The organism is Streptomyces doebereineriae, from assembly GCF_031845645.1.
GTDB lineage: Bacteria > Actinomycetota > Actinomycetes > Streptomycetales > Streptomycetaceae > Streptomyces > Streptomyces canus.
In genome coordinates, this window is the sequence record NZ_JAVREZ010000008.1 from 111,823 (window position 1) to 225,549 (window position 113,727).

At 70.7% G+C, this 113,727-nt stretch carries 100 protein-coding genes, 2 tRNA genes, 2 pseudogenes and 1 riboswitch (2 of these 105 cut by a window edge); of the genes and pseudogenes, 45 read left to right on the top strand and 59 right to left on the bottom strand.

Annotated features, from left to right (window positions below):
* Nucleotides 1–322: the 3' portion of a hypothetical protein gene (locus RNB18_RS23725; RefSeq protein ID WP_311716120.1), read on the top strand. 47 nt of this gene lie to the left of the window's left edge; 322 of the gene's 369 nt are visible here — the last part of the coding sequence; the start codon falls outside the window, past its left edge; the stop codon is at nt 320–322.
* Here RNB18_RS23725 and RNB18_RS23730 read toward each other — a convergent pair.
* The 12 genes from RNB18_RS23730 to RNB18_RS23785 all read right to left on the bottom strand — a co-directional run bounded on the left by RNB18_RS23730 (nt 301) and on the right by RNB18_RS23785 (nt 12,390).
* Nucleotides 301–1,443, bottom strand: coding sequence for an LLM class flavin-dependent oxidoreductase (locus RNB18_RS23730; RefSeq protein ID WP_311716121.1), 1,143 nt, complete (start codon nt 1,441–1,443; stop codon nt 301–303). The two genes, RNB18_RS23725 and RNB18_RS23730, sit on opposite strands and share 22 nt — an antisense overlap.
* Complete coding sequence (locus RNB18_RS23735; RefSeq protein ID WP_311716122.1) at nt 1,436–2,509, bottom strand: LLM class flavin-dependent oxidoreductase; 1,074 nt, start codon at nt 2,507–2,509, stop codon at nt 1,436–1,438. Before RNB18_RS23735 ends, RNB18_RS23730 begins: the two co-directional genes overlap by 8 nt.
* The gene (locus tag RNB18_RS23740) at nt 2,506–3,882 is read right to left on the bottom strand and encodes an NtaA/DmoA family FMN-dependent monooxygenase (RefSeq protein ID WP_311716123.1); all 1,377 of its coding nucleotides are present in this window, start codon (nt 3,880–3,882) and stop codon (nt 2,506–2,508) included. The genes RNB18_RS23735 and RNB18_RS23740 overlap by 4 nt, the downstream gene beginning before the upstream one ends.
* A 35-nt stretch (nt 3,883–3,917) precedes the next feature.
* A complete protein-coding gene (locus RNB18_RS23745; protein WP_311716124.1) occupies nt 3,918–5,126 on the bottom strand; it encodes an LLM class flavin-dependent oxidoreductase in 1,209 nt (402 codons plus the stop codon).
* A gap of 82 nt (nt 5,127–5,208) precedes the next feature.
* Nucleotides 5,209–5,355: a putative leader peptide gene (locus tag RNB18_RS23750; RefSeq protein WP_311716125.1), complete on the bottom strand. Its 147-nt coding sequence runs from the start codon at nt 5,353–5,355 to the stop codon at nt 5,209–5,211.
* A complete protein-coding gene (locus tag RNB18_RS23755; RefSeq protein WP_311716126.1) occupies nt 5,352–6,107 on the bottom strand; it encodes a GNAT family N-acetyltransferase in 756 nt (251 codons plus the stop codon). Before RNB18_RS23755 ends, RNB18_RS23750 begins: the two co-directional genes overlap by 4 nt.
* A 40-nt stretch (nt 6,108–6,147) precedes the next feature.
* A complete protein-coding gene (locus RNB18_RS23760) occupies nt 6,148–7,170 on the bottom strand; it encodes a transporter substrate-binding domain-containing protein (RefSeq protein WP_311716127.1) in 1,023 nt (340 codons plus the stop codon).
* 52 nt (nt 7,171–7,222) lie between these two features.
* Nucleotides 7,223–8,002, bottom strand: coding sequence for an amino acid ABC transporter ATP-binding protein (locus RNB18_RS23765; RefSeq protein WP_311716128.1), 780 nt, complete (start codon nt 8,000–8,002; stop codon nt 7,223–7,225).
* Complete coding sequence (locus RNB18_RS23770) at nt 7,999–8,982, bottom strand: amino acid ABC transporter permease (RefSeq protein ID WP_311716129.1); 984 nt, start codon at nt 8,980–8,982, stop codon at nt 7,999–8,001. The genes RNB18_RS23765 and RNB18_RS23770 overlap by 4 nt, the downstream gene beginning before the upstream one ends.
* A 335-nt stretch (nt 8,983–9,317) precedes the next feature.
* A riboswitch (SAM riboswitch) is annotated at nt 9,318–9,427 on the bottom strand.
* A gap of 65 nt (nt 9,428–9,492) precedes the next feature.
* Nucleotides 9,493–10,359 (bottom strand): glutathione S-transferase C-terminal domain-containing protein, encoded by an 867-nt coding sequence (locus RNB18_RS23775; RefSeq protein ID WP_311716130.1) that lies wholly within the window; start codon nt 10,357–10,359, stop codon nt 9,493–9,495.
* Between the two features lie 53 nt (nt 10,360–10,412).
* The gene (locus RNB18_RS23780) at nt 10,413–10,535 is read right to left on the bottom strand and encodes a putative leader peptide (RefSeq protein WP_311716131.1); all 123 of its coding nucleotides are present in this window, start codon (nt 10,533–10,535) and stop codon (nt 10,413–10,415) included.
* A 142-nt stretch (nt 10,536–10,677) separates the two neighbouring features.
* A complete protein-coding gene (locus tag RNB18_RS23785; RefSeq protein ID WP_311716132.1) occupies nt 10,678–12,390 on the bottom strand; it encodes an IlvD/Edd family dehydratase in 1,713 nt (570 codons plus the stop codon).
* Between the two features lie 50 nt (nt 12,391–12,440).
* Between RNB18_RS23785 and RNB18_RS23790 the strand changes: the two genes are divergently transcribed.
* The 11 genes from RNB18_RS23790 (at nt 12,441) to RNB18_RS23840 (ending at nt 23,804) form a co-directional block, all read left to right on the top strand.
* Entirely contained in the window at nt 12,441–13,256 is an 816-nt protein-coding gene (locus tag RNB18_RS23790) for an IclR family transcriptional regulator (RefSeq protein WP_311716133.1), read from the top strand.
* Nucleotides 13,257–13,273: 17 nt separating this feature from the next.
* Nucleotides 13,274–14,290 (top strand): zinc-dependent alcohol dehydrogenase, encoded by a 1,017-nt coding sequence (locus tag RNB18_RS23795; protein ID WP_311716393.1) that lies wholly within the window; start codon nt 13,274–13,276, stop codon nt 14,288–14,290.
* 135 nt (nt 14,291–14,425) lie between these two features.
* Entirely contained in the window at nt 14,426–15,025 is a 600-nt protein-coding gene (locus RNB18_RS23800) for an acyltransferase (protein WP_311716134.1), read from the top strand.
* 256 nt (nt 15,026–15,281) lie between these two features.
* Nucleotides 15,282–16,442 (top strand): hypothetical protein, encoded by a 1,161-nt coding sequence (locus tag RNB18_RS23805; protein ID WP_311716135.1) that lies wholly within the window; start codon nt 15,282–15,284, stop codon nt 16,440–16,442.
* The gene (locus tag RNB18_RS23810) at nt 16,439–17,209 is read left to right on the top strand and encodes a WecB/TagA/CpsF family glycosyltransferase (RefSeq protein WP_311716136.1); all 771 of its coding nucleotides are present in this window, start codon (nt 16,439–16,441) and stop codon (nt 17,207–17,209) included. Before RNB18_RS23805 ends, RNB18_RS23810 begins: the two co-directional genes overlap by 4 nt.
* Nucleotides 17,209–18,468, top strand: a complete 1,260-nt coding sequence (locus RNB18_RS23815; protein WP_311716137.1) for a nucleotide sugar dehydrogenase — start codon at nt 17,209–17,211, stop codon at nt 18,466–18,468. The genes RNB18_RS23810 and RNB18_RS23815 overlap by 1 nt, the downstream gene beginning before the upstream one ends.
* A gap of 3 nt (nt 18,469–18,471) precedes the next feature.
* The gene (gene wecB / locus RNB18_RS23820) at nt 18,472–19,587 is read left to right on the top strand and encodes a non-hydrolyzing UDP-N-acetylglucosamine 2-epimerase (protein ID WP_311716138.1); all 1,116 of its coding nucleotides are present in this window, start codon (nt 18,472–18,474) and stop codon (nt 19,585–19,587) included.
* A gap of 51 nt (nt 19,588–19,638) precedes the next feature.
* The gene (locus RNB18_RS23825) at nt 19,639–20,490 is read left to right on the top strand and encodes a YveK family protein (protein ID WP_311716139.1); all 852 of its coding nucleotides are present in this window, start codon (nt 19,639–19,641) and stop codon (nt 20,488–20,490) included.
* Nucleotides 20,453–21,949, top strand: coding sequence for an oligosaccharide flippase family protein (locus tag RNB18_RS23830; protein ID WP_311716140.1), 1,497 nt, complete (start codon nt 20,453–20,455; stop codon nt 21,947–21,949). The genes RNB18_RS23825 and RNB18_RS23830 overlap by 38 nt, the downstream gene beginning before the upstream one ends.
* Complete coding sequence (locus RNB18_RS23835) at nt 21,946–23,001, top strand: hypothetical protein (protein WP_311716141.1); 1,056 nt, start codon at nt 21,946–21,948, stop codon at nt 22,999–23,001. Before RNB18_RS23830 ends, RNB18_RS23835 begins: the two co-directional genes overlap by 4 nt.
* Nucleotides 23,002–23,012: 11 nt before the next feature.
* Entirely contained in the window at nt 23,013–23,804 is a 792-nt protein-coding gene (locus RNB18_RS23840; protein ID WP_311716142.1) for a glycosyltransferase family 2 protein, read from the top strand.
* On the opposite strand, the gene RNB18_RS23845 is transcribed toward RNB18_RS23840, so the two are convergent.
* Both RNB18_RS23845 and RNB18_RS23850 read right to left on the bottom strand, forming a co-directional pair.
* A complete protein-coding gene (locus RNB18_RS23845; RefSeq protein WP_311716143.1) occupies nt 23,797–24,678 on the bottom strand; it encodes a glycosyltransferase family 2 protein in 882 nt (293 codons plus the stop codon). The genes RNB18_RS23840 and RNB18_RS23845 overlap by 8 nt on opposite strands.
* Entirely contained in the window at nt 24,675–26,693 is a 2,019-nt protein-coding gene (locus RNB18_RS23850) for an O-antigen ligase family protein (protein ID WP_311716144.1), read from the bottom strand. The genes RNB18_RS23845 and RNB18_RS23850 overlap by 4 nt, the downstream gene beginning before the upstream one ends.
* A gap of 71 nt (nt 26,694–26,764) precedes the next feature.
* On the opposite strand from RNB18_RS23850, the gene RNB18_RS23855 reads away from it, so the two are divergent.
* Nucleotides 26,765–27,427 (top strand): hypothetical protein, encoded by a 663-nt coding sequence (locus RNB18_RS23855; RefSeq protein ID WP_311716145.1) that lies wholly within the window; start codon nt 26,765–26,767, stop codon nt 27,425–27,427.
* A gap of 17 nt (nt 27,428–27,444) precedes the next feature.
* Here RNB18_RS23855 and RNB18_RS23860 read toward each other — a convergent pair whose 3' ends face one another.
* The 8 genes from RNB18_RS23860 to RNB18_RS23895 all read right to left on the bottom strand — a co-directional run bounded on the left by RNB18_RS23860 (nt 27,445) and on the right by RNB18_RS23895 (nt 38,716).
* Nucleotides 27,445–28,491, bottom strand: a complete 1,047-nt coding sequence (locus RNB18_RS23860) for a glycosyltransferase family 2 protein (protein WP_311716146.1) — start codon at nt 28,489–28,491, stop codon at nt 27,445–27,447.
* A 67-nt stretch (nt 28,492–28,558) separates the two neighbouring features.
* Complete coding sequence (locus tag RNB18_RS23865) at nt 28,559–32,158, bottom strand: DUF4082 domain-containing protein (RefSeq protein WP_311716147.1); 3,600 nt, start codon at nt 32,156–32,158, stop codon at nt 28,559–28,561.
* 71 nt (nt 32,159–32,229) lie between these two features.
* Nucleotides 32,230–33,348: a DegT/DnrJ/EryC1/StrS family aminotransferase gene (locus tag RNB18_RS23870; RefSeq protein ID WP_311716148.1), complete on the bottom strand. Its 1,119-nt coding sequence runs from the start codon at nt 33,346–33,348 to the stop codon at nt 32,230–32,232.
* Nucleotides 33,345–34,034, bottom strand: a complete 690-nt coding sequence (locus tag RNB18_RS23875) for an acetyltransferase (RefSeq protein WP_311716149.1) — start codon at nt 34,032–34,034, stop codon at nt 33,345–33,347. The genes RNB18_RS23870 and RNB18_RS23875 overlap by 4 nt, the downstream gene beginning before the upstream one ends.
* Nucleotides 34,031–35,170, bottom strand: a complete 1,140-nt coding sequence (locus RNB18_RS23880) for a DegT/DnrJ/EryC1/StrS family aminotransferase (protein WP_311716150.1) — start codon at nt 35,168–35,170, stop codon at nt 34,031–34,033. Before RNB18_RS23880 ends, RNB18_RS23875 begins: the two co-directional genes overlap by 4 nt.
* Nucleotides 35,167–36,153, bottom strand: coding sequence for an NAD-dependent epimerase/dehydratase family protein (locus RNB18_RS23885; RefSeq protein WP_311716151.1), 987 nt, complete (start codon nt 36,151–36,153; stop codon nt 35,167–35,169). Before RNB18_RS23885 ends, RNB18_RS23880 begins: the two co-directional genes overlap by 4 nt.
* 44 nt (nt 36,154–36,197) lie before the next feature.
* Nucleotides 36,198–37,253: a Gfo/Idh/MocA family protein gene (locus RNB18_RS23890; RefSeq protein WP_311716152.1), complete on the bottom strand. Its 1,056-nt coding sequence runs from the start codon at nt 37,251–37,253 to the stop codon at nt 36,198–36,200.
* A 23-nt stretch (nt 37,254–37,276) separates the two neighbouring features.
* Complete coding sequence (locus tag RNB18_RS23895; protein ID WP_311716153.1) at nt 37,277–38,716, bottom strand: sugar transferase; 1,440 nt, start codon at nt 38,714–38,716, stop codon at nt 37,277–37,279.
* Nucleotides 38,717–38,964: 248 nt separating this feature from the next.
* Here RNB18_RS23895 and RNB18_RS23900 point away from each other — a divergent pair, with 248 nt between their 5' ends.
* From RNB18_RS23900 to RNB18_RS23910, 3 genes are read left to right on the top strand one after another with little or no spacing between them, the layout of a single operon-like run.
* Entirely contained in the window at nt 38,965–39,816 is an 852-nt protein-coding gene (locus RNB18_RS23900) for a glycosyltransferase (protein ID WP_311716154.1), read from the top strand.
* A 27-nt stretch (nt 39,817–39,843) separates the two neighbouring features.
* A complete protein-coding gene (locus RNB18_RS23905; RefSeq protein ID WP_311716155.1) occupies nt 39,844–41,187 on the top strand; it encodes an MFS transporter in 1,344 nt (447 codons plus the stop codon).
* Nucleotides 41,188–41,245: 58 nt separating this feature from the next.
* A complete protein-coding gene (locus RNB18_RS23910; RefSeq protein WP_311716156.1) occupies nt 41,246–42,268 on the top strand; it encodes a TolB-like translocation protein in 1,023 nt (340 codons plus the stop codon).
* Between the two features lie 10 nt (nt 42,269–42,278).
* Here the strand turns inward: RNB18_RS23910 and RNB18_RS23915 are convergent, their stop codons facing one another.
* Nucleotides 42,279–44,096 (bottom strand): ABC transporter ATP-binding protein, encoded by a 1,818-nt coding sequence (locus tag RNB18_RS23915; RefSeq protein WP_311716157.1) that lies wholly within the window; start codon nt 44,094–44,096, stop codon nt 42,279–42,281.
* 168 nt (nt 44,097–44,264) lie between these two features.
* Here RNB18_RS23915 and RNB18_RS23920 point away from each other — a divergent pair, with 168 nt between their 5' ends.
* A complete protein-coding gene (locus RNB18_RS23920; protein WP_311716158.1) occupies nt 44,265–47,225 on the top strand; it encodes a GH59 galactosidase in 2,961 nt (986 codons plus the stop codon).
* A gap of 224 nt (nt 47,226–47,449) precedes the next feature.
* Nucleotides 47,450–49,213, top strand: a complete 1,764-nt coding sequence (locus RNB18_RS23925) for an APC family permease (protein ID WP_311716159.1) — start codon at nt 47,450–47,452, stop codon at nt 49,211–49,213.
* Here RNB18_RS23925 and RNB18_RS23930 read toward each other — a convergent pair.
* The 6 genes from RNB18_RS23930 to RNB18_RS23955 form a co-directional block, all read right to left on the bottom strand.
* A complete protein-coding gene (locus RNB18_RS23930) occupies nt 49,197–50,864 on the bottom strand; it encodes a hypothetical protein (protein ID WP_311716160.1) in 1,668 nt (555 codons plus the stop codon). The genes RNB18_RS23925 and RNB18_RS23930 overlap by 17 nt on opposite strands.
* Nucleotides 50,861–51,889 (bottom strand): hypothetical protein, encoded by a 1,029-nt coding sequence (locus RNB18_RS23935; protein ID WP_311716161.1) that lies wholly within the window; start codon nt 51,887–51,889, stop codon nt 50,861–50,863. The genes RNB18_RS23930 and RNB18_RS23935 overlap by 4 nt, the downstream gene beginning before the upstream one ends.
* A gap of 5 nt (nt 51,890–51,894) precedes the next feature.
* On the bottom strand, nt 51,895–52,251 hold the full coding sequence (locus RNB18_RS23940; RefSeq protein ID WP_311716162.1) for a hypothetical protein: 357 nt from the start codon (nt 52,249–52,251) through the stop codon (nt 51,895–51,897).
* Between the two features lie 231 nt (nt 52,252–52,482).
* A complete protein-coding gene (locus RNB18_RS23945) occupies nt 52,483–54,768 on the bottom strand; it encodes a protein kinase domain-containing protein (protein WP_311716163.1) in 2,286 nt (761 codons plus the stop codon).
* A gap of 422 nt (nt 54,769–55,190) precedes the next feature.
* Nucleotides 55,191–55,264, bottom strand: a tRNA-Pro gene (locus tag RNB18_RS23950).
* Between the two features lie 81 nt (nt 55,265–55,345).
* On the bottom strand, nt 55,346–56,773 hold the full coding sequence (locus tag RNB18_RS23955) for an MFS transporter (RefSeq protein WP_311716164.1): 1,428 nt from the start codon (nt 56,771–56,773) through the stop codon (nt 55,346–55,348).
* A 175-nt stretch (nt 56,774–56,948) separates the two neighbouring features.
* Between RNB18_RS23955 and RNB18_RS23960 the strand changes: the two genes are divergently transcribed.
* Nucleotides 56,949–57,527, top strand: coding sequence for a TetR/AcrR family transcriptional regulator (locus RNB18_RS23960; protein ID WP_311716165.1), 579 nt, complete (start codon nt 56,949–56,951; stop codon nt 57,525–57,527).
* Between the two features lie 17 nt (nt 57,528–57,544).
* Here the strand turns inward: RNB18_RS23960 and RNB18_RS23965 are convergent, their stop codons facing one another.
* From RNB18_RS23965 to RNB18_RS53755, 8 genes and pseudogenes are all read right to left on the bottom strand, one after another.
* Entirely contained in the window at nt 57,545–58,870 is a 1,326-nt protein-coding gene (locus RNB18_RS23965) for an MFS transporter (RefSeq protein ID WP_311716166.1), read from the bottom strand.
* Between the two features lie 116 nt (nt 58,871–58,986).
* Nucleotides 58,987–59,937: a catechol 2,3-dioxygenase gene (locus tag RNB18_RS23970; RefSeq protein WP_311716167.1), complete on the bottom strand. Its 951-nt coding sequence runs from the start codon at nt 59,935–59,937 to the stop codon at nt 58,987–58,989.
* Nucleotides 59,937–61,019, bottom strand: a complete 1,083-nt coding sequence (locus RNB18_RS23975; RefSeq protein ID WP_394817656.1) for a 4-oxalomesaconate tautomerase — start codon at nt 61,017–61,019, stop codon at nt 59,937–59,939. Before RNB18_RS23975 ends, RNB18_RS23970 begins: the two co-directional genes overlap by 1 nt.
* Nucleotides 61,016–61,720, bottom strand: coding sequence for a 4-carboxy-4-hydroxy-2-oxoadipate aldolase/oxaloacetate decarboxylase (locus RNB18_RS23980; protein WP_311716168.1), 705 nt, complete (start codon nt 61,718–61,720; stop codon nt 61,016–61,018). The genes RNB18_RS23975 and RNB18_RS23980 overlap by 4 nt, the downstream gene beginning before the upstream one ends.
* Complete coding sequence (locus RNB18_RS23985; RefSeq protein WP_311716169.1) at nt 61,717–62,466, bottom strand: PIG-L deacetylase family protein; 750 nt, start codon at nt 62,464–62,466, stop codon at nt 61,717–61,719. Before RNB18_RS23985 ends, RNB18_RS23980 begins: the two co-directional genes overlap by 4 nt.
* A gap of 48 nt (nt 62,467–62,514) precedes the next feature.
* A complete protein-coding gene (locus RNB18_RS23990) occupies nt 62,515–63,165 on the bottom strand; it encodes a GntR family transcriptional regulator (protein WP_069761104.1) in 651 nt (216 codons plus the stop codon).
* Between the two features lie 55 nt (nt 63,166–63,220).
* Nucleotides 63,221–63,361: a hypothetical protein gene (locus RNB18_RS23995; protein ID WP_311716170.1), complete on the bottom strand. Its 141-nt coding sequence runs from the start codon at nt 63,359–63,361 to the stop codon at nt 63,221–63,223.
* A gap of 109 nt (nt 63,362–63,470) precedes the next feature.
* Nucleotides 63,471–63,533 (bottom strand): annotated as a pseudogene (locus RNB18_RS53755) (hypothetical protein); the annotation flags it as partial.
* A 94-nt stretch (nt 63,534–63,627) separates the two neighbouring features.
* Between RNB18_RS53755 and RNB18_RS24000 the strand changes: the two are divergent.
* From RNB18_RS24000 to RNB18_RS24010, 3 genes are all read left to right on the top strand, one after another.
* Nucleotides 63,628–64,671 (top strand): zinc-dependent alcohol dehydrogenase, encoded by a 1,044-nt coding sequence (locus RNB18_RS24000; protein WP_311716171.1) that lies wholly within the window; start codon nt 63,628–63,630, stop codon nt 64,669–64,671.
* Nucleotides 64,672–64,739: 68 nt separating this feature from the next.
* On the top strand, nt 64,740–65,927 hold the full coding sequence (locus tag RNB18_RS24005; RefSeq protein ID WP_311716172.1) for a sensor histidine kinase: 1,188 nt from the start codon (nt 64,740–64,742) through the stop codon (nt 65,925–65,927).
* Between the two features lie 76 nt (nt 65,928–66,003).
* Nucleotides 66,004–67,482: an MFS transporter gene (locus tag RNB18_RS24010; protein ID WP_311716173.1), complete on the top strand. Its 1,479-nt coding sequence runs from the start codon at nt 66,004–66,006 to the stop codon at nt 67,480–67,482.
* A 704-nt stretch (nt 67,483–68,186) separates the two neighbouring features.
* Here RNB18_RS24010 and RNB18_RS24015 read toward each other — a convergent pair.
* Entirely contained in the window at nt 68,187–68,699 is a 513-nt protein-coding gene (locus tag RNB18_RS24015; protein WP_311716395.1) for a hypothetical protein, read from the bottom strand.
* 123 nt (nt 68,700–68,822) lie between these two features.
* Here RNB18_RS24015 and RNB18_RS24020 point away from each other — a divergent pair, with 123 nt between their 5' ends.
* Nucleotides 68,823–69,167, top strand: a complete 345-nt coding sequence (locus tag RNB18_RS24020) for a cupin domain-containing protein (RefSeq protein ID WP_311716174.1) — start codon at nt 68,823–68,825, stop codon at nt 69,165–69,167.
* Here the strand turns inward: RNB18_RS24020 and RNB18_RS24025 are convergent.
* Nucleotides 69,157–70,161 carry a LacI family DNA-binding transcriptional regulator gene (locus RNB18_RS24025; protein ID WP_311716175.1) on the bottom strand — a complete coding sequence of 335 codons (1,005 nt, stop codon included), beginning with the start codon at nt 70,159–70,161 and terminating at the stop codon, nt 69,157–69,159. The genes RNB18_RS24020 and RNB18_RS24025 overlap by 11 nt on opposite strands.
* Nucleotides 70,162–70,275: 114 nt before the next feature.
* Here RNB18_RS24025 and RNB18_RS24030 point away from each other — a divergent pair, with 114 nt between their 5' ends.
* From RNB18_RS24030 to RNB18_RS24040, 3 genes are read left to right on the top strand one after another with little or no spacing between them, the layout of a single operon-like run.
* Nucleotides 70,276–71,430, top strand: a complete 1,155-nt coding sequence (locus RNB18_RS24030; protein WP_311716176.1) for a Gfo/Idh/MocA family protein — start codon at nt 70,276–70,278, stop codon at nt 71,428–71,430.
* Nucleotides 71,427–72,419 (top strand): Gfo/Idh/MocA family oxidoreductase, encoded by a 993-nt coding sequence (locus tag RNB18_RS24035; RefSeq protein WP_311716177.1) that lies wholly within the window; start codon nt 71,427–71,429, stop codon nt 72,417–72,419. The genes RNB18_RS24030 and RNB18_RS24035 overlap by 4 nt, the downstream gene beginning before the upstream one ends.
* Nucleotides 72,420–72,427: 8 nt before the next feature.
* A complete protein-coding gene (locus RNB18_RS24040; RefSeq protein ID WP_311716178.1) occupies nt 72,428–73,477 on the top strand; it encodes a Gfo/Idh/MocA family protein in 1,050 nt (349 codons plus the stop codon).
* Here RNB18_RS24040 and RNB18_RS24045 read toward each other — a convergent pair.
* The gene (locus RNB18_RS24045; protein WP_311716179.1) at nt 73,474–74,493 is read right to left on the bottom strand and encodes a LacI family DNA-binding transcriptional regulator; all 1,020 of its coding nucleotides are present in this window, start codon (nt 74,491–74,493) and stop codon (nt 73,474–73,476) included. The two genes, RNB18_RS24040 and RNB18_RS24045, sit on opposite strands and share 4 nt — an antisense overlap.
* Before the next feature lie 107 nt (nt 74,494–74,600).
* Between RNB18_RS24045 and RNB18_RS24050 the strand changes: the two genes are divergently transcribed.
* The 4 genes from RNB18_RS24050 (at nt 74,601) to RNB18_RS24065 (ending at nt 78,744) form a co-directional block, all read left to right on the top strand.
* Nucleotides 74,601–75,767: a phytanoyl-CoA dioxygenase family protein gene (locus RNB18_RS24050; RefSeq protein WP_311716180.1), complete on the top strand. Its 1,167-nt coding sequence runs from the start codon at nt 74,601–74,603 to the stop codon at nt 75,765–75,767.
* 37 nt (nt 75,768–75,804) lie between these two features.
* The gene (locus tag RNB18_RS24055; RefSeq protein WP_266511042.1) at nt 75,805–76,581 is read left to right on the top strand and encodes an SDR family oxidoreductase; all 777 of its coding nucleotides are present in this window, start codon (nt 75,805–75,807) and stop codon (nt 76,579–76,581) included.
* A 58-nt stretch (nt 76,582–76,639) separates the two neighbouring features.
* A complete protein-coding gene (locus tag RNB18_RS24060) occupies nt 76,640–77,644 on the top strand; it encodes a Gfo/Idh/MocA family protein (RefSeq protein WP_311716181.1) in 1,005 nt (334 codons plus the stop codon).
* Between the two features lie 98 nt (nt 77,645–77,742).
* Nucleotides 77,743–78,744, top strand: a complete 1,002-nt coding sequence (locus tag RNB18_RS24065) for a Gfo/Idh/MocA family protein (protein ID WP_311716182.1) — start codon at nt 77,743–77,745, stop codon at nt 78,742–78,744.
* Here RNB18_RS24065 and RNB18_RS24070 read toward each other — a convergent pair.
* The 6 genes from RNB18_RS24070 to RNB18_RS24095 form a co-directional block, all read right to left on the bottom strand.
* Nucleotides 78,741–79,697, bottom strand: a complete 957-nt coding sequence (locus RNB18_RS24070; protein ID WP_311716183.1) for a hypothetical protein — start codon at nt 79,695–79,697, stop codon at nt 78,741–78,743. The two genes, RNB18_RS24065 and RNB18_RS24070, sit on opposite strands and share 4 nt — an antisense overlap.
* A 132-nt stretch (nt 79,698–79,829) precedes the next feature.
* Nucleotides 79,830–80,849 carry a Gfo/Idh/MocA family protein gene (locus RNB18_RS24075; RefSeq protein ID WP_311716184.1) on the bottom strand — a complete coding sequence of 340 codons (1,020 nt, stop codon included), beginning with the start codon at nt 80,847–80,849 and terminating at the stop codon, nt 79,830–79,832.
* A gap of 10 nt (nt 80,850–80,859) precedes the next feature.
* A complete protein-coding gene (locus RNB18_RS24080; RefSeq protein WP_311716185.1) occupies nt 80,860–81,762 on the bottom strand; it encodes a sugar phosphate isomerase/epimerase family protein in 903 nt (300 codons plus the stop codon).
* A gap of 1 nt (nt 81,763) precedes the next feature.
* Nucleotides 81,764–82,681: an ATP-binding cassette domain-containing protein gene (locus RNB18_RS24085; protein ID WP_311716186.1), complete on the bottom strand. Its 918-nt coding sequence runs from the start codon at nt 82,679–82,681 to the stop codon at nt 81,764–81,766.
* 7 nt (nt 82,682–82,688) lie between these two features.
* Nucleotides 82,689–83,768 (bottom strand): ABC transporter permease, encoded by a 1,080-nt coding sequence (locus RNB18_RS24090; RefSeq protein WP_311716187.1) that lies wholly within the window; start codon nt 83,766–83,768, stop codon nt 82,689–82,691.
* Nucleotides 83,768–84,787: a sugar ABC transporter substrate-binding protein gene (locus RNB18_RS24095; RefSeq protein ID WP_057610284.1), complete on the bottom strand. Its 1,020-nt coding sequence runs from the start codon at nt 84,785–84,787 to the stop codon at nt 83,768–83,770. Before RNB18_RS24095 ends, RNB18_RS24090 begins: the two co-directional genes overlap by 1 nt.
* 294 nt (nt 84,788–85,081) lie before the next feature.
* Between RNB18_RS24095 and iolC the strand changes: the two genes are divergently transcribed.
* The 3 genes from iolC to RNB18_RS24110 all read left to right on the top strand — a co-directional run bounded on the left by iolC (nt 85,082) and on the right by RNB18_RS24110 (nt 88,972).
* Complete coding sequence (gene iolC, locus RNB18_RS24100) at nt 85,082–86,059, top strand: 5-dehydro-2-deoxygluconokinase (protein ID WP_311716188.1); 978 nt, start codon at nt 85,082–85,084, stop codon at nt 86,057–86,059.
* A 217-nt stretch (nt 86,060–86,276) separates the two neighbouring features.
* Nucleotides 86,277–88,151, top strand: a complete 1,875-nt coding sequence (gene iolD / locus RNB18_RS24105) for a 3D-(3,5/4)-trihydroxycyclohexane-1,2-dione acylhydrolase (decyclizing) (protein WP_311716189.1) — start codon at nt 86,277–86,279, stop codon at nt 88,149–88,151.
* Nucleotides 88,152–88,186: 35 nt separating this feature from the next.
* Entirely contained in the window at nt 88,187–88,972 is a 786-nt protein-coding gene (locus tag RNB18_RS24110) for a GntR family transcriptional regulator (protein WP_311716190.1), read from the top strand.
* A gap of 18 nt (nt 88,973–88,990) precedes the next feature.
* Here the strand turns inward: RNB18_RS24110 and RNB18_RS24115 are convergent, their stop codons facing one another.
* Together RNB18_RS24115 and RNB18_RS24120 are read right to left on the bottom strand one after the other, a co-directional pair.
* Nucleotides 88,991–89,974: an aldo/keto reductase gene (locus RNB18_RS24115; RefSeq protein WP_311716191.1), complete on the bottom strand. Its 984-nt coding sequence runs from the start codon at nt 89,972–89,974 to the stop codon at nt 88,991–88,993.
* An 87-nt stretch (nt 89,975–90,061) separates the two neighbouring features.
* Nucleotides 90,062–90,724, bottom strand: a complete 663-nt coding sequence (locus tag RNB18_RS24120) for an NUDIX domain-containing protein (RefSeq protein ID WP_311716192.1) — start codon at nt 90,722–90,724, stop codon at nt 90,062–90,064.
* 133 nt (nt 90,725–90,857) lie between these two features.
* Here RNB18_RS24120 and RNB18_RS24125 point away from each other — a divergent pair, with 133 nt between their 5' ends.
* A complete protein-coding gene (locus RNB18_RS24125; RefSeq protein WP_311716193.1) occupies nt 90,858–92,918 on the top strand; it encodes an acyltransferase in 2,061 nt (686 codons plus the stop codon).
* A 178-nt stretch (nt 92,919–93,096) separates the two neighbouring features.
* Here RNB18_RS24125 and RNB18_RS24130 read toward each other — a convergent pair whose 3' ends face one another.
* The 8 genes from RNB18_RS24130 to RNB18_RS24165 all read right to left on the bottom strand — a co-directional run bounded on the left by RNB18_RS24130 (nt 93,097) and on the right by RNB18_RS24165 (nt 102,215).
* The gene (locus RNB18_RS24130) at nt 93,097–93,603 is read right to left on the bottom strand and encodes a MarR family winged helix-turn-helix transcriptional regulator (RefSeq protein ID WP_311716194.1); all 507 of its coding nucleotides are present in this window, start codon (nt 93,601–93,603) and stop codon (nt 93,097–93,099) included.
* A gap of 96 nt (nt 93,604–93,699) precedes the next feature.
* Nucleotides 93,700–94,539: a pectate lyase gene (locus RNB18_RS24135; protein WP_394817663.1), complete on the bottom strand. Its 840-nt coding sequence runs from the start codon at nt 94,537–94,539 to the stop codon at nt 93,700–93,702.
* 323 nt (nt 94,540–94,862) lie between these two features.
* Complete coding sequence (locus RNB18_RS24140; protein ID WP_311716196.1) at nt 94,863–95,018, bottom strand: hypothetical protein; 156 nt, start codon at nt 95,016–95,018, stop codon at nt 94,863–94,865.
* A gap of 88 nt (nt 95,019–95,106) precedes the next feature.
* Nucleotides 95,107–96,447, bottom strand: a complete 1,341-nt coding sequence (locus RNB18_RS24145; RefSeq protein WP_311716197.1) for a right-handed parallel beta-helix repeat-containing protein — start codon at nt 96,445–96,447, stop codon at nt 95,107–95,109.
* Nucleotides 96,448–96,461: 14 nt separating this feature from the next.
* The gene (locus tag RNB18_RS24150; RefSeq protein ID WP_311716198.1) at nt 96,462–97,508 is read right to left on the bottom strand and encodes a glycosyl hydrolase 53 family protein; all 1,047 of its coding nucleotides are present in this window, start codon (nt 97,506–97,508) and stop codon (nt 96,462–96,464) included.
* Between the two features lie 470 nt (nt 97,509–97,978).
* Nucleotides 97,979–99,691: a glycerol-3-phosphate dehydrogenase/oxidase gene (locus RNB18_RS24155; RefSeq protein ID WP_311716199.1), complete on the bottom strand. Its 1,713-nt coding sequence runs from the start codon at nt 99,689–99,691 to the stop codon at nt 97,979–97,981.
* Between the two features lie 82 nt (nt 99,692–99,773).
* Nucleotides 99,774–101,291 carry a glycerol kinase GlpK gene (glpK, locus tag RNB18_RS24160; protein WP_311716200.1) on the bottom strand — a complete coding sequence of 506 codons (1,518 nt, stop codon included), beginning with the start codon at nt 101,289–101,291 and terminating at the stop codon, nt 99,774–99,776.
* A 75-nt stretch (nt 101,292–101,366) separates the two neighbouring features.
* Complete coding sequence (locus RNB18_RS24165; RefSeq protein ID WP_311716201.1) at nt 101,367–102,215, bottom strand: MIP/aquaporin family protein; 849 nt, start codon at nt 102,213–102,215, stop codon at nt 101,367–101,369.
* A gap of 735 nt (nt 102,216–102,950) precedes the next feature.
* Between RNB18_RS24165 and dhaK the strand changes: the two genes are divergently transcribed.
* Both dhaK and RNB18_RS24175 read left to right on the top strand, forming a co-directional pair.
* The gene (gene dhaK, locus RNB18_RS24170) at nt 102,951–103,955 is read left to right on the top strand and encodes a dihydroxyacetone kinase subunit DhaK (protein ID WP_311716202.1); all 1,005 of its coding nucleotides are present in this window, start codon (nt 102,951–102,953) and stop codon (nt 103,953–103,955) included.
* Nucleotides 103,956–103,959: 4 nt separating this feature from the next.
* Nucleotides 103,960–104,250: pseudogene (locus RNB18_RS24175) on the top strand (DAK2 domain-containing protein); the annotation flags it as partial.
* 630 nt (nt 104,251–104,880) lie between these two features.
* Here the strand turns inward: RNB18_RS24175 and RNB18_RS24180 are convergent.
* Nucleotides 104,881–104,954: transfer RNA gene (locus RNB18_RS24180), tRNA-Pro, on the bottom strand.
* Between the two features lie 100 nt (nt 104,955–105,054).
* Between RNB18_RS24180 and RNB18_RS24185 the strand changes: the two genes are divergently transcribed.
* The 3 genes from RNB18_RS24185 (at nt 105,055) to RNB18_RS24195 (ending at nt 108,570) form a co-directional block, all read left to right on the top strand.
* On the top strand, nt 105,055–105,573 hold the full coding sequence (locus RNB18_RS24185) for a DUF309 domain-containing protein (RefSeq protein WP_311716203.1): 519 nt from the start codon (nt 105,055–105,057) through the stop codon (nt 105,571–105,573).
* Between the two features lie 61 nt (nt 105,574–105,634).
* The gene (cobF, locus tag RNB18_RS24190) at nt 105,635–106,408 is read left to right on the top strand and encodes a precorrin-6A synthase (deacetylating) (protein ID WP_311716204.1); all 774 of its coding nucleotides are present in this window, start codon (nt 105,635–105,637) and stop codon (nt 106,406–106,408) included.
* A 53-nt stretch (nt 106,409–106,461) separates the two neighbouring features.
* Nucleotides 106,462–108,570, top strand: coding sequence for an MDR family MFS transporter (locus tag RNB18_RS24195; RefSeq protein ID WP_394817657.1), 2,109 nt, complete (start codon nt 106,462–106,464; stop codon nt 108,568–108,570).
* A gap of 25 nt (nt 108,571–108,595) precedes the next feature.
* Here RNB18_RS24195 and RNB18_RS24200 read toward each other — a convergent pair whose 3' ends face one another.
* On the bottom strand, nt 108,596–109,342 hold the full coding sequence (locus tag RNB18_RS24200; RefSeq protein ID WP_311716206.1) for a cobalt-precorrin-6A reductase: 747 nt from the start codon (nt 109,340–109,342) through the stop codon (nt 108,596–108,598).
* Between the two features lie 138 nt (nt 109,343–109,480).
* Between RNB18_RS24200 and RNB18_RS24205 the strand changes: the two genes are divergently transcribed.
* Nucleotides 109,481–110,275, top strand: a complete 795-nt coding sequence (locus tag RNB18_RS24205; protein WP_311716207.1) for an HAD-IIA family hydrolase — start codon at nt 109,481–109,483, stop codon at nt 110,273–110,275.
* Here RNB18_RS24205 and RNB18_RS24210 read toward each other — a convergent pair.
* Nucleotides 110,261–111,034 carry a sulfite exporter TauE/SafE family protein gene (locus RNB18_RS24210; protein ID WP_311716208.1) on the bottom strand — a complete coding sequence of 258 codons (774 nt, stop codon included), beginning with the start codon at nt 111,032–111,034 and terminating at the stop codon, nt 110,261–110,263. The genes RNB18_RS24205 and RNB18_RS24210 overlap by 15 nt on opposite strands.
* A 163-nt stretch (nt 111,035–111,197) precedes the next feature.
* On the opposite strand from RNB18_RS24210, the gene RNB18_RS24215 reads away from it, so the two are divergent.
* From RNB18_RS24215 to RNB18_RS24235, 5 genes are all read left to right on the top strand, one after another.
* Entirely contained in the window at nt 111,198–111,998 is an 801-nt protein-coding gene (locus tag RNB18_RS24215; protein WP_311716209.1) for an alpha/beta hydrolase, read from the top strand.
* Nucleotides 111,999–112,042: 44 nt separating this feature from the next.
* Nucleotides 112,043–112,300, top strand: a complete 258-nt coding sequence (locus RNB18_RS24220; RefSeq protein ID WP_057610295.1) for a WhiB family transcriptional regulator — start codon at nt 112,043–112,045, stop codon at nt 112,298–112,300.
* Nucleotides 112,297–112,776 carry a Dps family protein gene (locus RNB18_RS24225; protein WP_057610267.1) on the top strand — a complete coding sequence of 160 codons (480 nt, stop codon included), beginning with the start codon at nt 112,297–112,299 and terminating at the stop codon, nt 112,774–112,776. Before RNB18_RS24220 ends, RNB18_RS24225 begins: the two co-directional genes overlap by 4 nt.
* Before the next feature lie 33 nt (nt 112,777–112,809).
* On the top strand, nt 112,810–113,142 hold the full coding sequence (locus RNB18_RS24230; RefSeq protein WP_311716210.1) for a DUF3140 domain-containing protein: 333 nt from the start codon (nt 112,810–112,812) through the stop codon (nt 113,140–113,142).
* 149 nt (nt 113,143–113,291) lie between these two features.
* Nucleotides 113,292–113,727: the 5' portion of an SAM-dependent methyltransferase gene (locus RNB18_RS24235; RefSeq protein WP_311716211.1), read on the top strand. The gene runs 359 nt beyond the window's last position; only the first 436 of its 795 coding nucleotides appear in the window; it begins with the start codon at nt 113,292–113,294; its stop codon lies beyond the right edge, outside the window.

Sequence of the window (113,727 nt, forward strand, 5' to 3'; positions counted from 1 at the left end):
GTTCGAGCCGCGCGGACTGCGGTTGCGGAAGGTCAGCAGGGTCGAGATCGGCGGGGCGAGCGACGCGCAGCCGCCGGTGTGGACGCTCGTCGAGTGGGAGACCGACGGCGAGGACGTCGGTGCCCTGGCGGAGGCGCTCGCCGGGGCCCTGGAGCCGGAGCTCGGCTGGTACGCCGATTTCACCGCCGGGGACGAACGCGTGGTCGTCTTCGCGGGGAAGGTGTTCCGCTATCGGCGCGGCGACGAGGCGGGCCGCGCCGAAGCGGTGGCGTACGGGCGGTCGGTGGGGACGCCCGGGCATCAGCTCGACTGGGAGGAGTGACCTCGCCTGCGCCATTCCTGTGCGAGGAGTTGGTAGGAGCGGACCCGGTCCGGGTGGTCGTGGGTGATGGTCGTGATGAGCAACTCGTCGGCACCCGTGGCCTCCTGGAGCTGTTCCAGCCGGTCGGCGACCCGTCCCGGGGAGCCGACGAACTGGGTGTCTAGGCGGTCCTGGACGAGCGCCCGGTCCTCGTCGGTCCAGACGTGGGCGCGGGCCTCCTCTGGAGTCGGGAACTCGATGGCGCCCTCGGCGGTGCGGATGCTGCGCACCCAGGCGCCGTAGCCGGTGGCGAGTTCGCGGGCGGTGTCGTCGTCCTCGGCCACCACGACATCGGCGGAGACGCTGACGTACGGCTTGTCGAGAGTGTCGGAGGGCTGGAAGGCGGCCCGGTACCCTTCGGCCGCCTCCAGGACCGTGCCAGGGCTGACGTGGTAGTTCGCCGCGAAGCGCAGTCCGCGGGTGCCCGCGACCTCGGCGCTCTCGCCGCCGCTGCTGCCGAGGATCCACACCTCGACGTCGGCGCCCTCGCCCGGGACCACGTGCGCCTCGACGCCCTCCGGGGAGCGATAGGTGCCCGCGAGGAGGGCCAGGACGTCGTCGATCTGCTCGGCGTATTCCTGTGACTCGGCGCCCGGCAGCAGAAGGAGCTTGCGCTGGAGGGCGATGCGGGGTGAGCCGAGCAGGTACTCGAAGGAGAAGCGGGGTGGGACGCGCAGGCCGTTGGGAGCGCGGCCGTCCACCACGGCGTTCGGCAGCGGCGTCTTGGGCGTGCCCGGCGGACGGCCGCCGGAGCGGCCGAGGCCCAGGTCGAGGCGGCCGGGGTACAGGGCGTCGATCAGGCCGAACTCCTCGACCGTGCTGAGCGCGGTGCGGTGTCCGAGCTGTACGGCGCCCGAACCGAGGCGGATAGTGGAGGTGGCGGACGCGGTCAGGGCGAGGACGACCGCGGGGGACGTGCCCGCGACGCCCGGGTTGAGGTGGTGCTCGGCGAACCAGTAGCGGGCGTATCCGAGGCGTTCGGCCTGCTGGGCGAGGTCGATGGAGTTGCGCAGGGCGTCGGCCGCGGTGGATCCGGACGGGATCGGCACCAGGTCGAGGACGCCGAGAGGGATGTCAGGCATGGGCCGGCTCCCCCAGTACGGGTCCCCAGGAGAAAGGCGGGTCAGGGATGGCGCGGCGCAGTACGGGGGCTGCCTCGGACTGGAACAGTGCGAGCGAGTCCCGGTGCTGAGTGTCCGTCAGCCCACTTGCGTCCGCGTGGAGATGGAGCACGGTGTGACCGAACTGCTCGTGATAGCGGTGGACTTTGTCGATGATCTGCTGCGGGCTGCCGATCAGCGCGGAGCTGCGCTCGACGAAGTCGTCCAGTGTCTCGAAGACGAGGGGGAGGCCCGCTCTCTCGTAGAAGGCCAGGCCGGCCTCGAAGACCGGCCGGTAGATCCGGCGTGCCTCCTGGGAGGTGCGGGTGACCAGGAGCCCGGCCGTGCCGGCGCCGACCGCGATGTCGGCCGGGTCGTGGCCGTAGTGCTCCCAGCGCTCCCGGTAGTGGCGGATCAACTCGGCGTACGGCCCTATGGGGTTGGTGACGTTCGCGGAGAAGAGCGGGTCTCCGTACCGGGCGGCGAGGTCCACCGACTCCTTGCTGGTGGCACTGCCGTGCCAGACCCGGACCGGGCGCTGGTACGGCCGCGGCCACACCTCGGCGTCCTTGAGCGGGGGCCGGAAGCGGGTCTCGGCCGTGACCTTGTCCTGGCGCCAGAGCTGCCGGAACACCTCGTAGCTCTCGGCGTTGCGGTCCCACTGGTCCTCGGGTGTGACGTGGAACAGCTCGCGCTGGGCGGCGCCGTTGCCCTTGCCGATGATGAGGTCCAGGCGGCCCCCGGACAGGTGGTCGAGGGTGGCGTAGTCCTCATAGGCGCGTACCGGGTCGAGCAGGCTCAGTGTGGTGACCGCGGTGAACAGGCGGATGCGCCTGGTCAGCGCGGCGATGTGGCTGAGGACGACCGTCGGCGAGGAGGAGATGAACGGCCACTCGTGCCGCTCCCCCACGCCGAAGCCGTCGAAGCCCAACTCCTCGGCGAGGACGGCGTTGTCGAGCACTTCACGGAAGCGTTCCTGAGTCGACTTCCGCACACCGGTGACCGGATCGGGCCGGTGCACGATCAGTGTGATCGCGAGAAACTTCACGACGCCACTCGCTGCTCGTCCTGGAGGTCGTCCGGGTGGGCCAGGCCGAGGTGGTGGCGGAGGGTCGGACCCTCGTACTCGGTGCGGAAGACGCCCTGTTCCTGGAGGAGCGGGACGACCTTGTCGGCGAAGGCGTCGAGGCCGGTCGGGGTGATGTGCGGGACCAGGATGAAGCCGTCGCTGGCGTCGGCCTGCACATACTCGTTGATCGTGCGGGCGATCGTCTCCGGCGAGCCGATGAAGTTCTGCCGGTTGCCGGTGTTGATGACCAGGTCGCGGATGGACCAGTTGTTGGCGGCGGCCAGCTCGCGCCACTCGCGGGCGGTGGCCAGCGGGTCCCGGTACATGCGGACCTGGGCACGCCCCTTGGAGATGTGGTTGTCGCTGACGTCCGGGTCGATGTCGGGGAGCGGTCCTTCGGGGTCGTAGGAGGACAGGTCCCGGTTCCAGACGAACTCCAGGTGCTTCAGCGCCGTGGCGCCGCTGACCTGCTGGCGCCTGACGATCCGTGCCAGTTCCTCGGCCTCGGCGTCGGTGTCCGCGAGGGCGAAGGAGGCGGCGGGCAGGATCAGCAACTGGTCGTGGCGCCGGCCGTACTTGGCGAGGCGGTTCTTGACGTCCGTATAGAAGGCCTGGCCCTCCTTGAGGGTGGCGTACCGGCTGAAGATCGCGTCGGCACCGGACGCGGCGAACTCCCGGCCCTCCTCGGAGTCGCCGGCCTGGAAGACGACCGGGCGGCCCTGCGGGGAGCGCGGGACGTTGAACTGCCCGTGGATGTCGAAGTGCTGACCGGTGTGCACGAAGGAACCGGCCTTGGCGTCCCGCAGGAACACGCCCGACTCCTGATCGGCGAGGATCTCGTCGCCGTGCCAGGAGTCGAAGAGCTCCTGGGTGGTGGCGAGGAACTCCTTGGCGCGGGAGTAGCGCTCCTCCTGCGGCAGGAAGCCGCCTCGGCGGAAGTTCTCGCCGGTGAAGGCGTCCCAGGAGGTGACGACGTTCCACGCGGAGCGGCCGCCGGAGAGGTGGTCGAGGCTGGCGAACTGGCGGGCCACCTCGTAGGGCTCGTTGAACGTGGAGTTGATGGTGCCGGTCAGACCGAGGTGCTCGGTGACGGCGGCCAGCGCGGCGAGGACGGTGAAGGTGTCGGGGCGGCCGACGACGTCCAGGTCATAGATCTTTCCGCCCTGTTCCCGCAGGCGGAGGCCCTCGGCGAGGAACAGGAAGTCGAACTTGGCGCGTTCGGCGGTCTTCGCGAAGTGCGCGAAGGAGCTGAACTCGATGTGGCTGCCGGCCTCGGGGTCGCTCCACACGGTGGTGTTGTTGACGCCCGGGAAGTGCGCGGCCAGGTGGATCTGCTTCAGCGGCTTGCTCATGATGTGCGGTCCTTCCGGCTCAAAGGCTCAGAGGCTCAGGCGGCGGCGTAGCGGTTGGCGGGGCGGTCGAGGCCCAGCAGGCCACGCAGGGTGTCGGCCTCGTAGTCGGTGCGGAATGCGCCCCGGCGCTGGAGTTCGGGGACCAGACCGCGGGTGATCGCCGGGAGGTCGTGACCGAGGACGGCGGGCCGCAGCCGGAAGCCGGTGAGGCCGGCGGCCTGGAACTCACCGAGCAGGTCGGCGAGTTGGGTGGGAGTGCCGGTGAAGATGCGGGCATCGCTCTGGTACGGCTCTCCCGCGCGGGTGTCGAGACGGTCCCGGCGGGCGGCGGCCTCGGCGGGGTCGTCGTCGAGGAAGACGACCAAGTCGCCGAAGACATGAAGGAGTTCGTCGGCACGGCCGGCCGTCTCCTGCTCGGCGCGGATCTCGGAGACGATGGCGCGGGCCTGGCCGGTGTCGTGCGGGGTGATGTAACCGACGTCGGCCTGGCGGGCGATGAGCCGGTAGGGGACGGTCTGGTGCCCGAGGGCGGTGACGAGCGGCTGGCCCTGCGGCGGTCGGGGCGTGATGGAGGGACCCTTGACGCTGAAGTGCTTCCCCTCGAAGTCGATGTAGTGCAGCTTGTCCCGGTCGATGAAGCGGCCGGTGGCGGCGTCGCGGATCTCGGCGTCGTCCTCCCAGCTGTCCCAGAGCCGGCGCACGGCCTCCACGTAGTCGGCGGCCTCGTCGAAGAGGTCGGTGACGAGTTCCTGCGTCTCGGGACTGTCGTAGGCCTCGATACGGGGGATGGTGCGGCGGCCGAAGTGCGCGGCCTCGCCCGGTCGCGCGGTGATCTGGACCCGCAGGCCCGCGCGGCCGGTGCTGACGTAGTCGAGGGTCGCGATGGCCTTGGAGAGGTGGAACGGCTCCGTGTGGGTGACCACCGCGGTCGGGACCAGGCCTATGTGCCGGGTGAGCGGGGCGATGCGCGAGGCGATCAGAACGGCGTCGAGCCGGCCGCGGACCTGGTCGGTGCGCTCGTCCGGGTCGAGGAAATGGGACGACTGCGGGCCGAGGCCGTCCTCGATGGTGACGAAGTCGAGCAGGCCGCGCTCGGCCTCGGCGACCAGGTCGGCCCAGTATCCGGCGGTGAGCAAGTCGTGGGGCCGGGCCTCTGGCTCGCGCCAGGAGGCGGGGTGCCAGCCGGTGCCGTCCAGAGCGACGGCGAGATGCAGCAAGGAGGGAGACGAAGAAGAGGGGGACACGGGTGGGTGCCTTCCTGAAGATCCGTACGAGATGGCCGGCCCCCAGGAGGTCGGGGCACGGCGGCTGGGGCAGCTGAACGGGTCAGGAACAACAGAGCGCGGTGGACACGCGCAGGAGATCGATGTGGGGCCGGGAGTGGAGGTGGGCGGAGCGGAGTGTGCTGATCACGCCCGTCACCTCCTCCTTCTGGACGCGCGACGGCGCCCGGCGGATCTCGTCGTGAGTCACAACACCGGGCCCTGGTGGGATGTTCCTGGACTGCGGACCAGGACGATGGGCGAGCGGCGGCGCAGGGTGAAACCGATCGACTCGTAGAGCCGGATCGCCCTGGTGTTGTTCGCCGCCGCGTGCAGGAACGGGGTGTCGCCGCGCTCCCGAATCCCGGCGGCGACCGCGCGGACCAGGCGGGTGGCGAGGCCCCGGCCCCGGTACGCGGGGTCGGTGCAGACCGCGCTGATCTCGGTCCAGCCGGGCGGGCGGAGCCGTTCGCCGGCCAGGGCGATGAGCCGCCCTTGGTCCCGGATGCCGAGATAGGTGCCTAGTGCGATGGTCCGCTTGAGAAAGGGTCCCGGCTTGGTGCGGGCGACCAGGTCCAGGATCTCGGGTACGTCGTCGGGGCCCAGCCGTACCGCCTCGGGGGCCGGTTCGGCGCGCAGCGCGGTGTCGACGAGTTGGACGCCCACGCCCCCGCCGACGATCTCCCAGCCGGCCGGGACCGTCTCAACGGGCTTGATCCGTACGGTGGTTCCTGGGCCGACGAGCGTGAGCAGGTCGGCCCAGGCGGCCGGGTCGCGGGGATCGGCGAGGGCGGCGAAGGCGTAGACGTCGTCCGGGTAGCGGGCGGCGCGGCCGACGCGTTCGGCGAGGTGGGCGTGCGGGCCGTCGAGGGCGGCCCATACGGCGTTGTCGAGGACGGATGTGTCGTGCGCGGTGGGTCTCGAGAAGGCTCCGCCTGCGCGGAAGTCGGTCTGCTGGGCCACGGAGGCGGAGTCCTTTCCTACCGGGTTCGCCGAGGACGGGTCAGGAGTTGTCGAGCGGCAGACCGGGCGGGTTGACCTCCGACTTGGAGACGGCGTCGTTGGAGAGGTTCCACGCGGTGAGCCACTTGGCGTACTGACCGTTGTCGATCAGGTGGTTGATCGCGTCGGCGAGGGGCTTGGCGAGGCCGCTGCCCTTCTTGGCGGTCGCGGCGATCAGGCCCTGGAGCGTCTCGCCGGCACCGGAGTACTGGCCCGCGATGCGGGTCGCGTTGGGCGTGCTCGCGGTCTGGGTGACGTGGTAGGAGGAGTTGGGGCTGGGGCCCAGGTAGGCATCGATCTTGCCGCTGGCGAGGGCCAGGTAGATGCTGGGGCTGTCCTGGAAGTACTTGATGGTGAGCTTCTTGCCCTCCTTCTTCAGCTTGGCCTGCCACTCCAGCAGGATCCGCTCCTGGTTGGTGCCGGCACCGACCGAGACCGTCTTGCCCGCGAGGGCCTCGTAGTCGCCGTCGAAGGTCCACTTCGAGGTCTTGAGCGTCTCGAAGGCGAGGTCGTCCTTGCGGTAGGAGGCGAACTCGTACTTCTGCTTGCGCTCCTCGGTGTCGGTGATGTTCGAGAACCCGACGTTCACCTTGCCGCTGTCGATGCCGACGAAGAGGTTCTCCCAGGTGAACCGCTTGACCTCGGGTTCCAGGCCGAGGACGGCGGCGACCAGGCGGGCCAGGTCGGTCTCGGAGCCGGTGAGGGTCTTCTGGTCGCTGCCCACGAAGCCCAGCGGCGGGGAACCGGAGGGCAGGGTGCCGGAGCCGATGACGAGCTTGCCGCTCTTCTTCACGGCGGCGGGCAGTTCGGCGCTGATGGACTTCACCTCGGCGACCTTGAGCGCGGTCTCCTTGGCGGCGCCGTTGGACAACCGGCCCACGGTCACCGTGCCGGCGCTGTCGGTCGTCCCGGTGGCGGCGTCGCTGTCACCGCCGCAGGCCGCGAGCCCGCCGGCGAGGGTGGCGACGGTGGTCGCCGCGGTGATGCCGCGTATCAGGCTGCGTCGGGAGGGGTGAATGGGCATGGCTGTCCTTAGGAGTTGGGAGAAAAGGGGTGAGGAGTTGGGGGAAAGGGGTTCAGAGGACCTTGCTCAGGAAGTCCCGGGTCCGCTCGTGCCGCGGCCGGTCCAGGACCTCGGAGGGCGGGCCCTGCTCGACGATGCGTCCGCCGTCGATGAAGACGACCCGGTCGGCGATCTCGCGGGCGAAGCCGATCTCGTGGGTGACGATGACGAGCGTGGTGCCGCTGGTCGCCAGGTCCTTGATGACGGCGAGGACTTCACCGACGAGTTCGGGGTCGAGGGCGGAGGTCGGCTCGTCGAAGAGGATGACTCCCGGGCGCAGGGCGAGGGCGCGGGCGATGGCCACGCGCTGCTGCTGGCCTCCCGACAACTGCCGGGGGTAGGCGCCGGTCCTGTCGCCGAGCCCGACCCGGCCGAGGAGTTCGCGGGCCAGTTCCTGCGCCTCCGCCCTGCCGAGCTTGCCGGTCGCCACCGGCGCGGCGGCCACGTTGTCGAGGACGGTCAGGTGCGGGAACAGGTTGAAGTTCTGGAAGACGAACCCGATGCGGCTGCGCTGGGTCAGGATGGCGCGCTCGCTGAGCTCCTTCAGCCGGTCGCCCTGTCGGCGGACGCCGATCAGCTCGTCGTTGACGCTGACATGGCCGATCTCCGGCTTCTCCAGGTGGTTGATGACCCGCAGCAGGGTGGACTTCCCGGAGCCGGACGGGCCGAGGATCACGGTGACCTCGCCGGGCCGCACGGTCAGGTCGACCCCGTCCAGTACCCGGTGGGTGCCGTACCACTTGTGCACGCCGTGCACTTCGAGCGCGACCGGGGTGATGTCGGTGACGGTCATATCGCGGTCTCCCTGCGGACACGCGCCTTGAGGTCGGTGAGACCGGCACGCAGTTTCTGGAGCGGTGTCGGCGGCAGGGAGCGGGTGGCGCCCCGGGCGTAATACCGCTCGACGTAGAACTGGATGATTGAGACGGCGCTGGTGAGGATCAGGTACCAGACGGTGGCGACCAGCAGCAGCGGCACGATGTCTCCGGGGTAGGTGGAGCCCATGGACTGCACGGTGCCGAACAGGTCGAGCAGGGAGACGTAGAAGACCAGCGAGGTGCTCTTGATGAGGCCGATGAGCTGGTTGACGTAGTTCGGGGTGATCGAGCGCAACGCCTGCGGGAAGACGATCTTCCGGAACTGGTACCCCTTCGGCAGACCGAGTGCCGAGGCCGCCTCGTGCTGGCCCTGGTCGACGGAGAGGATGCCGCCACGGACGACCTCCGCGGCATAGGCGGCCTCGTTGAGGCTGAGGCCGATCACCGCGATGACCATGTCGGTGGCGAGCCGGGACTCGTCGAAGGAGAAGAAGGCCGGCCCGAAGGGGACGCCGACGCTCAGCGTCTTGTACAGGGCGCTGAAGTTGTAGAGGAACAGCAGGAGCACGATCAGTGGAATGGAGCGCAGAGCCCACACATAGGTCCAGCTCACCGCCCGCAGCACCGGGCTCTTCGAGAGCCGGGCCAGGGCGAGCAGAATGCCGCCGAGGAGGCCCAGCACCGCGCTGTAGGCGGTGACTTCCAGGGTGATCAGTAGCCCGTCGAGGACGGTCGGCCGCAGGAACCAGTAGCCGAACCGGTCCCACTGGTAGAACGGGTTGGTCACCAGGCCGTGGACGAACTGGGCCGCCAGAACCAGGACGACGGCGGTGGCGATCCAGCGGCCCGGTCGCCTCAGCGGCAGAACTCGCTGCGCTGCGAGTGGCTTTGACGATGCGTCGGGCTTCGGCGGTGCGTCGGTGACGGACACGGCGGCACCTGGGGGTTCACTCATGAGGGGGCTCCGGCGGAGTCGGGTTCCCCTGGGGCACGGCGAACACGGCGTACTACGGCGGCAGTACGTGACGCTCGGGCACCGGGGGCTGGGCGGACGACGGCACACCGCGAACGCGGCGTTCGTCAGGAACGCGGGGGCTGGGAAGGAATGTCAGCCCCGACAGCGGGCACGGCCCGGTGCGGTACACAGTGCGCTGCTCACGCGGAGCAGATCGACGCTCCGGTCTGCCACGAGCACGTTCGTGTACGGCTGTACGCAGCTCGGGGAGCGGCGCGTGGCCGTCCTGGAGACTGCGTACATGTCCGTCACCGTGCTCTTCCGGCCCCTGGGGCCCCTCGCGCTTACCGAAACGTGATCCGGTCCGGTCGTCACCTGGGGCACCCCACCGCGGAGCGAGGGTTGCCGGTCAGCAAGCCAGGGCTTGTCGCTGACACTCATGACCGTTCTGGGCCGTAGTTAAGACAATTGCCCGAACGAATGTCAATCCTGGTCCATCAGGTGGAACCCTCAGGACGTGCGGGCGGCGTGCGAGGCCCAGTCCAGAATCTGTACGGCGGCCCCGGCGGCCTCCAGGCCCTGGCAGTGGGCGTGGTGCCGGCGGGCGATGCCGTCGAGGTCGAGGTGGGTGCCGAAGGCCGGGTGGGCGGTCAGACGGCGGGCGTAGGCCCACAGCGCGGGATGGCCGGCGAGGCGCTGCACCGCGGCGGCGTCGAGGTGGTGGCGGTGCACGGTGTCGAGTTGCACCAGCGTGACCCACAACTCGACATCGGCGGCGGTGATGTGATCCCGGATCAGGAACTCGCGGTCCACCAGCCAGCGCTCCAACGAGCCCAGGGAGTCCAGCAGTTGCTGCAGGGCGGCGACACGGTCCGCGTCGTCACCGCCCGTCCCCCCGGCCTGCTGCGCGGCCTGCGCGATGCCCTTGCTCATCCGCTCGACGGCCTCGGTCTCCGACTCCGCTCCGCACGGGTACAGCGCCGGACGTCCGCCGCCGAAGTGCCGGGCCAGGTCGCGGGTGATGTCGGTGGCGTGGGTGCTGACGATCCGTCCCGACCAGTCGTCGCTGAGCACGGGTGCGACGGCCGCGCCGGTGTACCGGTGCGCGCTGGCCTCGTACAGCGGGCGCAGCGCGGAATGCCCCCCGTCGGGACAGTCGGGAACCGGGTCCAGGAGGGTCACGGGACAGATGTCGTCAAGGCCGAGCAGGCTGTGCACGACGGCGATGCGCAGACCGTCAGCGCAGGCGGCGGCCAGGTGCAGCCGGTAGCGGCGCGGCACGGCGTAGTGCCCACTGCGGGCGTCCTGGCCGATCCGGCCCCGGAACGCGGGGGCCGGGTGGGTGGCGGAGATGCGGGCGAGCGGTGTGACGGACATGGGTCTCCCCGGGGTGTCGGTGTGCAGACGTACACGCGGCGGAAGCGTCGGGCTCAGCCCAGGGGCCTGATGGCGCTGCAGACCCGAAGAAGATCGATGTGGCGGCGGGAGGTCAGAAGAGGCGAAGGCCGGGATGTCCGGCTCACTCGGCCGACGGCCGGTTCCACGCGCCCCATGTTTCCCTACCTGTTCACTAGGATTCCCATCTGGAGTGTCGATCGGGCCGGGGCGCACGTCAAGAGGGCGTCCACGAGGCGGTCAGGGGCAGGGTCCGCGGCCCGGCCGGGCGGCGAGGTGGGGATCGCCGGCCGCGACCGGTCAGTGCGACTCGCGGCTGACCGCCGAGCCGCTGGAACCGAGGAGGAAGTCCAGGTCGGCTCCCGTGTCGGCCTGTTGGACGTGGTCGACGTACAACCGCTCCCAGCCCCGCCCCGGGTTCGCGAAGCCCTCGACGGTGGCCGCGTTCGGGGTGCGGGCGGCGAGTTCGGCGGCGGGCACCTCGAGGTCGACACGGCGGGCCTCGACGTCGAGGCTGATGACATCGCCGGTCCGTACGAGGGCGAGCGGTCCGCCCGCCGCCGCTTCCGGGGCCACGTGCAGGACGACCGTGCCGTACGCGGTGCCGCTCATCCGGCCGTCGCAGACGCGGACCATGTCCCGCACCCCCTGCTCCAGCAGCTTGGTGGGCAGTGGCATGTTGGCCACCTCGGGCATGCCCGGATACCCCTTGGGGCCGCAGCCGCGCAGGACCAGGACGGAGTCGGCGTCGACGTCCAGGTCCGGGTCGTCGACGCGGGCGTGGAAGTCCTCGATGCTGTCGAAGACGACGGCCCGGCCCCGGTGCCGCAGCAGATGCGGTGAGGCGGCCGCGGGTTTGATCAGCGCTCCGTCGGGGGCGAGGCTGCCGCGCAGGACGGCGATGCCGCCCTCCTCGACCAGGGGCCGCGCCCGGGTCCTGATCACCTCCGCGTCCCAGATCGGGGCGTCGGTGAGGTGGTCCACCAGGGGCTCGCCCGTGACGGTCAGCGCCTCGGGGTCCAGGAGGTCGGCGACCTCGCGCAGCACGGCGAGCAGGCCGCCGGCCCGGTGGAAGTCCTCCATGAGGAAGCGCCCGGCGGGCTGGAGGTCCACCAGGACCGGCACCCGGGAGCCGATGCGGTCGAAGTCGTCCAGGGTCAGGTCGACGCCCAGCCGGCCCGCGATGGCGAGGAGATGGACGACGGCGTTGGTGGAGCCGCCGATCGCGGCCAGCGCCACGATCGCGTTGTGGAAGGACCCCTTGGTCAGGAAGGTGCTCGGGCGGCGCTCGGCGGCCACCAGCTCCACCGCGAGCCGCCCGGTGCCGTGCGCGGCCGCCAGCAGCCGGCTGTCCGGCGCGGGCGTTCCGGCCACCCCGGGGACGACCGTGCCCAGCGCCTCGGCGACCAGCGCCATCGTCGAGGCCGTACCCATGGTGTTGCAGTGTCCGCGGCTGCGGATCATCGAGGACTCGGAGCGGGTGAACTGCTCCTGGGACAGGGTGCCGGCGCGGACCTCCTCCGACAGCCGCCACACGTCCGTGCCGCAGCCCAGCGGTGTGCCGCGGAAGGTGCCGGTCAGCATCGGCCCGCCGGGCACGACCACGGCGGGCAGGTCCACCGAGGCGGCGGCCATCAGCAGCGACGGGATCGTCTTGTCGCAGCCGCCCAGCAGGACCACGCCGTCGAGGGGGTTGGCCCGCAGCATCTCCTCCGTGGCCATCGCCGCCATGTTGCGCCAGAGCATGGCCGTGGGCCGCACATTGGTCTCGCCCAGCGACACCACGGGCAGGTCGAGGGGGATGCCGCCCGCCTCGTACACACCGTCGCGGACGGACCTGGCCACCTCGTCCAGGTGCGCGTTGCAGGGCGTGAGGTCGGAGGCGGTGTTGGCGATGGCGATCTGGGGCCGGCCGGTGAAGGCGTCGTCCGGGACGCCCCGGCGCATCCAGGCCCGGTGGATGTAGGCGTTGCGGTCCTGTCCCCCGTACCACTGTGCGCTGCGAAGGCCCATCGCTCGACTCTTTCCGGTAATCGGTACGACGGTCTACTATCCGGAACGCGATGCAGCATACGCAGCCCTTCCCCGCTTCGACAGCCCCCGTCACGGACAGCGCGGAGGGCGACCGTCTCGTGGGATCGGACCGGGTGCTCGCCGTGCTCAAGGAACTCGCCCGGCACCCGGACGGGGTCTCGCTCGAAGCGCTCACCCGGGCGATCGGCAGCCCCAAAGCGACCGTGCACCGGGCCCTGGCCGCCCTGCGCCGGGCCGGTCTGGCCGGCCAGGACTCCCGCGGCCGCTACCTGCTGGGCGACGAGTTCCTGCGGATGGCCTTCGCCCATCACGAGGCCCGCCCCGAACACGTACGTGTCCGGCCGCTGCTGGAGGCACTGGCGGACCGGTTCGGCGAGACGGCCCACTACGCCGTCCTGGACGGCCGCGAGGTCGTGTACCGCGCCAAGGCCGACCCGCCCGCCGGCGCCGTCCGGCTGACCTCCACGGTCGGCGGCCGCAACCCCGCCCACGCGACCGGCGTCGGAAAGGCGCTGCTCGCCCACGAGTTGGGCACCCTCGACGCCGTACGGCAATGGATCGGCGAGGCACCCCTGGAGCGCCGGACCCCTCGAACCCCGTGCACGGCCGCGGAGTTGCACCGTGAGCTGCGGGCCACGCGCGAGCGGGGGTACGCCCTCGACGACCAGGAGAACGAGACCGGCGTCAACTGCCTCGCGCTGCCCGTGTACGGCACCTCGCCGACGGTTCCCTCCGGGGCGGTGAGCGTCAGCGCGCTGGCGTACCGGACTCCGCTGCGGACGCTGGTCGAGGCGGTCGAGGAGATCCGTGACGCCCTCGGCCCCCTGAAGGAGCCCCTGCGTTGAACGCCCCCGCGGATGAGATACGTGCCTTCGTCCTCACGGCCCCCGGCGAGTTCGCGGTCCGGTCGGTACCGGCGCCGGTAGCCGCGCCCGGCGAGGTCGTCGTCGACGTCGAGCGGGTCGGGGTGTGCGGCACCGACCTGGAGTTCTTCACCGGGGCGATGACCTATCTCCACCAAGGACACGCCGCCTATCCGATGCGGCTGGGCCACGAGTGGGCCGGCCGGGTCCGCACGGTCGGCGCCGGTGTGGATCCCGTCTGGATCGGCCGCCGGGTCATGGGCGACACCATGCTCGGCTGCGGGACCTGCCGCCGCTGCCGGCGCGGCGGGCAGCATGTCTGCGAGCAGCGCGAGGAGGTGGGCATCCGGGGCGGCCGAGCGGGTGCCCTGGCCGAACGGCTCGCCGTGCCCGTGGGCTCGTTGCACGTCCTGCCCGACTCCGTGGACCCGGTGCTCGGTGCGCTGGTCGAGCCGGGCGGTAACGCCCTGCGGGCCGCGCGGGCGACAGGAGCGGGGGCCGGCGACCGGGTCCTGGTGCTGGGTCCGGGGACCATCGGTCTGCTGGTCGCGCTGTTCGCCCGGGCCGCGGGTGCGGAGGTGCATCTGATGGGCGCCACCGAAGCCTCCCTCGCCTTCGCGCGCTCGCTGGGCTTCCCGCACGCCTGGCGCGAGGACACCCTGCCGGACCTGCCGTTCGACGCGGTCGTGGACGCCACCAACGCGGTGCATCTGCCCGCCCTGGCGCAGGAGCTGGTCGAACCGGGCGGGCGGCTCGTGTACATCGGGCTGGCCGGTGAGCCCAGCAGGATCGACACCCGCACGCTCGTCCTGAAGGACGTGACGGCGATCGGCGTGCTGTCGGCCTCCCCCGGGCTCGACGCCACCATCAAGGCGTACGCCGACAAGGTCGTCGACCCGAGGCCGCTCGTGGCCGCCACCGTGGCGCTGGACGCGATCGGCGCCGTACTCGCGGGCGAGCGCCCGCCCGGAGCCGGTCCGGGTCCGAAGATCCACGTCGATCCCGGCCTGGTCTGAGTCCGCCGCCGTTCGGGACGACTCACGAACGGAGGCTGGCATTCCGTCGGCGCGGTGATCAGACTCGGTCCGTCAACGACACCGTCGACATGTTCGACGACCGGACATGATCGACGAGACGAAGGGTTCAGCCCGGTGAACTTCAAGGTGCAGCCGACCGCCCAGGTCGACGAGACAGCGGCGATCGGCGACGGGACGACGATCTGGGATCTGGCCCAGATCCGCGAGAACGCCCGGCTGGGGAGCGGGTGCATCGTGGGCCGGGGCGCCTATGTCGGCCCGGGGGTGCGGATCGGCGACAACGTGAAGCTCCAGAACTACGCGCTGGTGTACGAGCCCGCCGTGCTCGGCGACGGGGTGTTCGTCGGCCCGGCCGCGGTCCTCACCAACGACTACTTCCCCCGGTCGGTGGACCCGGAGGGCAAGCTGAAGCGCGGCGACGACTGGCAGGCCGTGGCGGTGGAGGTGGCCGAAGGAGCGTCCCTCGGGGCCCGGTCGGTGTGTGTGGCACCGGTCCGTGTCGGCCGTTGGGCGCTGGTGGCCGCGGGCGCCGTGGTGACCCGGGACGTGCCCGACCACGCGCTCGTGGCCGGTGTCCCTGCGCGCCGGATCGGCTGGGTGGGCCGAGCCGGCGTTCGACTGGTCGAGCGGGAGGGCGAGCCGGGCGCCTGGGAGTGCCCGGAGACGGGCGCCCGGTACGACGAGAAGGACGGCGGACTCGTCGAACGCCCATGACGCCTCTTTACGCCAAAACGCAAATCATCGAACATTCACCGGCATATCATGTGTACGAACTGTGCAGACCAAGCACAATGAGCACACGAACCAGTAGTGCCCAGGGGGGGTTACCGGGTGGAAACACCTATGCCTGAAATCAGGGTCGGCACAAGCTCCGAAGCCTGACGTCCGCCTGCCTTCCACCGCCCGGCCGACCGCGCGCCGTGGCGTTCATAAGTCTGCGCAAAAACAGGGGGGTTGGTGTGTCCAACCGATGAGCATCACACGTCTGGCCGCGCTCGGTCGTGAGGAACCGACGCTGCTCCCACTCGCCCAACGACTCCTCACGGTCGCCGAGTCGGGGCTGCCGTCGATGCTGCTGCCCGGCGGCGAGGCCTTCGCCTTCACCATGGCGGGGCGGCAGACGGCTGCCGGTTCCTGGACCCTGGAGCAGCGCGGAACCAGCACCCGGTACGCGGCCATCACCGCGCTGGGGGTCCGGTTCCTGCCGGAGGACCGCCAGCGCGCGGTCCTCGGCGGGCGTACCGCCGAGGAGTTCACGGGCCTGCTCATCGAGTCGCTGCCCGGCGTCACGAACCTCGGCGACGCGGCGCTCATCGCCTGGGCCGCCGCCGAGACCGGACACCCCAAGCTCTCCGACGCCCTGGCCCGGGTCGACGACCTGGACGAGGAGGGCCGGCCGCAGTACACCGTCGAGGCGGCCTGGGTGCTGTCCGCCCTGGCGACGGCCCGGGACTCGGTCGATGTGGAGAGACGTTTCTCCGCAGCTCGCGACCGTCTGCTGCGGGCCCGCGTCGGCGACAGCCCGCTCTTCCCGCACGCCACCGGCCCCGGCCTGGTGCCCTGGTACCGGGCGCATGTGGCCTGCTTCGCCGACCAGACGTACCCGCTCCAGGCCCTGGCCCGCGCCCACGCGAGCGACGGGGCCGGCGATCCGGAGGCGCTGGCCGCGTCCGAGGCCTGTGCCGTGCGCATCTGCGAGCTCCAGGGCGACGGCGGACAGTGGTGGTGGCACTACGACGCGCGTACCGGCGGGGTCGTGGAGGGCTACCCGGTCTACAGCGTCCACCAGCACGCGATGGCGCCGACCGCGCTGTTCGATCTCACCGACGCCGGCGGCAGCGACTTCGGCCCGGCGATCCGCAAGGGCCTCGGCTGGATGACGGACGTACCCGAACTGGCCGGACACCCGGAGCCGTTGATTCTCGACGAGCTCGGCGTGACCTGGCGCAAGGTCTACCGGGGCGACCCGAAGAAGGCCGTACGCGCCGCCCGGGGCCTCGGCACCCGAGTGGCTCCGAACCTCCGGCTGAAGGCCCTGGACCGGATGTACCGCCCGCTCTCCGTGGACCGCGAATGCCGGCCGTACGAGTTCGGCTGGATGCTGCACGCCTGGCAGGGGGGACGGATATGAGCGAGCGCCGGACTCTGTTCGGGATCGAACTGGACCCGCTGACCATGGACGAGACCGTCGAGCGCTGCCTCGAAGCGGTGCGGGACGACAGACAGCTGGAGATCGGCGTGGTCAACGCCGCGAAGCTGGTCAACATGCGGCGCGATCCCCGGCTCGCCGACGCCGTGTCGGGCTGTGACCTGGTCCTCGCCGACGGCCAGGCCGTGGTCTGGGCCGCCAAGGTCCTGCGCGCCCCGCTGCCCGAGAGGGTGGCGGGCATCGACCTGTTCCTGCGGTTGCTGGCCGAGGCGGAGTCGACGGGCATCTCCGTGTACTTCCTGGGCGCCAAGGAAGAGGTGCTGGAGGAGATGCTGCGCCGGGTGGCCGACCGCTTCCCCGGTCTGAAGGTCGCCGGCAGCCGCAACGGCTACTTCGACGACTCCCAGCAGGAGGCCATCGCGGGCGACATCGCCCGGAGCGGCGCCCAGATGCTCTTCCTTGGCATGACCTCGCCGAAGAAGGAGATCTTCACCGCCGCCCACGGTGCCCGGACCGGCGCCCGAGTGGTGCACGGGGTGGGCGGTTCCTTCGACATCCTGGCCGGGGTCACCAAGCGGGCCCCCGCGTCCTGGCAGCGGTACGGGGTCGAGTGGCTCTACCGCGCACTCCAGGAGCCGCGCCGGCTGGGCCGGCGTTACCTCACCACCAACACCGCCTTCCTTCTCATGACGGCGCGGGAGTTCATCCGGCTCACCCCGTCGACCGCTTCCGCGAACAGGAGTCACTGATGCGTGTCGTCGTGGTTGGACAGGGATACGTCGGCCTGCCGCTGGCCATCCGGGCCGCCGAGGTCGGACACGAGGTGATCGGCTACGACGTCGACTCCCGGCGGGTCAAGAGCCTCGCCGCCGGTGAGTCCTTCGTCGAGGACGTCACCTCCGAGCGGATCCGCGCGGCCCTGGACAGCGGTGCCTACCGGCCGAGCGAGTCGGCCAAGGACTGCGGCGGTTTCGACGTCGCCGTCGTCACCGTGCCCACCCCGCTGCACGAGGGCACGCCCGACCTGCGCTACATCCGTGAGTCGGCGGTCACCCTCGCCCGCTATCTGAGACCCGGGGCGACCGTCGTCCTGGAGTCGACCACCTATCCGGGTACGACCCAGGAGATGTTCGCCCCGATCCTGGAGGACGGCTCGGGCCTGACCGCGGGCACCGACTTCCAGCTGGGCTACAGCCCGGAGCGGATCGACCCCGGAAACGCCGTCTGGGGCTTCAAGGAGACCCCGAAGGTCGTGTCGGGCGTCAACGAGGCCTCGCTCAAGGCCGTTCAGGACTTCTACGCCGAACTCGTCGACACCACGGTGCCGGTGGGCTCGCCGAAGGAGGCCGAGCTCGCCAAGCTCCTCGAGAACACCTTCCGGCATGTGAACATCGCGCTGGTCAACGAGATCGCGATGTTCGCCCACCACCTGGACATCGACGTCTGGCAGGCCATCGACGCCGCCTCCACCAAGCCCTTCGGCTTCATGCGGTTCACGCCGGGCCCCGGCGTCGGCGGTCACTGCCTGCCGATCGACCCCTCGTACCTGTCCTGGCGGGTGCAGCGCGAACTCGGCCAGAGCTTCCGCTTCGTGGAGCTGGCCAACGACATCAACAACCACATGCCCGAGTACGTGACGCGCCGCATCACCGACCTGTTCAACGAGCGCCGCCGCTCGGTGAACGGCTCGCGCATCCTGCTGCTCGGCCTGGCGTACAAGAAGAACACCGGCGACGCCCGTGAGTCGCCCGCCCTGCGCATCTCCCAGCTGCTGCTCGACATGGGCGCCCAGGTCAGGGCGGCGGACCCGCACGTCGTCGAGGGACTGCCGGTGGACACCCGGCTGGTGCGGGTCGAACCGGACCCGCAGGAGCTGGCGGCCGCCGACGTGGTGGTCCTGCTCACCGACCACGACGCCTTCGACTACGACCAGGTCGCCGAACACGCCCCCTTCGTCCTCGACTGCAGGCGTCGGCTGCCGTCCGGACCCACCATCGAGGTGCTCTGAACCATGCCGCGCATCGTCTGCGTCGCCGGGGCCCGCCCCAACTACATGAAGATCAAACCGGTGATGGACGCCCTGGAGAGCCGGGGCGCCGAGGTGATCCTCGTCCACACCGGCCAGCACTACGACCCGGCCATGAACGACGTGTTCTTCGCCGATCTGGGCATCCGCCCGCCCGACCGCTTCCTCGGGGTCGGTTCGGGCAGCCACGCCGAGCAGACCGGACGCGTGATGACCGCGTTCGAGCCCCTGCTCGGCGAACTGGCCCCGGACATCGTCGTCGTGGTCGGCGACATCAACTCCACCCTGGCCTGCGCGCTGGTCACCGCGAAGGCGGGGCCGCTGCTCGCCCATGTCGAGTCCGGTCTGCGCAGCCGGGACTGGAGCATGCCGGAGGAGGTCAACCGGGTCGCCACCGACCGCCTCAGCGACTACCTGCTGGCCCCCTCCCCCGACGCCGTCGAGAACCTGCGCGCCGAGGGGTACCGGGACGACCAGATCCACCTCGTCGGCAACGTCATGATCGACACGCTGCTGACCAACCTGGAGCGGGCCAGGGCCTCGGACGTTCTCGACCGGTACGGCCTGACCAGGGGCGGGTTCGGCCTGGTCACCCTGCACCGCCCGGCCAATGTGGACGACCCCGAGATCCTCGCCGGGCTCCTGAAGGCGCTCGGCGAGATCGCCGGCCGGCTGCCGTTGCTGCTGCCCGTGCATCCGCGCGCGGCCGGCCGGCTGGCCGAGCTCGGCGTACCCGGCGGCATCCAGCTGGTGCCGCCCGCCGGTTACCTGGACTTCATCGCCCTGCAGGACGCCGCCCGGATCGTCCTGACCGACTCGGGCGGGATCCAGGAGGAGACCACCGCGCTCGGCGTGCCCTGCGTGACCCTGCGGGACAACACCGAGCGGCCCATCACCGTCGAGCAGGGCACCAACGTGCTGGCCGGCCGGGACCCGGCCCGGATCGTCTCCGTCGTGAGCCGGGTGCTCGACGCGCCGCCCGCGCCACGCCGGCCCGAGCTCTGGGACGGCCACGCCAGTGACCGGATCGCCGAGGTCCTGCTGGAAGGAGGCACGGCGAACACACGACCGAGGCCCACCGATCGAACGTTCCCCATATGATCCGCTTGCAACATATGCTCGTCGAACGTTTGGGCGCGAGGGGGGACCACCATGGATCTCGCTGAGATCTTCCGGGTGATGCGCAGGCGCTGGTACGTCCTGCTGCCGGGACTGCTGCTGACCATCGGCCTGACGGTGGGCGTGGCGGTGACGGTCCCGGTCACCTATCAGTCGCAGAGCACGGTGGTCCTGCTGAACTCCGAGAAGGCCACCAAGGCCTACGACGGCAACCCCTTCCTGAGCACCCAGACCTCGCTGACCGGCATGGCCGACAGCCTGGCCCGCAACCTCAACTCCGATGTCTCCCTCCGGGAGCTCAAGTCCCGGGGCGCCACCGGCACGTTCGAGGCCAAGCTCGCCGACAACGCCCAGGGTCCGCTCATGTGGCTCACGGTGACCGGCACGGGCAAGAAGGCCGTCCTGAAGTCGGACCGCCTCCTGACCGAGTACGCCAAGGAGCGGCTGGAGCAGTTCCAGAAACAGCAGTCGGTCACCGAGAACGCCAGGATCCGCATGATGACGATCGTGGCCCCGCAGAACCCGATGGCGCAGACCAAGACCCGGCTCGAGTACATGGTCATGGCCGGGGGTCTGGGTCTGGTCCTGAGCCTGGTCGCCACCTTCTATGTGGAGGCGCGCCGGCGACCGCGTCCGGCCATGCGGCAGGAAGAACCCGCGCAGCCGGTAGCCGAGCCCGAGCCGGCGACCGGGGCGAAGGAGTCGGTCGCCGAGCAGACGATGGCCCTCAGGACGCCGCCCAGTTGGTCGCGGTCCGCCGAGAAGAGGCGCACCGAAGGGCCGAGGGCCGGACGGTCCGTCATGACCGTGGCGCCCGCCGCCGAGGCGCTCGACGAGGAGTCGACACATGGACAGCGTTCGCACACCGGACAGCGAGAGACCTGAGGCGGGCGACAGCCCGTCGTCTCCCGCTCCTGCCTCCCTCGGCGGGAAGGTCCGTTCCGCGGCCCGCTGGAGCCTGATCAACACCGTGGTCATGCGCCTGGGCAACTTCGCCACCGGCATCCTGCTGGCGCGGTTCGCCCTCGGGCCCGCGGAGTGGGGCGTCTACGGCATCGCCCAGACCGTCCTCCTGGTCCTGCTCTCCGCCAACGAACTGGGCGTGGGCCTCGCCATCATCCGCTGGGAGGGCGAGCCGCGCCGCTTCGCGCCGACCGTGCTGACCCTGAGCGTCCTGTCCAGCGGCCTGCTGTACATCGCCCTGTTCGTCTCGGCGCCGACGGTGGCCGGACTGCTCGGCTCGCCGGACGCCTCGGGCGTCCTCAGGGTGATGTGCCTGTGCCTGGTGATCGACGCGGTGGCACATGTGCCCGCCGGCATCCTGACCCGGGAGTTCGCCCAGGGCAGGCGGATGGTCATCGACGCGCTCAACTTCGTCCTCAGCACCGCCGTGACCCTGCTGCTGGCCTTCTCCGGCTGGGGGGCGATGAGCTTCGCCGTCGGCGCGGTCGTGGGCAACATCGCCGCGCTCATCGGCTGCGCCGTGGCCGTCCCCGGCACCCTGCGGTTCGGCTGGGACCCCGAACAGGCCCGCGCCCTGCTGAAGTTCGGGCTCCCCCTGGCCGGCGCGAGCCTGCTCGCCCTCGCCGTCGTCAACGTGGACACCATGGTCGTGGGCTCCTCCCTCGGACAGATCTCGCTGGGCTTCTACGTCCTGGCGTTCAACATGTCCGGCTGGCCGGTACGCGTCATCTCCGAGGCCGCCCGCCGCGTCTCCTTCGCGGGCTTCTCCCGCCTGGCCGACTCCCCGCAGGCCCTGGCCCAGGGCTTCAGCCGCGCCCTGGGGGTCCTGGTCACCGGCACCGTGCCGCTGTGTGTCCTGCTGGGCGGACTCGCGGCCCCGGTCATCCACCTCGTCTACGGCGGCAAGTGGCTGCCCGCCGCCGAGGCGCTGCCGTGGCTGATGGCCCTGGGCCTGATCCGTATCGTCTGTGAACTCGCCTACGACTGTCTCGTCGCGGTCGGACAGCGCCGCTCGCTCATCCTCGTCCAGGGGCTGTGGGTCGCCGCCCTCGTTCCCGTCCTGATCGTCGGCTCCCGCATGAACGGCATCGTCGGTGTCTCCCAGGGCCATGTCCTGGTCGGCGCCGGGCTCGTCGTCCCCGTGTTCCTCTACGCGCTCTCCCGCGCCGGGATCGGCCTCGGTCACATCACCAGGGCCTGCGCCTGGCCCTTCCTCGGGGGTGTGGCGATGACGGCGGTGCTCCTCGCCGCCAAGCACCTGCTCGGTGACGGCACCCTCGCCCTGTTCCTCGTCGGCACGACCGCCCTGGCCTGCTACGTGGTGTGCGTGCTGCCCAGCCGCCGCTTCCTGCTCGGCTCCCGGACCCCGGAGACCGTATGACGACGCTCCGCCGACTGCTCGTCGGCCTGGCGCTTTTACTGACGGCCGCCTGCTCCTCGGGGGGTGAAAAGGCCGACCGCGCCGAGCCGACGCCCACACGAACGCCCTCGGCCGTCGCCGACCCCACGCCGTCCGAGAGCGCCTCGGCCTCCGTGAGTCCGGGTATCTCGACGCCCACCCACAGGCCCAAGCCGTCCGCGCCTTCCCGTTCTCCTGACAGGACCCCGGCCACCACTGCCGCGCCCGCGGGAGCGGGGTTCCCGGACGCCGGCAACACCGGCCCCCGTGTACGGCTCAAGCCCCGCGCCACCGGGAACATGAGCGTCACGACCGACGGGGCCGTCATCAGGGGCCAGGACATCACCGGCTCGCTCGACGTCTACGCGAACAACGTGACGGTCATTGACAGCAGGATCACCTCCACCAACTGGTGGGGAATCAACCTGCGTCCCGGCTACCGCGGGCTTCGGGTCCTCCACACCACCATCACCGCGGTGCCCGGCAAGGGCCCGGACAACGGGGGCGTGGACTACGCCGTCTCCAACATGGGCAGCAGCTCGATCGAGGTCGGCTGGTGCGACATCTCCGTGTTCGGCAACGCCCTCTCGATGGGCCAGGGCAACCTCCACGACAACTACGTCCACGGCCTGGTCCCCTTCCGCAACAACGGCGGCGAGTGGCAGCACACCGACGCGGTGATCAGCGGCGGTGGCAGCAACGGCACGCTGGTCATCCGGCACAACACCCTGCTCAACCCGGTCCCCGTCGACCAGGGAGCGTCCGCCGCCGTCGGCCTGTTCGCCGACACCGGGCACGTCTCCAACACCGTCATCGACGGCAACCTGCTGGCCGGCGGCGCCTACGCCCTCTACGGCGGCGGTGACGGCGCCACCGGGATCACCGTCACGAACAACGTGTTCTCCACCCGGTACCACCGCTACTCCGGCGTCTACGGAGCGGTCACCGCCTGGAACGCGGGCGGCGCGGGCAACGTCTGGCGCGGCAACCGGTTCTCCGACGGGACCCCCATCACCCCCGAACCGGCAGGCTGAGGAAGAGGATCATGCGACGCATCGCCCGCGCCCCCTGGGAGCTCCTCAAGGGCGCCTTCGGCTGGCTGGTCCTCTTCGAGCTGCGCAACAAGGTCCTGCTCCTGCCCTCCGCGGTGCGGCTGCACCGTCTCGAGAACGCCGAGACCCGCCGGCTTGCGGCTGCCGTCGGGCCCGTCCCGCAGGCCCTGGTCGCCACCGTCATCGCCACCCACCGACGCCCCGACGCGCTGCGCGCGGCGGTCGCCTCGGCGCTGGCCCAGACGGTTCGCGACCAGGTCGTCATCGTCGTCGACGACGGTGCTGGGCTCCCCGAACTCCCGGACGATCCGCGCCTGTTCGCCGTATCGCTGGCGCGCAACACCGCCGTGGCGGGCGTCGTGCGCAATGTCGGCATCCGCCTCACCCGGTCGCGGTACGTGGCGTTCCTGGACGACGACAACCGGTGGGAACCCGACCATCTGGAACGGGCGTTGGCGGTCCTGGAGGCTCCCGACGGCCCCGACGGCGTCTACACCGCGCTGCGCCGGGTCCTGCCGGACGGCACCGAACGGGACGTCCTGTCCGTGGAGTTCGACCGCCGTCGGGCCGCCCGGGAGTCCTTCCTGGACACCAACGCGTTCGTCGCACGCCGCGACGGTTCCCTGCGCTTCAGCCGTCTGCGCAGGACACCGGAGGTGCTTCCGCGCGAGGACTGGGAGCTCGTGTACCGCTACAGCCGGGGTCACGCCGTACGTCATGTGCCGCACGCCACCGTGCGGTATCTGGTGAACCCCGCGAGTTTCTACACGACGTGGTCTAGCTGAGCGCACCCGATCGGAGCAGCGCGGCGACCGCGGCCCTGCTGGCCTGCCGGCCCAGGACGGCCCGTGACGTCTCCCGCAGCAGCACGGCGGCGCGGAAGCAGGCTGTCGCGACGGCCCCGTGGCGCCGCCGGTACAACCGCACCCGGTTGACCGTGAGCAGGGACCACAGCCGGGGTGAGACCTGCGAGTCGCCGCCGAGGTGCACCGCCTCGGCCGACGGCTCCAGCTGCGTGGCGTAGCCCAGATCCCGGGCCCGCAGGCAGTACTCGGTCTCCTCCGAGTACAGGAAGAAGGACTCGTCCCACGGACCGCAGGCGGCCCGGCAGTCGGCCGCGACGGCCATGAGCGCGCCGGTCGCCCAGTCCGCGCGCGTGGGCCGCCGGTACGCGCCGGGGTCGGTGACGAGTTCACTCAGCCTCGGGAAGCGTCCGGCCCGACGGTTGCCGATGACGGCCTCGCCGAGAGCCCGCAGCACGCTCGACTCCCGGCGCAGTGAGTGATGGGGCGTGTCCCGGCCGTCCTCGTACAGAAGGGGTACGGCGATCCCGACGCCGTCGCCGAGACTGCCGACGAGGCGTTTGGCGCAGCCCTGCCGCATCCGGATGTCGGGGTTGCAGATCAGCGCCACCCCGTGGTCGACGGCCTTCAGCGCCGCGTTGACCCCGGCCGCATACCCGGCGTTGCGGCCGGTCTGCACGACGGTGGCGTCGGGGGCCAGCTCGTGGAGGACCTCGACGGTGCCGTCGGCGGAGTCGTTGTCGGCGACGACCAGCCGCCAGTCGAGGCCGGCCATGCCCTCCGGGAGCGCGGCGAGGAACCCGGGCAGCACCTTGGCGCTGTTCCAGGTGACGACGATGACGGCGACGGGGCTCAACGGGACTCCACGAGTTGGGGAAGCCGGTCTTCGGAGACCTTGCGGGCGACGGCGGGGGCCGCGGCGGCGGCCGCCTCGCGCCGGACGAAGCCGAGATAGCTGCCCCCTGCCCCCAGCACCAGGAAGAACATGCCGGCGAACATGGGGAAGCTCAGCGAGTCGAAGGTCGCGCTGCTGACCAGGGCGACCAGCGACGAGGCGAAGAACGCCTGCCCGAGTTCACGGTCGGACTCGGTGCGGGCGAGCCGGCGAATGGCGCCTCCGTGGTGGATGCCGGTGATGAACAGGACGAGCAGGGCGACGAGTCCGAGCACCCCCATCTCGGCCAGGGTCAGCATGTACTGGTTGTCCGTGAAGAAGTACAGGTCCGGGGTGAAGGTGCCGAAGCCCCGCCCGAACAGCGGGTGTTCCTTCAGGTAGGGCACGATCGCGCTGTACTTGACCGTACGGGCCTGGGTGCTGCTGTCGGAGTTGGACAGGAACGACGCGAACAGAGCTGTGATCGTGCCGATCAGTCCGGGGACGAGCACCTTGAAGACGGCCACGGAGGCCGTCATCACGCCGATCGCGGCCCAGCGCCGGGCCGGCTTCCAGCGCGGCACCATCACCAGGGCCACCAGCAGCAGCCCGATGATGGAGGTCCGTGACACGGACAGGGGCAGCGCACCGCCCATGAGCACCACCGGGGCCCAGCGGCGCAGGACGTGGCGGTGACGTCGTACGGGGTCGAAGGCCTGCTGGATCGCGAAGGGCAGCAGGATCGCCAGCATGCCGGCGAACTCCAGCGGCTGGGCCGTGGTGGCGCGGGGCCGGGTGAAGGCACCCCGGTCCATGGCGCTCACCTGGGCCACGCTGGTCTGCAGGCCGGGGATGTGGATGGAGTCGGCGATGTTCGTGGCCGCGAAGAAGTCGTAGAAGCCGATCGCGGCGACGACGGACGCCAGGACCACCACCCGGCGCATCAGGACGTCGAGCCGGCCGCGTTCCTGCATGGCCGCCGAGGTCAGGACGACGAGCGACACCCACACCAGGTATCCGATGAGCCCCCGGTCGGCCCCGAGCACCTCCTGGTGCGAGCTCTCGCGCATGGCGTCCGCGATGTAGGCCATGAGGACGGCCGTGCCGAGCACGCACATCGAGACCCGCACGAACCTGGTTCCCGGCGCGGGCAGGATCCGGCCGCCCAGCCAGGTCGCGAGGTACCACAACAGGCCGAGCAGGGCGAAGACGTTGGCCGGGGTGCCGACGCCGCCGAGCGCGGGCAGGGCCAGGTTCGAGGGGATGAAGAAGGCCAGCGCCAGATAGACGGTGAGGATCGCGGTGGCGTCGACGCGGCGGTTCAGCCAGCCCACCCGTTCGCGGGTGGGGGCGCGGGCCTGACGCGGCCGGGCGGCGGCGTTCCGGCGGCGGCGCACCACCGTGACGCCCTCCACCAGGATCGACAGCAGGAACGCGCTGACGACGCCCAGGATGACGACGGCCGCGATGCCCTGGTAGCGGTTCTTCGACTCCGCCACCGGGGTCTGCGGCAGGACCACGGGGGCCGTCTGCACGAGATACGCGGACGGCACCTTGGCGGCGGCCTGGAGGGCATCGAGCTGCTCGCCCGCGAAGGCGGTCAGGATGTCGGTCTCCTTGAGCACCTTCGCCCGGTCGGTCCCGGTGACGCTGAGCACGAGCAGCGGGCTCTCGCTGTCCGGGGCGAACCCGGTGGTGTACGGGTCCGTGACGCCCCTGCTGTGCAACTCCTTCGCCGCGTCGCTCGATTCGAGGGTCCTGATCAGCACGTCGGCCGTGACGATCAGCGAACCGCCCGCGTTCGAGATGGGGTTGCCGAAGGTGGGGGCCAGCCGGGCGACGGCCGAGGAGTCCAGCAACGCGACCGAACTCTGCGACTGGTAGGAGACCGGGACTGTCTCGTACAGATACGCGCCGCCGAGCAGACTGAGCACGGTGAAGGGCACCATGAAGTACCACCGTCGGCGCAGAATGGCCCATATCTCACCAATGCTCACGAACCATTCCTCCTTTCGGTGGCATCCGGCCACATGTCCTGCCAGTATCGGGGGCGACGGAAGGAACTCACATGTCGCCCGGGAACGTCGCCGATGCGCTGCTCCGCCGCTGGTACGTCCTGGTGGCGGCGCTGCTGTTGACGGCTGCCGGGGCCTACCACGTGGTGCGCCCCACTCCTCAGTACGTCGGCTCCGCGGTGGTGGTGCTCAAGCCGCCGGTGACGCAGAACCAGCCCAACCAGCTCACCAATCTCCAGCCGCCGCTCGCCGTGCTGTCCTACGGCGTCGTACGGCAGCTGGAATCCCCCGCCGGGGCCAAGGAGTTGAAGGCGGAGGGCGTGCGCGGGACCTACCATCTCGTCCCCCGCAACAGCGGCACCAGCGCGACGCCCCGCTATCTGATCCCGTCCCTGCAGGTGCAGTCGCAGGCGTCCGGGGCCGAGGCGGCGGTGACGTCGGTGAGCCGCATCATCGACGTCTACACCCGGCATGTCGACGCGCTGCAGAAGTCCGAGGGTGTTCCCGCCGGGGCGCGCATCACCGCGACCGTCCTGACCTCCCCGAGCGCCGCCGAGGTGCAGGGCAACAAGATGCGGGGCCTCGCGGGTACGGCGCTGCTGGGCGCGGCGGCCGGTATCGTCGGCGCGCTGTGGCTCGACCGGTACCTGCTGAGCCGCCGGACGGACGCTCCGGGCCGCCGCCGTCGCACCGAGCCGGTGCCCGTCGTGAGCTGAGTGGAACAGGTGGCTCATCAGATTCCGCGGCGCTTCCAGGACTCCCACCACAGCCGCTCCCGCCCGCGTTCGGCCACGGCCGACCAGATCAGCGGCTGGAGGTAGGGCATGGCCTTCGGCCCGATTTGCCGTCTGAGCCGCAGTGCGCGGTATTCGGGCAGGGCCCGGTATCCGGGCAGGCACTCCTCGGCGAACGCGACGCACTCGTCGACCGGGACGACTGCCGTACGTCCCCGGTCGTAGGCCCGGTAGGCGCGGCGCAGCGCGAAGCGGGCGAGCCGGGTGTGGACCTGGTCGGCCAGGCGGTCGGCGTCGGGCAGCCGGTCGGCGCACTTGGTGAGCACCGAGTCGAAGGCCACGAGCCGCTGGCGCAGGTCGTCCAGCTGGCCGCCGAAGTCGACGGTGGACATGTTCTTGCCGTGGACGCGGTAGAAGGCCTGGTCGGCGCCGCGTATGTAGCCCACGTCGGCGTGTGCGGCGAGCCGCATCCACATCTCGATGTCGCCGGCGTGGGGCAGCGCGGGGTCGTAGCCGCCGACCGTGCGCTGGAGGCTGGTGCGCACGACGACCTCCGGCGAGGTGATGCAGCCGGTGCCCTCGCGAAAGCGCCGGTCCAGCCACCAGTGGCCGGGGTAGACGACCGATCCGGTGCTCCGGGTACGGGCCTCGGGCAGCGGGCCGCCGTGCTGGAAGCGCAGGGGGCGCCCGTAGGCGAAGCCCGCCTCCGGATGGGCGTCCAGGAGGGCTGCCGCCCGCACCAGCGCGCCCGGGACCAGCCGGTCGTCGGCGGACAGGAGGGCCACGTAGTCGCCGTCGGCCCATTCCAGCAGGCCTTCGTTGTACGTGGCGATGTGGCCCTTGTTGGTCTCGTGGACGTGGACCTCGATCCGCGGGTCGGAGGCCGCCAGTTTCTGCGCGACCTCCGCCGAGTCGTCGGGCGAGGCGTCGTCGATGATGAGCACCCGGACGTCGACGCCGTCCTGCTCGTCCAGGACGCTGCTCACGCAGTCGGCCAGGAAGTGGCCGTACTTGTAGCAGGGGATCACAACATTGACGGTGCTCATCTGTGGGGAAGCCAATCCCCGGTGGTGGCGGCCGCCGCCCCCCCCACCACCGGTGGGTTCTGATCGGTCAGTTCTTCTTCTTGCGGACGGTCGTCTTGCTGGTCAGGGTCCAGGTCTTGGACTTCACCGTGTGGCCCTTCTTGTCCTGGGCCTTGACGCTGACCTTGAACCGCGTGCCGTCCGGCAGCGGGGACGACAGGTGCACGGACACCTTGTGGGTGGCCCTGTTGTAGGAGGTGACGGCCGTGACGTGGAGCTTCTTGGCGGCCTTGGAGCCGCTCACGATGGTCACGGTCGCCTTGACGGACGACAGCTTGGTCGAGGCGGGCAGGGTCGTGACGAGGGGGCTCGTCGCGTCGGCGGTGTGCGCCAGCGAGGACGCGGTCACCTCCGAGGCGTTGACCGTCGCCAGGGAAGCGCTCGGGTCGTCGGCGGTGAAGACCGGGCCGACCCAGTAGTTCGCGGATCCGTAGGAGCCGTTCGGGAAGGCCGGGGAACTGCCGTACCGGTAGAGCCCGTTGTGGTGGGCGGTGGTGTCGGCCGTGGCCGTGAGCGGATAGGACTGGTGGGCCGCCGTGAAGTAGCCGCCGTCCACCGCGTAGTTGCCGTTCGGCGCGTGGTAAGAGGCGACGTAGGCGGTGTCCGCGGTGACGGCCACCGGGGTGGCGAAGGTCATCGTCTGCCAGCCGGAGGCCGACTCGGTGGTGAAGGTGCCGGTGGCGAGCAGCGTGCCGTCGTCGGACCACAGGCTGCCGGTGTGGGTGCCGGTGTTGGTCGCGCCCTTGTAGAAGGTGACGCCGGTGATCCAGCCGTCCGCCGAGGACGTGAACCGGGTGCCGAGTTCGACCGAGTTGCCGTCACCGGTGACGGCGGCGGTGGCCGGGGTGGCGGAGGCGTTCCACAGAGTGCAGGGGCAGGTGACGGCCGGCGGCTGGGAACTGGTGGTGAAGTTCCAGGTGACCGGGTCCGCCATTTCGTTGCCCCACAGGTCGGAGGCCTGGACGGACGCGGTGTACGTGGTGTGCAGCGCCAGCTCGGTCGACGGGGTGAAGGTCGCCTTGTTCGACGCCGGAAGCGTCTTGGTGCCCGGCACGGTGTTGCCGTCCGGGTCCTTCACGGTGAACGTCAGACTGTCGGCGTCGATGGCGTGGTCGAAGACGGCCGACACCGATGCCGTGATCGACGTACCGGTCGCGCCGGACGTCGGCGAGGTGGAGGTGACCGCCGGCGGGGTCGTGCTGGCCGTCGAGGTGTCCAGCACCACGTCGACCCAGTAGTTGCTGCCGGAGGACGCCGAGGACGGGAAGGCGCTGGTCGAGCTGTAGCGGTAGACGCCGTTGCCGCCGTCGGTGCCGGACTGGAGTCCGGTGAGCGGGGCCAGGCCCGCGGCCTTGTCGGAGAAGTAGCCGCCGTCGTAGGAGTATCCGCCGTTGGGGGCGAAGTACGAGGCGACGTAGGTGGTGTTGGCCTTGACGGTCACCGGGGTGGAGAAGTTCAGCTGCTGCCAGCCGGAGGCCGTCTCGCTGCTGAAGGTGCCGGTGGCCAGGCGGGTGCCGGAGGCGCTCCACAGGCTGCCGGTGTGGGTGCCGGTGTTGGCGGACGACTTGTAGAAGCGGACACCGGTGATCGAACCGGCCACCGTGGTCCGGAACTTGACGCCGAGCTCCAGGGAGCTGCCGTCGCCCGCGTTGACGGTGCCGGGGACGGCCGAGGCCGGCCAGATGGTGCAGGGGCAGGCCTGGGGGCCGACGGTCAGCGCGACCGTGGTGGTGGAGCCGATGTTGACACTGTCGTCCACCGCGCGGACCTTGATCGGCGCCGAGCCCGGGGTCGTCGGGGTCCAGGTGTAGCTCCAGGACGTGAGGCCGGTGGCGGCGTTCCACGTCGATCCGCCGTCCGTGGACACCTCCACGCGGGCCACCACGCCACCGGAGTCGGAGGCGGTGCCCTTGATGGTGACCGGCTTCAGCGCCGGGACGGTGGTCCCGGAGGCCGGGCTGGTCACAGTGATGGCCGGGCCGGTGGTGTCGGTGGAGGCCGTGGCCGCGACGAGGTTGCTCTGCCGGGTCAGCGGCTGGACGCCCATGTCGGCGAGGATGTTCACGGTCGCCTGCTGCATGCGGGCGTCCTCGGTGACCACCGTGTCCGCGGGGTCGTAGGTCGGCAGGTTGGTCAGGCCCCACGACCACTGCACGGTTCCCGCCCCGAACACCAGGGCTCCGGAGTCCTGGTCACGGAACTCGACGAGATTGTGCGTCGCGGTGCCGTTGCCGTACATGTTGCCCCAGTCGAGGCGGTACTTCCCGTCGTTGATGTCCACGGTCGTGGACGACAGGTCGATCGCGCCGGTCGGTCTGGTGCTGTTGGAGATGTCGCTGTCCCACTCGTAACCGAGCGTCCCGGTCGGGAAGGTGGCCGTCTGGCTCGCCGTGAGGTTCGCGATGGAGGTGCCCCGCCACAGCCGGTTCTTGCCGTACGAACCGGGGACGGTGATGGCGTCGGCGCGGTAGCCGTTCACCGTGAACATGGATCCCGTGAGGATGTTCGGCGGCTGGTAGGCCTGGCCGTAGTTGGTGCTCGTCGGGTCCATCCAGGTGCCGGTCCACTCGCCGCTGGGGTCGGCGATGCCGTTGTTCTGGGCCATCTTGGTCATCTTGTAGCAGACCATGGTGCGGTTGGCGGTACTGGTGCCGTCGATGCTGGGCGTCAGACGGGTCTTCCAGAACACCTCGTTGCCGCTGAAGTAGGCCTGCCGGACGCCTGCCTTGCGGGCCGCCAGGACGTTGCTGTACTGACTCTGCGTCCAGTACTCGTCATGGCCCGAGGACATGTACACCTTGTGGTTCTTCAGCAGGGTGCCGCCGTTGGTCGACACGTCCACGCCGGAGAGATAGCTGACGTCGTAGCCGTTGCGCTCCAGCCAGGACAGCATCATGAACTCGGAGCCGTAGATGCCGTTGTCGCCGCCGATGTCCAGCGGGCGGTTGTAGCTGACCTCGTAGGCGCGGCCGTCGGGGGCGGGCCCGGTGCCGCCGTAGAGGTCCTGGCCGCCGTAGTCGTTGTACGCCTGCCAGGTCTGGTCACTGGTCTGCACGACGACGTCGGAGGTGCTGGAGTCCTTGCGGACGACGAACGGGTACGGCATCAGGCCGTCGCCGTCGGTCTGCGTCAGGTTCGCGATGTACAGCCCGGACACGGCGTCACTGGGCACGGTCCAGTTCGCGGTCACGGGCCAGTTGCCGCAGTCGACCAGGCCGGTGGCGGCCTTGGTGGTGCAACTGGCGGCCTTGGTCGTGTAATTGGACGGGTAGGTCACCGCTGCCTGGGCCGCGGTCGACATCAGGCGCGCACCGTCGCCGCCGTACCAGCCGAGCCGGTAGATCTCGACGTGGTACGAGACCGGCGACTGGATCTTGAACTGGACGGTGTCACCGGCCTGGACGCTCTCCTTGGTGGAGAACCCCTTGATGTCACCGTAGGCGTTGGGCGAGAACCAGTCGGACATGGGGCTGCCCGCCTTGCTGTTCTCGCAGACGATCGGGTTCGAGCCCGTTCCGCAAGGATCGGAAGCCGCTTGGGCGATCCCGGCCTGCGGGAGCACCGCCCATATCAACGCGGCTATGACGGCGAGGCGGCCGCCCCGGAGCCGTCTGCTCCATCTGTTCATGTGTACCTCTCAGCGGTGCTGTGCAGGACCGACCCTGAAGTCGGGGGTGAGGCGTGTGGTGAGGGGACCGATCAGCCTCGGAGCGCTTCGGCGAGCGCGGCCACGACCCGTTGCTGCTGGTCGGGGGTGATCTGGGGGTAGAGCGGAAGCGACAGGATCCGCTCCGCCGCCTTCTCGGCGTTCGGGAAGTCGCCCCGGGCGTGGCCGAGATGTCGGTACGCCGGGGTGAGATGGACCGGGGCCGGATAGTGCACGCCCGCGCCGATGCCCTCGGCGTTGAGCTTGCCGACGATGTCGTCGCGGTCGGCTCCGTCGACCTGGACCACGTACAGGTGCCAGACGTGGACGTTGCCGGCCTCGGTGGTCGGGAGCACGACCTGTCCGGTGGCCGCCAGGTCGGCGAGCAGTTCGTCGTAGCGGGCGGCGGCCGCGCGGCGGGCCGCGTTGCCGTCCGCCAGCCGCCTGAGCTTGGCCCGCAGGACGACGGCCTGGAGTCCGTCGAGGCGGCTGTTGAACCCGGGGACGTCGTGGCGGTACTTGGCGACGCCGCCGTGGTTGGCGATCGCCCGTACCAGGCCGGTGAGTTCCTCGTCGTCGGTCAGCACAGCGCCCGCGTCACCGTAGGCGCCGAGGTTCTTGCCGGGGTAGAAGCTGGTGGCCGCGATGGTGCCGCTGCCCGGTGACCGGCCGTCGCGGGTCGCGCCCTGGCACTGGGCGGCGTCCTCCACGACCCGTACCCCGTCGGGCAGTTGCGCGACCAGGTCGGTCACCTCGGCCATCTGTCCGTACAGGTGGACCGGCACGACCGCGCGGGTGGCCGGGCCGACCGCGTCCAACGCCTTCTGAGGGTCGAGGAGATGACTGTCGGGCAGGCAGTCCGCCAGGACCGGTCGCGCGCCGATGCGGGCGACCGCGCCCACGGTGGCGATGAAGGTGTTGGCGGGCACCACGACCTCGTCGCCGGGGCTCACCCCGCTTGCGCGCAGGGCGAGTTCGACGGCGTCGGTGCCGTTGGCGACGCCCACGCAGTGGGCGACGTCGCCGAAGTCGGCGTATTCACGTTCGAATCGGCGGACCTCGTCGCCGCCGACGAACGCGGTGTTCGCCAGGATCCGGTCGAATCCGGCCCGGACCTCGTCGGCGACCTCTTCGTGGGCCGCCTTGAGGTCCACTAGCGGAATCTGGTTCATGTCAGCGGTCCCCCCACTGTTCTGTTGGCAAGTTCGTTCAGCGCGGGCTCCCCCGCCGCGCGCAGCCGCCGGGCCGGGCTCCCCACCCAGATCTCGCCCGGCGGGACGTCACCGAGTACGGCACTCCCCATGCCGATCTGTGACCAGGCACCCACCGTGGTGCCCTCCCTGACCAGAGCGCCGGAGCCCACGTAGGCGCCCCGCTCCAGCCGTGCTCCCCCACCGAGTCGGACCCCGGACGTGAGCGTCGCGTAGTCCTCGACGACGTCGTCATGGGTGAGGACGACCTGCGGCATCACCGCGACATGCGCGCCGACCCGCACGGCGGCGGTCAGGACGCAGTGCGCGAGCAGGACCGAGCCGGGGCCGACCTCGGAGGTCGCCGACACCACCGCGGTCGGGTGGACCACGGTGGCGTAGCGGCCTTCGGGCAGGCCGAACCTGCGGACCAGTCGGGCCCGGGCCGCGTAGTCGCGCGGGTTGCCCACGCAGATCACCACCCGCGCCTCGGCCAGGTCGTGGACCAGGTCGCAGCCGCCCAGGACGGGCACGCCGTCCACGTCGGTGCCGTGCAGGTCGGCGTTGTCGTCGAGGTGCCCGAGCAGCTTGACCTCGCCCGCGTCCCGTACGGCCTGCGCGGTCTCCCGGGCGAAGCCGCCCGCCCCGACGATCACCAGTTCGTTCATCTTCGGGCCTGTTCGCGCAGTGCCGCGACGACCCGGTCCTGCTGGGCCTCGGTCATCGTGTGGAACAGCGGCAGGATCAGCGAGTCCCGGCTGATCCGCTCGGTGACCGGCAGCGGCACGCTCGGGTGGTCCGCGTAGGCCGGTTCGAGGTGCGCGGCCATGATCCCGCGCCGGGCGGAGACTCCGGCGTCGGAGAGTGCGGCGAGCAGGTCGTCCCGGCCGACCGGGAAGTCCTCGGTGAGCAGCACCCAGTAGGACTGGAAGTTGCTCTGCCCGTGCGCGGGGTCGCGTACGGGGGTGAGACCGGGAACGTCCCGCAGCAACGCGTCGTAGCGCGCGGCCAGTTCACGGCGGCGGGCGATCATCGCGTCGAGCTTGCCGAGCTGGACCAGGCCGATCGCGGCCTGCACGTCGGTCATCCGGTAGTTGAAGCCGACTTCCAGGTAGCTTTCCAGCACCGGCTTGTTGCTCGCGTGGCGTTCGGCCGCCGAGGCGTTCATGCCGTGCTCGCGCAGCCGGCGCAGCCGGACCGCCCACTCGGCGTCGTCGGTGGTGACCATGCCGCCCTCGCCCGTGGTGACCACCTTGCGGGGGTGGAAGGACCAGGCGGCCAGCAGCGCGCCGTGGCCGACGGGCTTCCCCCCGACGGTGGAGCCGATGGCGCAGGCCGCGTCCTCGACCAGCGGCAGGTCCCAGTCGGCGCAGGCGGCGCGCAGGGCGTGCACGTCGGCCGGTACGCCGCCCTGGTGGACGGCGAGGACGGCCCTGGTGCGCGGGGTGCGGACCTGGTCCACGGTGGCGGGCGTCAGGTTGCCGGTGACGGGGTCGACGTCGGCGAACACCGGCTCGGCGCCGACGTACCGTACGGCGTTGGCGGTGGCGATGAACGACAGCGACGGCACCACGACCTCGTCGCCGGGCCCCACGCCGAGGGCGACGAGCGACAGGTGGAGGGCGGTGGTGCAGGAGCTGACCGCGACGGCGTGCTCGGCGCCCACCCGCTCGGCGAACGCCTTCTCGAAGGCGGCGACCCGGGGGCCCTGGGCGACCCATCCGGACAGCACGGCGTCGGAGGCGGCCCGCGCCTCCTCCTCGCCGAGCCAGGGGATCATCACGGGGATGCGGTCGGTGCTCACTTGGCGGCCTCCTGGTCGGCGGAGCGCTCCGAGCGCCACCACTGGACCAGGTCCCTGAGCCCCGTGCGCAGGTCGATCTCCGCCGTGAAGCCGAGCCGTTCGGCGGCCTGCGAGGTGTCCGCGAGCCTGCGGACCACCGAGTTCACCGAGCGGGCGGGTCCGTGCACCGGCTCGAGACCCTCGGCCCCCATCGCCTCCAGCAGACCGTCGGCGAGTTCGCGCAGTGAGGTCTCCGTGCCGCTGGCGACGTTGAAGACCTCGTCGGTGACGTCCGACTCCGCGGCCAGCACATTGGCTCTGGCGATGTCGCGGACGTCGACGAAGTCCATGGTCTGCGTGCCGTCGCCGAGGATGAGCGGCGGCTCGCCCGCCTCGATGCGCTCCATCCAGCGGATGAGTACCTCGGTGTACAGGCCGTGGATGTCCATCCGGGGGCCGTAGACGTTGAAGTAGCGCAGCGCCACGTAGTCCAGGCCGTACATGGCGTGGAAGCTGCGCAGCATGCCTTCGTTGAAGGCCTTCGCCGCGCCGTAGAAGGTGTCGTTGTTGTACGCGTGGTGGCGCTCGGTCGTCGGGAAGACCTCGGCCATGCCGTAGACGGACGCCGAGGAGGAGGCGATCACCTTGCCGACGCCGGCCCCGGCCGCCGCCTCGATGACGTTGAAGGTGCCGTCGACCAGGACCTCGTTGGCGAGCCTCGGCTCCTCCGCGCACTGGGTGATGCGGATCGCGGCAAGGTGGAACACCAGGTCGGCGCCCTCGGTGACCTTCTTCACGGTCTCGACGTCCCGGACGTCACCCTCGACGACCTCGACGACTCCGCTGGGCAGCGCCTGCGCGAGGTTGGCCCGCCGCCCGCGCACGAAGTTGTCGAGTACGACGATCTCGCGGGCGCCGCCCTCGGCCAGCAGGTCGACCAGGTTGGAGCCGATGGTGCCCGCTCCCCCGGTGACCAGGATCTTCTTGCCACGTACGCTGCTCAACTGCTGTGCCCTCTCAGGGAATTGCATCGCTTGATGGATGTCGCTCAACGACCGGCGCGCAGGCCGACGACCGCGCCCTTGAACTCCAGGCTCCGGGAGGCCGCCTCGAGGATGTCCAGCACCCTGAGGCCCGCCCGGCCGTCGGTCAGCGGCGCGCGGCCCGTCCTGATCGCGTCGGCGAACTCGTCGACCATGCTGCGCAGCGCTTCCTTCTCGCCGATCGCGGGCGCGACCATGTCTCCGGAGCGGTACGAGATGAGCATGTCCCTGCGCTCGTCCGCGCCGATCTCCTGCGGTGCGGCCATGTCCACGCCCCGGTCGTAGACGGACACCCGCTGGAGGGGGTTGAGGTCGTCCCAGAGCAGGGTGCGCTTGGAGCCGCCCACCATGGTGGTGCGCACCTTGGTCGGTGACAGCCAGTTCACGTGTACGTGGGCGATGGCCCCGGTGCTGAGCGTGAGCGTCAGATAGGCGATACAGGCCTGTCCGGCGCCGATCGGGTCGGCCCCGTGGGCGGCGACGGCGACCGGCTCGACGCCCTCGGGGAGGATGAAGTCCAGGATCGACAGGTCGTGCGGGGCGAGGTCCCACAGAACGTCGATGTCCTTCTGGACCAGCCCGAGGTTGATACGGACCGAGTCGACGAAGTGGACCTCCCCGAGTTCACCGGAGTGGACCAGCTCCCTGATACGGCCCACGGCGGGCGTGTAGCAGTAGGTGTGGTCGCACATCAGGGTGAGCCCGCGCTCCTCCGCCTCGGCCACCAGACGCATCCCGTCGGCGTATGTCGCCGCGAGCGGCTTCTCCACCAGGACGTGTTTGCCGGCGCGCAGGGCGGCCAGGGCGATGTCGAGGTGGGTTCCGGCGGGCGTGGCCACGGCTACGGCGGCCACGTCGGGATCGGCGAGTACGGCCGCGTAGTCCGCGGTGGCCTCGACGGTCGAGTAGCCGCCGAGCACCCGGCGGGCACGGTCCACGTCGAGGTCGCACAGATAGCGCAGCCGGAACTGCTCGGCGCCCTGGAAGTTACGGACGAGGTTGGGGCCCCAGTAGCCGGCCCCGACGACCGCGACCCCCAACGGCTCACTGGTCTGCGTCACTTGGTTCCTCTTCCTTCGGTCCATCAGTAGGCCCCCGTTCCGCGCACCACCGCTGTCGTGGTGCGCGCCAGGATGGACAGGTCGAGGCTGGTCGACCAGTTGTCCACATATGCGAGATCGAGCCGGACCGCTTCCTCCCAGGGCAGGTCCGAGCGGCCGCTGACCTGCCACAGCCCGGTGAGGCCGGGCTTCACGAGCAGTCGGCGCCTGACCTCCGCCGGATACCCGTCCACTTCCTCGGGCAGCGGCGGGCGTGGGCCGACGAGCGACATGTCGCCCCTGACCACGTTGATGAGCTGCGGCAGTTCGTCGAGCGAGCTGCGGCGCAGAAAGGATCCGACCCGGGTGATCCGCGGGTCCCCCTTCACCTTGAACAGCAGACCGTCGCTGTTCTGGTTGAGGTGCTCCAGTTCCGCGCGCAGGGCCTCCGAATCGGGGCGCATGGTACGGAACTTGAACATGGTGAAGTGGTCGCCGTACCGGCCCACCCGCTGCTGCCGGAAGAGTGCCGGCCCGGTGCTGTCCAGGCGGACGATCAGGGCGAGCAGCAGCAGGGGCAGGGCGAGCAGGAGCAGGAGCGCCGCCGCGAAGGAACGATCCAGCAGTTCCTTCGGCAGGCGTGAGGTCCGGGAGAGGTTCGGCGCCTGGATACGCACCAGCGGCACCCCGTTGGTGGGCCGTACCGCGAGCCGGGCGGCGGACACGTCTGCCAGGACGGGGGCCAGCAGGAAGTCGACGCCCCGCACGGCCGCCGTCCAGGACATCCGGCGCAGGACGGAGGCGTCGAACTCGGGCGCGGGCAGCACCACCACGGTGCCGATGCCCATGGCCCGGATGACGTCGTCCATGGTGTCCACGCCGCCGAGGACGGGGATCCCCAACTTGCGGACCTCCGCGGCGTTTCCGGGATCGCTCAGACACACACCGGCGGCCCGGAGTTCCTGGACACCGCCGCGCCGCAGCACGGCGACCAGCTCCGCGACACCGTGCGCCGGCCCGACCAGGAGCGTCGCGCTCCGGCCCCGGTTCCTGGCCCATCGCCGGTGCAGCCGGTGACGGAGCGCGTACCGGGCCGAGAGGGCGATGGCAGCCGCCGGCACCGCAGCCATGATCATGTCATGAAGGAGGCCCGAATCGTGGGTGAACGACCAGTGCGCGACCGCGGCGAGTGCCGGCAGTGCCACGGCTCCGCGGAGCACCCGTCGGTACTCCTCGGTCCCCAGCCCCAAGGCGCTGCGGTCGTAGGTGCGGTGGGCGACCATGGCCACGATCCACGTCGGAGGCAGCACCAGGGCCACCGCCCAGCGGCCGTACGCCGCATGGATCACGAAGGCCGCGGCAGCAGCGGCGAGGCTGTCCGCGACCAGCAGGACGATTCGGTACTTCTGTTCCCAAGGTCTTCGGCGACCTTGTGGACTGCTGTGTTCCACAAGCTGTTGCTCATGCGTGACCTCAATGGTCATGCGCCCCCCACACGTGCACGGTTACCCCTGACCGAACACCGATGCGCCCCCAGCACATCGGCAGGTGAAAACAAAAGAAGCCTCAGCGGTTCCCCAACCGCCTCATGTCCCCATACATGTCGGCTCGGGTCACATGTTCCCCACCCAAACCGGTTCGGCGGCCCTCAATCTAGACCACCGAACGCAGTCACGGGAACAGTTGGACGAAACACACATCGCATTAGTGACATCGACTGCATACTGCCCACGTGACGAGCATCGTGATCCCGGCCCACAACGAGGCGCAAGTCATCGGCCGGCTCCTCGATTCACTTCTGGCCGATTCCACGGAGGACGAGACAGACATAGTGGTCGTGTGCAATGGCTGTACGGACGACACCGCGCGGATCGCGACCGCTCGTGGTCCACGCGTGCGGGTGGTCGAGATCCCCGTGCCGTCCAAACACGCCGCTCTGCGCGCGGGCGACGACCACGCGCGCGGCTTCCCCCGCCTCTACGTGGACGCCGACGTCGTGATCGGGAGCGCCGACGTACGGGCGCTGACCGAGCCTCTGGACGACGACACCTCTGGCATCCTCGCCACCGCGCCCGAACGGCGGATTCCGCTGGCCTCCTGCGCCTGGCGGGTGCGCGCCTACTACCGGGTGTGGCAGCGGCTGCCCGCCGTACGCGAGGGGCTCTTCGGCCGGGGCGTCATCGCGGTCTCCAAGGCCGGGCACGCCCGGCTAGCCGCGCTGCCGCCGCTGATGGCCGACGACCTGGCCGCGTCCCTGGCATTCGCGCCCGAGGAACGGCTCGTGGTCGACAAGGCCCAGGTCGTGGTTCAACCGCCGCGAACATGGCCGGATCTGATCAAGCGGAGGATCCGGGCGGCGGTGTCCACCGCCCAGGTCGAACAACATCATCAGAGCCCGGAAGAGGCTTCGGCACGCACGAGCAAGGCGGATCTGATCGCCCTGGTCCGCGGCGAACCGAGGCTGATCACAGGTGTCGTAGTCTTCGTCGCGGCGGCGCTTGTCGCCCGGCGCGGGGCCGCGAAGGCCATCCGGGCACAGGACTTCGGCACCTGGCTGCGGGACGAGAGCAGCCGAGAGAACTGAAGCGCACCAGATCCGGAGTTCCCGATCATGTACCTCACCGACCGTTCCGCGCCCGCGGGGGCGGGCACCGTCCCGGGCCGAAGACGCGGCCTGCGGCCCGGGGTCGCCCCGGTCGTGCTCGTGCTGGGCACGGTCAGCCTGATCACCGACATCTCCTCGGAGATGGTCACCGCCGTCCTGCCGCTGTACCTGGTCACCACGCTCGGCTTCAGCCCGCTGGCCTTCGGCACCCTCGACGGTGTCTACAACGGCGTCGGCGCGCTGGTCCAACTGACCGGCGGCCACCTCGCCGACCGCATCCGCAACCACAAATTGCTCGCCGGACTCGGCTACGGTCTGTCCGCACTGTGCAAGCCGCTGCTCCTGCTCGTGAGCAGCATCGGCGCGCTCGGCACGGTCCTCGCCCTGGACCGCACCGGCAAGGGCCTGCGCACCGCTCCGCGCGACGCGATGATCTCCCTGTCCACACCGTCGGGGAAACAGGGCCGGGCCTTCGGCGTGCACCGGGCGATGGACACCACCGGGGCGATGCTCGGCCCCCTCGCCGCCTTTCTCATCCTGAGCGCGGCGGCCGACGGCTACGACGCGGTGTTCGGCGTGAGCGCGTGCGTGGCGGTGCTCGGGGTGGTCGTCCTGGTGCTGTTCGTGCCGGGCAAGCGGCGCGGCGCGCGAGTGGACCGGGCACGCGAGGCGGAGGGCGGGCAGCCTGTCCTGGTCCGCGAGGCGGGTGCGGCGGACACCGGGGGGCTGGAAGCCGGTGCCGCCGCCGGCAAACCCCCCGTCCGCATCCGTGAAGCGTTCGCGCTCCTGCGCCTGCCCCGCCTGCGCGCACTCGCCGGCTGTGCCGCACTGCTCGGCCTGACCACCGTCAGCGATGCCTTCGTCTACCTGCTCCTGCAGCGGCGGGCCGGCATCGGCGAACAGTGGTTCACGCTGCTGCCGCTGGGCACCGCGCTGGTGTTCCTGCTGCTGGCCGTGCCCCTCGGCGCGCTGGCCGACCGGGTCGGACGGCACACCGTGTTCCTCTCCGGGCACGGGGCACTGCTGATCGGCTACGGCCTCCTCCTGTGGGCCCCGGCCACCCCGGCCCTCCCGTTCCTCGTGCTCGCCCTGCACGGCGTGTTCTACGCGGCCACCGACGGCGTACTCCCGGCCGCCCTCGCGGACATCGTGCCCGAGGAGCTGCGGGCCAGCGGCCTCGCCATCGTCGGCACCAGCCAGGCGCTGGCCCGGTTCTGCTGCTCGCTGGCCTTCGGCGCGGCCTGGACGGTGTGGGGCGACGGCCCGGCGCTGGCCGCGTCGGCGGTCGGCCTGCTGTGCTGCGCGGCCATCGCGGGCAGGGTGCTGCGGCCGACGAACGGCAACCGATGACCACCATCGCCACGAGGACACCCGGGTCCCGATGACCACCACAGCCACGAGGAACCACATGACACCGATACGCCGCCGCCTGCTCGTTCTGGTCACGGCGGTCCTGCTGCTCGCGGGCGTGGGCACCGGGATGGTGCTGCACGCCGCCGACCGCGCGGACCGGGCGAACCAGCCGCAGTCGGGCGGCCCGGCCGTCAGCACGGGCAAGCTGACACTCGACCAGAAGAACCGCCTGACGTTCGTCAACGCGGCCGCGGGCCCGCACCGCACCGCCGTCGCCTCGGTCCCGTCCGCGGACCCGAAGAGCGGGCGGACCGCCTCCGACCTCAAGTGCGCGCGCTTCTACGCGGCGGCCGGCACCGGTATCTGCCTCCAGTCCAACCCCGGTGTCCTCAAGCAGAGCAACCGCGCTCTGCTCCTGGACGCCGACCTGCGCACCCGGCACACCTACGCGCTCGCCGGCACGCCCAGCCGGGCCCGGGTCTCCCCCAGCGGCCGCTTCGTCGCCTGGACCGTCTTCGTCTCCGGCGAGTCGTACTCGTCGGCCTTCTTCTCCACCCGGACCTCGGTCCTGGACACCCGCACCATGAAACTGACGCCCAGCCTGGAGACGTTCTCCATCGTCCTGGACGGCAAGTCGTACCAGGCCGCGGACGTCAACTTCTGGGGCGTCACCTTCGCTTCGGACGACGACACGTTCTACGCCACGCTCAACACCGCCAACAAGACCTATCTGGTCCGGGGTTCACTCTCCCGCAGGACGGTGACCACGCTGGCCGAGAACGTGGAGTGCCCCTCGCTCTCCCCCGACGGAACCCGAGTGGCCTTCAAGAAGCGGGTGTTGTCCCGTACCGACCTGTGGCACGAGTACGTCCTCGACCTGCGCACCCTCAAGGAGACCGCGCTCGCCGAACGCCACAGCGTCGACGACCAGGCCACCTGGCTCGACAACAGAACCGTGGCCTACGCCCTGCCCACCGACGGCAAGGTCGGCAGCAGCGACCTGTGGAGCGTGCCCGCGAACGGCACGGGCACACCCCGTCTGCTGATCTCGGGCGCGTCCTCCCCGGCACCCCTGTGACGAACCCCGTTCACCGCAACTCGACCTCCATGGGGTCGTCGTCTTCGAGGAAGCCGCCCGACTGGTGGTGCCACAGCTTGGCGTACGGGCCGTCCAGCGCGAGCAGTTCCTGGTGACTGCCCTGTTCGACGATCCGACCGCGGTCGAGGACGACGAGCTGGTCCATGCCCGCGACCGTGCTCAGCCGGTGCGCCACCACGAGCGCCGTCCGCCCCTCCATGAGCCGCCACAGCGCCTCCTGGACCAGGATCTCGCTCTCCGAGTCCAGGGCGCTGGTGGCCTCGTCGAGCAGCAGGATCGGCGCGTCCCGCAGGATCGCCCGCGCGAGGGCGACGCGCTGGCGCTGTCCGCCGGACAGTTTGACGCCGCGCTCGCCCACCAGGGTGTCGAAGCCCTCGGGCAGCGCGTCGGCGAACTCCGTGACGTGTGCCGCCTCGGCCGCGCGGCGGATCTCGGCCTCGGTGGCGTCGGGCCGGGCGAAGGCGATGTTGTCCCGCAGGGTGCGGTGGAACATCGCCGGGTCCTGCGGCACGTAGGCCATCAGACCGCGCAGGTCGGTCTGGCGCAGTCTGCTGATGTCCTGCCCGCCGACCAGGATCCGGCCGCCGTCGATGTCCTGCATCCGCAGCAGCAGCCGGGTGAGCGTGGTCTTGCCGCCGCCGGACCGGCCGACGAGCCCCACCTTCGTCCCGCCGGGCACGAACAGGTCGAGTCCCTCGAAGAGCAAGTCCGCACCCGCGTGGGCGAAGTTCACCCGCTCGAAGCGGACATCGGCGGCCCCGGGCAGCAACGGCTCGGGCGACGGCGGGTCGAGCACGGTCGGCGGGGTCAGCAGCAGCTCGGTGAACTGCGCGGCCTCCGTCATCGAGCTCTCCAGGCGACGGTAGATCTGGTTGAACTCGAACATGATCCGGGTGGCGTTGGAGTAGTAGGTGAAGGCGACCACGACCGCCTCCACACCGTGGCTGCCTCCGCCGAGCGTGACCGCGAGGAGCAGGCCCAGCGCGTTGGTCAGCACGGACATCGGCGCGACGAAGGTGTCGATGCGCAGGTTGCCGTAGTCCCACGACCGGAGCATGAGCCGGCGTGAGGTCGCGACGCGGGAGCGGTGTTCGGCGGCCTCGCGTGCCTCGGCGCCGAACGCCCGGACGGTGTCCATGTTCATCAGGCTGTCGGCGACGTGTCCGGAGACCCGCGCGACCGCCGCCTCGCGCTCGGCGACCAGTGCCTGGCGGCGCCGGATGAGGGGTGCCGCGCACAGCGCGGTCACCGCGATCATCGTCAACAGGCCGACGACGAGCAGCGGTTCGTAGCGCCACAGCACCACCGAGCCGAACAGCAGCGGTACGACGTTGCCCACGACCTGGAAGGCCAGGGTGTCGACGAACGGCTCGAAACGGGTGGCGAAGCTCAGGACGCGCTTGGTGAGGGACCCGGCGAAGTTGTCGTGGAAGAACGTGGCGTCCTTGGCGAACAGTTCGTCCATTCCGATCACGTACAGGTGCTCGATGCCGAGGGCGTCGAGACGGTTCATGCAGTGCAGGGCGACCCGCCACAGCGCTTCCGCGAGCAGCAGGACCCCGGCGAAACCCAGGACGTACGGCAGTGCCGACCCGACGGTCAGTTCGGCACCGTCGGCGATGTCGCCGGCGAGCTTCGCGACGATCAGCGGGGCGATGTAGTTGAGGCCGATGCCGCCCAGCGCGAACAGCAGCATGGCGGGAACCGTCAGCCGGCGGAGCCGGGCCAACTCCCGTCCGTAGTAACGAAGTGCGAGGAGCACCGCGCCTCGGCGCGGCGTGATTTTCTCCAGCTCAGGCGTCTGCATCCTAACCCTGTGTGTATGGGGAGTAGCGTTCCGAACTCGGCAGTGTCCCGCGGCGGCACCTTCGCAGTCCACGCGTTTTTCGGCAGGTCAAGCCCACAGGGACGGGTCACATCTCGAGTGGCGCAAGGGGATTGACGTAGAAAGCGCTTGCCGCCTACGGTCCCCCGAATGGGTATGCAGCGAAGATTCGGCTGGGCGTCGCTCGCCGCGGCGACCACCATGGCACTGGCGGCAGGAGTGACCGCGGCGCCCGCCGCCCACTCCGCGGACGATCCCGTGCAGATCGTGGTCGACGGGAACGACGTACGCGCGGACAACGTGAACGGCCTGACCTACAAGGGCCTCGGCCTGCTCAGCTGCAACAGCACGAGCAACCTGCTGATGGACTACAAGGCGGAGCACCCCGACCGGTACTGGCAGCTCATCAGGGTCCTGTTCGGCGGGAAGAGCCCCCTGATCAACCACGTCAAGGTCGAGATGGGTTCGGACACCAACACCTCCACCGGTTCCGATCCCGCGACCATGCGCACCCGCGACGAACTCGCCGACGCGTCCCGCTCCCCCGGCTTCCAGCTCGCCGCCGACGCCAAGACGGTCAATCCGAAGCTCAAGGTGTCGATCCTGCGCTGGGTCATGCCCCAGTGGGTGCAGACCGAGTGGAACAAGGGCACCGGTACCGACGAGATGTACCGGTGGTACAAGGAGACGATCCTCGACGCGTACCAGAAGTACGGGTACATGGTCGACTACGTGAATCCGGACACCAACGAGACCCAGAAACCGGACATCTCCTTCATCAAGTGGTACAAGAACACGCTGGCGAACGACACCGAATTCAGTGATTCACGCTATGGCCTGACGGATCGTCAGCAGAAGTCGGCCGCGAAGGCGTACCACGACATCAAGATCGTCGCCTCGGACGAGAACACCACGAAGAACATCGGCCCGGCGATGCTCACGGACACCGAGCTCTTCGGCATGGTCGACGCGGTGGGCTATCACTACACCACCGACGACCGGCTCGACGGCACGTCCGACAGCGCCACGTACCGGCCGTACACGAAGCTGGCGACCGGCGACAACACCTACGGTCAGGACAAGGAGGTCTGGTACAGCGAGGGCGTCGGCTCCTTCGGCTGGACGGACTACCGGGTCTCCAACACCGAGGGCCCGGGCGGCGCGAGCACGGGCATCGGCGGTGTGCAGAGCGCCCTCGACCTCGCCAACCGCTCTGTGAAGAGCTACGCCAACTCCAAGCGGACGCACTACATCTTCCAGCCGGCGATCGGGGCCTTCTACGAGGGCGCGCAGTACAGCCACAAGGAGCTGGTCAGCGCCCGTGACCCGTGGTCGGGGAGCATCCACTACGACGCCGCCGTCTATGTGATGCAGCACTTCACCCAGTTCGCGAAGACCGGCTGGGAGAACGGCACCAACACGGCCGGCATCTGGCGCACCGTGCCCGAGGCGAGCTACAGCGGCGTCAGCGGCACCGAGAACGTCGACGGCTCGAACGGCGCCCCCAGCTACATGACGCTCGCCGACCCGGCGAAGAAGGACTTCTCGACGATCGCCGTCAACGACAGTGACCGGACGAAGAGTTACCGCATCAAGGCCGAGAACATGGCCCTGGGCGGCGATCCCACCATGGAGGTCTGGGAGACCCGCGCGGCGGATCCCGGCCAGGCCTACGACGCCAACTTCAAGCATCTCGCCGCCGAGATCCGGCCCGACAACGACGGCTACTACACCTACACCGTCCAGCCGCGCTCGATCGTCACGTTCACCACCCTCGACCGCAGCTCCGACAAGGCGACGAACCAGCGCCTGCCCGAGTCCGCCGCCCGCACGGTCCTCGACACCGATGCGACCGGCAAGAAGCACGACACCCGCGACTCCGTCCTGTACGCCGACGACTTCGGGTACAAGGAGGAGGGCCGGGTCGCGGTCGGCACGGACAACGGCGCCCGCAAGGTCTCCCAGTCGTACCTCACCTCCCGTGGCAACCAGCCCCGTTACCTGGTCGACCAGACCGGCGCCTGGGAGGTCGGCAAGGGGCCGAGCGGCGACAACGTGCTGTACCAGTACCTGGACCAGTCCATGAAGGACACCGGCGCCTGGAACCGCAATACCCCCAACACCACGGTCGGCGACTTCCGTTGGGAGAACTACCGGGCCTCGGTCGACGTCTCCTTCCCGGACCCGGCCGGCGGCCTCGCCACCCTGGGCGTGCGCCAGCAGAAGGGCATGGCAGCGTCCGACGCCGCGTACAGCGTCGGGATCGGCCCGAGCGGGAGCTGGACCCTTTACCGGTACGGCACGGCGCTGCGAACCGGGACGGTCGCCGCGGCCGACGGCTACCGCCTCGCCGTCGAGGCCAGGGGCGCGACCGTCACCGCGTACGTCGACGGCCAGGCCGTCGCCACCTACGAGGACTCGGCGCCGGCGGCCGAGGGCCGCGTCAAGCTGGGCACCGACTTCCACACGACCGCCTTCGACAACCTGAAGGTCGAGAAGGTCGCCGGATACACCCCGTACGCCGCCACGCTGACCGACAACATGGACAGCTCGGTCGCCTACGACGGCACCTGGAGCCGGAACGCCGCCCTCGGTGACGCGATGAACTGGTACCGCTCGACGTCGACCAGTGCCACCGCGGGAGCGACCGTCACCGTCCCGTTCCGCGGCACGGGCATCGACGTCATCGGCGGCAACGACGGAAGCGCCGTCCTCGACGTCTTCGTGGACGGCAGGTCCGTCGCCCGGAACGCGAAGACCACCGCCACCGACAAGCGCCAGGCGACGTACTCACTGCGAGGCCTGCCCGACGGCAGACACACGGCGACGTTCACCCTCCAGTCCGGGAAGATCGTGCTCGACGCCTTCACCGCGCTCTCCGGCGACGTGGACGGGCCGGTCGACACGACGCCGCTCCGGACCGCCCTGGACACGGTGGGCTCCCCGGACCGGACCGACTACACGGCCGACTCATGGGCCGACTTCGCCACCGCACGCACGACCGCCAGGGCAGCGGTGCGCGGGCAGAAGGGCCTCGACACCCTCGGCGTCGGCCAGCTCGCGAACAGGCTCGTGGACGCCTACGACAGGCTGGTCCGCACGGAGCCCTGACCAACACCACCGGCGGGCCCGCCCCTTCAGGCGGACCCGCCGGCCAAGGGCAGTGATCGGGCATCTGCGAAGGCGTCGTCCCGGCATCGATTCAGTACCGGTTCCTCACCTGCCGTCCACAGCCTCCCGTGTCGCTCCCGAAGATAACCTGGTCTGCGGTAACTCCGGGGGAGGGGGACGAGTTGGGGTGGATGGGCGACCGGGGCTCGGCACGGTCGGGCTCGTTGGAGGACGCCGACGAACGCCGTCGGCTGTCCACACTGGATCTGGTGGGACTCGCCGCCGGCGGTGTCGTCGGTTCCGGCTGGCTGCTGGCGGCCGGCAAAGCCCACTGGGCGGCCGGTGACAACGCCGTGTGGGCCTGGGCGGCCGGCGGAGCGCTGATGCTGCTGATAGCCGCCGTGATGGTCGAACTGGGCATCGCCGTCCCCAAGACGGGCGGCCTGATCTTCCTCCCTCTGCAGGCCGCGGGCCCGCTGGTGGCCACGGTCGTGGCCGCCGGGCTGTGGATCGTGTACGCGGTGAATCCGGCGAGCGAGGCGGTGGCCATGGTCCACGGACTGGCGTACTGGTTCCCGTCGTTGCTGCGGAACGGCGAGGTGCTGAGGAACGTCGCCCAGCCCACCCCGCAGAGCATGGAACACGCCTACGACTTCTCCATGACCGGCGTCCTGTGGGCCGTGGTGTTCATGGCGCTGATCGTCGGGCTCAACCTGCTGCCGCCGCGCCGGCTGATCAGGCTGAACCTCTTCATCACCATGGTGAAGGTTCTGGTCCCGGTGCTGATCATCGTCTGTCTGGGGTTCGCCGCATTCGACGCCGCCGACAGCTGCAAGCCGGAGCAGGTCTGGTACCTCAGCGGGCGCTCGGGAACCGCCGAGCACCTGCAGAGCCAGGCCGGGCACCTCTCGCCGCTGTACGTGGTGCTGGGCGGCGCCGTCATCTACGCGTACATCGGCTTCCAGGCGCCGCTCGACTTCGCCGGCAACGTCAAACGGCGGGGCATGGGCGAGGCGGCGCGGCTGCGCTGGGCGGTGTACGGCACGCTCGTCGGCGCGTTCCTGCTGTACACGGCGCTGCAGTACGTGTTCGGCAGGCACTGCCAGGGGCTGACCGGGAACATGCTCGAATCGCCGTACTCCCAGTTCGCCGCGGCGGCGACGATGACCTGGCTGGCCTGGCTGATCCGGGTGAACGCGGTGCTGTCCCCGATGGGGTCCGGCATCGTCTTCACCCACGCCCTGACCCGCGAGGTCGCGGCCCTCAGCCGCGCCCACCTCACCCACCGCGGGCTGCAGACGGCGCGCCGGGCGTCGTTCCGGTTCCGGGGCGGCGAGATCGACGCGTACTGGATGATCCTGCTGGTCAACTTCGCGATAGGGCTGGCGATGCTCGTCGTGGTGCGGGGCAACTGGGAGGAACTGGTCGCCCTCAACAGCGTGCCGACGCTGGTCGTGTACGCCACACCGGGCGTCGTCCTGGTGGCGCTGAAACTGCCGGAGTTCGGGCGGACGCGCCGGGCGGTGCACCTGGCGCTCTCCGCCACCGCATTTGTCGCGATCGCCATCGTGATGCTCGAGGCGGAGTGGCCCAACGTGTGGCGGGGCATGGCCGCCGTGGGAATCGGCTCGGCGCTGCTGCTCGGGCTCCCCTGGCTGGCCAGACGCGACCTGCCCTTCGTGGGAGGCCTGTTCCGACGCTACGACGCCCGGGACCACGTCTCTCGCTTCGCCACCCCCGGGGACCCGGCGGTACGACCGGCGCTGCTGTTCCTCGCGCATCTGGCGGTGATCGTGTCGTGCACACTGCTGCGGCACGTCCTGAGCGACGATCTCGCCCTGGTGCCGCAGCTGATCGTCGCACTGTCGGCGGCTGTCTTCTTCCCGCTGCTGGTCCGGGCCTGCCGCCGCTACATGGACCACGTGCCGCCCACCCTGCCCGTGCCCCGCCGTGAACTTCAGGAAGTGCCCGTCACCGCAGGGACTTGATGACCCACTCCGCCGCCTCGTGCTGCTCGGCCGCCCGTAGTTCGGCCACCGCGTCATCGCGGTGGCCCACGTCCGACCAGCGGCCCACCGTGGCCCGCAGCAGCAGCTCGGCGTCCGGCAGCGGCAGTGCCAGCACCCCGCCCACGACTTCGACGACGGCGGCCGGAGTCACCGACTGCTCGTTCTCCAGGAACCGTTCGAGCAAGGTCCAGGCCTCGTCGCGCAGGTCGGCGCGGTGCAGACGGGCCGCGACATCGGCGACCAGGGCGGCGCCGACCGTCAACCGGGTGGAGGGGTCCGAGAGTTCGCGGCAGGCCGCGTCCACGGCGACCGAGTGCCGGGTCCGCAGCGCGCTCAGGCACTCCACGAACCAGTCCCGGTCCGCGTGCGGCTCCATGACGGCCAGGGCCAGTCGGCGTCCCGCCTCGTCCGCGGCCCGGGTCCGGTCCCGGCTGCGCTCGACGTTGTCCAGCAGGGCCACCAGTTCGGTGCCGGAGCGGCCCTCGACGCCCACGGCGGCGACATAGCGCAGCAGCCGGGAGCACTCGGGAGCCGCGTCCTTCTCCGGCAGCCACTCGTCCAGGTGTTTCAGCTCGTCGAGGGGGCGGGGGGCGGAGCCCGGGGTGGCGGAGCCCGCCACGATGTCGGCCAGCAGCTCGCGGGTGGTGCGGGTCAGGGCCGGCTCCTTGTGCCAGTACGACACGAGCGCGGCGAGTTCCTGCACGTTCGTGTGCCCGGCCGCGTAGTGCCGTACCAGGGCGCACTTGGCGGGCGACTCCTCCTCCCTCGCCAGCAGCGCGCAGAGCTTCACCACGTGCCGGGGCCGGGTGGTGCGGCCGATGTGCTCGGCGAGGGCGTCGTGACCGGCCCCGCGCCGGGCGATCAGCTTCGCCACCAGTCGCCGCGTCATCTCCACCTGGGTCGCGTCCGAGGCCTTCAGTCTCTCCTCGATCCAGCGCTCCAGGACCCGCCCGACCGGGCTGAGGTGCTGGAACGCGCCCGACAGGTCGGCGATCTCCTCGCCCTCCTCGCCCGGCCCGGCGTCCGGCTCGCTGTCGGCGATCGCCCGCAAGGTCAGTTCCAGCAGCCGGTCGGCCTCGCGGTCGCAGCCCTCGTCGCGGAGCGCGGTGTACAGCAACGCCTTGTCGAGGTTGGTGCGGCCGGAGCCGCGGCCCGCGAACACCTGCACGGTGCGCTCCGCGAGGTCGGACCCCCGCTCCTCCACGACCCGTACGAACACCGCCACGTCGAAGGCCGTGCGCTGGCAGGCCACGTCGTGCACGATGCTCGCGGTGATCGGGGCACGCTCGCTGCCGGACTCCGCCTCCTGCTGCATCACGGCCAGCTCGGCGGCCTCGCCGACGGGCCGCGACAGGGCGGCCGTCGCCATCAGCATGACCCCGTCCCGCGGGTCGAAGTGGTGGGCGAGCTCGACCAGTTCGTCGACCGGGCGGCGCAGCGCGAAGGCGTACAGGGCGCGCATGGCCATCGCCTCGCGATGCTCCTTGCGCATCCTGTCCAGGATGCCCATGAACTGCCTGACCTCGGCCCGTGCGACCCAGGCGTACGCCTCGTTGAGCGACTCGGCCAGGTCCGGCTGGAAGAGGTGGTCCGTGCGGCGGTCGCCCGCGGCGCTGCCGGCGCCGGTCATCCGCCGCCCAGCATCGCGGGTTCGACCTCACCCCAGTACCTGACGAAGTCGGCGGGGTCGGGCAGCAGTTCGCCGGCCTTGCGGTCGACGCGGCGGGCCAGGTCGCGGCTCTGCTCGTCCCCGGCCCTCAGTCGTACCACCACGCGGCCCGCGAGGTCGGGTCGGCGCATCAGATCGGGCAGGTTGCGCTCGCCGTTGAGGAGCAGCTCGCGCACCCATTCGTCCACCGTGCCCAGCGCACGGGTCCGGGGCCGGCGGCCCTTGGCGTGGTTGGTGAACAGCGGGGCCGCCTCCGAGGCGTCGTTCAGCAGCATCCGCGGCGCGTGGTGGACGCCGCACTCCTGCATCCCCTCGTCGATACCGGCGCGGAGTGCGCCGAGGGTGAGGTCCTCGGGGTGCTCGGGCATGCCCTGCTCGAGCACGTTCAGCAGATGGCCGCTGAACGGCGTGCAGGTGTCGAGGGGGTGAGGCAGGTTCTGGCAGGCGCCGGCCCACGCGTTGTGCACGCTGCCGCCGACCGCGGTGAGGACGCAGGTGCCGTTGAAGCGGGTGCCGAGAGCGCCCGGCAGGGCGGACTCGGGTCCCAGGTGGGGCAGCATGCTGGAGTAACAGCAGTCCGCTATCAGCACTTTGAGGCCGGCCTTGCTCTTCCTGATCGCCCGGTACACGTACCAGGCGGACAGCCATGTCCAGGGTTCGCTGATGCGCGAGGAGCCGACCGCGAAGTGGACCTGGCCGCCGGGCACGTCCTGCCAGTAGGCACCGTGCCCGACGTACACCACGAGCAGGGTGTCCTCCGGCCCCTCGCCGGCCGCGGCCGCCTCGTGGAGGGCGCGCATCACGCCGTCGGCCGTCCGCACCTCGTCCCGCTCCAGCACCGGGGACCGGTCGGCCGCGCCCCACCGCGGGTCCCGGGCCAGCGCCGTCCCGTAGGCACGGGCGCTCGCCTCGATCGTCGAATAGCCCTGTATGCCGGATTCGTCATCGTATGCACCGACGCCGATCACCAGCGCCCGGGATGCCATGCCGGTCAGCTCCCCTCGGGGGTGGCGAGGCCGTCGGTGCGTGGGGCGGGCTGCGGGTCCTGGGCGGCCGGCGGGGCCTGCGGGGGCTGGACGACGATGATGGTGACGGGTGGTGGATCGAGCCTGCGGCCCCGCCAGTTCTCGATCGCCCGTTGCACGGCGACCTGCACCGCGGCGCCGACAGCGCCGCCGAGCACGGCCTCCAGCATGATGGCAGCGAGGCCGCCGTCGAGGGTGCCGTCCTGCCCGGCCGTCTCCAGCCGCCAGGTCAGCCCTGTCTCCCGTCCCAGCTCCTCCAGGAGCTGCTCCGGCTCGTCCAGCCCGACCGGTCCCTCGACCTTCACGGAGATCGTCGCCGTCATCTCTCCCGTGCCTCCCCCGCCGCCGCGCGGCGTACATACCCCACTCTGCCAGGCCGAACGCCTGCTGTGCGAGGGCGCGTTGACGCTCGTTACAGGGTCAGTACGTCCTCGCCCGCGATCGCCCACAACGGCGGAGGGGAAGCGGGCGGTTGTGCGCCGGTTTCCGGGCCTGAGCGGCGTGCGACGGGTCGTTCCTCGAAGAGCTGTTGGCGACTCGGCGTACGGTCGCGCTCATACCCGTATCGCCCACAGTGTGCCGCTGCCGTCGAGGACCACGATCGAGTCGCCGCTCGCGGCAGGCTCGCTCACGGCCGTGCTGTCGAACTGGCCTGTCCAGAGCGTGCGGCCGCGCTCCACTCCGACGATCCGCACGCTGGTCCAGCGCTGGAACACGCGTGCCTGCTCTGTCCCGGAGAGCAGGGCGTATGTGCGGGTGGTCTGCACTCGCTGAGTATCGGCGTGCCACCGTTCCGCGCCGTCGGCGGCGGCCAGGCACACCGGTCCCGATCCCGTGGGCAGGACGAACCCGCCCGCCACGCTGGTCGTCGCCCGTTCCTTCAGGGCAACCTCTTGGTACGAACTGCCGTAGGTCCAGGCCCGCTCCCCGGTGAGTCCGTTCAGTGCGGTCGGTTTCCGGCGGGACCCCGCAGGCAGTGGAAGGAACACCGTGGTGCCCGACACCAACTCGTCGAGCGGCTGGTAGGCCGCGCTGCTGAAGTCCGGTTCGGTCTTCTGGAACGGGCTGCGCCACATCACCTCGCCTGTGTCCGCCTTGCGGCAGACGAGATCGACGGGCACCGTCCTGCCGGTCTCGTAGCAGAGCAGACCCTCACCCAGTGGCTGCGCCAGGTCGGCGTGCGGCACGAAGTCGGAGCGTGTCCACAGCTCTTTGCCCGTCTTGCCGAGTATTGCGATTCCGCCGTCGCAGAGGATCAGGTCGCCGGCCAGGATCCATGTGGCGTCGTAGGGGGAGGATACGTCGATCCCCCATCGCTGTTCGCCGGTGCGCGGATCGATTCCGATCACCGAACCGCCCTCTCCGGTGATCAGCAGGCCGCTGGGCCGGTGCACGGCCAGCCCCATGCCACTGTCGGAGACCGGCCGCTGCCACCGGCGCTCGCCGGTGACAGCGTCGAAGGCGTACACCCGTCCGCCTTCCTCATCGTTGCCCTGGACCAGGGCGAGTACCGTGCCGTTGACGACCGTGAAGCGCGCTGTCCGGGCCCAGGCCGCGTCGAGGGACACCCTCCACAGACGCTTACCGGTGGCAAGGTCGAAGGCGTGGAGCGCGGCGGTCTTCTTGTAGTAATGACCCGCGGCCACATGACACCGTCCGTCGGCCAGGACGACGTCCGGACCGTCGGAGTTGATCACGTCGACGTCTGCGATCTTCTGCGACCAGGCGACCGGGTCCCGCTTGGGGTCGCCGGTCAGGTACATCGCCGCCGCCCCTCCGGCGACCGCGACCGCGGCGACGCCCGCGCCCCTCATGAGCAGGCTGCGCCGGCTCATGACTGTTCCATCGAGCGGCCCGGCAGACGCCTGAACCGTAGCCGCCGCCGCGAGATCGTCGGCCCCGGAGGCAACCGAGGGCGGTGAACTCGCCGCGTGCTCCTCCCGGTCGACGACGGTGGGGGTGTAGCGACGGGCCGCGGGTACGGCCTGCCGCACACCAGTGAGGCGGCGCAGCTCCTCGGCGAGCGCGGCGGCCGATTCGTATCGCTCGCGCGGGTCCTTGGCCAGCAGCCGACCGACCAGGCGGTCCCACGGAGCGGAGACGCCGGGCGCGAGGCTGCTCGGCGCGGGGGCCGGATCATGAAGGTGCGCCGTGACGTACCCGAGGGTGTCCGGGGCGTCGAACGGCAGTCGCCCGGTGAGCAGTTCGAACAGCACGCACCCGAGGGAGTACAGGTCGCTGCGCTGCTCGGGGCGCCCGCGTGCCTGCTCCGGTGCCATGTACGCGGCCGTGCCCACCATGAACCCGGTCTGCGTCAGCCGGTCGCCGGTGGCCGAGGCGTCGGCGGCGCGGGCGATCCCGAAGTCGAGCACCTTCAGGCTGCCCGAGGCCGCGACGAACAGATTCGCGGGCTTGATGTCGCGGTGGAGGATGCCGGCGCCATGCGCCTCACCCAGCGCGTCGCACACCTGCGTCCCCCACTGCGCCACCTCCTCCTCGCCGACGGGACCGCGCCGGACGACGGCGTCCAGGCCCTCGCCCCGGAGCAGTTCCATCACGAGGAACGGCGTCGTGCCCTGGCCGGTGGCTGCCTCACCGAGGTCGTGGACGGTCACGATATGGGGATGCTGAAGCGCGGCGGTGATCCGCGCCTCCCGCAGAAACCGGGCGCGCGCCTCGTCGGCCCGACTGCCGCCACCCGCAAGGACCGAGATCACCTTGACCGCGACCGGCCGCCGTAGACTGACGTCCTGCGCCTCCCACACCTCTCCCATCCCGCCGCGCCCCAGCGGGCGCACCAGGCGGTAGCGGTCAGCGAGTATCGGATCCCGGTCGTCCACAGCCCCAAGTCCCCCGGTGGTAAGCGGTTTTCTCTCGGCAGCGTTGATCGTAGACCGTGGCCGCGGTGACCCGGGTTCCGGGCGACAGCAGACATCCCCCGTCCGATCTCGGCGAGAACGAGGGCCCCACCAGGCCGGCGTAGCCGACGCGCCGGCTGGTGGCGCGGCACCCGCGCCCACGTCCAGCTGGTCCGGGGTGCCGTCCGCCGCCCTCATCGCCCTTGCCTCTACCTGGCAGGTCGGCGCGGGCAGCGCAACGGCTTGGGACGCCCGCGCCCCCAGCAACATCAAGTCGCCGGTGTCGTCGCCGGCCGCGCTTCCCTTCTCCCCCAGGTGGCGGCCCGACTGCCCGGTCGCCGGCCGACACGACGCATGCGAAAAGGGCCCCCACAGGCTTCCGCCCGCGAAGACCCTTCACACCGTCGGGACGACAGGATTTGAACCTGCGACCCCTTGACCCCCAGTCAAGTGCGCTACCAAGCTGCGCCACGTCCCGGCCGCGTCTCCCACGGATGATCCGTGTGATCGCGCAGGTGAAGCCTACCGCACACGCGCGGCCGGACCGACTGGCGGAAGGTCAGCCCCGGGTGGCGACCGGCTCGCGAAGCTCCGCGGTCCCGGTGACGACCCGGCGCCCGGCCCGCCGGACCGGAACCAGCAGGGCCGCCAGCGCCGCGGCCAGGCACAGCACCGCCAGCAGGGTGAAGCCATGGGTGTAGCCGGCCTCGTACGGCAGTCCCGAGGACTGCGGATGCCCCGTGACCAGGACGCTGGTGACGGCCGCGCCGATGGAGCCGCCGATGGTGCGGATGTTGGCGTTCATACCGGTCGCGGCGCCGGTCTGGTCGGCCGGGACGCTGCCCACGATCAGGTTGGCCATGGAGGCGAAGGCGAGCCCGATGCCCAGGCCGAACAGGCCCGCGACCACGGCGATCTGCCACTGCTCGTCGTGCCAGAGGGCGAGGAAGCCACAGGCCACCGCGCCCAGCGCGGCACCGGTCACCAGAAGGGACTTGGCGCCGACGACCGGCTCCAGACGGCCGCTGAGCACCCCGGAGAAGAACATCGCCACCAGCATCGGCAGCATGAGCAGCCCGGCGGCGGTGACGCTCGCGCCGAAGCCGTACCCGGCCGACGACGGCGTCTGGACGAAGCCCGGCAGGAAGGACCAGATCGAGTACATCCCGGCGCCGAAGAGCAGCGCCGCGGCGTTGGTGGTCCGGACGGCGGGCAGGCGCATCACCTTCAGGTCGATCAGCGGGCTGCGGGAGCGGGCCTCGGAGTACAGCCACAGCGCGAACAGCACGACGGCCGCGCCGAACAGACCGAGCACCCGGGCCGAGCCCCAGCCCCACGTGCCGGCCTGGCTGAGCGGCAGCAGCAGCGCGACCAGCCACGCGGACAACAGGACGGCACCGAGCCAATTGACGTTCCCCTTCGCCCTGTTGGGCGACTCGGGCACATACCGTACGGCGATGAGCGTGGCGGCGATCACGATGGCGACCGGGATCCAGAACAGCCAGCGGTAGTCGAGCGCGGTCACGATGGGACCGGCCGCGACCATGCCGACGCCACCGCCGGCGGCGATCACGGCGGAGAGGTTGCTGATGGAGCCGCTCACCTCGGACGCGGCGAACTCGTCCCGGATGATGCCGAAGGAGAGCGGGAAGAGGGCGCCGCCGACACCCTGGACGACCCGGGCGACGATGAGGACGCCGATGCTCGGCGCGAGCGCGGCGAGAAGACAGCCGACCGCCACGGTCACGAGGACGGCGACGAGCGTGCGCTTCTTGCCGATCAGGTCGCCGACGCGGCCGAGGATCGGTGTGAAGATCGAGGCGGACAGCAGATACGCGGTCATCACCCAGGTCGCGGTGGACTGCGAGGTGTGCAGCGCGTGCTGGACGGTCGGCAGGGCCGGCGCGATCAGCGACTGGAGCATGGAGAACACGCCGGCACCGGTCGCGAGGACCGCGAAGGTGAGACGGGTGGACTTGCGGGGCATGAAGAGCCTCTCCGAACACAGAGTGCGGCCGGAGCCTCGTGGGAAGCGGTCGCGGAAAGGACGATGGAGGCACCTCGACTGCTAAAGTGGAGGTGCGCCTCCACTCTAGCGGAGGCGGACCTCCGCTTCAACCCGTACCGGAGGTGCACCTCCGTTTCATTCCCGGGAGGCAGTCGTGACCGCCCCGTCGTTCCCCATCACCGAGATCGTCGCGTCCCGCCGGCCCCACCGGAAGGACGCCGCCCGCAACTACGACGCCCTGCTGGCCGCCGCCCGCGAGGCGTTCGCGGAGCACGGGTCGGAGGCCTCCCTGGAGGACATCGCGCGCCGGGCGGGCGTGGGCATCGGCACGCTGTACCGGAACTTCCCCACCCGCCGCCATCTCTTCGAGTCGGTCTACGCGGACGACGTGAACACCCTGGTGCAGGTGGCCCAGGAACTCGCCGACCAGGAGCCCTGGCAGGCCCTCACGGCCTGGCTCGACCGGTTCGCGGGCTACATGGTGACCAAGCGGGCCGTCCGCGAGGCCCTCAACGACGAGTCGGAGATCTTCGCGGCCTGCCGGGAGTCGATGTACGCGGCGGGCGGGCCGTTGCTCGAACGGGCGCAGGAGGCGGGCCAGGCGCGGCGGGACATGGACTTCGTGGACCTGTTGCGCATGGTCGCCGGCATCACGGCGACGGCCTTCGACGACGACGCCCAGCGCGATCGGGTGTTGTCGATCGCGCTGGACGGGGTTCGCGTGTCGCACTGAGCCGGGGCGCGCCCGGGTCAGTGCGCGGCGACCAGTTCCCGCTCGCTGTCGGTGGCCGTCTGCTGGGAGCTGCGCAGGGCGGCGATGCCGATGAACACCATGGACGACAGACCGGCGATCGCGAAGGCGGTGAAGCCCCGGTCGCCGTTACCCGAGGCGAGGAGCTGGCCGCCGAGCCACGGACCGAGGACGGCGCCGAAGCGGCCCATGCCGGAGGTCCAGCCGACCGCGGTGGCGCGGTTGTCCGCGTCGGAGCGGATCGAGACCGTCGCGTAGATCATCGTCTGGGCGCTGTTGAGGAAGACGCCCGTGAAGAAGACGACGATCATCGTCACGGTCATGTCCATGTGGATGCTGAGCAGGAAGACACCGGCGGCGGTGAGCGCGAACCAGAGCGCGGAGATGCGCGGCGCGCCGAAGCGGTCGGCGGCCCGGCCCGCGACCAGCATGCCCACGATGCCGCCGAGGTTGAAGACGACCACGAAGGACAGGGCGGAGCCCAACTCGTAGCCCTCGGCCCGCATCAGGGTGGGCAGCCAGGTGGCGACGCCGTAGACGAGGAGCAGACCGCCGAAGGAGGCCACCCAGTAGAGCAGGGTCTGGATCCACTCGTTGCCGCGGAAGAGGTTCGCCAGGTTGGTCCAGCGGTCACCGGCGCCGCCGGTCCTGGCGGCCGGCACCTCGACGTCGTACCGCTCGGCCAGTGCCCTGGCCTCCTCGCGGCGGCCCTTGGCGACCAGGAAGCTCAGGGATTCGGGCAGCAACTTCGCCAGCACCGGAGCGAAGAGCAGCGGGAGCACACAGACCCAGAAGGCGGCCCGCCAGCCGACCGGGTCGATGAGCCACTTGGCGACGTAGGCGGAGAGGATGCCGCCCGCGTGGTGGGCGGTCATCAGCAGGCCGATGACGATGGCGCCACGGCCGCGCGGGGCGTAGTCCGAGACCATGCTGATCGCGGTCGGCAGCAGGCCGCCGAGGCCGACGCCCGCCAGGGTCCGGCCGAGGCCGAAGACCGTGACGCTGTCGGCCAGCGCGCACACGCCGGAGGCCAGCGAGAAGAGGATCACGCAGGAGACCATCAGCTTCTTGCGCCCGATCCGGTCGGCGATCGTGCCGGCGACGAGGGCGCCGACCAGCATGCCGAAGGTGGCGTAGCTGCCGAGGTCGCCGGCCTGGTCCGCGGTGAGGCCGAAGGTCCTGGTCTCCAGCAGGTGCGGCAGCACCGAGCCGTAGATGAACATGTCGAGACCGTCGAAGAGCACGGCCAGCCAGCACAGACCGACGACCAGGAGGGCCAGTCGGCTGCCGCGGGCGGACCGGAGCGGGGAGGGGGAGGAAGACATCGTTGGTTGCCTCTCGTACGTGGTGCGCCAGACGCTAAGGAGCCACCCCCGGAGTGTCAACGCTTTTGTCAACAATCTCATCGACAATGAATCCCCGGGAGGTGGCTCCGAACGCTTCAGCCGACCGGCGGCGTCCCGTGCGTGTGGAACGACTCGATGGTCTTCAGCCCCCAGGCCTGCCCCTTCTTCCGCTCCTCCTCGGTCCAGGTGACGAGCGGCCAGTCGGGTGCCAGCACCAGCCGGGTGAGCGGGTTGCACAGCTCGATGCGGTTGCCGCCGGGCTCGTAGACGTACAGGAAGAACGTCTGCTGGATGGCGTGCTTGTGGGGGCCCGTCTCGATGAACACGCCGGTGTCGATGGCGAGATCGGCCGCGCGCAGGATGTCCTCGCGGGTGTCGGTAGCGAAGGCGATGTGGTGCAGCCGTCCCTCGCTGCCGGTCCAGTCCGAGGTGTAGACGATGTCGTACGACTTGTTCGTGTACGTCAGCCAGCGCGCCGCGATCTTCCCGCTGTCCAGCCGGATCTGCTCGGTGGGCCGGGCGCCGAGGACGTGTTGCTGGAACTCGGCGTTGGCGAGCACGTCGGCGGCGAGGAAGTTGATGTGGTCCAGCCGCCGTACGCCCACTCCCCTGTTGGGCTTGGCCTGCGGCTGGTTCTTCAGCGCCGGCCGGAGTTCCTCGGGGGCCCGGTAGTACTCGCTCTCCCAGTAGAGGGCGTGCTCATGGCCGTCCGGGTCGGTGGTGACGTACAGCTTGCCCAGGCCGGGTTCGTCCTCGACCCACCTGCCCGTGCCGCCCGACTCCTCAACCGCCTTGATACGGCGGTGAAGTGCCTCCTCGCCGGCGGTGCGCAGGGCGAGCCTGCCGAGGCCGGGCCGGTCGCGGGCGGTGAGCACCAGGCTGTGGTGCTCGTAGTCGTCGTAGGTCCGCAGGTAAACCGTGTCGCCGTCCTGGCCGTTGACCGTCAGGCCCAGGTAGTCGGTGAAGAAGGCGATGCTGGCGTCCAGGTCCGGGGTGAAGAGCTGGGTGTGGCCGATGTGGGCGATGTCGCCGAGCGGCGGAGTCATCAGTGACCTCCTGTGGGTCGGTCGACGGCCCGGGGGAAGACGGTGCCGTCGAAGATCTTGCGGGCCGTACGGACCACGGCGGTGCGCCGCGCGGAGGGCGGACCGCCGGGGCTGGCGGCCAGGCTGCTCTCGATGTCCAGGAATCCCGTGGGATGTTCTATGCGGACGCGGTCGCTTTCGGGATCGGTCGCCGCGAGGCGGGCGCCCACACCGCCCTCGATCCGCAGGCCCGCGGCCACACTGGCCGCACCCAGGACTCCGATGGAGGTGTGGCAGCGCACCGGGATGAAGGTGCGGGTGGTGACCGCGCCGCCGTCGCGCGGCGGGGCGAGCAGCGTGAGCTTGGGGACGGTGGCGTCGGACACGTCCCCGAGGCCCATCAGGCGGCCCGCCGCCAGCCGTATGGAGTGCAGCCGGTCGGCGAGGGCGAGGTCCTCCTCCAGGTCCCGGGGCGGCTCGTAGCCGGTGACCTCGAGCGAGGTCGCCGCGATCAGGACGGTCGGCATGCCGTTGTTCACGCAGGTCACCTCGACGCCGTCGATGACGTCGACGGCCTTGCCGGTGGGCAGCAACTCCCCGGCGCCCGGCGGGAAATCGATCACCACGGGCGCGGCCGTCCCCGGCACGCCCGAGATCTCGGCGTCCCCCGTGTACCGCACCCGGCCCCCGGGGGTGGGGAAGGTCGCCGTCGCGTGATCGCCGGTGTTGACCATGCGGATCCGGACGGAGGTCTCCTGCTCCCCCGCCGCCACGAGTCCGCGTTCGACGGCGAACGGGCCGACGCCGGCGAGGATGTTCCCGCAGTTCTGACGGTCGCTCACCTCCGGCCGGTCGACGACGACTTGGAGGAAGAGGTAGTCGACGTCGGCCTCCGGGTCGGCGGACGGGGAGATCACGGCGACCTTGCTGGTGAGCGGGTGCGCGCCGCCCAGGCCGTCGATCTGCCGTTCGTCCGGGCTGCCCATGATCCGCAGCAACAGGTCGTCGCGCAGGGCGGGTTCGGCGGGCAGGTCGTCGGCGAGGAAGTAGGCGCCCTTGGAAGTACCGCCCCGCATCAGCAGGCAGGGCACCCCCTCGGTCACGACCGCTCCCCCTCGTACTCCTCGTACGTCCGGTACTCCACACCGAGCCTCTTCAGCGTCTCCCGCAACCCGTAGCGGTCCAGGCCGAGTTGGCCCTCGACGAAGGCGGCACGGGTGGCGGCCTCCTTGGCCTCGCGGGCCTCGGACCTCTCGATGGTCTCTCGGGCGCGCTCGCGGGGGACGACCACGACACCGTCGTCATCGGCGAGGATCACGTCACCCGGGCGGATCATCTGGCCGTCGATGGCGATCGGCACGTTGACCGAGCCGCCCGTGGCCTTGACCGTGCCCTGCGAGGAGACCGCGCGGGACCAGGCGGCGAAGCCCATGTCACGCAGCTCCTGGGTGTCGCGGATGCCGGTGTTGGTGACGACCCCGCGCACCCCGCGCTGTTGCAGAGCGGTCGCGAACAGTTCGCCGAACAGTCCGTCCGTGCACGGGGAGGTGGTGGTGACGACGAGGATGTCGCCCTCGCCGCACTGCTCGACGGCCGCGTGGATCATGAGGTTGTCGCCGGGCCAGCCGATCACGGTGACGGCCGTGCCCGCGACCCGTACGCCCTGCTGGACGGGGCGAACGGCCGGGCCCAGCAGGCCGGTTCGGCCCATCGCCTCGCTGACGGTGGCCACGCCGTACTGTGCCAGCGCGTCGACGTCCTTCAGGTCCGCCTTCGGCGGGTCGGTGACGATCACGCCCATCACGCCAGCTCCTTCGCGATCTGCGGGTAGGGGCGCATGTACGCCTCGGCCATGGTCTTGTGGGCCAGCCCCAGGTTCGGGCCCGCGTTGCGCTTGAGCTGGACGCCCCGGCGGACGGCGAGGTCGGTGTAGTAGTCCCACAGGTGCTGCTGGGCGCCGAGGCACTCCATGGCCTTGCGCTTGGTCTCCCAGACCTCGGTGATGTCGAGGAGCACCTCGGGCTTGAACCCGCTCATCTCGGGCTGGTGGGGCTCGAAGTAGAAGACCGGCGGGGCGCCGATGATCTCGCCCTCGCCCGGGTAGCCGATGGCCTGCGCCAGGACCCGGGCCTCCAGGGCCATCCGGTTGGCGGCCGGGTGGTCGCCGTTGTACGGGTCCTCGACCGGGTGGGTGAGCACGACGTCGGGCTGGGTGGCCCGGTAGACCTCGACGAGCTTGTCGGTCAACTCGGCGGTGGCGACCAGCGGGTAGTCGCCGGCGTCGAAGAATCGCACCTCGGCGCCGAGGGTCGCGGCGGCGCGCTCGGCCTCGTCCCGGCGTATCGCCTTGATCTCGTCGAGTTTCCTGCCCTCGCGCCAGGCCTTGGCGGACTCCCCGCGTTCACCGAAGGTCAGACAGGCGATGGTGACCTTCTCGCCCCGGGAGGCCGCCAGGGCGATGGCTCCGCCCGCCCGCCACACGAAGTCCCCGGCATGCGCGGTGATCACCAGTGTCGAACGTGGAGGGGCGGGCGCGCCTGACTGCGTCATTACGGACATCTCCTTCAAGTGGACAGGTTCGCGCCCGCCTCGCGCGGCTCAGTCGCGCAGCGCCTCGATCACGCTGGTGAGGTGGGCGCGGACGGCCTTCTCGGCCGCCTGCGGGTCCCTGGCCCTGATCGCCTCGATCATCGCCAGATGCTCGTTCAGGGAGTGCTGCGGGCGTCCCGGCCGAAGCGCCAACTGGAAGCGGTGGCGCACCAGTTGGGCGTTCAGTCGCTCCAGCAGATCCACGGCGGTCCGCTGGCCCGAGAACTCCCGCACCCTGGCGTGCAGTTCCTGGTTGAGCTCGGAGTAGGTCATCGGCTCGCCGTCGGCCACGGCCTTGGTCATCGCCGTGCCCAGTTCGGTCAGCTCGGCGAGCTGCTCGTCACTGGCCAGGGTCGCCGCCTTGGCCGCGCACAGTCCTTCGAGGACCATGCGGCACTCGGTGATGGCGACCGCCTCCTCGACGGTCACCACCCGCACCCGGGAACCCCGGTTGCGGATCCGCTCGACGAGGCCCTGGGCCTCCAGATCGATGAGTGCGGCCCGGATGCTGGCCCGTGTCACACCGAACTGCTCGGCGAGCTCGTTCTCCACCAGCCGCTGCGCCGGTGCCATCTCGCCGTGCAGGATCGCCTGCCGCAGCTGCGCGAGCGCATGCTGTTTGGCCTGCTCGCCGGTGCTCGGACGGGCTTCTTTCGGCATCGTTGCCCTCCCTGAGTGAGTGCCTGTCGAACCTAAATCTAGCCAAACAAGATTGTCAACAATTTTGTCTGCCGTATCGCGCACACGACTCCCGTCGCGCGCAGTCGAGCGGGGTCTCGGCGTGGGCGACGAAGTCGTGGACCAGCCGGCGGAAGAGCGCGGCGAACCGCTCCAGCTCGCCGGGGGCAGTCGGCAAGGGCCGGCTCGACGCCCCGGCGGCTCGCCTCCCGTATGCGCTCCACCGCCGCGAGGCCCGCATCCGTGAGTTGCACGAGCCGGGCCCTGCGGTCGTCCGGGTCGGCGACCCGCACGACGTACGCGATCCGCTCCAACTGCCGCAGCTGCCGGGTGACATGGGAGGCCACCACGAACAGCCGGACGAATTGATTGCTTGACTTAAGTAACTCGCATATGCTTGCCTAAGTCAAGCAAGACGGCACCCCTCCAGAATGTGAGCACCCCATGGCCACGATGAAGTCCGTCCACGCCGCGAAGGACAAGGTCGACGTGGTGGACGTCGAGCGGCCCGTACCCGGCCCCAAGGACGCCCTCGTGCGGATCCGGGCCTGCGGGATCTGCGGCACGGACACCTTCTTCCTCCACCTGGGCGGCATGCCCTCCGGTGCGGACGGGGCGACGCGGGCCATCCCGCTCGGCCACGAGCCGGCCGGTGAGATCGTCGAGGTGGGCGCCGAGGTGAGCGGTCTCGCGGTCGGCAACCGGGTCGTCGCCAACCCGCAGGGCGCGCTCACCGGCATCATCGGCTGCGGTGGCGAACTCGGCGGCATCGACGAGTACTTGCTCATCCAGAACGCCGAGGTCGGCAGGAGCGTCGCCGTCTTCCCCGATGACATGCCCTTCGACGTCGCCTCCCTCAACGAGCCGATGGCGGTCGCCCGGCACGCCGTCAACCGCTCCGAGGCGCAGCCCACGGACAAGGTGGTCGTGTTCGGCGCCGGACCGATCGGTCTGGGCGCCACGATCTGGCTGAAGCTGCGCGGGGTGGAGCACGTGACCGTGGTCGACGTCATCGCCGAGCGCCTGGAGACCGCGCTGGCAGTCGGCGCCGACGCGGTCGTCGACTCCGCCACGGAGGACCTCACCGGCCGGCTGAAGGAGCTGCACGGCGAGGCCGCGAACGCGCTCGGGCAGCCGCGGGCCGGCACCGACGTCTACATCGACGCCGCGGGGGTGCCGGCGGTCTTCGACGCCGTGATCGCCAACGCCAAGTGGCACGCCAAGCTCGTCATGGTCGCCGTACAAAAGAAGGGCGAGGTGGATCTCGGCGGCATGCTGCGCAGTGAGTTGACGCTCATCGCTTCGCAGGGTTATCCGACGGAGATCTTCGAGGTCACGGCGGAGCTGGTGGAGCACCGGGAGCGGTTCGCCAGGCTGATCAGTCACCGGGTGCCATTCTCCGAGGTCGGCCGCGCGTTTCAGCTCGCGCTGACTCCCGGGGCCGCGGAGAAGGTCGTCGTCACCTTCGACGAAGCATCACATCGCTGAAAGTGCCCCACCATGCCGTCCGGCGTCCGCGCCTTCGCCGCACGGCATCGGACAGGGACTCCCACCCCATGATCGACAGCATCCTCCGCTGCCGTCCGCGCTTCTGCGACACGGCACTCCCCCTCGGTCTCTTCGCCTGCTCCTTCCCCGGGAGCCTCGTCACCCTGCCGGGCAGCGACCCCACGGTCGCCTGGTGGCCCGGTGTTCTGCTGACCGGACCGGCGTGCGTCGCACTGCTGTGGCGCCGGAACCGTCCCCGCGCAACGACGGCCGTGGCCATGGCGTGCGCGACAGCCGTGTCCGCCTTCGGCTACATCCTCACCGTCCTGCTGCTCGGCCCCCTCATGACCGCCCTCTATTACCTGGCCCTGCGCACGGACCGCAGGACCGCCAACACTTTCGCCTTCGCGAGCATCGCCTGTCTGATCTCGGTGGCTCTCATGGCCGGACCCGGCGACGAACCACTGGTTCTCAAGCTGCTCGGGCCCGCCGCCTGGCTGCTGCTGCCCGTCGCCCTCGGCACCACGACCCGGCTTCGCGGCGCTTACCTGGAGGCCGTGCAGACCCGTGCCGAGCATGCGGAACGCACCCGGGAAGAGGAGACACGGCACCGGGTCACGGCCGAGCGCATGCGCATCGCCCGCGATCTGCACGACGTGGTGGCCCATCACCTCCTCCTGGCCAACATCCAGGCCGGCACGGTCAGCCGTATGCTGCCCGCGCGACCCGGCGAGGCCGGGAAGATCGCCGCCGAACTGACCAGCACCACCTCGTCGGCGCTGTGCGAACTCAAGTCCACCGTGGGCCTGTTGAGGCACGACGCAGACCGTACGACCGAATCCGACAGGACACCGGAGCACACCCCTGGACTCGCCCGACTGCCCGAGCTCGCCGCCTCCTTCCGGCACGCCGGGCTCACGGTCGCCGTCACCACCGAAGGAACGGCGAGGCCCCTGTCCGCCGGTACCGACCTCACGGCGTACCGCATCGTCCAGGAAGCCCTCACCAACGTCACCAAGCACGCGGCTGTCGACACGGCGGAGGTACGGCTCGTCCACCGGGCCGACGACCTGCTCCTGTCCGTCGTCAACGACGGCCCCGCGTACGCCAACTCCCCTTCCCCCGGCGGTGGTTACGGCCTGATCGGCATGCGCGAGCGGGCCCGTTCCGCAGGCGGCCGGATCCGTACGGGCCGTCTCGTCCAGGGCGGCTTCGAGGTCGTCGTCGAGCTGCCGTACCACCCGGACACCGATTGAACTTGCTTAAGTCAATCAATTGCGATTCACTTGAGTGAGTCAAGCAATTCCTTGGTTCCCGACCGGAGGCCCAGCCATGTCCGACGCCCTTGCCCAACCCGCCGAAGCGGGGTCGTCAGCCCCGCCGAAGCCGAACGCCGTGGTGGCGGTCCTGGCCCTGGCCGGAATTGTCGTCTCGCTCATGCAGACCCTGGTCATCCCTGTCGTTCCCGAGCTGCCCAAGCTCCTGCACGCGGAGCCCTCCGACACCGCCTGGGCGGTCACCGCCACCCTGCTCGCCGCGTCCGTGGCCACGCCGGTCGTCGGGCGGCTCGGCGACATGTTCGGCAAGCGCCGGATGCTGCTGCTCAGCATCGTGCTGCTGGTCTCCGGTTCGCTGGTCTGCGGCCTCGCCGACTCCCTCGTCCCGATGATCGTCGGACGTGCGCTGCAGGGTCTGGCCGCCGCGGTCGTGCCGCTCGGCATCAGCATCATGCGGGACGCGCTGCCGTCCGACCGGCTCGCCGGGTCCACCGCGTTGATGAGCGCCTCGCTCGGTGTCGGCGGCGCGCTGGGGCTGCCCGCCGCCGCGTTCATCGCCGACAACTGGAACTGGCACATCCTGTTCTGGGTCTCGGCCGCTCTCGGTGCCGTCGCCTTCGTCCTCGTCCTGCTGATCGTGCCCGAGTCCAAGGTGCGTGCCGGCGGCCGGTTCGACCTCGTCGGTTCGCTGGGTCTGTCGGCCGGTCTGGTCTCGCTGCTGCTGACCGTCTCCAAGGGCGGTGACTGGGGCTGGACGAGCGGCACCACGCTCGGTCTCGGCGCCGCCGCGGTCGTGATCCTGCTGTCCTGGGGCTGGTGGGAACTGCGCAGCCCGCAGCCGCTGGTCGACCTCCGGACCACCGCCAAGCCGCAGGTGCTGTTCACCAACCTCGCCTCGATCGCGCTCGGTTTCTCGATGTTCGCGATGTCCCTGGTGCTCCCGCAGCTGCTCCAGCTGCCCGAGCAGACCGGCTACGGCCTCGGCAAGTCCATGCTGGCCGTCGGCCTGGTGCTGGCCCCGCAGGGCCTGGTGATGATGGCCATGTCCGCGGTCTCCGCTGCCGTCACCAAGGCCAAGGGCCCCAAGGTCACGCTGATGATCGGCGCGCTGATCGTGGCCGCCGGTTACGGGCTCAACATCGTCCTGATGTCCGAGGTCTGGCACCTCGTCCTGGTCTCCTGCGTCATCGGCGCCGGCATCGGCTTCACCTACGGCGCGCTGCCCGCCCTGATCATGGGTGCCGTGGACCCCACCCAGACAGGCGCCGCGAACAGCCTCAACACCTTGATGCGGTCCCTGGGCACCTCCTTCGCCAGCGCTCTCGCCGGTGTGATCCTGGCCCAGATGACCACCGACTTCGGGGGCACCGCGCTGCCCTCGGAGAACGGCTTCAAGGTCGTCATGGCGATCGGGGCGGGGGCGGCGCTGCTCGCCTTCGCCGTAGCGACCTTCATCCCACGCCAGCGGCACACCACTTCACAGCCTCCGGCCGACGGCCCGACGAGGCCGAGGGAGGTCGGCGCCAAGGTGTGAGCCGGCTTCGGTACCGGGCTGACCGGCCGTCGCTCCCTGGTGGGGGCGGCGGCCGCTCGGCATTGGCGGGGGCCGCGCCTGCTCGCGGGGCAGTGACCGCCCGGCGTTCGCGAGACAACGGCCACTCAGCGTCGGCGAAGGCCGCCCCGGACCGCAGAGCGGCGACCACCCACGCATCCGGCACGGTGACCGCCCGCCATTCGCGAGACAACGGCCACTCAGCGTCAGCGAAGGCCACCCCCGACCACAGGGCCGCGACCACCCACGCATCCGGCACGGTCACCGCCCCGCACTCGCAAGACAACCACCACCAGGCGACGGCAAGAGCCACACCCCATCGCAGGCAGCCAACTATCCACGCATCCACGACGGCAACCACCCGGCACTCGCAGGACAACGACCACGAGGCGACGGCAAAGAGCCGCACCCGACCACACGGCGGCGACCACCCACGCATCCGGCACGGCGCCCGCCCAGCACTCGCAAGGCGACCGCCCCTCGGCATTCGCGAGGCCGAAGCCGCAGGCGGCATGCGCTCTCAGAAGGCTGTCCCGCGGTCGCCCCGGGCTCTTCGCCCCGCCGACCCGGTCGGCGTCACACCGCGCCACGTACGCAGGGCACGCACCTCACGGCTCACCAGCGCCGAGTGGTTGTCATTGCCGACACGGGCTGCTTCTGAAGGTTCGCCCGTACCCCGCGACCCCTTACTTGATCACCGCGTTCGCCACCACGACCACTACCCCCAGCATGGCGTCCATCGCGCCGATGGTGATCGCGGCGAGCCAAGGGCGGTGGGACCAGCGGGCCGTGACCAGGCCCAGGGTGAACAGGATGGTGATGTTGAGGGCGAAGGCCGGGTACTCGACGCCGTTCGCCGGCCACCAGCCCCAGCCCGCGCCGGCCAGGACGACAGCCGTCGGCAGGACCGCCGCGACCAGGGGCCACTCGTCGGCGAGGGTGCGCAGGGCGTCCCAGCGGCGGTGCGGGGCACGCTCGGCGATGTAGTGGGCGTAACCGTGGGCGAGGGCGGAGGCGAGGGCCGTGACCAGGAGCCACGCGGCGTCGTAGCGGCGGCTGTCCCGGGAGGTGTGCCCGTACTGGGTGAGTGCGGCGACCATGGAGCAGGCCAGGACCGAACCGTAGACGCCGCCGAACAGGACGGCCTCACGAGTGTCGTGCCGGTGCGGCCGGGACGCGTCAGCCTCGGTGTCCACCATGCCCTCAACGATCACCCGGGCCGCCAGGTGCCGCCAGTTCGCGACGGAGTGTCCTCCCACCTGCGCCGACACTCCACACATTGTCGACGCACGGGCCGGGAACGACCTCGCTAGGGTCGCACCATGGACCACAGCTTCGTACTCCACATCCCCGACGCCGAGCTCGAATCCGAGCCTCTCGCACGGGAGCAGATCGTCTCGGGGACGCCCGAGGTGACCGGAAAGGTGGTCTGGGAGTCGGAGGACGGCCGGCAGATCCGCGGCATCTGGCAGATCACGCCCGGAGTCGTCACCGACACGGAGGCGGACGAGCTGTTCGTCGTGATCAGCGGGTCGGCGACCATCGAGGTCGAGGGCGGGGCGACGCTGAAGGTGGGGCCCGGCGACATGGCCGTACTGCGTGAGGGCGACCGTACGACGTGGACCGTGCACGAGACACTGCGGAAGGCGTACGCGATCAACCTGTGAGCGGGCCCGAAGTCGTGCCCCGGATCTCCAGCACCGGCGCGGCGAGATCCGTGCGCCCCTCTCCCCCACGCCCCTCGAACCGGTCGAGCAGACACCGCGCGGCCCGGCGGCCGACCTCGTGGCTGGCGTTGTCGACGGTGGTGAGCCAGACGTGGCGGAGCCGGGCGATGCTCGTGTTGTCGTAGCCGACGACGGACAGGTCGCGCGGGACGCTCAGGCCGAGTTCCTCCGCGGCCGACACCGCGCCGATCGCGGCGATGTCGTTGAAGGCGAAGACGGCCGTCGGCCGGCCGGGACGGCTCAGCAGCCGGATCGTCGTGCGGTAGCCGCCCTCCTCGGTCATGTCACTCGCCTCGACGACCGCCTCCTCCGCGAGGCCGTGCGCCCGCATCGTCGCCTCGAAGCTGCGCCGGCGCAGCTCGCCGACGGCCCCGTACCCCGCGATGTGCGCGACGCGGCGGTGGCCGAGGCCGATCAGATGCTCGGTGACCAGGCGGGCGCCGCGCTCGTCATCGTTGGCGACGACGTCCACCCCCGGCAGCCCGGGCTCGCGCGCACCCGCCACGACGACCGGGAGCCGCTCGGCCACCGCCCCGAGCGCGGCGGGGTCGGGCAGCGTGCCGACCACGATCAGGCCGTCCACCCCGAGGTCCAGGAAGGGACCGGCCGGATCCTGCCCGGTACGGCGGTTGAGCCGGGCGTCGGCCAGGAGCATGCGCAGGCCGTTGTCGTGGAGCAGGGAGTTCAGGCCGTCGAGCAGGTCCACGAACCAGGGGTTGCGCAGGTCGTTCAGGAGGACGCCGACCGTGCGGGTGCGCTGCTCGCTGAGGCTGCGGGCGGCGGCGTTCGGGCGGTAGCCGAGCTCGCGCACGGCCCGCAGCACGGCCTCCCGCTTCTCCGGGCGCACCTGGTCGGAGCCCCGCAGCACGAGTGAGACCAGCGACTTCGAGACACCGGCCCGGTCGGCCACATCACGGATCGTCGGCGGTCTCATGGTATGGACCGTTCCATGGCGTGGTACGGCTTGTCAAAGGGTTGACAGCGAGGGAAGACGGCACTCAAGGTGACCTGGACAGAAAATGGACCGGTCCAAAAAGGTGGCTCCCCCATGGTCGATACGCTCGGTGTCGCCGTCGTCGGATTCGGCTGGATGGGGCGGGTGCACACCCAGGCCTACGCCCGTGTCCCGCACCACTACCCCGGGCTCCCGCTGCGCGCCGAACTCGTGACCGTCGCCGAGGACGTGCCGGGACGGGCCGAGGAGGCGGCCGCGCAGTTCGGGTTCGCCTCGGCGACCCGCGACTGGCGCGAGGTCGCCGCCGACCCGCGCGTCCAGGCCGTCAGCATCACCGCGCCCAACTTCCTGCACCGCGAGATCGGCGTCGCGATGGCCGAGGCCGGCAAACACATCTGGATCGAGAAGCCGGTCGGCCTCACCGCCGAGGACGCCCGTGCGGTGGCCGACGCGGCGGCCGGGACCGGCGTGCGGAGCGCGGTCGGCTTCAACTACCGCAACGCGCCCGCCGTCGAGACCGCCCGCGCCCTGATCGCCTCCGGGGAGATCGGCACGGTCACCCATGTCCGCATCCGGCTCTTCAGCGACTACGCGGCCCACCCGCAGGGCGCCCTGACCTGGCGCTACGAACGTGAACGCGGCGGCAGCGGAGTACTCGGAGACCTCGCCTCGCACGGCGCCGACCTGGCCCGCTTCCTCCTCGGCGACATCGCTTCCCTCACGGCCGACACCGCGATCTTCGTGCCCGAGCGCGCCCGCCCCACCGGAGCCACCGCCGGGCACACCCTGGCGACCGGAGAGCTCGGGCCCGTCGAGAACGAGGACTACGTCAACTGCCTGCTGCGCTTCACCTCCGGTGCCCGTGGCGTCCTGGAGGCCTGCCGGGTCTCGGTCGGCGAGCAGAACAACTACGGCTTCGAGGTGCACGGCACGAAGGGCGCGGTGTTCTGGGACTTCCGCCGCATGGGTGAGCTCGGCATCAGCCGCGGCACCGGCTACCAGGACCAGCCCGTCAGCACGGTGTATGTCGGCCCGGGCGACGGCGAGTTCGGCGCCTTCCAGCCGGGCGCGGCCAACGCCATGGGCTACGACGACCTCAAGGTCGTGGAGGCGTACCGCTTCCTGCGTTCGGTCGCCGAGGGCACGTCGTACGGGGCCACGGTGGAGGACGCCGTGCACAGCGCCGTCGTACTGGACGCCATGTCCCGTTCCGCGGAAAGCGGTTCATGGGTGGAGGTGTCGACATGACGGTCCGGGTGGGGGTGATCGGGGCCGGGGTGATGGGTGCCGATCATGTGCGGCTGCTGCACGGGTTCGTGTCGTCGGCCCAGGTCGTGGCGGTGGCGGATGTCGACCAGGCGCGAGCGAGGGCCGTCGCGTCCGGCGTGCCGGGGGCGCTCGTCAGCCCCGACGGGTGGGCACTGATCGCCGATTCCCGGGTGGACGCCGTCGTGGTCGCCTCGCACGACTCCACCCACGCCGAGCTGACCGTGGCCGCCGTGCGCGCCGGGAAGCCGGTGCTGTGCGAGAAGCCGCTGGCTCCGACGGTCGCCGAGTGCGTCGAGGTGGTACGTGAGGACGACAAGGCGGGCGGCGGGCTCGTGTCGGTGGGGTTCATGCGGCGGTTCGACCCGGCGTACGTCGCGCTGAAGGCCGCGCTGGGAGAGGGCCGGTGCGGTCGGCCCAGGGTGGTGCACTGTGTGAGCCGGGGTGTGACCTCGGCACTGGGCGCGGTCAGCGAGTTCAGCGTCACCGGGTCGTCGATCCACGAGTTCGACGTCGTGCCGTGGCTGCTGGACTCCCCCGTCACCGCGGTGTCCTGGCACGCGCCCGAGGGCGAGTCCGCGCCCGGTCTGCGCGACCCCCAGGTGATGCTCCTGCACACCGCCGACGGCACGCTCACCACCCTCGAGACCTTCCTCAACGCCCGCTACGGGTACGAGGTCCGCTGTGAGATCGCCGGCGAGCGGGGCGCGCTGCGGCTGGCCGAGCCCGCGCTGGTCGTGAGTTCTCTGGAGCGGCACCGGTCGACCGGATACCCGGCCGACTGGCGGCCCCGGTTCGCCGAGGCCTACCGACTGGAGCTGCAGGCGTGGATCGACACGGTCGACGCCGGACGGCCCTCGCCGCTGGCCTCCGCGCGTGAGGGGCTGACCGCGTCCGCGGTCGCCGAGGCGGTGATCGCCTCGATGCGGGACGGCGGCCGGACCGTGCCCGTGTCCCTATCGGCCGTGTGAGGCGTGCCGTGACGACACTTCCCGCGCCCCGCACCCCCGACCCCATGGCCGCGCCCGCCCTCAACTGGGGTGTCCTCGGAACCGGTTGGATCGCCGAGCGGTTCATCGGTTCGGCCCAGCGGCACACCCGGCAGCGCTTCACCGCCGTGGCTTCGCGCGATGCCGCCCGGGCCGAGGAGTTCGCCGCACGGCACGGGATCACGCGCGGATACGGCTCGTACGAGGAGCTGGTGGCCGCCGCCGACGTCGATGTCGTGTACGTCGCCACCGAGCACACCGCCCATCTCGCCTGTGCGCGACTGGCGTTGGAGGCCGGCAAGCACGTCCTGGTCGAGAAGCCGCTCGGCCTGAACGCGGCGCAGGGGGCGGAGATCACCGAACTCGCCGCCTCGCGTGGGCTGTTCTGTGCCGAGGCGTTGTGGACGTTCTTTCTGCCCCGCTTCGATGTCGTACGGCAGGTGCTCGCCTCCGGGATGCTCGGCGAGGTGAAATCCGTACTGGCCGACCTGGGTGAGTACTTCGACCCTGCCGGGGGTCATCGCATCCTCCGTGCCGATCTCGCCGGTGGGCCACTGCTCGACCTCGGTACCTACCCGCTGTCGCTGGCCACCTGGGTGCTGGGCCCCGCGGAGAACGTGCAGGCTTCGGGACAAGCGCACCCTGCGGGGGTGAACGGGCAGATCGGTGCCGTCCTGGACGGGCGGGCCGTCGTGCACACCACGCTGTTCAGCGACACTCCGAGCACGGCCGTGATCGCGGGGACCGAGGGGACCCTCCAACTGCCGGGTCCGTTCCACCAGCCCGGCGACGTGGTGTTCAGCCCGGCCGGAGGGGGCCCGCCACTGACGTACACCGAACCTCGTACGGGCCACGACGGCCTGCACTTCGAGGCCGCCGAGGCAGCCCGCTGCATCCGGGACGGCCTCCTCGGGACGCCGCTGCGACCGCTCACCGACTCGGTCGCCACCCTGCGGGTGATGGACGAGATCAGAAGGCAGTGCGGGATCGTCTTCCCCGGCGAACAGCCGGACCGGCCCCGCGGCCGGACAGCGACCTAGTACGGCATGTTGTACGGCGTCACCACCTGTATCGCCGAAGGCGTCGTCGGCCCCGCCGGCGGCAACGCCCCGTGCGCCCGCATCACGATGTGGCACGCCTCCCGCATGTCCTTCCGCAGGTCGTGATGGAGGACGGCCGACAGGCGGTGTTCCCGCAGCAGCCGGTCGTTGTCGTGGTCCAGGTCGTGGGCCACGAACACCGCGCACTCCCTGCCCAGGTCCTCGAACGCCCTGAGCGTGGCGATGTTGCCGCCGCCGATGGAGTAGACCGCCCGGATCTCCGGATCCCGCTCCAGCGCGGCCCGGACGAGGTCGTACTGCGTGGCGTCCAGGCCCTGCCCCTCGGCGATCTCCACCACCGCGCGTTCCGGGTGCCGGGTGCGCATCGCGCTGCGGAACCCCATCTCGCGCTCCTCCTCGTTGCGGAAGAAGCCGCTGCTGAGGCTGGTGAGGACGTTGCCGGGGCGGTCGCCGAGCCACTGGCCCATGAGGTAGGCGGCGGTCGCTCCCGCCGCCCGGTTGTCGATGCCCACGTAGGCGAGACGGGCCGTGGAGGGCAGGTCGGTGACCAGGGTGACCACGGGGATGCCCGCCTCCGCGAGCCGGCCGACCGCGGCCGTGACCTCGGGGACGTCGGGAGCCTTGAGGATCACGCCCTGGGAGCCGCGACGGGCTATCCGGTCGAGGGTCTTCGTCAGCTCCGCGCCGGGGCCCGTCTCGCGGAAGTGGAAACGGGAGCGCAGGACGGCGGGATGCAGCGCGGGCAGCTCGGCCTCCAGGGCCGCGCGGACGGCCGTGGAAAAGCGCTCCGGCGTCTGCATCACTATGTCGATCATGAACGTGCGGCCGACCAGCCGGACCTGGGTGCGTTGCCGGTCCAGGTCGGTGATCGCCTGGTGGACCTCGCGGGCGGTGTTCTCCCGCACCCCTCCCCTGCCGTTCAGGACCCGGTCGACGGTGGCCTCGCTCAGCCCCGCCTGACGTGCGATTTCCCGGATCGGGTACGGGTGACCCACGCGTCTGCTCCTTGAGGGGTTTTTGATGGCTGCCTGCTGGTTGTTCGACGCCTTTGTCATGACAAGAATGACAGCGCTGAGTCGCCCCTGTCACCGAGAGGACGCCGATGTCCTTCACCGCCGTACACCGCCGCGCCTGGCTGTCCGAGCAGGACTGCGACCTCGACTCGTTCCGCGCGCTCGTCGAGCGGACGTCCGACCCCGCCGACTACCCGCACGCCTCCGGGGTGGAACGCAACGTCCTGCTGTACGACGCCGAGCGCGTCCGCGGCGCCAAGGACCGCAGGGAGCTGCAGGAGGAGCTGGTGCGGGCCCTGACCGACGGCCCCGGGGTCGTGGTCCTCCAGGGGGCGTTCCCCGATCACGCGGTCGTCGACCGGTTCACCGAGGTCTTCGACTCGCTGATCCGCGAGCAGTACGCGGCGGGCACGACCGCGGGCGACCACTTCGCGAAGCCCGGTGCCAACGAGCGGGTGTGGAACGCGCTGGAGAAGGCGGCCCTCTACGACCCCTCGGCGTTCGCCGACTACTACGCCAACCCGGTCCTCGCCCTGGTGTCCGAGGCCTGGCTCGGCCCCGGTTACCAGGTCACCTCGCAGGTCAACGTGGTCAACCCGGGCGGCCTCGCGCAGACCGTGCACCGCGACTACCACCTCGGCTTCCTCTCCGACGAGGTCGCCGCGGCCTATCCGGCGCACGTACACCGTCTGTCTCCGGTGCTCACGCTCCAGGGCGCGGTCGCGCACTGCGACATGCCGGTGGAGTCCGGGCCGACGCTGTACCTGCCGTTCTCGCAGATGTTCGAGCCCGGGTATCTGGCGTGGCGGCGGCCGGAGTTCCAGGCGTACTTCAAGGAGCACCACGTCCAGCTGCCGCTCACCAAGGGCGACGCGGTCTTCTTCAACCCGGCGCTGTTCCACGCGGCCGGGACCAACCGCACCACCGACGTACGGCGCATGGCCAATCTTCTGCAGGTGTCCTCGGCCTTCGGGCGTGCCATGGAGACCGTGGACCGGGAGGCGGTGGCGAACGCCGTCTACCCGACGCTGCTGCGCCGCAGGACGGACGGCGCCGACGCACAGTGGCTGGACAACGTGATCGCCGCGAGCGCCGAGGGCTACCCCTTCCCCACCAATCTCGACAGCGACCCTCCGGTCGACGGCCTCGCCCCGCCCTCCCAGGCGGACCTCGTACGACGAGCGCTCGCCGAGGGCTGGACCCCACGGACCCTCAGGGACGAGCTGCGCGCGGGCGCCGACCGGCGTACGAGCTGAATCAGCGCCGCACAAGCTGAAAGGTACTGGCACATTCATGGGACTTCTCGACGACAAGGTCGTCCTCGTCAACGGCGGCAGCCAGGGCGTCGGTGCCGCCATCGCCCGGGCCGCCGTCCGCGAAGGCGCGGTCGTGGCCGTGACCGGCCGACGCCCCGAGCCCGGTGCGGCACTGGTGGCGGAACTGGAGGCGGCCGGCGGCAAGGCGCTGTTCGTCCGCGCCGACCTCGCCGACGCCGAGCAGGCCAGGGCGTCCGTCACCCGGGTCGTCGAGGCGTACGGCCGTGTCGACTGCCTGGTGAACTCCGCCGGGCTCACCTCCCGGGGCACGCTCCTCGACACCACGCCCGAGCTGTTCGACCAGCACATCGCGATCAACCTCAAGGCGCCCTTCTTCGCCATGCAGGCGGCGGTGGCGGACATGGTGGGCCGCAAGGCGCCCGGCACGGTCGTCAACATCATCACGTCCTCGGCGCACGGCGGGCAGCCGTTCCTCGCGCCCTACGTCGCCGCGAAGGCCGGCCTGATCGGCCTCACCCGCAACGCCGCGCACGCCCACCGCTGGGACCGGGTCCGGATCAACGGCCTCAACATCGGCTGGACGGCGACCGAGGGCGAGGACGCCACCCAGAAGACCTTCCACGGCGCCGGCGACGACTGGCGTGAGGAGGCCGCCGCCAAGCTCCCCATGGGCAAGCTCGGCCAGCCCGACGAGATCGCCGACTTCGTGGTCCTCCTGCTGTCCGACCGGTCGGGCGTGGTGACCGGTTCGGTGATCGACTGGGACCAGAACGTCCTCGGCGGCCTCGACTGACCCCTTCGCCACCGAGAAACACCGCTCGCAAGAAACACCCTCAAGGAGCTGCACCCCCATGCGCATCGGAATCCTCGGCCTCGGCCGCATCGGCGCCTTCCACGCCGAGACCCTCTCCGGACTCGACGCCGTCGAGTCACTCGTGCTCACCGACCCCTTCGCGGAGGCCGCCAAGTCCGCCGCGGAGCGCTTCGGCGGCGAGGTCGTGGACTCGCCCGAGGCCCTGCTGGCCGCCGGCGTGGACGGCATCGTGGTCGCGGCGGCGACGGACGCCCACCCCAAGCTGATCCTGGCCGGAGTGGAGGCCGGCATCCCCGTCTTCTGCGAGAAGCCCGTCGCCAAGCACATGAGCGAGGGCGTCGAAGTCCTCAGGGCCGTCGAGGGCAGCGACGTACCGATCCAGATCGGCTACAACCGCCGCTTCGACACCGGATTCGTCAACGCCCGGGCCGCCGTGCAGAGCGGCGAGCTGGGCAAGCTGCACACCGTGCGCTCGACCACGCTGGACCCGGCCCCGCCGCCGGCCGCGTACGTCGCCGCCTCCGGGGGCATCTTCCGGGACTGCTCGGTGCACGACTTCGACATCATCCGCTGGGTGACCGGCCGCGAGGTCGTCGAGGTGTACGCCGTCGGCGGCAACCGGGGCGCCGAGTACATCAAGGAGGCGGGCGACGCCGACACCACCGGCGCGATCCTCACCCTCGACGACGGCACGATCGCGGTGGTCTCCAACTCCCGTCACAACGCCCGTGGTTACGACGTCCGCATGGAGATCCACGGCTTCACGGACTCCATCGCCGTCGGCCTGGAGGACAAGCTCCCGCTGCGCTCGGTCGAGCCCGGCGTGACCTTCCCCGCGGGCACCCCGCACGACTTCTTCATGGACCGCTTCACGGCCGCCTACCGCGCCGAACTCACCGCGTTCACCGAGGTCGTGGCCGGCACCCGGCCCTCGCCGTGCACGATCGCGGACGCCCTGGAGGCGGGCTGGATCGCCGAGGCGTGCACGCTGTCCCTGCACGAGCACCGCCCGGTGACGATCGCCGAGGTCCGCTCCGCCTGAGTCGCCGCCGGTGTCCCGAGCGCCCCGGGCCCCGGGACACTGGCGCACACTGATCCGGCAGGGCCCCGTCCTGCCGCCGTCGAGGAGGAACCGCGGACATGAGCGAACCGCTGCGCATCGGAATACTGGGAGCCGCGCGGATCAGCGGGGCCTCACTGATCGGCCCGGCCCGGGCAACCGGTCACCGGGTCGTCGCGGTGGCCGCGCGGGACCGGGCCCGCGCCGAGGCCTACGCGGCCGAGCACGGTGTGGAGCGGGTGGCGGGGTCGTACACCGAGCTGATCGCCGACCCCGAGGTCGAGGTCGTCTACAACCCGCTGGCCAATGGTCTGCACGGGCCGTGGAACCTCGCGGCGCTCGCCGCGGGCAAGCACGTCCTGAGCGAGAAGCCGTCGGCGAGCAACGCCGAGGAGGCCGCGGAGGTGCGGGAGGCGGCCGCGAAGGCCGGCACGGTCTTCATGGAGGCCTTCCACTACCTCTTCCACCCGGTCACCCGGCGGCTCCACGAAGTCCTCGCGAGCGGTGAGATCGGCGAGCTGCGGCACGTCGAGGCCATGGTCGCGATCCAGGCGCCGGCGGACACCGACCCGCGCTGGTCGCTGCCGCTGGCCGGCGGCGCGGTGATGGACCTCGGCTGCTACAGCCTGCACGCGCTGCGCATGCTGGCCCCGTGGGCGGGCGGCGCACCGCGGCTGGTCTCCGCGCGGGGCGGGCAGAGGGCGGGGGCGCCCGGCGTCGACGAGTGGCTCGACGCCGACCTGGCCTTCCCCGGCGGCGCGACCGGGTCGGCGCGCTGCCACATGGCGTACGACAGGCTGGAGATGAGCTGCCGGATCATCGGTTCGCGGGGCGAGGTCCTCGCGCCGAACTTCGTGCTGCCGCACCGGGACGACCGGGTCGTGGTGCGCACCGGAGACGGCGAGCGCACCGAGCGACTCGGCACGCGGTCGTCGTACACCTACCAGCTGGAGGCGTTCGCGGACCGGGTGCGCGGGGGTGCCCCGCTGCCGCTGGACGCGGACGACGCGGTGACGACGATGACGCTGATCGACGCCGCCTACCGGGCGGCCGGGTTCGAACCGCGACCGCGCGTGTCCTAACTGTCGCGCAGCTCGGCCAGTTCGCGCCTGGTGACCGACTCCTTGTCGGTCTGGCCCAGTTCACCGAGTGCATCGGCCAGGCAGTCCAGCGCCGAGGTCAACTCGCCCGCGCCGTGCGGCTTGCGGGCCTCGGCCACCGCCGCCACGGCACAGGCGCGGGCCTCGGCCGGGTCCCCGGTGGCGGTGTGGCAGCGGGCGAGATCGACCAGGAGCCGTACGCGCAGCGGCAGAACGATCTCGGGGACGGCCCACGCGAGTGGTCCCCGAAGCGCCTCCCGGGCCTCGGGACCCACGCCCAGCGCGTCCTCGTACCGCCCCAACGCCCGCAGCACACCGACCAGTTCGGAAAGCACCTGCGGCCGCACCAACTCGACGTGCGCCAGCTCCCTGAGCGACATGGCGGCGAGGAGCGCCGCGCACTCCTCGTAGACGGCCACGGACTCCTCCCTGCGGCCGACCGCGGCGAGCAGCATCCCGTACGTCCGCAGCGCGCCGGGCAGGCTGCCGAGCGCCCGGTCCCTGCGGTCGGGGGCGGACAGATGGCGGTACGCCTCCACGCACGCCTGGGCCACCGACACGGCCTCCCCGGTCCGGCCGACGCCCGCGAGCGCCTGCGCCCGCACGTCCCCGACGAAGGCGGTCAGCGCCCGGGACTCCTCGCCCGGTACGGCGGTCGCTGCCGTGCACGCCTCCTCGAAGCGGCCGGACAGCAGCAACGCGTGGGCACGCAGCGCCAGGGCACGGCTCAGCCCCTCCGTGTCGGCCGTCCCGCGGTAGACCTCGACCGCCTCCTCGGCCCAGGCCAGCCGTCGCGCGGGCGACGGCGGCGGCAGCCCCGCCCAGGAAGGCGTGACGCAGTACGACAGCGCGGCCCCCAGCAGGGGTCCGCCCTTCTCCGGCGCCCATTTGGCCGCCGCGCGCGGCAACGGCAGCAGTATCCGTACGAGTCCCATGCGCACCCCCTCGCCGCCCCGCCGAGGACAGCCGCGCCATGGTGGCACAGGGGGTCACGCCGATGCCGCGATTCACGGAGTACGTAGCGAGCACGGGGGAACTTTGCCGAACTCCGCCTGTACGGAGCGAAGTCAGCCGTACAGGGCGGGCCGTTCCACGAGTTCCACGGTCATCCGGCCGCCCTCGTTCAGCGACCTCACGCCGGCCTCGCACACCGCGGCCGCCGCGTAGCCGTCCCACACGCTGGGGCCGGTGACCTCGCCGCGGCGGGTGGCGTCGACCCAGGCCTGGACCTCGCGGTCGTAGGCGTCGGCGAAGCGTTCGACGAAGTCCTGGGCGATGGTGCCGCCCCAGCGTCCTGCCATGTTGGTGACCATGGCGTGGCCGTCGCCGATGCGGGCGGTGCCGCGTTCGCAGACCGCCTCGGCCTGGACCTGGTAGCCGAAGCCGCAGTTGACGAAGATCTCGACGTCGGCGAGGGCGCCGCCGTCGGTCTCGAAGACGACGAACTGCGGGTCCTGGAGGTCGTCGGGGGCGTTCGCGGACGGCGTCGGGCGCATTACCGTGACCGCGGTGATCTCGTGCCCGAGCAGCCAGCGGGTCACGTCGGTCTCGTGGGCCACGGAGTCGCTGATCAGCATGGAGCTGGTGAAGAAGGGCGGGCTCGCGGCGTTGCGGTGCCGGTTGTGCAGCATGAGCGGCCGCCCCAACTGGCCTGTCTCCAGCAGGGACTTGAGCTTCATGTACTCGGTGTCGTAGCGCCGCATGAAGCCCACTTGGGCACGTCTGCGGCCCAGTCGTTGCTCGGCCTCCACGACCCGCAGCGCGGACGCCGCGTCGGGGGTGAGCGGCTTCTCGCACAGCACCGGCAGATCGTGCTCGAAGGCCTGGAGGAGTGCCGCCTCGTGGGCGGGGCCAGGCGAGGCGATCAGGACGGCGTCGACATCGGCTGCCGCCATCGCCGAGGCCGGGTCGGTGTAGGCGGTGCAGCCGTCGACGCGGGCGGCGATCGTCTTGGCGCGTTCCGCGTCGACGTCCACGACGGCGCTCACCCGGGCGCCGCTGACGACCTCATGGATACGGCGGACGTGGTCGGCGCCCATCTTGCCGGTGCCGATGACGGCGACGCCCAGGGTGGCTCGCTCGGTCATGGTCATCCCTTCAGGCGCCGCAGGACCTCAGGAACTTACGGGTGCGCACCGCGATCGGCAGCGGCTTGTCCGGCTCGCACGGGTACATGTCCTGCTCGACGATGGCGAACAGCTCCACGCCGAGCTTCTGCGCCGCCACCAGGACCGGCTCCAACTCGGGTACACCGGACGGCGGTTCGCACATCACTCCGCGCTGGACGGCCGGCCCGAACGGCACCTCGTTCGTGACGACGTCCGCGAGGATCTCCGGGTCGACCTGCTTGAGGTGGAGATAGCCGATGCGCTCGCCGTACGTCTCGATGAGCTTGACGCTGTCGCCGCCGCAGTAGGCGTAGTGCCCGGTGTCCAGACAGAGGTTGACGAGCTCGGAGTCCGTCGAGTCCAGGAAGTGCTCGACGTGGTCCTCGGTGTCGAGGTGGGTGTCGGCGTGCGGGTGGACGACGATGTCCAGGCCGTACGCCTCCTTCACCTCGTGGCCGAGCCGTTCCATGCCCTTGGTCAGGTGCGCCCACTGCTCGTGGGTCAGCTCCGGCGGCTCGAGGATCTCGGCGGTCTTGTCGTCGCGCCAGAAGGACGGGATGACGACGAGATGCCCGGCCCCCATGGCCTGGGTGAGCGCGGCGACCTGGCTGACGTGCGCCCAGGTCGACTCCCAGACCGAGGGGCCGCGGTGCAGCCCGGTGAAGACCGTGCCCGCCGAGACCTTGAGGTCGCGCCGGGCGATCTCCTCGGTCAGCCGGGCCGGGTCGGTCGGCAGATAGCCGTACGGCCCCAGCTCGATCCAGGAGTAGCCCGCCTCGGCGACCTCGTCCAGGAAGCGTTCCCACGGCACCTGCACCGGGTCGTCGGGGAACCAGACGCCCCAGGAGTCCGGGGCCGAGCCGACGCGGATACGGTCGAGTGGGGCCGCCATGTCAGGACTTCCCCTCGCCGGTGGCGGCCACGGGTGCGGTGAGGTCCTGCTCCTCGGGGAGTGCTTCGGTGTCGACGCCGCGGACCTGGCTCAACTCGTGTTTGAGTGCGGCGAGTTCGGCGCCGCCTGCCATGTGGTTGGTCAGCTCCTCCAGGGTGATCTGGTCGCGGGAGGCGGACAGTTCCATGGTGCCCAGGCGCAGCACGCTGAAGTGGTCGCCGACCATGTAGGCGTGGTGCGGGTTGTGGGTGATGAAGATGACCCCAAGACCCCGGTCGCGGGCCGCGGCCACGTACTTCAGCACCACACCGGACTGCTTCACACCCAGTGCGGCGGTGGGCTCGTCCAGGATGAGGACGCGGGCGCCGAAGTAGACGGCGCGGGCGATGGCCACGCACTGGCGCTGGCCGCCGGAGAGGGTGCCGATGGGCTGTTCGAGGTCGTCGAGGACGATGCCCATCTCGCGCAGTTCGTGGTCGGCGGTCTTCTTCATCTTCTCGATGTCCAGACGGCGGACCGGCCAGGGGCCCTTGGTCATCTCGGAGCCGAGGAAGAAGTTGCGCCATACCGGCATCAGCGGGACCACGGCAAGGTCCTGGTAGACGGTGGCGATGCCCTTGTCGAGGGCCTCGCGCGGGGTGGAGAACCGTACCGAGGTGTTGTCGACGAGGAACTCGCCCTCGGTGTGCTGGTGCAGGCCGGAGATGATCTTGATGAGGGTGGACTTGCCGGCGCCGTTGTCGCCCAGTACGCAGGTGACCTGGCTGGGGTGCACCTTCAGGCTGACCCCGTGCAGGGCGCGGATGTTGCCGTAGGACTTGCCCGCGTTGCGCAGCTCGACGATCGCCCCGTCACCGCCGGCCGGGTCGGGAGCGTCGGTGAGGATGGCGCCGTGGGTGCCGGATTCTTCAGTGGTCATAGCGCGGTTACCTCCGGGTCGCGGTGCGGCTGACCCACAGATTGATCATGACGGCGCCGAGCAGCATCACGCCGAGGAAGGCCTTGAACCAGTCCGGGTTCCAGCCGGCGTAGACGATGCCCTGCTGGACCATGCCGAACATGAAGGCGCCGAAGACCGGACCGATCGCGGAGCCCGCGCCGCCGGTCAGCAGACAGCCGCCGATCACCGCCGCGGAGATGTAGATCAGTTCCTGGCCGACGCCCTCGCCGGACTGCACGGTGTTGAAGGAGAACAGGTTGTGCATGCCGACGAACCAGGCCCCGAAGCCGACCAGCATGAACAGGGAGATCTTCGTGAAGGTGACGGGCACACCCACCGCCCGCGCGGAGTCCTTGTTGCCGCCCACCGCGAAGACCCAGTTGCCGTACCGGGTGCGCAGCAGCACCCAGGTGGCGATCGCGGCGAACACCAGCCAGTACACAATCGTGATCTTGACCTGGACGCCGCCCACGTCGAACGAGCTCGCGAAGACCTTCTTGGCCTGGTCGAAGCCGTCCATGGTGCTGATGTCGTCGGTGGCCACATTGCCGGTCACCAGCTTGGTCACCGCCAGGTTGACGCCCTGCAGGATCAAGAACGTGCCGAGCGTGATCAGGAAGCTGGGCAAGCCGGTCCTGACCACCAGCCAGCCGTTGAGGAACCCGATCGCCAGCGACACCAGCAGCGCCACCACGACGCCCGCCCACACGTTCAGCGTCAGCTGGAAGGCGAACATGCTCGCCGTCAGCGCGGAGGTGATCACCGCGACACCCGCCGACAGGTCGAACTCGCCGCCGATCATCAGCAGCGCCACCGGCAACGCCATGATCCCGATGGTGGACGACTGGTACAGGATGTTCGCCATCGAACTGCCGTCCCGCACCGGCGGAGCGGCGATCAGGAAGAACACCCACACCGCCACCGCACCCAGGAACACACCGACCTCGGGACGCGCCAACAGACGCAACGCGAGCGGTCGTTCCGCGGTCCGGCCGTCCTTGACCTTGCCCGGGCCGGAGGCCGGCGGTGAGGTCACCGCCGGCTCGGCGTGCTGGGTCATACCCATCACCTGGTGCCCTTCGCGGCGAACGCAGCCACCGCGTCGACGTTGGACTTGTCGACGAAGGCCGGGCCGGTCAGCACCGGCTGCTCGCCACCGCCCATGTAGTTGCCGTTGTTCTTGTAGAGCCACAGCGAGTCGATGGCCAGGTAGCCCTGGAGGTAGGGCTGCTGGTCGACGGCGAACTCGATGGTGCCCTTGCTGATGGCGCCCGTCAGGTCCTTGTTGAGGTCGAACGTGGCGATCTTGGCCTTGCTGCCCGCGTCGGACGCCGACTGCACCGCGGTCAGCGCGAAGGGCGCACCGAGGGTGACGACGTAGTCGATGGACTTGTCCTGCGTGAGCTTGGCGGTGATCGTCGACTTCACGGACGGCATGTCGGTGCCGTTGACGTTCAGCGTCTGCAGCTTGCCGGTGAAGGTCTTCTTCACACCGTCGCAGCGCTGGGTCAGGCCGATGTTGCCCTGCTCCTGGATGACACAGACGGCGTTCTTGGCGCCGGCCTCGTTCAGCCGCTTGCCGAGTGCCTCGCCGGCCACGGACTCGTCCTGGCCGAAGAACTCCATCAGGCCGAGCTTCTGCCAGTCGCTGACACCGGAGTTGAGGCCGACGACGGGTATGCCGGCCGCCTTCGCCTTGGCGACGACGTCCTTGAGGGCATCCGGCTTGGCGAGGGTGATCGCGATGCCGTCGACCTTCTGGTCGATGGCGTTCTGGACCAGGTTGGCCTGGTTGGCCGCGCTCGGGTCGGCCGAGTAGACCAGCTTGACGTTGTCCTTGTTGGCGGCGGCCTGGGCGCCCTTGCGGACGATGTCCCAGAAGGTGTCGCCGGGCGACTGGTGGGTCACCAGCGCGATGGTCATCCGGGGGGTCGTGGCCTTGCCCGCGGAGGCGCCGTCCGCGCTCTCCTCGGACTTCTTGCCGCCCGAGCTGCTGGAGCAGCCGGCGAGCGTCAGGGCCGCGGCCGCAGCCAGGGCCACGGCGGGAGCGAATCTCCGCGAACGGGAGAGAGAAGAGCGGTCCATCTTTCCTTGCACCTCACTGTGCGACGGGGAGAACGTCGGGAAAGGGGGTGGGATTCATGGCCCGGGACCTCGGGAGTTCCGGGTCGAGTGCCGCGACATCACGGCAGTTGCGTTGGGACGGAATCCAATCCCCGAGCGCGCCCGCTGTCAATACTTTGTTAAGACATCATTTCACAAGCAGGTCCGAATGTAAGTACAAACTATTGACAGCGTCGCCCTTCGAGTCCTACACCTGGGGAAGCAACGGGCCCGTAGGGCCCGTCCGTCCCCAGGTCGGATCGAGGAGCGTCGCGCATGGTCGAGCCAGTCCAGCAGTTCGACGTGATCAGTATGGGCCGTATCGGAGTTGATCTCTACCCGCAGCAGTCGGGGGTGCCTCTGGCGCAGGTCCGGTCCTTCGGCAAGTTCCTCGGGGGGTCGGCCGCCAACGTCGCGGTCGCCGCGTCCCGGCTCGGCCGCTCCACCGCGGTCATCACCCGCACCGGAGCGGACCCCTTCGGCACGTATCTCCACCAGACCCTCACGGAGTTCGGCGTCGACAACCGCTGGGTGACTCCCGTGGCGGCCTACCCGACCCCGGTCACCTTCTGCGAGATCTTCCCGCCGGACGACTTCCCGCTGTACTTCTACCGCCGTCCCAAGGCTCCCGACCTGGAGATACACACCGACGAGCTCGACTATTTCGCCATCCGCGCGGCCCGGATCTTCTGGATCACCGGCACGGGTCTGAGCGAGGAGCCGAGCCGCTCGGCCACGCTCGCCGCCCTGAAGTGCCGCGACAGGGCGGGCACCACGGTCTTCGACCTCGACTGGCGGCCCGAGCTGTGGAGTGAGACGGCCTGGGCCGACCCCGACGAAGCCCGCCCGTACTACGCTGAGGCCCTGCGGCACGCGACCGTCGCGGTCGGCAACCTCGACGAGTGCGAGATCGCCACCGGGGAGCGTGAACCCCGGGCGTGCGCCGAGGCCCTGCTGGCGGCCGGTGTGGAGCTCGCCGTGGTGAAGCAGGGCCCCAAGGGCGTCCTCGCGGTGCACCGCGACGGCACGACCGCCGAGGTCCCGCCGGTCCCGGTCGAGGTCGTCAACGGCCTCGGCGCCGGCGACGCCTTCGGAGGCTCGCTGTGCCACGGGCTGCTGTCCGGCTGGGAGCTGGAGCGGACCGTCCGGTACGCCAACGCGGCCGGCGCGCATGTCGCCGCCAGCCTCGCCTGCTCCTCCGCGATGCCGACGCAGGCGGAGGTCGACGGTCTCCTGAACGGCGTCGCGCCGTGACCGGCCCGCCCGTCAGCGGCTTCGCGCACGGGCCACGGGATCGCCGTACGACGATCCCGGCACCCGGCGGCGAACGGTTCCGGGCCCCCGCCCGTGGCCAGGCCCCGCCACTCCCCGTACCACCTCGACGTCGCGGCGCGCCCGGCTGATCCGCGCCCACCCCGACCAGCCCGCCGCCACCGCCTCCCCCTCTACACGGCACACCGGAGAAGTCCTGATGAGCAGCACCACCCGCCTGACCGTCGCCCAAGCCCTCGTGCGGTTCCTGTCCGTCCAGTACACGGAGCGGGACGGCCTGCGGCACCGGCTGATCGCCGGGACCTGGGGCATCTTCGGCCACGGCAACGTGGCCGGCATCGGGCAGGCCCTCCTGGAGGCGGGTGAGGACGCGATGCCGTTCCACCAGGGCCGCAACGAGCAGGCGATGGTCCACGCGGCCGTCGGCCACGCCCGCCAGCTGAACCGCCTGTCGGCCCAGGCGGTCACGACATCGATCGGACCCGGCGCCACGAACCTGGTCACCGGCGCGGCCCTGGCGACGATCAACCGCCTCCCGGTCCTGCTCCTGCCCGGCGACTACTTCGCCACCCGCGCCGCCGACCCGCTCCTCCAGCAGCTGGAGCATCCGACGGAGGCGGACGTGTCGGTGAACGACACCCTGCGCCCGGTGTCCCGCTACTTCGACCGCATCCACCGCCCCGAGGCCCTGATCCCCGCCGCCCTCCAGGCCATGCGGGTCCTCGCCGACCCGGCCGAGACCGGCGCGGTCACCCTCGCCCTCCCCCAGGACGTGCAGGCGGAGGCGTACGACTGGCCGGAGGAGTTCTTCGCCGAGCGGGTGTGGCGGGTACGGCGTCCCGCGCCCGACCCGGTGGAGCTGGCGGAGGCGGTGCGGGCGATCCTGGGGGCCGCGCGCCCGCTGATCGTGGCGGGCGGAGGGATCCACCACAGCGAGGCCGAGGAGGCGTTGAAGGCCTTCGCGGACGCCACCGGCATCCCCGTCACCTCCACCCAGGCGGGCAAGGGCTCCCTGCGCCACGACCACCCCGCCGACCTGGGCGGCATCGGCCACACCGGTACGGCGGTCGCCGACGACCTCGCGCGCACCGCGGACCTGGTCATCGGCGTGGGCACGCGCTACTCCGACTTCACCACCGCCTCCGGCACCCTCTTCCAGAACCCGGACGTCCGCTTCCTCAACCTGAACATCACCTCCTTCGACGCCCACAAGCTGGCCGCACGGACGGTCGTGTGCGACGCGCGAGCGGGTCTGGAGGCGCTCACGTCGGCACTGGAGGGCCACCGCGTGAACGCGGCCTACGAGGCCGAGTACGGGGCGGGCAAGGAGCGCTGGGAACGGGTCGTGACCCGGGCCTTCGAAGCCGCGGACGAGAACGCGGTACCGACCCAGACCCAGCTGCTGGGCGCGCTGGACGCGGTAGTCGGCGACGAGGACGTGGTGATCAACGCGGCCGGCTCGCTCCCCGGCGACCTGCACAAACTGTGGCGGGCCCGAAGCCCCCGCCAGTACCACCTGGAGTACGGCTACTCCTGCATGGGCTACGAGATCCCGGCCGCGATCGGCGTGCAGCAGGCGACCCCGGACACCCCGGTGTGGGCGCTGGTCGGCGACGGCACCTACCTGATGATGCCGACGGAACTCGTCACCGCCGTCCAGGAGGGCCTGCCGATCAACCTGGTCCTCATCCAGAACCACGGCTACGCCTCGATCGGCGGCCTGTCGGAGTCGGTGGGCGGCGAGCGGTTCGGCACCGCCTACCGCTACCGGGCGGCCGACGGCACCTTCAGCGGGGCCCCGCTCCCGGTCGACCTGGCCGCGAACGCGGCGAGCCTCGGCATGGACGTGCTGCGCGCCAAGACCGTACGGGAGCTGCGCGAGGCCCTGGCCACGGCCCGCGCCTCGGACCGGCCGACCTGCGTCTACGTCGAGACGGACACCGCGACCCCGACCGCTCCCCCGGCAGAGGCCTGGTGGGACGTGCCGGTGGCGCAGACGGCGTCGCGCGAGGCCGCCGTAGCGGCGAGGACGGAGTACGACCGTCAGGCAGCCGCTCGCCGCACCCACCTCTGACAACCCGCCCCCGACCCTTTGAGGGAGGTACCCCCATGGCGAAGCCCGGCGACACGTCACGTGCCGCGACCGCCCCCGCGCTCGACTCCCTGGACTTCGCCCTGGACCGGGGCAGTCCGGTGCCGCTGTACTACCAGCTCGCCCGGCAGCTGGAGGAGGCGATCGAGCACGGGAAGCTCGCCCCGGGAAACCTCCTGGGCAACGAGATCGACCTCTCGATCCGCCTCGGCCTGTCCCGTCCGACCGTCCGCCAGGCCATCCAGACCCTGGTGGAGAAGGGCCTGCTGGTCCGCAGGCGCGGGGTGGGCACGCAGGTGGTGCACAGCCAGGTCAAGCGACCCCTGGAGCTCAGCAGCCTCTACGACGACCTGGAGGCGGCCGGGCAGGGTCCGGCCACCCGGGTGGTCCGCAACGAGACCGTCCTGGCATCGGCGGACGTGGCGGCGGCGCTGGCGGTCCCGGAGGGCAGTGAGGTCACGGCGCTCGAGCGCCTGCGCCTGACCCACGGCCAGCCCGTGGCCCTTCTCTGCAACTACCTGCCCACCGGCCTCCTCCACCTCGACAGCGACCGCCTGGAGGCCACCGGCCTCTACCGCATGCTGCGCACCGCCGGCATCACCCTGCACAGCGCCCGCCAGACCATCGGCGCCCGCTCCGCCACCGCGGAGGAGGCCGCCCGCCTCGACGAACAGGCGGGCGCGGCGGTCCTGACCATGCAACGCACGGCCTACGACGACACCGGCCGCGTGGTCGAGTACGGCACCCACATCTACCGGGCGTCGCGGTACGCCTTTGACTTCCGGCTCCTGGTCAGACCCTGACCGTGCACGGCGAGCGCATCAGTACGCCGAGTCCAACCGCGCCCGCTGCTCCTCCGTGAGCTCCAGATCCATCGCCGCCAGGTTCTCCTCCAGCTGGGCCACGGACGACATCCCGACCAGCGGGACGATCGGCAGGTCACCGCCTGCCTGCCAGGACAGGACGACCTGGTTGACGGTCGCGCCCGTCTCCTTGGCCACCTCGGTCAGAGCCTTCAGACGAGCCGGCGTGCCCGAGTGGTCGAAGTCGGCGGGGAGACGGTCCGGGTGGGTGTAGGCGCCCTTCAGGAGGGGTGAGTACGCGACAAGGGTGAGGCCGGGCTCCGCGCGCAGGTAGCTCAGCAGGTCCGCGCCCGCGTGGCCGAGGCTGCCGTCGGGGAAGAGGGGATCGGGGACGTCGGTGCGGGGGCGCAGGTGGCTGTGGGCGTACTGGAGGACCTCGTAGCCGGGAAGTCCGGCCGCGGCCGCCAGGGCGCGGGCCCGTTCCACCCGCCACACCGCGTGGTTGCTCACGCCCAGCAGGCCCACCGTGCCCTCGGCGACCAGTTCGCCGAATCCCTCCACTGTTTCCTGGAGCGGGACCTCGTGGTCCTCGATGTGCGCGTAGAGCAGGTCCAGCTTCGACACACCCAGGCGTTCCCGGCTGCGTTCCGCGGACTCCCGGATCACCTTCGCCGACAGTCCCTCCGCGTTGTCGACGTAGCTCGTGCCGGGCGCCAGGGGCCGGGCGCCGAGCTTCGTGGCGATGACGATCTCGTCTCCGACGCCGCGGCTGCGCCGCCACCGGCCGAGCAGTTCCTCGCTCTGGCCGCCCTGGCCGCCGTCCTCCCAGAAGGCGTAGTTGTCGGACGTGTCGATGAAGGTGCCGCCGGCCTCGACATAGCGGTCGAGGACGGCGAAGGAGGTCTCCTCGTCGGTCCGTGAGCCGAACAGCATCGCGCCGAGCGCGAGGACACTGACCTCACGACGGGTCGCCGGATCGGTGCCGATGGTGCGGTACTTCATGATGATTTCCTCCCGTGTGTACCCGTCTTCGGGGCACACACGGGAGTCTTCATCTTGAAGCGCACTTCAAGTCAAGGGCCTGCGTGCTCACTTGGCGAACGGGCCCTCCAGGGCCGCCCACTGGAGCAGCATGATGGTCTTGGCATCGGCGATCTCCCCGGTACGGATCATCTCCAGGGCCCTGCGGAAGGGCAGTTCGAGGATCTCGATGTCCTCGCCCTCCTCGTCGAGGCCGCCGCCCTCGTGCGTGCGGGTCGACGGGGCGTACTCGGCGGCGTAGAAGCTGACGCGCTCGGTGACCGAACCGGGGCTCATGTAGACGTCGAAGACGTGCCGGACCTCGCCGATGGTGTGCCCGGTCTCCTCGACGACCTCGCGCCGTACGGCGATCTCGGGGTGCTCGTCATCGTCGTCGAGCAGACCGCCCGGGGTCTCGATCAGCAGTCCGTCGGGGTGTCCGTTGACATACACCGGGAAGCGGAACTGGCGGGTGAGCAGGACGGTTTCGCGTTCCGTGTCGTACAGCAGCATGGTGGCGCCGTTGCCACGGTCGTGGGTCTCGCGCTGCTGAGTGCTCCAGCTCCCGTCGGCGTGCTGGATGTCGAAGGTCGTGGCCCGCTCGACGTACCAGTGACTGGACAGCAGTTTCACATCGCGGACCTTGACGCGCGGGTTGCCGGTCAGGTCCAGGCCGGTGCGGTCGAGTCCGGTGCGGCCCCGGTGGTCGGGGGTGTCGATGCCCTCGGTCATCGGACACCTGCCGGACGGGAGGAGGAGCGGGAGAAGTGCGAGTTGGTCATGACCGCTTCTACCATTCCGGGGCGGGCCGCGTCGCGCACGGCACCCCTTCCCCGGCGGGCCCCGCGCTGCTTAGCGTGCTCGTATGGATCATCCGTCGCAGCCGTCCGTACGGCACTTCGACCACTGCCCCTGGCTCTTCGCCGACGAGGCGACCGAAGAACAGCGCGCCGCGCAGCGGGAGGTGCAGCGGGCCGTCGGCGGCGACACCGGGATCGGGGAGCGGTGTTACGTCGCCGAGTCCGCGGCGGTGTTCCCGGACCGGCTGCGGCTCGGCGACGACTCGTACATCGCCGCGCACGCCTATGTCACCGGGGAGCTGGACACCGGCTCCCACTGCACGCTCAACCCTTTCACCACGGTGCGGGGGAACGTCGTCCTCGGTCAGGGCGTACGCATCGGTGCCCACACCTCACTGCTCGGCTTCAACCACTCCATGGCTCCCGACCGGCCCGTCTTCCGCCAGCCGCTCACCAGCCGGGGCATCCGGGTCGGCGACGACGTCTGGATCGGCTCGCATGTGATCGTCGTGGACGGCGTGACCATCGGCGATCACTGTGTGATCGGGGCGGGAGCGGTGGTCACGAGAAGTCTGCCGGCGTGGTCGGTGGCCGCGGGAAATCCTGCGAGGGTGCTGCGGGACCGGCGGGAGGTGCGGGGGACGGGGACGGCGGAGGTGGATCCGGCTGCGGCTGCGGCTGCGGCTGCGGCTGTGTCTGTGTCAGGGATACGTCCGGATGACAGCCGTACGCCGCCGAACCGCCCGGCACCCGACGCCGAGCCCGCGGCCGTGACCGCCGGCGATCCGGAGCGGGCGCCGCGCGATCGGCAGGGGGTGCAGGTGGCGGGGGCAGCGGGTGCCGAGGCGGCTGCGGCTGCGGCCGCGCCGGGAAGACGGCCGGAAGACAGCCGCACCCCTACCACCCACCCCACACCCCACCCCGCGGCGGCAGCCGACACCCAGGCGGCTGCGGCCGGGGGTGCTGAGGTGGCGGATCTGCCAGGGATACGGCCAGGGGGCGGCCGTACCCCTGCGACCCGTCCTGCGCCCGACCCCCGCGCAGCCGCCCTGGCTGTCTTCGCCGACGCCGCCCGGGATCAGGCTGCCGGACTCCTCGACCGTTGCTGGGACGGTGAGCGGTACGCCGATCGGCCCGGCGCCGCTCCCACCGTGCGGGCTCACTGCGACGCCGTGGAGATCGCCGACCTGCTGCTCGGGGTGGCGCCGGAGCACTTGTCCGCCGAGGAGCACATCGGGCGGCTGAGCGGGCTGCAGGATCCGAAGAGCGGGCTCGTGCCGGAGTTCGGCGAGCCGCTGCCGGTGGCGGACGCCGACGGATTCATCGGGGAGGGAGCGTCGCTCTACCACGTGCTGTGCGTGGGCTATGCCCTCGATCTGCTGGGCCCCGGGCTCCCCCATCCGGTGCGCGGTGTACGGGACATGACGGTACGTCAACTCGTTGCACGACTGGAGGCTTTGCCCTGGCGCACGGGCGCGTGGGGCGCAGGTGCCTGGATCGACAGCCTTGCCACTGCCGCCCATTGGAACCTTCGGCACGACGACGGCAGCGACGACCACGGGACGCCCGAGTCGCTGTTCGGCTGGCTGCTGACCAGGGCCGATCCCTGGACCGGGATGTGGGGCAGCCCCTCTGCCGAGGAGGGCCGACTCCAGGTGGTCAACGGCTACTACCGGCTGACGCGGGGTTCGTTCGCGCAGTTCGGGCTGCCGGTGCCGTATCCGGAACGGGTCGTGGACGCGGTCCTGGACCACGCGCGCGACACCCGGCATTTCGGTCCCGGCCGGGAGAACGCCTGCAATGTGCTTGACGTCGCCCATCCCCTGTGGCTGTGCACCCAGCAGCTCGGGCGGGGCGGCGACGGCTACCGCTCCGGCGAGATCCACGAGTGGGCCGAACGGAAGCTGACCACGGTCCTGCCGCGCTGGCAGGACGGCCGGGGCTTCGGCTTCGGCCCGGGCGCCGCCGGCCCCGGACCCGAGCCCGGGCTCCAGGGCACGGAGATGTGGCTTGCCATCGTCTGGTACCTCGCCGACCTGCTGGGCCGCTCCGGCGAACTGGGTTACCGCCCCCGCGGCATCCACCGCCCAGAACCGGCCCGACAGGGAATCGCGGGCCTGAGTTGAACCGGCGGGGCGCCGGGGCCCACCGATCCGGCAGGGCACCGGAAGCGCGGGGACACCGGCCCACCCGACAGGACATCAGCCCGCCCCGCCGATCCGACAGCCCCTCCGAACTCCCTCCCACCCCGCCCGCCCGACTCAGCACCGAGCCGGTCAGGCTTGAGCACCGCCCCGCCCTTCCTCAGCGCCGCCGCCAAGGCAGCACCGCCGGATCCGCCTCCGCACTCTCCACCCCGTGCAACGCCTCCCCGATCGCCTCCCCGATCTCGGCGAGTTGGCGCACCTGCTCCCGGCTGAGCGCGTCGAAGACCGCCCGGCGTACCGCTTCGACGTGCCCGGGAGCCGCCTGTTCCAGCAGGGTCATGCCCTCGTCGGTGAGGACGGCGAGCTGGCCGCGCCCGTCCGCGGGGTCCTCACGGCGGTCCACGAGGCCGGCCTCGGCCAGCCGGTTCACCGCGTGGGTGAGCCGACTGCGGGTGATCTTCAGGCGCCTGGCCAGCTCGGACATGCCGAGGACCTGGTCGGGGGCCGAGGAGAGCTGGGCCAGCAGGGTGTAGTCGGCGTGGGTCGTCCCGGCGTCGCGCCTCAACTGGCGGTTCAGGTAATCGCCGAGGAGCGTCGAGAATTCGACGTATGCCATCCAGGCCCGCTGTTCGTCGGCGTCCAGCCAGCGTGGCGTCGCGTTCATGGGGTCACCCTACTCACGCCCCGTTTTAAGCTTCAATCACCAGGTCTACGGCCGCACGCCCGCCCTCGCCGGCCCGCCCGGGCGAGGGCGTGGCCGTCACCGGTAGGTGATGCCGGACGCGCTGTACCTGCAGTGCGTACCGTCCGCCCCGGTGCCCAGTGAGGACGGTTCGGCCCCCGACGAATTGCCCTGGAAGCGTTCGCAGACGGTGATCTTCCTACTGCTGTCCCCGACGATGGTCACGCCCGAGAGGGTGGCCGTGTCACCGTAGTTGGCGTTGACGCCCGCGATGTCCTTGCCGGGCCCGGTGACCTTCACATTGCTGATGACGACATGGCGTTCGTACTGCGTCCTGCAGTTGCCGCACGAGCGGTAGAGCTTGCCGAAGTCGGCCACCTGGAAGTTCCTGATGGTCAGGGTTCCGGCGCCGTTGTGCTGGAAGACCTTGTCGTCCGCCTCCCGCGCACCGCCGCCGTCGACGACGTACGTCGCGGAGGCCGAGGTGCCCTTGAAGGTCGCCGCGTCCTCGCCGACGTCCTGCCACCACACGTTCTTCAGGGTGCAGCTGCCCAGGCAGTGCACGCCGTCGGCGGCCGGGGAGCCGAGGATGACGTTCTTCAGCGTCGCCCCGTCGGCGAGTTCGAAGAGCGGGCCCTGGTCCTCGTCCTGGCTGTCGCTGCCCAGGTCGCCGGAGCCGTAGAAGCGCTTGAGGGTGCCGTCGTAGGTGCCGGAGACCTCGATGGTGGTGGCGACCGCCTTCTCGCCGGTGGGCGTGGGCCAGGCCGCGAATCCGGCGGTGGACGTGGTAGTCGCGGGTGTGGAAGCGCTCTTCGTCGCCGATGCGGAGGCCCGCGGGGAGGCCGACGTCCTCGAAGCAGACGGAGATACGGACGGAGATGGGGATGCGGAGGACGACGGGGAAGGGGACGCGGTCATGGGCGGCGGGGAGCCCGTCCCCGTGGCACCGCCCAGCCGGTAGGTGCCCGCGCGCGGCCCGGAGCCGGACGTCGTCAGCAGCACACCGCCGGTGACGGCACCGCCGACCAGGATCGTGGCCAGCGCGCCGATCAGCAGGCCTCGGTGGCGGGTGGGCTTCTTGCGGTGCGGCTTGCGCGCGGTTCCTCTGGTGCCCATGTGGTGACTCTCGTTCGCGAATCGGGACGTTCGGCGGAGGCAGTGGGGATGCTCCTGCCCCCTAGTCGCCGCCCGCCGCACCGGGGTTGCCGTCGATCGCGAAAAAGTCGATCACTCGCGTGGGTTCAGGCACGCCGCCCGAGCTGCGCGAGGATGGTCGGGTCCGTGATCTTCGTGTCGTCGGCGAGCAGGAACGCCTTGCCGTCGCCCTTCCCCCGCTCCGGAACGACGCACAGGTACGAGTTGCCGGGGTCCATCAGGATGTTCGCCCGAGCCCTCATGGCAGCCGCCGCTGACAACGCGAACGGATCGGGGGTTCGCGATGCCGGCGCGCTCGTCAGCGGCGGCTGGCCGGGGACGGCACTCGGTTCAGGAGATCTCGAAGGCACCGAGATCCGGCGCCTGCCCCTTGTACGGCAGCCCGACGTTCACGCCTTTGTCGATCAAGGTGCTGTTGGCCGTGGGCCGGAGGTTGGGCAGCACCGGCAGGCTCCCGTCGGACTGGCGGGACGCGTCCCAGCCGGACGTCGACACGCTCTGGAACTGCGCGTCCGACAGGGCGACGCCCAGGTTCCACGAGTTGTTCGCGGCACTCGTGCCGGTCATGTTCGACGTCAGCGTGCCGGTGTAGGCGAGGTTGTTGCGCAGGTTGCCCCGGCCGACGGCGGCGCCGCCGGAGTCGACTCCCAGCATGTTGAAGTCGGGGTGATTGCCGTAACCCGTGTTGTTGAAGTAGTCGTTGGCGACCGGGTGGTGGTTGGCGTAGAAGCCGGACGCCCTGTTGAGGAAGGCCACCGACGTGCGGACGGTGTGCTTGACGGCGCCGGCGTCGTAGTCGCCACCGTAGCCGCCCGTCTTGAAGCCGGTTCCGTTGCCGGCCGCGGTGGTCGTTCCCGGCTGGTACCCGTTGCGCCACGCCCAGGAGTTCTCGATGGTCACGGACGAGTATGCGCTGATGAGGTCGAAGCCGTCGTCGGCATTCCACCACGCGCGGCAGCTCCGGAACACGTTCCCGGGATTGCCCGCCGAGATGTGCGCGCCGAACCCGTCGGCGTTCTCCCCGGCGCCGTTGGAGGAGTTGGTGTCGTAGTTGTCGTGCGCGTCGGAGTTGAGGACGAGGTTGCCGCCGCCGTTCTGGATGAACAGGCCGGGCCCCATGTGGTGGTGGGTGTCGATCTGCTCGAAGGTGTTGTTGCTGCCCGAGATCCAGATGCCCCAGGACTCGTGGTTGAGGTTGTTGTTCTGGCGGACCCCGGTGACCTCCAGACCCTTGAGGTGAAGCCAGCTCCCGGTGACGTCGAAGCCCTTGATCCGGCAGTCGTCCGTCATGCCCGAGAAGTCGAACACCGGCTTCTCCCCCGGGTAGGCCCAGTAGCGGATCGGGCTTCCCGAACTGCCGCTCTTGTTCAGGGTGATGGCGTCGACCCTGGCCGTCTGGCTGGTACAGCCGCTGTTCGCACGGGTGTAGCGGTACGTGCCGCCCCGGAAGTACACGGTGTCGCCCGGCTGGGCCACGGCCTGCGCACGGGCGATCGTCGCCCAGGGAGCGGCCTGCGTTCCCGCGGCACTGTCGTTGCCGCCTGGGGCCACGTAATAGGCGGTCGCCGCCGCTGTGTTGCTCACGGCCGCCGAACCGGCGGGGGTCGCGAAGGGGCTCAGGGTGACCGCCGAGATCAGCAGGGCACGCCCGACATACTTGGCAGAACTCATCGCTGACTCCTGGTTCACCCGTTGAGGAATCCGTCCATGGCCGCCGTGGGCCGCCGTGTGCTCTCGTCCCAGGCCGAGCTGTTGTAGGCGTTGAACGAGGGGTAGCCCTCGGGCTCCCAGAAGAAGGTGCCGAGGCCGCCGAAGCCCTGCAGCCCGGAGACGAACGCCCGCAGCGAGTCGCGCACCTGGGTGGGCTTGCCGACCGGCCCGCCGTACTCCACCTGCATGACCGGCTTGCCGTAACCGGACTGGATGGTCTGCATGTTGGCCAGCACGGCGGGCACGTTGCCGCCCTGCGCGTACGAGGACAGGCCGGTGATGTCCCACCTTCCGCCGTTGTCCCGGTAGGCGTTGAGGAAGTTCTGGACGCCGGCCAGGTTCTGCGGCTGCGCCAGGTGCACCAGTACCGGCGTGCTCGGGAAGACCTGCTTGGACATGTCGTACGCCGCGTTCAGCAGGCCGGTCATCTGGGCGGGGCGGCTGATGCTGCCGACCGGCTTGCAGATGCCGGAGTTTGTCTCGTTGCCGATCTTCACCCAGGCCGGTGTGACGCCGTAGTACTTGATGATGTTGCACGCGTGGTACACGTAGTCGTACATGGCGTCGAGCATCTGGCCGTAGGTCATGCTCGCCCAGGCCGCCGGCGGGTTCTGCACCCCGACCGAGTTCCAGGTGTCGCCGAAGTGGAAGCCGATGAGGACCTGCATACCGGCGTCCTTGGCGCGCTTCGCCAGCTGAGCCGTCTCCTCGATGGAGCAGTGCCCGTTGGCCGGATCGCTGGACGGGTTGACCCAGGTCCGCAGACTGATCGCGGTGATGCCGTAGCCCTTGAGGATGGTGAACAGGTCCTGGCGCACTCCGGCGCTGTTGTTCCAGGAGTAGCCCTGCGCCTCCATCTGCGGCAGCCAGCTGACATCCGCGCCCTTGACGAAGGACGCGGCCTGCGCCGGGGTAGCCAGGGGGCCTGCGCCCAGGGCGAGCGCGCCGGCGCCGGCGACCGCGCCGAGCAGGACACTGCGCCGCCGTAAGCCGGAAGGCTCGGTTCGTTCGGTCTCGGTCATGTGGGGGTTCCTCGGTTCGTCGGATCCGGACCGCGCGGCGGTCCGGGTGGGGGTGAGGCGGTACGGAACGCCTCCCGCCGGCGGGCCGAGCCGCTTGCCGACCGGTACCGGGGCGGGAGCCGTCCGGAACTTCGCCTGTAGGTCGCCGCCCGCCTCGGGGAGGTTGCCACTGCAGCGAAAGCCGTCCTCAGGCACACCTCGGGGGAACCCTTCCTGATGGCCCGCCTCGCGCCGCCGACTGATCCTCACGGCGGCCGCCGCGACCGCCCGCCCGGACGCTTATGCGGCCTCCTCGCCCCCGGCGCCCCTCGACGGCGCCCACCGCGCCTTTGCCATCCGGGACTCCCCGCCACACTCGAACGTACGTCGGCGGACGCATCCCCCGCACAAGGCGATCGCCTGGCTCCTCCAGGTCGCGGCCGCCTGTCGATCCCTGGGCTCCGACGAACCGGACATACTCGAACGCCTACTCAGTGCACCGGAATGATGTCGGGGGCGCCGAGCCGCACCGCGTCGGCGGTCTGGTCGTCCGGCTGCTGCTGGGCCTCGCGTTCGGCGGCCACCCGCTTCAGGTAGTGGTCGACCTCACGGTGCCGGTGCGCCTGGTCCCACCCCAGGTGAGGCGCCATCAGTTCCACAACGGTCTGCGCCGCGTCCACACCACGGTCCCAGGACTCGATGGAGATCCGGGTACGGCGGGCGAGCACGTCCTCCAGGTGAAGGGCACCCTCATGGATCACCGCGTACACGGCCTCGACCCGCAGGTAGTCGTCGGAGCTCGGCAACGGCTCGCCGAGCGAGGAGTCGGCTGCGACCATGGCGAGCAGCTCGTGCACCAGGGAGCCGTAGCGGTTCAACAGGTGCTCGACGCGGGCGACATGCAGCCCGGAGCGCTCGGCGAGGTTGTGGCGGGAGTTCCAGAGGGCCGGATAGCCGTCGGCGCCGAGCAGCGGAACGCGTTGCGTGATGCAGTCGGGCACTTTCTCGTCCAGGCCGCGGGCCGCCTCGTCGACCGCGTCCTTGGCCATCACCCGATAGGTCGTGTACTTGCCGCCCGCCACCACGACGAGACCGGGTACCGGGTGGGCGACCAGGTGCTCCCGTGACAGTTTGCTGGTTTCCGCGGCCTCGCCGGACAGGAGGGGACGCAGACCGGCGTAGACGCCTTCGACATCCTCCGGGACCAAAGGCGTGGCCAGGACGCTGTTGACGTGTTCCAGCAGGTAGGTGACGTCCTGGGAGCTGAGGGCGGGATGGGCCTTGTCGAGTGTCCAGTCGGTGTCGGTGGTCCCGATGATCCAGTGTCGTCCCCAGGGGATGACGAACAGCACGCTCTTCTCGGTGCGGAGGATCAGCCCGGTGCGGGAGTTGATCCGGTCACGCGGGACCAGCAGGTGTACGCCCTTGGAGGCGCGGACGTGGAACTGGCCGCGTGTGCCGGCGAGGGCCTGGGTGTCGTCGGTCCACACGCCGGTCGCGTTGATGACCTGCTTGGCTCGCACCTCTGTCTCGTCGCCGGTCTCCAGATCCGTGACAGCGGCTCCCACCACCCGCTCGCCCTGCCGCAGGAAGCGGCTGACACGGGTGCGGTTGGCGGCCAGCGCTCCGTAGGCGACGGCCGTGCGGACGAGGAACATGGTGTGCCGGGCGTCGTCGACCTGGGCGTCCCAGTACTGGATCGCGCCGACCAGGGCGTCGGAGCGCAGTGCGGGCGCCTCGTGCAGGGCTTGACGCTTGAGCAGGTGGCGGTGGTGGGGCAGACCTCTGGAGGTACCGGAGGCCGCGGCCATGGTGTCGTACAGCAACACGCCGGCGCCGACGTACGGACGCTCCCGGATCCTGTGTCGCAGGGGGTAGAGGAACTTCACCGGACGCACCAGATGAGGGGCCAGGAACTGAAGCAGGAGTCCGCGTTCCTTCAGGGCTTCGGCGACGAGCCGGAAGTCCAGCATCTCCAGGTAGCGCAGGCCGCCGTGGATGAGCTTGCTGGAACGGCTGGACGTGCCCGAGGCCCAGTCCCGGGCTTCGACCAGGCCGACTCTCAGGCCCCGGGTGGCGGCGTCCAGGGCCGCGCCGGCGCCGACCACGCCGCCCCCGACGACGAGGACGTCGAGCTCACCCTCTCCCAGTCGGACGAGGGCCTCCGCGCGTGCCCCGGGCGAGAGAGCCACCGGGTTCGTCATGGTGTCCTCCTCGTGCAGCGGGTGCGGGTGGGGGCCGCGCACGCGGCTCGCGCGGCCCCGTTCGGTCGCTCCCGGCCGGTACCTATTCGACCTTGGCCCAGTCGAGCGTGCGCTCCACCGCCTTCTTCCAGCCCGCGTATCCTTCCTGACGCTGCTCCTCGGACCACTGGGGCTCCCAGCGCTTGGACTCCTGCCAGTGAGTGCGCAGTTCGTCCGTGTCCCGCCAGAAACCGGTGGCCAGACCGGCGGCGTAGGCGGCGCCGAGCGCGGTGGTCTCGGCGACGACCGGGCGGCTGACCGGGACGCCGAGGACGTCGGCCTGGATCTGCATGCACAGGTCGTTGGCCGTCACACCGCCGTCGACCTTGAGCACGTCGAGGTGGACGCCGGAGTCCTGCTCCATGGCTTCCACCACGTCGCGGCTTTGATAGCAGATGGCTTCCAGGGCGGCCCGCGCCAGGTGGCCGCCGTCGTTGTACCGGGCGAGGCCGACGATCGCGCCGCGGGCGTCGGAACGCCAGTACGGGGCGAACAGGCCGGAGAAGGCGGGGACGAAGTAGATCCCGCCATTGTCCTCGACGGTACGTGCCAGGCGTTCGCTCTCGGCGGCGTCATTGATGATCTTCAGCTGGTCGCGCAGCCATTGCACCGCGGAGCCGGTGACGGCGATGGAGCCTTCGAGGGCGTAGATCGCCGGGCTGTCGCCGAACTGGTACGCCACGGTTGTCAGGAGGCCGTGCTGGGACCGCACCAGTTCCGTGCCGGTGTTGAGCACCAGGAAGTTGCCGGTGCCGTAGGTGTTCTTGGCTTCGCCCGGCGCGTAGCAGACCTGCCCGACGGTGGCTGCCTGCTGGTCGCCGAGCACCCCGGTGATGGGGATGGCGGCCCGCAGCGGCCGGGACGTACGGGTCTGTCCGAACGCCTCCCGGTGGGAGGACGGGCTGATGGTCGGCAGCATCGCCCGGGGAACGCCGAAGAAGCCCAGCAACTCGTCGTCCCAGTCGAGGGTCTCCAGGTCCATCAGCATGGTGCGGCTGGCATTGGTCACGTCGGTGGCGTGGACGCCGCCGTCGGGGCCGCCCGTCAGGTTCCACAGCACCCAGGAGTCGGTGTTGCCGAAGAGGGCATGGCCCTGCTCGGCCGCCTCGCGGACTCCGTCGACGTTCTCCAGGATCCACTGGATCTTGCCGCCGGAGAAGTACGTGGCCGGCGGCAGCCCTGCCTTGCGGCGGATGACGTCGCCCTGGCCCGAGCGGTCCAGCGCCGCCGCGATGGAGTCGGTACGGGTGTCCTGCCAGACGATGGCGTTGTAGTAGGGGCGGCCGTTGCGCGGGTCCCAAACGACCGTCGTCTCCCGTTGGTTGGTGATACCGATGGCCGCCAGGTCCTCCGGCGAGAGGTTTCCGTGCCGGAGCGCGTTCTGGATCACCGAGTTGGTGCGCTCCCAGATCTCCACCGGGTCGTGTTCGACCCACCCCGAGCGCGGGAGGATCTGTGAGTGCTCCAGCTGGTGCCTCGCCACCTCGTTGCCGGCATGGTCGAAGATCATGAAACGGGTGCTGGTGGTCCCCTGGTCCACCGCGCCGACGAAGTCCGCCATGGGATGCCGCCTCTCCTTGGGCGCTCCCGGGGGCAGCCGGATCACGGCAACCCCGGAAGCCGGTCAGCTCTCGTGTCAGCTCTCGTCCGGGGCCGGTACCCGTCCGGCGGGCTCCGGCTCGGCGGTCGGCAGGAACCGGCCGATGAAGAACTTGTACAGGCCCGCTCCCAGCAGACCTCCGATCAGCGGGCCGACGATCGGCACCCAGAAGTACAAGTGCCCGTACTGATCTCGCCACGCTCCGCCGTACCCGGTGAAGAAGCTGGCCAGCCGGGGACCGAAGTCGCGTGCCGGGTTGATCGCGTAACCCGCGTTGGTGCCCCAGGCCATACCGATGGCCACGACGATCAGGCCGACGATGAACGGCGCCAGGTTGGCGCCGGGGGGCGTGTTGAGCAGGTCCGTGACCGCGAGGATCAGCAGCAGCAGGATCGCGGTGCCGATGATCTGGTCGCGGAGTGCGCCCCAATCGCTGACCGGCAGGTTCGGGTTGCCGTTGGCGGGCAGCGTGGAGAACACGCCCTGTGTCTTGATCGTGTGGGTGGGATCCGCCTTCGCCAGCGCCTCGGTGTAGTTCCACCGGACGATCAGGGCTGCCACGAAGGCGCCGGCCGTCTGTGCCAGCGCGTAGGGAGCGACTTTGCTCCACGGGAAACCCTTGAACGCCGCCAACGCGACGGTCACCGCGGGATTGAGGTGAGCACCGCTCAGTCTCGCCGCGACATACACACCCAGGGTGACGCCGAGGCCCCAGGCCCAGGCGATGCTGTCGTGGTTTCCCAGGCCGCCCGCCGGGGTCGTGAGGGCCCCGCCGGCCACGACCTGAGCCACCACACCACAACCGAAAAGGATGAGGATCATCGTGCCGGCGAATTCCGCTGAAAGCTCGCCGACCAGTCCTGATCTCTTGAGTCGCTCAGCCATGGGTGCCCGCTTCCCGCCGGCCAAGGACCGGCCGTCGACTGCCCCGAGTACTCCACAGGTCAGTGTAAGACCGTCCAGAGTCATGCGCGCGAGGCGATACTGCCCGCTGCCCGGCCAGGGAGCGGAAGTCCGCCCGCCGTCATCAGGAGATGCCTGGGGCTGTCATTCATGCTCCGCTGCGACCGCGACCGCCGCTCTCTCCACCGGCTCACGAGCACCGGCCGACACGTGGCTGCCAATGCGCCTTGGGCGCTCGAACCGGATATCGCCCTCGGACCCCTGACCAGACGGAAGGGGATGCCGGCGCCAATGGTCCGGCTGACCCGGGGTCCGCAGCCCCGCGGCCGACGGCTTCGCGCACACGTCGCCGCGCCGTGCGCGCGGGACGGCCGCACATTGGTGGAAGCGTTCGGCGGTGCAGACAACTTGGGCGCCGATGTTGACGCGACGAACGCAGACGGGTTCCGCGTCGTCATCCCAGGCAAGCACTGCGCCGACGGCAACCGGGTGGGCTCCCAGGACCCGCGGCGCTTGGGCGGCACACCTGCCTGGACCGAACTGGCCGCGCCCTGGGAGGCGGGCGGCAGCGAGCACGCATCGCGGATGTCCACGGGTAGACGGCACACTGTTCGTGTGGCGTGCGATCGCGAATGCGCCCGCGTGTCACCGGCGATGCCTGAGCTCCGTGAGGACACGAGGCAGAGGCTCCGCCGCCGGTTCCACCCGGGAGGTCCCATGAAGATGCTGATCAACAGTCCGGAGACCGTGGTGGCCGATGCCCTGCGGGGGGTGGCTGCCGCCCACCCGGAGCTGAACGTGGACGTGGAGCGGCGGGTGGTCGTACGCCGAGACGCGCGGGAGGGCGGGCGGGTCGGGCTGGTGTCCGGCGGCGGCTCCGGGCACGAGCCGCTGCACGCCGGGTTCGTCGGATACGGGATGCTGTCGGCCGCGTGTCCCGGGGACGTGTTCACCTCGCCCGTCCCGGACCAGATGCTGCGCGCGGCGAGCGCCGTGGAGGCCGGGCAGGGCGTGCTGTTCGTCGTCAAGAACTACACCGGGGACGTGCTGAACTTCCAGATGGCCGCCGAGCTCGCCGAGGAGGACGGCGTCCGGGTCGAGCGGGTCCTGGTCAACGACGACGTCGCCGTCACCGACAGCCTGTATACGGCCGGGCGGCGGGGCACCGGGGCGACCTTGTTCGTGGAGAAGATCGCCGGGGCGGCCGCCGAGGAGGGCGCACCGCTGGAGCAGGTGGCCGCGATCGCCCGGCGCGTCAACGAGTCCTCGCGCAGCTTCGGTGTGGCGCTCAGCCCCTGCAGCACTCCCGCGAAAGGCGGCCCGACCTTCGACCTGCCGAACGGGGAGATGGAGCTCGGGGTCGGGATCCACGGCGAGCCGGGCCGAGAGCGGCGCGCGATGATGCCGGCCCGAGCGATCGCGGAGGTCGCGGTGAGCGCCGTGCTCGACGAGCTGGTGGAGGTGGCTCCGGCCGACGGGCCGGTACTGACCCTTGTCAACGGGATGGGTGCGACGCCGCTGCTGGAGCTGTACGGGTTCCACGCCGAGGTGGCCCGACTGTTGGAGGCCCGGGGCGTGCCGGTGGCGCGGACGCTCGTGGGCAACTACGTCACGTCGCTGGACATGGCGGGCTGCTCGGTGACACTGTGCCGGGCCGACGCGGAAATGCTGCGGCTGTGGGACGCGCCCGTGCAGACCGCCGCGCTGCGCTGGGGCCGCTGACCCCATGGTGGCGGTAGGACCGGCCAGGCCCGATGCCAGGCGGGGCGATCCGGTGCGTGACGCAGACTTCTTCCGGCGCTGGACGGCGGCCGCCACGGCCGCCGCGGAGCGTGAGGCGGACCGGCCGGCGGAGTCGGCTCCCCGTCGGTGACGCCGACTACGGGAACAACCTGCTGGGTGGTTTCACCGCGGTCCGAGAGGCCTTGGGCACAGGGCCCCGGCTGCGCCGGGAGCAGTGCTGCAGGTCGCCGGGCGGACCCTGATCTCCACCGTCGGCGGCACCTCGGGACCGCTGTGATCAGGCTGGCCGACCTGGATCTGCAGGTGCGGGGCCAGACGTCGGCGCTGCGATGGTGGAGAACCTGGATGACCCGCGACGCGTCTGGGAACGCATCATGGAGAACGAGCTGACGGACGGGGTTGTCCACTTGCTGGAGGTGTTGTTCGCCTTCGAGTCCGCCGGTCTGGACGGACCGGACGAGGAGTCCTGGCGCTGGTACCGCAAGGAGATGAACCGGGCGCGGACGGCCGGACGGTCCGCAGGGCTCTTCAGGTGCTGGACGGCAGTCGATCGAGGACTTCGACCGCTTCCACCGCCTCTCCGAGGAAGCCGGCATCCCGAGGATCACGGTCCACGACCTGCGGCACCTGCCACGATCACCATCACCGCAGGCGTCCCTCTGACCGTCGTATCCAAGTCGCTGCGGCACTCCACGGAGTCGACCACCGCAAGCCTCTACAGCTGTCTCACCCGGCTAGCCGCCCAAGAAGCCTTCGACACCATCGGCCACACCCTCACCCGAGCCGAGAGAACCAGTCGCCGTACGGACCGGCCGACGTGGCTGCGACCACCACAGCCCCGGACGCGCACAAGGCCGTCCTCTCATGGATGAGAGGACGGCCTCCGACCTGCGTTTCCGCACAGTCGGGACGACAGGATTTGAACCTGCGACCCCTTGACCCCCAGTCAAGTGCGCTACCAAGCTGCGCCACGTCCCGGTGCGCTGCCCCGCGGTGGATCGCGGGAACGCGCCGACAGAACTTTACCCCACGTCGGGGGCCGGACCGAAGCGGGCGCCGGGCGCGGGACAATTGACGTATGGCCAGTACATCCTCAGGACGGCAGACGGGCGCGCGGGACCGGGACAGCGAGGGGCGGGCGCGCAACGCCCGGCCGCGGGACGGGCTCGGGCGGCCACTTCCGTACGGCGCCGACGGCGTCGCCCGGCAACCGGAGGGCGTGGTCCGCGCCCCGGAGGTAACCGTGGCCGAGGCCCAGGAGCTGCTGGACGCGGGGCGCCCGTTTCATGCGCACGAGGTCTTCGAGGACGCCTGGAAGTCGGGTCCCGACGAGGAGCGCGCCCTGTGGCGGGGGCTGGCCCAGCTCGCTGTGGGACTGACCCACGCGGCCCGGGGGAACGTCACGGGCGGGGCGCGGCTGCTGCGGCGCGGCGCCGGGGCCGTGGAGGAGTGGGCCGCCTCGGCTGCCGGGCAAGGACGGCCGTACGGAATGGATCTCGCGGGGCTGGCGGACTGGGCCCGGCGGCTCGCGGACCTCGTGGAGGAGACGGGCACGAGCGTCGACGCGGGGGCGCGGGCACCGCGGCTGTGCGGATAGCGCTCATCGCCCTGGTGGACGCGGTGTTCGTACTGTCAGTGGCGTGCGGCAGACTCGGGGTGTGCGAAAGATTCATGTCATCGGTATCGGCGCGGGCGACCCCGAGCAGCTGACCCTCCAGGCGGTCAGGGCGCTGCGGGGCACGGACGTGTTCTTCGTCCTGGACAAGGGCGAGGTGAAGAGCGACCTGACGCGGCTGCGCCGGGACATGCTGGACGCGCACATACCCGAGGGGTCGTACCGAGTGGTCGAGGCCCGGGACCCGGAGCGGGACCGCGGTGCGGGCGGCGCCGCCTACTCCCCCGCCGTCGGGGACTGGCGCAGCGCCCGCGCCGACATCTACGAGCGGCTGATCACCGAGGAGCTGGGCGAGGAGGAGAGCGGCGCGTTCCTGGTGTGGGGGGATCCGGCGCTGTACGACAGCACGCTCGGCATCCTGGAGGAGATCCTGGAGCGGGGCTCGGTGTCCTTCGAGTACGACGTCGTGCCGGGCATCAGCAGTGTGTCGGCGCTGGTCGCACGGCACCGCACCGGGCTGAACCGGGTCGCGCGGCCCGTCCAGATCACCACCGGCCGGCGGCTCGCCGAGGGCTTCCCGGAGGGGGTGGACGACGTGGTCGTGATGCTCGACGCCCATCAGGCCTTCCGCGCGTACGCCGACCAGGACATCGACATCTACTGGGGTGCGTACATAGGGACGTCGGACGAGATCCTCGTCTCGGGGCCGATCGCCGAGGCCGCGCCCCGGATCGAGCGGCTGCGTGCCGAGGCCCGGGAGCGCAAGGGCTGGATCATGGACACGTATCTGCTGCGCCGCGATCCGAAGCAGCGGTAGACCTGCCTCGGGGCCGGGGGCCGCACCCGAGCGGACCGCCCTGGCATGCACGGATGGCCCAGCGGTGTGATCGTGCCGTTGTGACCGTCGCCGAGGACACCGCACCTCTCGTCGCCGCCCAGCCACCCGTGCTGGACGCGCGCCGCCGCAATGTCGTCTTCGTGACGATCATGCTGGGGATGCTGCTCGCAGCCCTCGACCAGACCATCGTGGGCACCGCGCTGCCGACGATCGTGTCGGATCTCGGCGGTGCCGAGCACATGTCGTGGGTCGTGACGTCCTATCTGCTCGCGGAGACCGTCGCGACGGTGCTGGTCGGCAAGTTCGGCGACCTGTTCGGCCGCAAGGTGGTCTTCCAGGTCTCGGCGATCGTGTTCATCACGGGCTCGTTCCTGTGCGGTCTCGCCTCCAACATGTCGCTGCTGATCAGCTGGCGGGCGATGCAGGGCGTCGGGGCCGGCGGTCTGATGGTGACGGCGATGGCGCTGATCGCCGACGTCATCCCGCTGCGTGAGCGCGGCAAGTACCAGGGCGCGATCGGTGCCGTGTTCGGGGTGGCCACGGTCATCGGACCGCTGCTGGGCGGGCTGTTCACCGACCATCTGACCTGGCGCTGGGCGTTCTACGTCAACGTCCCGATCGCGATCGTCGTGGTCTTCGCCGCGGCCCGCACCATCCCCGTGGTGAAGTCGGCGGCGCGGCCCGTGATCGACTACATGGGCATCGCGTTCGTCGCGGTGGGCGCCGGTGCGCTGATCCTGGCGACGAGTTGGGGCGGCAACGAGTACGCGTGGAGTTCCGGCGTCATCATCGGCCTCTTCGTCGGCGGGGTGATCTCGCTCGGGCTGTTCTGCTGGGTGGAGACCCGGGCGGCCGAACCGATGCTGCCGATGCGGCTGTTCGCCGACCCGGTGTTCACGGTCTGCTCGGTCCTCAGCTTCATCGTGGGCTTCGCGATGCTGGGCGCGTTGACGTATCTGCCGACCTATCTCCAGTACGTCGACGGCGACTCCGCGACGGTCTCCGGCGTACGGACGCTGCCCATGGTGATCGGCCTGCTCATCGCGTCGGTCGTGAGCGGCAACGTGGTCAGCAAGACCGGGCAGTACCGGTTCTTCCCGATCGCCGGCTCCCTGGTGATGGGGCTCGGGCTGTTTCTGATGTCCCTGATGGAGCCGTCGACCGGGTCCTGGCTGGAGTCGCTGTACATGTTCGTGCTCGGCACCGGCATCGGGCTGTGCATGCAGGTCCTGACGATCGCCGTGCAGAACACCGTCGAGTACGCCGACCTCGGCACCGCGACCTCCGGCGTCACCTTCTTCCGTACGCTGGGCAGTTCCTTCGGCACCGCGGTCTTCGGCACGATCTACACCAACTCCTTGACCCCGAACCTCGAGGACGGGATTACCTCCGCCGTGCGGGTGGGCGGCGGGCTGGACGCGGCCGCCGTCACCGAGGCGGCAACCAGCCCGGAAGGGTTGCACCAGCTGCCGTCGGCCGTCGCCGCGCCGATCATCGACGCGTACGCCGACACGATCCAGACGGTCTTCCTGTGGACCGTGCCGGTCGCCGCGCTCGGCTTCGTCGTCGCCCTGTTCCTCAAGCAGGTCGAGCTGCGCGACAGCGCGCGGGCCGGATCGACCGACATGGGTGAGGGGTTCGCGTCACCGTCCGGAGCGGACTCGCAGCGGGTGCTGGAGGCCACGGTCGGGAAGATCATCGGCAGTACGGACCTGGACACCGCGCGCGGGATCATGACGGATTCCGACACCCGGCTCGATATCGCCGGGGCCTGGGCCGTCATGCAGGTGGAACTGCACACGCGGATGGTCGGCCACGCAAGCCTCGGCATGATCGCCGCGAGCCGCCGTCTGCCGCCCGAGGTACTGCTGCCGGTCTTCGACCGGATGGTCGAGGAGGGCTATCTGACCCGCGACGGCACGCTCCTCTCGCACACCGGGGCGGGCGCGCGCGAGGCCCGGGTCATCGGCCTGGCGTGGGGCAACTGGCTGGCGGACCGGGTGCAGCAGGACATCGGCCGCCCCTCGGGCACGGACCTGAGGGCGGCGGTGGACACGATCGCGAAGCGGCTCCTGGTGGAGGACCTGAACAACGGACTGCCGCAGCGGGCGCGGAAGTTGGCGGGCAGCAGCACGGCCTGAGCGGGTTCGTGCCCGCCTCCCCGCGTCACGGCGAGTCGAGGTCCAGCCACCGCTGAACTCCCGCCACGTCCGGCACCGAGGTCACCCCGTCCGGGAGGGGCGGTCGGCGTACGACGACTACGGGCAGGGCCAGTTCGCGGGCGGCCGTGAGTTTGGCGGACGTGGCCGCTCCCCCGCTGTCCTTGGTCACCAGGACGTCGATGCAGTGGTCGTAGAGGAGCGTCGACTCGTCGGCCACCGTGAACGGGCCACGGGCCAGGAGCACTTCGGTGTGCGGGGGCATGGGCGGCTCGGGCAGCTCCACCGACCGTATGACGAAGTGCAGTTCGGTGAGGTGGGCGAAGGCGGCGAGCTCCATGCGGCCGGTGGTCAGGAACACTCGCCGGCCGAGGCCCGGCAGCAACTCCGCGGCCCCGTCGAGGGAGTCGACCGGATGCCAGCGGTCCCCCGGTCCTGGGCGCCAGCCCGGGCGGCGCAGCACCACGGAGGGCACGCCGGTCGCCGCGGCTGCCTGCGCCGCGTGGGCGGTGATCGCACGGGCGAAGGGATGTGTGGCGTCGACCAGGGCGTCGACGTGCTCCTCCCGCATCCAGTCGGCCAACCCCGCCACTCCGCCGAACCCCCCGATCCGCACCTCCCCCGCGACCGCGCCCGGCCGGGTCACCCGCCCCGCGAGAGAGGTGGTGACGCGAACTCCCGGCCGCGCCGTGAGCACGGCGGCCAGTTCGCGGGCCTCGGTGGTGCCGCCGAGGATCAGGATGTGGGGGGCCATGGCGGGTAGCGTACGAGGTCAGGGGCCGAAGTCGGCACGACGGGTGCGTGACGTCGGCCGACGGCGGTCGCCCTCCGGCAGGGCATGCGAGACGCACGACGACGGGCGCTGCCGCCCGTCCGTGGTTATCGTCCGGGCATGGCATCCGTGCGCGCAGTCCTGATCGACATCGACGGGGTTCTCACCGTGTCTTGGGAGCCGTTGCCGGGGGCGGTGGCGGCGCTGCGGGAGGTTCGGGAGGCCGGTTTCGGGGTCGCGCTGGTGACCAATACGACCTCGCGGACCAGGGCGTCGATCGCCTCGGTGCTGGAGGGGGCGGGATTCGCCGTGTCGGCGCGGGACATTCTCACCGCGCCCGCGGTCACCGCCGCGTATCTGGCCGAGCACTGTCCCGGCGCGCGCTGCACGCTGCTGAACAGCGGGGACATCACCGAGGATCTCGCGGGCGTCACCCTCGTCGGCGGCGAGTGCGAGGACGTCGATGTCGTCGTCCTCGGGGGTGCCGGGCCCGAGTTCGGCTACGCGGCGCTGAACCAGGCCTTCGCGCACCTCCAGCGCGGGGCCCGGCTGGTGGCGATGCACCGCAATCTGTACTGGCGTACCGACGACGGGCTCCAGCTCGACTCCGGGGCCTTCCTGGCCGGGCTGGAGAAGGCCGCCCGGACCGAGGCCGAGGTCACCGGCAAGCCGTCGCCCGCGTTCTTCGAGGCGGCGCTGGCACGGCTCGGGGTCGGGGCGGACGAAGCGCTGATGGTGGGGGACGACATCGAGTCGGACGTGCTGGCCGCGCAGCGCGCCGGACTCACCGGGGCGCTCGTGAAGACCGGCAAGTACCTCCCGGAGACCCACCGCTCCGCCAGTGGCACGCCCGACCACGTGATCGAGTCCTTCGCGGACCTGCCGGCGCTGCTGGGCGGGTCAGCGGACCAGTAGCTGTACGCCGCCCACGATCGTCGCCGCGATCACCAGCCGTTCGAAGAGCTTCTGGTTGATCCGGTTCACCGCCCATTTGCCGAGGAACGCACCGGGCACGACGAACGCCACGAGGGCGAGGTCGAGCAGCAGTGAGTGACCGTCGATCAGGCCGAGGCCGACGCTGAAGGGCACTTTGGAGACGTTGACGATCAGGAAGAAGAACGCCGAGGTGCCGAGGAAGCCCAGTTTGCGGAAGCCCGCCGACAGCAGGTACATCGACATCACCGGGCCGCCGGCGTTGGCGACCATCGTGGTGAAGCCGCCGAGGACGCCGTAGGAACGGGCCTTGACGCGGCCCGTCCGGGTGGCGACCGCGTCGGGTTCCTCCGCCGCGTCGGCCGCGCGACGACGCCACAGTGTCACTCCCGCCATGAACAGCAGGATCGCGCCGATCGACGTCCGTACGATCCCGTCGTCCGCCCATTGCAGGAACAGCGTCCCGGCGACCACGCCGACCGCGACCGCCGGGAACAGACGCCAGAGCGTGGGCCAGTGGGCGTGCCGTCGGTAGGTGAGCACCGCGAGCACGTCCCCGGCGATGAGGATCGGCAGCAGGGCGCCGGTGGAGGCGCGGGCGGGCAGCACGGCGGCGAAGATCGCGAGGCTGACCGTGTTGGCACCGCTCACGGCCGTCTTGGAGAAGCCGACGAGCACCGCCGCGGCGGCGAGCGCGGCGAACCCCCAACCGGAAATGTGCCAGAGCGTCATCGTGTCCATGCGGAGACCGATGCTAGATGCAGGTAGGCGGTCTGGTAAGCGCCGTCTCGCCGAGTGGTCCTGTTGGCGCGGCCGGGTTCGATGCCGCACCGTCGTCATCGAAGGGGTCGGGAAGCTTTAATTAGCACTGCTAGTTTCGGACTGCGGCGCAACTGGAGGAGACATGGCCGAGCACGTCCTCGCCGGAACTCACGGCACCCTCACCGTGCGCGAGTGGCCCCACGACCGGCCCCGGTACGTGGCCCTCCTCGTGCACGGCTACGGCGAGCACGTCGGCCGCTACGAAGAGCTCGCCGGAGTCCTCGTGGCCCACGGCGCGGCCGTCTTCGGGCCGGATCACACCGGGCACGGCAGGTCCGCGGGCGAGCGTGTCCTGATCGAGGACTTCGAGGACGTGGTCACGGATGTCCACGCGGTGGCCGACCTGGCCAGGAACGCCCATCCCGGCGTGCCCCTCGTGATGGGCGGGCACTCCATGGGCGGCCTGATCGCCGCCCGCTTCGCCCAGCGGTACGGCACCGAGCTCGCCGCGCTCGTGCTGTCGGGGCCGGTGATCGGCGCCTGGGAGCTGCCGGGGGCGCTGCTCGCCCTCGACGAGATCCCCGACACGCCCATCAGCCCGGCCTCGCTCTCCCGCGACCCGGCGGTGGGCGCGGCGTACCAGGCCGATCCCCTCGTCTGGCACGGTCCGATGAAGCGGCCCACGGTGGAGGCCTTCGCCCGCACCCTGGAGACCGTGTCCAGGAGCGGTGGCGTCGGCCCGCTCCCGCTGCTGTGGCTGCACGGGACCGACGACCGGCTGGTCCCGCTCGCCGGGAGCCGCGTCGGTGTCGAGGAGCTCAGGGGCGGGAAGTTCACCGAGAGGATCTACGCCGGTGCCCGGCACGAGGTCTTCAACGAGACGAACAGGGCGGCGGTCTTCGCAGACGTGACGGACTTCATCGACACCGTGCTCACACGCTGAGACACCGCTGTTTGCACGAGTACGCCCTGGGCACCCGCGCCCCCATGGAGTGGTTGCGTCGAGCGGCCTGCGTGGGAGAGGACCCCGAGCTGTTCTTCCCTGTGGGCACACAAGGACCCGCCCTGCGGGACATCGCAGCGGCGAAGCGCGTGTGTGCCCGCTGCCCGGTCGCCCTCGAGTGCCTCGACCTGGCGCTGAGCGATGGGCAGACCTCGGGCGTGTGGGGCGGAACCTGCGAGCAGGAACGCGACGCGCTGCTCCGTGACGGCATTGACCATGCCAGAAGGAGGAGCACGGTATGACTGTGGTGAGGAGCACCCTGCCCGATGCGGCCCGCGAGACGGTCGCGGAGGCCCTGCAGAGCACTCTGGTGGATCTGCTCGGCCTGTCGCTGATCGGGAAGCAGGCACACTGGAACATCGTGGGCCCGCGTTTCCGGTCCATCCACCTTCAGCTGGACGAGGTGGTGTCGACGGCCCGCTCGTTCTCCGACACGGTGGCGGAGCGCGCCTCGGCACTGGGCCTGCCGCCCGACGGCCGGCCGGAGACGATCGCCGCGGCCTACACGCTGCCCGGCTCGAAGAGCGGCTGGATCCGCGACGACGAGGTCGTCCGGTTGATCGTCGAGACGCTGGGGGCGGCCATCGGCCGGCTGCGCGAGCGCATCGACACCACCGAGAAGGCCGATCCGGTCACGCAGGATCTGCTGATCGGCATCACGGCGGAGCTGGAGAAGCAGCGCTGGATGTTCGAGGCCGAGAACTGGCCCCGGGACTGACCGGCCCCGAAGCACCACGGAAAGGCGCATGCGATGACCGACGCCCTCGAACTCGACGCGCTGTGGGAGGACTTCCACCGCACGGTGAACATGACCTCGCAGGAACTGGCCGCCTGGCTGCGGGTGAGCGACGCCGACGAGTCCACGGAGCCGCTGCCGGAGCACGCGGGTGAACCGACCGGGCAGCATGTCCTCGCGATCCTGCAGAAGCGGCGCACGGACCTGACCGACGACGACATCGAGGTGATGTACGAGGTCGTGGACACCGTCACCGCGGAGGCCGACGTGGAAAACGAACCCGAGGCCGAACAGACCGTGCGCAGGCATCGGTTGATGACGCTGGGGCACGACCCGCTCAGGCCGTAACCAAGGCCGGATGACTGTTGTGGCCGACGGGTTTGCGCCCGTCGGCCATGACTGCTCGGCCAACCCTGACGAGCCGGCCGAAGACCTCCTCCGACGCGCCGGGTGACATGGCACACTGCTCGCACATTCAGTCGAGCAGAGGAGTTTGTGTGACCGGGACCGAGTCGGCCGGGCGGCGGATCGACACGAGCAGGCCGCATCCGGCCCGGGTGTACGACTGGTTCCTCGGCGGGAAGGACAACTACCCCGTCGACGAGGAGCTCGGACGGCGGATCACGGCACAGGGGGACGCGCCCCGGCAGGCACGCGCCAACCGCCGGTTCATGGAGCGGGCCACGCGGGTCGCCGTACGGGAAGCGGGCATCCGCCAGTTCCTCGACATCGGCTCCGGCATCCCCACCGAGCCCAACCTCCACCAGATCGCCCAGTCCGCGGTACCGGACGCGCGGGTGGTGTACGTCGACAACGACCCGATCGTCCTCGCCCACGCGGAGGCACTGCTGCACGGCACACCGGAAGGGGCGACGCACTACCTCCAGGCCGACGCCCGCGAGCCGCAGCGGATCCTCCAAGGGGCCTCCGCCG

Coding starts and splice junctions, on each gene's coding strand:
- RNB18_RS23730 (WP_311716121.1), bottom strand. CDS start 1,443: ATGCCTGACATCCCTCTCGGCGTCCTCGACCTGGTGCCGATCCCGTCC.
- RNB18_RS23740 (WP_311716123.1), bottom strand. CDS start 3,882: ATGAGCAAGCCGCTGAAGCAGATCCACCTGGCCGCGCACTTCCCGGGC.
- RNB18_RS23760 (WP_311716127.1), bottom strand. CDS start 7,170: ATGCCCATTCACCCCTCCCGACGCAGCCTGATACGCGGCATCACCGCG.
- RNB18_RS23765 (WP_311716128.1), bottom strand. CDS start 8,002: ATGACCGTCACCGACATCACCCCGGTCGCGCTCGAAGTGCACGGCGTG.
- RNB18_RS23770 (WP_311716129.1), bottom strand. CDS start 8,982: ATGAGTGAACCCCCAGGTGCCGCCGTGTCCGTCACCGACGCACCGCCG.
- RNB18_RS23775 (WP_311716130.1), bottom strand. CDS start 10,359: ATGTCCGTCACACCGCTCGCCCGCATCTCCGCCACCCACCCGGCCCCC.
- RNB18_RS23780 (WP_311716131.1), bottom strand. CDS start 10,535: ATGGGGCGCGTGGAACCGGCCGTCGGCCGAGTGAGCCGGACATCCCGG.
- RNB18_RS23785 (WP_311716132.1), bottom strand. CDS start 12,390: ATGGGCCTTCGCAGCGCACAGTGGTACGGGGGACAGGACCGCAACGCC.
- RNB18_RS23790 (WP_311716133.1), top strand. CDS start 12,441: ATGCAGCATACGCAGCCCTTCCCCGCTTCGACAGCCCCCGTCACGGAC.
- RNB18_RS23805 (WP_311716135.1), top strand. CDS start 15,282: ATGAGCATCACACGTCTGGCCGCGCTCGGTCGTGAGGAACCGACGCTG.
- RNB18_RS23810 (WP_311716136.1), top strand. CDS start 16,439: ATGAGCGAGCGCCGGACTCTGTTCGGGATCGAACTGGACCCGCTGACC.
- RNB18_RS23815 (WP_311716137.1), top strand. CDS start 17,209: ATGCGTGTCGTCGTGGTTGGACAGGGATACGTCGGCCTGCCGCTGGCC.
- wecB (WP_311716138.1), top strand. CDS start 18,472: ATGCCGCGCATCGTCTGCGTCGCCGGGGCCCGCCCCAACTACATGAAG.
- RNB18_RS23825 (WP_311716139.1), top strand. CDS start 19,639: ATGGATCTCGCTGAGATCTTCCGGGTGATGCGCAGGCGCTGGTACGTC.
- RNB18_RS23830 (WP_311716140.1), top strand. CDS start 20,453: ATGGACAGCGTTCGCACACCGGACAGCGAGAGACCTGAGGCGGGCGAC.
- RNB18_RS23835 (WP_311716141.1), top strand. CDS start 21,946: ATGACGACGCTCCGCCGACTGCTCGTCGGCCTGGCGCTTTTACTGACG.
- RNB18_RS23840 (WP_311716142.1), top strand. CDS start 23,013: ATGCGACGCATCGCCCGCGCCCCCTGGGAGCTCCTCAAGGGCGCCTTC.
- RNB18_RS23855 (WP_311716145.1), top strand. CDS start 26,765: ATGTCGCCCGGGAACGTCGCCGATGCGCTGCTCCGCCGCTGGTACGTC.
- RNB18_RS23860 (WP_311716146.1), bottom strand. CDS start 28,491: ATGAGCACCGTCAATGTTGTGATCCCCTGCTACAAGTACGGCCACTTC.
- RNB18_RS23865 (WP_311716147.1), bottom strand. CDS start 32,158: ATGAACAGATGGAGCAGACGGCTCCGGGGCGGCCGCCTCGCCGTCATA.
- RNB18_RS23870 (WP_311716148.1), bottom strand. CDS start 33,348: ATGAACCAGATTCCGCTAGTGGACCTCAAGGCGGCCCACGAAGAGGTC.
- RNB18_RS23875 (WP_311716149.1), bottom strand. CDS start 34,034: ATGAACGAACTGGTGATCGTCGGGGCGGGCGGCTTCGCCCGGGAGACC.
- RNB18_RS23895 (WP_311716153.1), bottom strand. CDS start 38,716: ATGACCATTGAGGTCACGCATGAGCAACAGCTTGTGGAACACAGCAGT.
- RNB18_RS23905 (WP_311716155.1), top strand. CDS start 39,844: ATGTACCTCACCGACCGTTCCGCGCCCGCGGGGGCGGGCACCGTCCCG.
- RNB18_RS23910 (WP_311716156.1), top strand. CDS start 41,246: ATGACACCGATACGCCGCCGCCTGCTCGTTCTGGTCACGGCGGTCCTG.
- RNB18_RS23915 (WP_311716157.1), bottom strand. CDS start 44,096: ATGCAGACGCCTGAGCTGGAGAAAATCACGCCGCGCCGAGGCGCGGTG.
- RNB18_RS23920 (WP_311716158.1), top strand. CDS start 44,265: ATGGGTATGCAGCGAAGATTCGGCTGGGCGTCGCTCGCCGCGGCGACC.
- RNB18_RS23930 (WP_311716160.1), bottom strand. CDS start 50,864: ATGACCGGCGCCGGCAGCGCCGCGGGCGACCGCCGCACGGACCACCTC.
- RNB18_RS23935 (WP_311716161.1), bottom strand. CDS start 51,889: ATGGCATCCCGGGCGCTGGTGATCGGCGTCGGTGCATACGATGACGAA.
- RNB18_RS23940 (WP_311716162.1), bottom strand. CDS start 52,251: ATGACGGCGACGATCTCCGTGAAGGTCGAGGGACCGGTCGGGCTGGAC.
- RNB18_RS23955 (WP_311716164.1), bottom strand. CDS start 56,773: ATGCCCCGCAAGTCCACCCGTCTCACCTTCGCGGTCCTCGCGACCGGT.
- RNB18_RS23965 (WP_311716166.1), bottom strand. CDS start 58,870: ATGTCTTCCTCCCCCTCCCCGCTCCGGTCCGCCCGCGGCAGCCGACTG.
- RNB18_RS23970 (WP_311716167.1), bottom strand. CDS start 59,937: ATGACTCCGCCGCTCGGCGACATCGCCCACATCGGCCACACCCAGCTC.
- RNB18_RS23985 (WP_311716169.1), bottom strand. CDS start 62,466: ATGACGCAGTCAGGCGCGCCCGCCCCTCCACGTTCGACACTGGTGATC.
- RNB18_RS23990 (WP_069761104.1), bottom strand. CDS start 63,165: ATGCCGAAAGAAGCCCGTCCGAGCACCGGCGAGCAGGCCAAACAGCAT.
- RNB18_RS24000 (WP_311716171.1), top strand. CDS start 63,628: ATGGCCACGATGAAGTCCGTCCACGCCGCGAAGGACAAGGTCGACGTG.
- RNB18_RS24005 (WP_311716172.1), top strand. CDS start 64,740: ATGATCGACAGCATCCTCCGCTGCCGTCCGCGCTTCTGCGACACGGCA.
- RNB18_RS24010 (WP_311716173.1), top strand. CDS start 66,004: ATGTCCGACGCCCTTGCCCAACCCGCCGAAGCGGGGTCGTCAGCCCCG.
- RNB18_RS24015 (WP_311716395.1), bottom strand. CDS start 68,699: ATGGTGGACACCGAGGCTGACGCGTCCCGGCCGCACCGGCACGACACT.
- RNB18_RS24020 (WP_311716174.1), top strand. CDS start 68,823: ATGGACCACAGCTTCGTACTCCACATCCCCGACGCCGAGCTCGAATCC.
- RNB18_RS24025 (WP_311716175.1), bottom strand. CDS start 70,161: ATGAGACCGCCGACGATCCGTGATGTGGCCGACCGGGCCGGTGTCTCG.
- RNB18_RS24030 (WP_311716176.1), top strand. CDS start 70,276: ATGGTCGATACGCTCGGTGTCGCCGTCGTCGGATTCGGCTGGATGGGG.
- RNB18_RS24035 (WP_311716177.1), top strand. CDS start 71,427: ATGACGGTCCGGGTGGGGGTGATCGGGGCCGGGGTGATGGGTGCCGAT.
- RNB18_RS24050 (WP_311716180.1), top strand. CDS start 74,601: ATGTCCTTCACCGCCGTACACCGCCGCGCCTGGCTGTCCGAGCAGGAC.
- RNB18_RS24055 (WP_266511042.1), top strand. CDS start 75,805: ATGGGACTTCTCGACGACAAGGTCGTCCTCGTCAACGGCGGCAGCCAG.
- RNB18_RS24060 (WP_311716181.1), top strand. CDS start 76,640: ATGCGCATCGGAATCCTCGGCCTCGGCCGCATCGGCGCCTTCCACGCC.
- RNB18_RS24065 (WP_311716182.1), top strand. CDS start 77,743: ATGAGCGAACCGCTGCGCATCGGAATACTGGGAGCCGCGCGGATCAGC.
- RNB18_RS24070 (WP_311716183.1), bottom strand. CDS start 79,697: ATGGGACTCGTACGGATACTGCTGCCGTTGCCGCGCGCGGCGGCCAAA.
- RNB18_RS24075 (WP_311716184.1), bottom strand. CDS start 80,849: ATGACCGAGCGAGCCACCCTGGGCGTCGCCGTCATCGGCACCGGCAAG.
- RNB18_RS24080 (WP_311716185.1), bottom strand. CDS start 81,762: ATGGCGGCCCCACTCGACCGTATCCGCGTCGGCTCGGCCCCGGACTCC.
- RNB18_RS24085 (WP_311716186.1), bottom strand. CDS start 82,681: ATGACCACTGAAGAATCCGGCACCCACGGCGCCATCCTCACCGACGCT.
- RNB18_RS24090 (WP_311716187.1), bottom strand. CDS start 83,768: ATGGGTATGACCCAGCACGCCGAGCCGGCGGTGACCTCACCGCCGGCC.
- RNB18_RS24095 (WP_057610284.1), bottom strand. CDS start 84,787: ATGGACCGCTCTTCTCTCTCCCGTTCGCGGAGATTCGCTCCCGCCGTG.
- iolC (WP_311716188.1), top strand. CDS start 85,082: ATGGTCGAGCCAGTCCAGCAGTTCGACGTGATCAGTATGGGCCGTATC.
- iolD (WP_311716189.1), top strand. CDS start 86,277: ATGAGCAGCACCACCCGCCTGACCGTCGCCCAAGCCCTCGTGCGGTTC.
- RNB18_RS24110 (WP_311716190.1), top strand. CDS start 88,187: ATGGCGAAGCCCGGCGACACGTCACGTGCCGCGACCGCCCCCGCGCTC.
- RNB18_RS24115 (WP_311716191.1), bottom strand. CDS start 89,974: ATGAAGTACCGCACCATCGGCACCGATCCGGCGACCCGTCGTGAGGTC.
- RNB18_RS24120 (WP_311716192.1), bottom strand. CDS start 90,724: ATGACCGAGGGCATCGACACCCCCGACCACCGGGGCCGCACCGGACTC.
- RNB18_RS24125 (WP_311716193.1), top strand. CDS start 90,858: ATGGATCATCCGTCGCAGCCGTCCGTACGGCACTTCGACCACTGCCCC.
- RNB18_RS24130 (WP_311716194.1), bottom strand. CDS start 93,603: ATGAACGCGACGCCACGCTGGCTGGACGCCGACGAACAGCGGGCCTGG.
- RNB18_RS24135 (WP_394817663.1), bottom strand. CDS start 94,539: ATGACCGCGTCCCCTTCCCCGTCGTCCTCCGCATCCCCATCTCCGTCC.
- RNB18_RS24140 (WP_311716196.1), bottom strand. CDS start 95,018: ATGAGGGCTCGGGCGAACATCCTGATGGACCCCGGCAACTCGTACCTG.
- RNB18_RS24145 (WP_311716197.1), bottom strand. CDS start 96,447: ATGAGTTCTGCCAAGTATGTCGGGCGTGCCCTGCTGATCTCGGCGGTC.
- RNB18_RS24150 (WP_311716198.1), bottom strand. CDS start 97,508: ATGACCGAGACCGAACGAACCGAGCCTTCCGGCTTACGGCGGCGCAGT.
- RNB18_RS24155 (WP_311716199.1), bottom strand. CDS start 99,691: ATGACGAACCCGGTGGCTCTCTCGCCCGGGGCACGCGCGGAGGCCCTC.
- glpK (WP_311716200.1), bottom strand. CDS start 101,291: ATGGCGGACTTCGTCGGCGCGGTGGACCAGGGGACCACCAGCACCCGT.
- RNB18_RS24165 (WP_311716201.1), bottom strand. CDS start 102,215: ATGGCTGAGCGACTCAAGAGATCAGGACTGGTCGGCGAGCTTTCAGCG.
- dhaK (WP_311716202.1), top strand. CDS start 102,951: ATGAAGATGCTGATCAACAGTCCGGAGACCGTGGTGGCCGATGCCCTG.
- RNB18_RS24185 (WP_311716203.1), top strand. CDS start 105,055: ATGGCCAGTACATCCTCAGGACGGCAGACGGGCGCGCGGGACCGGGAC.
- RNB18_RS24195 (WP_394817657.1), top strand. CDS start 106,462: ATGGCCCAGCGGTGTGATCGTGCCGTTGTGACCGTCGCCGAGGACACC.
- RNB18_RS24200 (WP_311716206.1), bottom strand. CDS start 109,342: ATGGCCCCCCACATCCTGATCCTCGGCGGCACCACCGAGGCCCGCGAA.
- RNB18_RS24205 (WP_311716207.1), top strand. CDS start 109,481: ATGGCATCCGTGCGCGCAGTCCTGATCGACATCGACGGGGTTCTCACC.
- RNB18_RS24210 (WP_311716208.1), bottom strand. CDS start 111,034: ATGGACACGATGACGCTCTGGCACATTTCCGGTTGGGGGTTCGCCGCG.
- RNB18_RS24215 (WP_311716209.1), top strand. CDS start 111,198: ATGGCCGAGCACGTCCTCGCCGGAACTCACGGCACCCTCACCGTGCGC.
- RNB18_RS24220 (WP_057610295.1), top strand. CDS start 112,043: ATGGAGTGGTTGCGTCGAGCGGCCTGCGTGGGAGAGGACCCCGAGCTG.
- RNB18_RS24225 (WP_057610267.1), top strand. CDS start 112,297: ATGACTGTGGTGAGGAGCACCCTGCCCGATGCGGCCCGCGAGACGGTC.
- RNB18_RS24230 (WP_311716210.1), top strand. CDS start 112,810: ATGACCGACGCCCTCGAACTCGACGCGCTGTGGGAGGACTTCCACCGC.